Annotated in this window: 113 protein-coding genes, 2 pseudogenes and 1 riboswitch (2 of these 116 cut by a window edge); of the genes and pseudogenes, 70 read left to right on the top strand and 45 right to left on the bottom strand. The window is 63.5% G+C overall.

What is annotated here, in order from left to right; genetic code table 11:
- The 3 genes from EN851_RS09000 to EN851_RS08990 all read right to left on the bottom strand — a co-directional run.
- On the bottom strand, nt 1-681 hold the 5' portion of the coding sequence (locus tag EN851_RS09000) for an RNA polymerase sigma factor (RefSeq protein WP_189521790.1). 6 nt of this gene lie to the left of the window's left edge; the window shows 681 of its 687 coding nt (coding positions 1-681); it begins with the start codon at nt 679-681; its stop codon lies beyond the left edge, outside the window.
- Between the two features lie 142 nt (nt 682-823).
- Nucleotides 824-1903, bottom strand: coding sequence for an HPP family protein (locus EN851_RS08995; RefSeq protein WP_135929007.1), 1080 nt, complete (start codon nt 1901-1903; stop codon nt 824-826).
- A 218-nt stretch (nt 1904-2121) separates the two neighbouring features.
- On the bottom strand, nt 2122-3303 hold the full coding sequence (locus tag EN851_RS08990; protein ID WP_135883565.1) for a cystathionine beta-lyase: 1182 nt from the start codon (nt 3301-3303) through the stop codon (nt 2122-2124).
- Between the two features lie 345 nt (nt 3304-3648).
- Between EN851_RS08990 and EN851_RS08985 the strand changes: the two genes are divergently transcribed.
- The 7 genes from EN851_RS08985 (at nt 3649) to EN851_RS08955 (ending at nt 10629) form a co-directional block, all read left to right on the top strand.
- Nucleotides 3649-4284 carry a DUF1326 domain-containing protein gene (locus EN851_RS08985; protein ID WP_135929006.1) on the top strand — a complete coding sequence of 212 codons (636 nt, stop codon included), beginning with the start codon at nt 3649-3651 and terminating at the stop codon, nt 4282-4284.
- 9 nt (nt 4285-4293) lie between these two features.
- Nucleotides 4294-5154, top strand: coding sequence for a DUF2182 domain-containing protein (locus tag EN851_RS08980; protein WP_135929005.1), 861 nt, complete (start codon nt 4294-4296; stop codon nt 5152-5154).
- Nucleotides 5155-5577: 423 nt separating this feature from the next.
- Entirely contained in the window at nt 5578-6606 is a 1029-nt protein-coding gene (locus EN851_RS08975) for an amino acid ABC transporter substrate-binding protein (protein WP_127871480.1), read from the top strand.
- Between the two features lie 62 nt (nt 6607-6668).
- Nucleotides 6669-7856, top strand: a complete 1188-nt coding sequence (locus tag EN851_RS08970; protein WP_135929004.1) for an amino acid ABC transporter permease — start codon at nt 6669-6671, stop codon at nt 7854-7856.
- 4 nt (nt 7857-7860) lie between these two features.
- Nucleotides 7861-9018, top strand: coding sequence for an amino acid ABC transporter permease (locus tag EN851_RS08965; protein ID WP_127277336.1), 1158 nt, complete (start codon nt 7861-7863; stop codon nt 9016-9018).
- Between the two features lie 24 nt (nt 9019-9042).
- The gene (locus tag EN851_RS08960) at nt 9043-9846 is read left to right on the top strand and encodes an amino acid ABC transporter ATP-binding protein (protein WP_127277334.1); all 804 of its coding nucleotides are present in this window, start codon (nt 9043-9045) and stop codon (nt 9844-9846) included.
- Nucleotides 9847-9963: 117 nt separating this feature from the next.
- Nucleotides 9964-10629, top strand: coding sequence for a TIGR02117 family protein (locus EN851_RS08955; RefSeq protein ID WP_135929003.1), 666 nt, complete (start codon nt 9964-9966; stop codon nt 10627-10629).
- Between the two features lie 17 nt (nt 10630-10646).
- Here EN851_RS08955 and EN851_RS08950 read toward each other — a convergent pair whose 3' ends face one another.
- Nucleotides 10647-11885, bottom strand: coding sequence for an FAD-dependent monooxygenase (locus tag EN851_RS08950; protein ID WP_135929002.1), 1239 nt, complete (start codon nt 11883-11885; stop codon nt 10647-10649).
- A 20-nt stretch (nt 11886-11905) separates the two neighbouring features.
- Entirely contained in the window at nt 11906-12151 is a 246-nt protein-coding gene (locus tag EN851_RS08945) for a zinc-finger domain-containing protein (protein ID WP_015318409.1), read from the bottom strand.
- 167 nt (nt 12152-12318) lie between these two features.
- Here EN851_RS08945 and EN851_RS08940 point away from each other — a divergent pair, with 167 nt between their 5' ends.
- The gene (locus EN851_RS08940) at nt 12319-14511 is read left to right on the top strand and encodes an RNA degradosome polyphosphate kinase (protein ID WP_135929001.1); all 2193 of its coding nucleotides are present in this window, start codon (nt 12319-12321) and stop codon (nt 14509-14511) included.
- Entirely contained in the window at nt 14511-16046 is a 1536-nt protein-coding gene (gene ppx / locus EN851_RS08935) for an exopolyphosphatase (RefSeq protein ID WP_127871486.1), read from the top strand. The genes EN851_RS08940 and ppx overlap by 1 nt, the downstream gene beginning before the upstream one ends.
- Here the strand turns inward: ppx and EN851_RS08930 are convergent, their stop codons facing one another.
- The 5 genes from EN851_RS08930 to betI all read right to left on the bottom strand — a co-directional run bounded on the left by EN851_RS08930 (nt 16047) and on the right by betI (nt 20700).
- Complete coding sequence (locus tag EN851_RS08930; protein WP_127871487.1) at nt 16047-16469, bottom strand: DoxX family protein; 423 nt, start codon at nt 16467-16469, stop codon at nt 16047-16049.
- Nucleotides 16470-16592: 123 nt separating this feature from the next.
- Nucleotides 16593-17015: a DoxX family protein gene (locus tag EN851_RS08925; RefSeq protein ID WP_127871488.1), complete on the bottom strand. Its 423-nt coding sequence runs from the start codon at nt 17013-17015 to the stop codon at nt 16593-16595.
- A gap of 446 nt (nt 17016-17461) precedes the next feature.
- Nucleotides 17462-18859, bottom strand: a complete 1398-nt coding sequence (gene fumC, locus EN851_RS08920) for a class II fumarate hydratase (protein WP_127871489.1) — start codon at nt 18857-18859, stop codon at nt 17462-17464.
- Nucleotides 18860-19178: 319 nt separating this feature from the next.
- On the bottom strand, nt 19179-19952 hold the full coding sequence (locus EN851_RS08915) for an SDR family oxidoreductase (RefSeq protein WP_135929000.1): 774 nt from the start codon (nt 19950-19952) through the stop codon (nt 19179-19181).
- Between the two features lie 109 nt (nt 19953-20061).
- A complete protein-coding gene (gene betI, locus EN851_RS08910; RefSeq protein WP_135863855.1) occupies nt 20062-20700 on the bottom strand; it encodes a transcriptional regulator BetI in 639 nt (212 codons plus the stop codon).
- Nucleotides 20701-20780: 80 nt separating this feature from the next.
- On the opposite strand from betI, the gene choX reads away from it, so the two are divergent.
- Nucleotides 20781-21719, top strand: coding sequence for a choline ABC transporter substrate-binding protein (choX, locus tag EN851_RS08905; protein WP_135928999.1), 939 nt, complete (start codon nt 20781-20783; stop codon nt 21717-21719).
- Nucleotides 21716-22549 carry an alpha/beta hydrolase gene (locus tag EN851_RS08900; protein WP_135928998.1) on the top strand — a complete coding sequence of 278 codons (834 nt, stop codon included), beginning with the start codon at nt 21716-21718 and terminating at the stop codon, nt 22547-22549. The genes choX and EN851_RS08900 overlap by 4 nt, the downstream gene beginning before the upstream one ends.
- Here EN851_RS08900 and EN851_RS08895 read toward each other — a convergent pair whose 3' ends face one another.
- On the bottom strand, nt 22550-23317 hold the full coding sequence (locus EN851_RS08895; RefSeq protein ID WP_135928997.1) for an NIPSNAP family protein: 768 nt from the start codon (nt 23315-23317) through the stop codon (nt 22550-22552).
- A gap of 148 nt (nt 23318-23465) precedes the next feature.
- Between EN851_RS08895 and EN851_RS08890 the strand changes: the two genes are divergently transcribed.
- Nucleotides 23466-24095, top strand: coding sequence for a TetR/AcrR family transcriptional regulator (locus EN851_RS08890; protein ID WP_189521789.1), 630 nt, complete (start codon nt 23466-23468; stop codon nt 24093-24095).
- A gap of 62 nt (nt 24096-24157) precedes the next feature.
- Here the strand turns inward: EN851_RS08890 and EN851_RS08885 are convergent, their stop codons facing one another.
- Complete coding sequence (locus EN851_RS08885; RefSeq protein WP_245520711.1) at nt 24158-24484, bottom strand: hypothetical protein; 327 nt, start codon at nt 24482-24484, stop codon at nt 24158-24160.
- A gap of 115 nt (nt 24485-24599) precedes the next feature.
- Here EN851_RS08885 and EN851_RS08880 point away from each other — a divergent pair, with 115 nt between their 5' ends.
- The 8 genes and pseudogenes from EN851_RS08880 (at nt 24600) to EN851_RS08845 (ending at nt 28656) form a co-directional block, all read left to right on the top strand.
- On the top strand, nt 24600-25733 hold the full coding sequence (locus tag EN851_RS08880; RefSeq protein WP_135928996.1) for a metallophosphoesterase: 1134 nt from the start codon (nt 24600-24602) through the stop codon (nt 25731-25733).
- Nucleotides 25734-25809: 76 nt separating this feature from the next.
- A pseudogene (locus EN851_RS08875) lies at nt 25810-25968 on the top strand (glutathione S-transferase); the annotation flags it as partial.
- A gap of 266 nt (nt 25969-26234) precedes the next feature.
- Complete coding sequence (locus EN851_RS08870; RefSeq protein WP_010915421.1) at nt 26235-26444, top strand: cold-shock protein; 210 nt, start codon at nt 26235-26237, stop codon at nt 26442-26444.
- Nucleotides 26445-26787: 343 nt separating this feature from the next.
- A complete protein-coding gene (locus tag EN851_RS08865; protein ID WP_127280426.1) occupies nt 26788-27015 on the top strand; it encodes a hypothetical protein in 228 nt (75 codons plus the stop codon).
- Entirely contained in the window at nt 27015-27422 is a 408-nt protein-coding gene (locus EN851_RS08860) for a hypothetical protein (protein ID WP_056562978.1), read from the top strand. The genes EN851_RS08865 and EN851_RS08860 overlap by 1 nt, the downstream gene beginning before the upstream one ends.
- 1 nt (nt 27423) lies before the next feature.
- On the top strand, nt 27424-27591 hold the full coding sequence (locus tag EN851_RS08855) for a hypothetical protein (RefSeq protein ID WP_135883579.1): 168 nt from the start codon (nt 27424-27426) through the stop codon (nt 27589-27591).
- 52 nt (nt 27592-27643) lie between these two features.
- Complete coding sequence (locus EN851_RS08850) at nt 27644-27967, top strand: YkgJ family cysteine cluster protein (RefSeq protein WP_189343643.1); 324 nt, start codon at nt 27644-27646, stop codon at nt 27965-27967.
- A 77-nt stretch (nt 27968-28044) separates the two neighbouring features.
- Entirely contained in the window at nt 28045-28656 is a 612-nt protein-coding gene (locus EN851_RS08845; RefSeq protein ID WP_135863877.1) for a LysE family translocator, read from the top strand.
- Between the two features lie 9 nt (nt 28657-28665).
- On the opposite strand, the gene EN851_RS08840 is transcribed toward EN851_RS08845, so the two are convergent.
- Genes EN851_RS08840 through EN851_RS08830 form a run of 3 tightly spaced genes read right to left on the bottom strand, consistent with a single transcriptional unit; the run spans nt 28666 to nt 30554 of the window.
- The gene (locus EN851_RS08840; RefSeq protein WP_127280614.1) at nt 28666-29052 is read right to left on the bottom strand and encodes a nuclear transport factor 2 family protein; all 387 of its coding nucleotides are present in this window, start codon (nt 29050-29052) and stop codon (nt 28666-28668) included.
- A 20-nt stretch (nt 29053-29072) separates the two neighbouring features.
- On the bottom strand, nt 29073-29507 hold the full coding sequence (locus EN851_RS08835) for an OsmC family protein (protein WP_135928995.1): 435 nt from the start codon (nt 29505-29507) through the stop codon (nt 29073-29075).
- 33 nt (nt 29508-29540) lie between these two features.
- Nucleotides 29541-30554 (bottom strand): NAD(P)-dependent alcohol dehydrogenase, encoded by a 1014-nt coding sequence (locus tag EN851_RS08830; RefSeq protein WP_135928994.1) that lies wholly within the window; start codon nt 30552-30554, stop codon nt 29541-29543.
- Nucleotides 30555-30652: 98 nt separating this feature from the next.
- Here EN851_RS08830 and EN851_RS08825 point away from each other — a divergent pair, with 98 nt between their 5' ends.
- The gene (locus tag EN851_RS08825; protein WP_135928993.1) at nt 30653-31261 is read left to right on the top strand and encodes a TetR/AcrR family transcriptional regulator; all 609 of its coding nucleotides are present in this window, start codon (nt 30653-30655) and stop codon (nt 31259-31261) included.
- 245 nt (nt 31262-31506) lie between these two features.
- Here the strand turns inward: EN851_RS08825 and groL are convergent, their stop codons facing one another.
- From groL to EN851_RS08810, 3 genes are all read right to left on the bottom strand, one after another.
- Nucleotides 31507-33162: a chaperonin GroEL gene (gene groL, locus EN851_RS08820; protein ID WP_135883582.1), complete on the bottom strand. Its 1656-nt coding sequence runs from the start codon at nt 33160-33162 to the stop codon at nt 31507-31509.
- A 65-nt stretch (nt 33163-33227) separates the two neighbouring features.
- Nucleotides 33228-33524, bottom strand: coding sequence for a co-chaperone GroES (gene groES, locus EN851_RS08815; protein ID WP_006203049.1), 297 nt, complete (start codon nt 33522-33524; stop codon nt 33228-33230).
- Between the two features lie 231 nt (nt 33525-33755).
- A complete protein-coding gene (locus EN851_RS08810) occupies nt 33756-34748 on the bottom strand; it encodes a class I SAM-dependent methyltransferase (protein ID WP_245520710.1) in 993 nt (330 codons plus the stop codon).
- On the opposite strand from EN851_RS08810, the gene EN851_RS08805 reads away from it, so the two are divergent.
- Complete coding sequence (locus tag EN851_RS08805) at nt 34707-35474, top strand: hypothetical protein (RefSeq protein ID WP_245512025.1); 768 nt, start codon at nt 34707-34709, stop codon at nt 35472-35474. The genes EN851_RS08810 and EN851_RS08805 overlap by 42 nt on opposite strands.
- 68 nt (nt 35475-35542) lie before the next feature.
- Here the strand turns inward: EN851_RS08805 and EN851_RS08800 are convergent, their stop codons facing one another.
- Nucleotides 35543-36169 carry a TetR/AcrR family transcriptional regulator gene (locus EN851_RS08800; protein WP_135919750.1) on the bottom strand — a complete coding sequence of 209 codons (627 nt, stop codon included), beginning with the start codon at nt 36167-36169 and terminating at the stop codon, nt 35543-35545.
- A 123-nt stretch (nt 36170-36292) separates the two neighbouring features.
- On the opposite strand from EN851_RS08800, the gene EN851_RS08795 reads away from it, so the two are divergent.
- The 4 genes from EN851_RS08795 (at nt 36293) to EN851_RS08780 (ending at nt 41014) form a co-directional block, all read left to right on the top strand.
- A complete protein-coding gene (locus EN851_RS08795) occupies nt 36293-37480 on the top strand; it encodes an MFS transporter (RefSeq protein WP_135928992.1) in 1188 nt (395 codons plus the stop codon).
- A 5-nt stretch (nt 37481-37485) separates the two neighbouring features.
- Complete coding sequence (locus tag EN851_RS08790; RefSeq protein WP_135883585.1) at nt 37486-38766, top strand: D-arabinono-1,4-lactone oxidase; 1281 nt, start codon at nt 37486-37488, stop codon at nt 38764-38766.
- Nucleotides 38763-39908 (top strand): DSD1 family PLP-dependent enzyme, encoded by a 1146-nt coding sequence (locus EN851_RS08785; protein ID WP_135928991.1) that lies wholly within the window; start codon nt 38763-38765, stop codon nt 39906-39908. Before EN851_RS08790 ends, EN851_RS08785 begins: the two co-directional genes overlap by 4 nt.
- A 170-nt stretch (nt 39909-40078) precedes the next feature.
- Nucleotides 40079-41014: a helix-turn-helix domain-containing GNAT family N-acetyltransferase gene (locus EN851_RS08780; protein WP_135928990.1), complete on the top strand. Its 936-nt coding sequence runs from the start codon at nt 40079-40081 to the stop codon at nt 41012-41014.
- An 8-nt stretch (nt 41015-41022) separates the two neighbouring features.
- Here the strand turns inward: EN851_RS08780 and EN851_RS08775 are convergent, their stop codons facing one another.
- Nucleotides 41023-41856 (bottom strand): AraC family transcriptional regulator, encoded by an 834-nt coding sequence (locus EN851_RS08775; RefSeq protein ID WP_127279703.1) that lies wholly within the window; start codon nt 41854-41856, stop codon nt 41023-41025.
- A gap of 208 nt (nt 41857-42064) precedes the next feature.
- Nucleotides 42065-42274, top strand: a riboswitch (cobalamin riboswitch).
- A gap of 89 nt (nt 42275-42363) precedes the next feature.
- Between EN851_RS08775 and EN851_RS08770 the strand changes: the two genes are divergently transcribed.
- From EN851_RS08770 to EN851_RS08740, 7 genes are all read left to right on the top strand, one after another.
- Complete coding sequence (locus tag EN851_RS08770) at nt 42364-42777, top strand: DUF1636 family protein (protein WP_245520709.1); 414 nt, start codon at nt 42364-42366, stop codon at nt 42775-42777.
- Nucleotides 42774-43562, top strand: a complete 789-nt coding sequence (locus EN851_RS08765) for an ABC transporter ATP-binding protein (protein WP_135928989.1) — start codon at nt 42774-42776, stop codon at nt 43560-43562. Before EN851_RS08770 ends, EN851_RS08765 begins: the two co-directional genes overlap by 4 nt.
- Nucleotides 43563-43608: 46 nt before the next feature.
- Complete coding sequence (locus EN851_RS08760) at nt 43609-44556, top strand: ABC transporter substrate-binding protein (RefSeq protein ID WP_135928988.1); 948 nt, start codon at nt 43609-43611, stop codon at nt 44554-44556.
- Entirely contained in the window at nt 44556-45605 is a 1050-nt protein-coding gene (locus EN851_RS08755; RefSeq protein WP_189521788.1) for an iron ABC transporter permease, read from the top strand. Before EN851_RS08760 ends, EN851_RS08755 begins: the two co-directional genes overlap by 1 nt.
- Nucleotides 45606-45754: 149 nt before the next feature.
- A complete protein-coding gene (locus EN851_RS08750) occupies nt 45755-46234 on the top strand; it encodes a MarR family transcriptional regulator (protein WP_127281245.1) in 480 nt (159 codons plus the stop codon).
- Nucleotides 46231-47409 carry an HlyD family secretion protein gene (locus tag EN851_RS08745; protein ID WP_135928987.1) on the top strand — a complete coding sequence of 393 codons (1179 nt, stop codon included), beginning with the start codon at nt 46231-46233 and terminating at the stop codon, nt 47407-47409. The genes EN851_RS08750 and EN851_RS08745 overlap by 4 nt, the downstream gene beginning before the upstream one ends.
- Nucleotides 47410-47716: 307 nt before the next feature.
- The gene (locus EN851_RS08740; protein ID WP_127278892.1) at nt 47717-49252 is read left to right on the top strand and encodes a DHA2 family efflux MFS transporter permease subunit; all 1536 of its coding nucleotides are present in this window, start codon (nt 47717-47719) and stop codon (nt 49250-49252) included.
- Between the two features lie 44 nt (nt 49253-49296).
- On the opposite strand, the gene EN851_RS08735 is transcribed toward EN851_RS08740, so the two are convergent.
- Entirely contained in the window at nt 49297-49812 is a 516-nt protein-coding gene (locus EN851_RS08735) for a CAP domain-containing protein (RefSeq protein WP_127869699.1), read from the bottom strand.
- A 78-nt stretch (nt 49813-49890) separates the two neighbouring features.
- Nucleotides 49891-51114 carry a TadE/TadG family type IV pilus assembly protein gene (locus EN851_RS08730; RefSeq protein WP_135928986.1) on the bottom strand — a complete coding sequence of 408 codons (1224 nt, stop codon included), beginning with the start codon at nt 51112-51114 and terminating at the stop codon, nt 49891-49893.
- 250 nt (nt 51115-51364) lie between these two features.
- Here EN851_RS08730 and EN851_RS08725 point away from each other — a divergent pair.
- Nucleotides 51365-52188 (top strand): annotated as a pseudogene (locus tag EN851_RS08725) (DUF2189 domain-containing protein).
- A 4-nt stretch (nt 52189-52192) separates the two neighbouring features.
- Here the strand turns inward: EN851_RS08725 and EN851_RS08720 are convergent.
- Nucleotides 52193-52825 (bottom strand): LysE family translocator, encoded by a 633-nt coding sequence (locus EN851_RS08720; protein ID WP_127278888.1) that lies wholly within the window; start codon nt 52823-52825, stop codon nt 52193-52195.
- 121 nt (nt 52826-52946) lie between these two features.
- Nucleotides 52947-54932 carry a TadE/TadG family type IV pilus assembly protein gene (locus EN851_RS08715; protein WP_189521787.1) on the bottom strand — a complete coding sequence of 662 codons (1986 nt, stop codon included), beginning with the start codon at nt 54930-54932 and terminating at the stop codon, nt 52947-52949.
- Nucleotides 54933-55192: 260 nt separating this feature from the next.
- Between EN851_RS08715 and EN851_RS08710 the strand changes: the two genes are divergently transcribed.
- Nucleotides 55193-56053 (top strand): TIGR01459 family HAD-type hydrolase, encoded by an 861-nt coding sequence (locus EN851_RS08710; protein ID WP_135928985.1) that lies wholly within the window; start codon nt 55193-55195, stop codon nt 56051-56053.
- A gap of 6 nt (nt 56054-56059) precedes the next feature.
- Entirely contained in the window at nt 56060-57040 is a 981-nt protein-coding gene (locus EN851_RS08705) for a bifunctional riboflavin kinase/FAD synthetase (RefSeq protein WP_135929173.1), read from the top strand.
- Nucleotides 57041-57071: 31 nt separating this feature from the next.
- Here the strand turns inward: EN851_RS08705 and EN851_RS08700 are convergent, their stop codons facing one another.
- Entirely contained in the window at nt 57072-57626 is a 555-nt protein-coding gene (locus tag EN851_RS08700) for an HdeD family acid-resistance protein (protein ID WP_135928984.1), read from the bottom strand.
- 177 nt (nt 57627-57803) lie between these two features.
- Between EN851_RS08700 and EN851_RS08695 the strand changes: the two genes are divergently transcribed.
- The 3 genes from EN851_RS08695 to EN851_RS08685 all read left to right on the top strand — a co-directional run bounded on the left by EN851_RS08695 (nt 57804) and on the right by EN851_RS08685 (nt 62996).
- Nucleotides 57804-58616, top strand: a complete 813-nt coding sequence (locus EN851_RS08695; protein ID WP_127869695.1) for a MipA/OmpV family protein — start codon at nt 57804-57806, stop codon at nt 58614-58616.
- Between the two features lie 284 nt (nt 58617-58900).
- Nucleotides 58901-61885: an isoleucine--tRNA ligase gene (ileS, locus tag EN851_RS08690; protein WP_135928983.1), complete on the top strand. Its 2985-nt coding sequence runs from the start codon at nt 58901-58903 to the stop codon at nt 61883-61885.
- 433 nt (nt 61886-62318) lie between these two features.
- The gene (locus EN851_RS08685) at nt 62319-62996 is read left to right on the top strand and encodes a hypothetical protein (RefSeq protein WP_127276750.1); all 678 of its coding nucleotides are present in this window, start codon (nt 62319-62321) and stop codon (nt 62994-62996) included.
- A 36-nt stretch (nt 62997-63032) separates the two neighbouring features.
- Here EN851_RS08685 and EN851_RS08680 read toward each other — a convergent pair whose 3' ends face one another.
- A complete protein-coding gene (locus tag EN851_RS08680; RefSeq protein ID WP_127276748.1) occupies nt 63033-63482 on the bottom strand; it encodes a nucleoside deaminase in 450 nt (149 codons plus the stop codon).
- Between the two features lie 180 nt (nt 63483-63662).
- On the opposite strand from EN851_RS08680, the gene EN851_RS08675 reads away from it, so the two are divergent.
- The 5 genes from EN851_RS08675 (at nt 63663) to EN851_RS08655 (ending at nt 70054) form a co-directional block, all read left to right on the top strand.
- Nucleotides 63663-65753: a pseudouridine synthase gene (locus tag EN851_RS08675; RefSeq protein WP_135915390.1), complete on the top strand. Its 2091-nt coding sequence runs from the start codon at nt 63663-63665 to the stop codon at nt 65751-65753.
- A complete protein-coding gene (gene rsmD / locus EN851_RS08670) occupies nt 65750-66304 on the top strand; it encodes a 16S rRNA (guanine(966)-N(2))-methyltransferase RsmD (RefSeq protein ID WP_127276744.1) in 555 nt (184 codons plus the stop codon). The genes EN851_RS08675 and rsmD overlap by 4 nt, the downstream gene beginning before the upstream one ends.
- 119 nt (nt 66305-66423) lie before the next feature.
- Entirely contained in the window at nt 66424-67812 is a 1389-nt protein-coding gene (locus EN851_RS08665) for a pitrilysin family protein (RefSeq protein ID WP_127276741.1), read from the top strand.
- 2 nt (nt 67813-67814) lie between these two features.
- The gene (locus EN851_RS08660) at nt 67815-69191 is read left to right on the top strand and encodes a pitrilysin family protein (protein ID WP_135919785.1); all 1377 of its coding nucleotides are present in this window, start codon (nt 67815-67817) and stop codon (nt 69189-69191) included.
- A complete protein-coding gene (locus tag EN851_RS08655) occupies nt 69188-70054 on the top strand; it encodes a patatin-like phospholipase family protein (protein ID WP_135928982.1) in 867 nt (288 codons plus the stop codon). Before EN851_RS08660 ends, EN851_RS08655 begins: the two co-directional genes overlap by 4 nt.
- Before the next feature lie 81 nt (nt 70055-70135).
- Here EN851_RS08655 and efp read toward each other — a convergent pair whose 3' ends face one another.
- Nucleotides 70136-70705 (bottom strand): elongation factor P, encoded by a 570-nt coding sequence (efp, locus tag EN851_RS08650; RefSeq protein ID WP_127276735.1) that lies wholly within the window; start codon nt 70703-70705, stop codon nt 70136-70138.
- Nucleotides 70706-70859: 154 nt separating this feature from the next.
- On the opposite strand from efp, the gene epmA reads away from it, so the two are divergent.
- Complete coding sequence (gene epmA / locus EN851_RS08645; protein ID WP_135928981.1) at nt 70860-71906, top strand: EF-P lysine aminoacylase EpmA; 1047 nt, start codon at nt 70860-70862, stop codon at nt 71904-71906.
- 27 nt (nt 71907-71933) lie between these two features.
- Here the strand turns inward: epmA and EN851_RS08640 are convergent, their stop codons facing one another.
- A complete protein-coding gene (locus EN851_RS08640) occupies nt 71934-72350 on the bottom strand; it encodes a VOC family protein (protein ID WP_135928980.1) in 417 nt (138 codons plus the stop codon).
- Between the two features lie 174 nt (nt 72351-72524).
- Between EN851_RS08640 and EN851_RS08635 the strand changes: the two genes are divergently transcribed.
- The 6 genes from EN851_RS08635 to lpxK all read left to right on the top strand — a co-directional run bounded on the left by EN851_RS08635 (nt 72525) and on the right by lpxK (nt 78117).
- Complete coding sequence (locus EN851_RS08635; protein ID WP_127869691.1) at nt 72525-73868, top strand: TldD/PmbA family protein; 1344 nt, start codon at nt 72525-72527, stop codon at nt 73866-73868.
- Nucleotides 73855-74658, top strand: a complete 804-nt coding sequence (locus EN851_RS08630; protein ID WP_135928979.1) for a 3'(2'),5'-bisphosphate nucleotidase CysQ — start codon at nt 73855-73857, stop codon at nt 74656-74658. The genes EN851_RS08635 and EN851_RS08630 overlap by 14 nt, the downstream gene beginning before the upstream one ends.
- A gap of 76 nt (nt 74659-74734) precedes the next feature.
- The gene (locus EN851_RS08625) at nt 74735-74980 is read left to right on the top strand and encodes a DUF4170 domain-containing protein (RefSeq protein ID WP_015318348.1); all 246 of its coding nucleotides are present in this window, start codon (nt 74735-74737) and stop codon (nt 74978-74980) included.
- 5 nt (nt 74981-74985) lie between these two features.
- Nucleotides 74986-75777: a lysophospholipid acyltransferase family protein gene (locus tag EN851_RS08620; protein ID WP_127280825.1), complete on the top strand. Its 792-nt coding sequence runs from the start codon at nt 74986-74988 to the stop codon at nt 75775-75777.
- Nucleotides 75774-77090, top strand: coding sequence for a lipid IV(A) 3-deoxy-D-manno-octulosonic acid transferase (waaA, locus tag EN851_RS08615; protein WP_127869690.1), 1317 nt, complete (start codon nt 75774-75776; stop codon nt 77088-77090). Before EN851_RS08620 ends, waaA begins: the two co-directional genes overlap by 4 nt.
- Before the next feature lies 1 nt (nt 77091).
- A complete protein-coding gene (gene lpxK / locus EN851_RS08610; protein WP_127869689.1) occupies nt 77092-78117 on the top strand; it encodes a tetraacyldisaccharide 4'-kinase in 1026 nt (341 codons plus the stop codon).
- Here the strand turns inward: lpxK and EN851_RS08605 are convergent.
- Nucleotides 78114-78347, bottom strand: a complete 234-nt coding sequence (locus EN851_RS08605; RefSeq protein ID WP_127278225.1) for a DUF2093 domain-containing protein — start codon at nt 78345-78347, stop codon at nt 78114-78116. The genes lpxK and EN851_RS08605 overlap by 4 nt on opposite strands.
- A 114-nt stretch (nt 78348-78461) precedes the next feature.
- Here EN851_RS08605 and EN851_RS08600 point away from each other — a divergent pair, with 114 nt between their 5' ends.
- A complete protein-coding gene (locus tag EN851_RS08600) occupies nt 78462-79055 on the top strand; it encodes a hypothetical protein (RefSeq protein WP_127278226.1) in 594 nt (197 codons plus the stop codon).
- Between the two features lie 112 nt (nt 79056-79167).
- On the opposite strand, the gene EN851_RS08595 is transcribed toward EN851_RS08600, so the two are convergent.
- Nucleotides 79168-80094: a LysR substrate-binding domain-containing protein gene (locus EN851_RS08595; protein ID WP_127278227.1), complete on the bottom strand. Its 927-nt coding sequence runs from the start codon at nt 80092-80094 to the stop codon at nt 79168-79170.
- Between the two features lie 91 nt (nt 80095-80185).
- Between EN851_RS08595 and EN851_RS08590 the strand changes: the two genes are divergently transcribed.
- A complete protein-coding gene (locus EN851_RS08590; protein ID WP_127869688.1) occupies nt 80186-81079 on the top strand; it encodes a DMT family transporter in 894 nt (297 codons plus the stop codon).
- 134 nt (nt 81080-81213) lie between these two features.
- Nucleotides 81214-81975, top strand: coding sequence for a hypothetical protein (locus tag EN851_RS08585; protein ID WP_127869687.1), 762 nt, complete (start codon nt 81214-81216; stop codon nt 81973-81975).
- Between the two features lie 22 nt (nt 81976-81997).
- Here the strand turns inward: EN851_RS08585 and mutL are convergent, their stop codons facing one another.
- Both mutL and EN851_RS08575 read right to left on the bottom strand, forming a co-directional pair.
- Nucleotides 81998-83887, bottom strand: coding sequence for a DNA mismatch repair endonuclease MutL (gene mutL, locus EN851_RS08580; protein ID WP_127278230.1), 1890 nt, complete (start codon nt 83885-83887; stop codon nt 81998-82000).
- 68 nt (nt 83888-83955) lie between these two features.
- A complete protein-coding gene (locus tag EN851_RS08575; protein ID WP_127278231.1) occupies nt 83956-84858 on the bottom strand; it encodes a LysR substrate-binding domain-containing protein in 903 nt (300 codons plus the stop codon).
- Between the two features lie 92 nt (nt 84859-84950).
- Between EN851_RS08575 and EN851_RS08570 the strand changes: the two genes are divergently transcribed.
- The 6 genes from EN851_RS08570 to EN851_RS08545 all read left to right on the top strand — a co-directional run bounded on the left by EN851_RS08570 (nt 84951) and on the right by EN851_RS08545 (nt 92672).
- Entirely contained in the window at nt 84951-86501 is a 1551-nt protein-coding gene (locus tag EN851_RS08570) for a trimethylamine methyltransferase family protein (protein WP_127278232.1), read from the top strand.
- Between the two features lie 45 nt (nt 86502-86546).
- A complete protein-coding gene (locus EN851_RS08565) occupies nt 86547-88196 on the top strand; it encodes an ABC transporter substrate-binding protein (protein WP_127278233.1) in 1650 nt (549 codons plus the stop codon).
- 117 nt (nt 88197-88313) lie between these two features.
- The gene (locus tag EN851_RS08560) at nt 88314-90296 is read left to right on the top strand and encodes an FAD-dependent oxidoreductase (protein ID WP_127869686.1); all 1983 of its coding nucleotides are present in this window, start codon (nt 88314-88316) and stop codon (nt 90294-90296) included.
- A gap of 52 nt (nt 90297-90348) precedes the next feature.
- The gene (locus tag EN851_RS08555) at nt 90349-91458 is read left to right on the top strand and encodes a mandelate racemase/muconate lactonizing enzyme family protein (protein ID WP_127869685.1); all 1110 of its coding nucleotides are present in this window, start codon (nt 90349-90351) and stop codon (nt 91456-91458) included.
- Between the two features lie 124 nt (nt 91459-91582).
- Nucleotides 91583-92059 (top strand): DUF3828 domain-containing protein, encoded by a 477-nt coding sequence (locus EN851_RS08550; protein ID WP_127280283.1) that lies wholly within the window; start codon nt 91583-91585, stop codon nt 92057-92059.
- Nucleotides 92060-92063: 4 nt separating this feature from the next.
- Nucleotides 92064-92672 (top strand): hypothetical protein, encoded by a 609-nt coding sequence (locus EN851_RS08545; RefSeq protein WP_127280282.1) that lies wholly within the window; start codon nt 92064-92066, stop codon nt 92670-92672.
- 8 nt (nt 92673-92680) lie between these two features.
- Here the strand turns inward: EN851_RS08545 and queF are convergent, their stop codons facing one another.
- Entirely contained in the window at nt 92681-93142 is a 462-nt protein-coding gene (gene queF / locus EN851_RS08540; protein ID WP_127280281.1) for a preQ(1) synthase, read from the bottom strand.
- 57 nt (nt 93143-93199) lie between these two features.
- Between queF and EN851_RS08535 the strand changes: the two genes are divergently transcribed.
- A complete protein-coding gene (locus tag EN851_RS08535; protein WP_135928978.1) occupies nt 93200-95245 on the top strand; it encodes an NADH:flavin oxidoreductase in 2046 nt (681 codons plus the stop codon).
- A 100-nt stretch (nt 95246-95345) separates the two neighbouring features.
- Here EN851_RS08535 and EN851_RS08530 read toward each other — a convergent pair whose 3' ends face one another.
- On the bottom strand, nt 95346-95753 hold the full coding sequence (locus EN851_RS08530) for a hypothetical protein (RefSeq protein ID WP_127280021.1): 408 nt from the start codon (nt 95751-95753) through the stop codon (nt 95346-95348).
- Nucleotides 95754-95880: 127 nt separating this feature from the next.
- Here EN851_RS08530 and EN851_RS08525 point away from each other — a divergent pair, with 127 nt between their 5' ends.
- On the top strand, nt 95881-96327 hold the full coding sequence (locus EN851_RS08525; protein WP_245520708.1) for a MarR family winged helix-turn-helix transcriptional regulator: 447 nt from the start codon (nt 95881-95883) through the stop codon (nt 96325-96327).
- 18 nt (nt 96328-96345) lie between these two features.
- On the opposite strand, the gene EN851_RS08520 is transcribed toward EN851_RS08525, so the two are convergent.
- Both EN851_RS08520 and EN851_RS08515 read right to left on the bottom strand, forming a co-directional pair.
- Nucleotides 96346-97086 carry a polysaccharide deacetylase family protein gene (locus tag EN851_RS08520; RefSeq protein ID WP_127869681.1) on the bottom strand — a complete coding sequence of 247 codons (741 nt, stop codon included), beginning with the start codon at nt 97084-97086 and terminating at the stop codon, nt 96346-96348.
- A gap of 73 nt (nt 97087-97159) precedes the next feature.
- Entirely contained in the window at nt 97160-99232 is a 2073-nt protein-coding gene (locus EN851_RS08515) for an EAL domain-containing protein (protein WP_135928977.1), read from the bottom strand.
- Between the two features lie 35 nt (nt 99233-99267).
- Here EN851_RS08515 and EN851_RS36765 point away from each other — a divergent pair, with 35 nt between their 5' ends.
- Genes EN851_RS36765 through tdh form a run of 3 tightly spaced genes read left to right on the top strand, consistent with a single transcriptional unit; the run spans nt 99268 to nt 101807 of the window.
- Nucleotides 99268-99537 (top strand): hypothetical protein, encoded by a 270-nt coding sequence (locus EN851_RS36765; protein WP_127280017.1) that lies wholly within the window; start codon nt 99268-99270, stop codon nt 99535-99537.
- A 2-nt stretch (nt 99538-99539) separates the two neighbouring features.
- Nucleotides 99540-100727 carry a glycine C-acetyltransferase gene (locus EN851_RS08505; protein WP_135863937.1) on the top strand — a complete coding sequence of 396 codons (1188 nt, stop codon included), beginning with the start codon at nt 99540-99542 and terminating at the stop codon, nt 100725-100727.
- A gap of 45 nt (nt 100728-100772) precedes the next feature.
- On the top strand, nt 100773-101807 hold the full coding sequence (tdh, locus tag EN851_RS08500; RefSeq protein ID WP_127869678.1) for an L-threonine 3-dehydrogenase: 1035 nt from the start codon (nt 100773-100775) through the stop codon (nt 101805-101807).
- 543 nt (nt 101808-102350) lie between these two features.
- Here tdh and EN851_RS08490 read toward each other — a convergent pair.
- Complete coding sequence (locus EN851_RS08490) at nt 102351-102800, bottom strand: MarR family transcriptional regulator (RefSeq protein ID WP_127869676.1); 450 nt, start codon at nt 102798-102800, stop codon at nt 102351-102353.
- 93 nt (nt 102801-102893) lie between these two features.
- Between EN851_RS08490 and hmgA the strand changes: the two genes are divergently transcribed.
- The 4 genes from hmgA to EN851_RS08470 all read left to right on the top strand — a co-directional run bounded on the left by hmgA (nt 102894) and on the right by EN851_RS08470 (nt 106735).
- On the top strand, nt 102894-104207 hold the full coding sequence (gene hmgA, locus EN851_RS08485) for a homogentisate 1,2-dioxygenase (protein ID WP_135863939.1): 1314 nt from the start codon (nt 102894-102896) through the stop codon (nt 104205-104207).
- Between the two features lie 11 nt (nt 104208-104218).
- Nucleotides 104219-105073 (top strand): MBL fold metallo-hydrolase, encoded by an 855-nt coding sequence (locus EN851_RS08480; protein WP_189343644.1) that lies wholly within the window; start codon nt 104219-104221, stop codon nt 105071-105073.
- Nucleotides 105074-105162: 89 nt separating this feature from the next.
- Complete coding sequence (locus EN851_RS08475; protein ID WP_135883621.1) at nt 105163-106176, top strand: fumarylacetoacetate hydrolase family protein; 1014 nt, start codon at nt 105163-105165, stop codon at nt 106174-106176.
- A gap of 22 nt (nt 106177-106198) precedes the next feature.
- A complete protein-coding gene (locus EN851_RS08470) occupies nt 106199-106735 on the top strand; it encodes a DinB family protein (protein WP_135919815.1) in 537 nt (178 codons plus the stop codon).
- 18 nt (nt 106736-106753) lie between these two features.
- Here the strand turns inward: EN851_RS08470 and EN851_RS08465 are convergent, their stop codons facing one another.
- The 3 genes from EN851_RS08465 to hppD all read right to left on the bottom strand — a co-directional run bounded on the left by EN851_RS08465 (nt 106754) and on the right by hppD (nt 108537).
- On the bottom strand, nt 106754-107131 hold the full coding sequence (locus EN851_RS08465; protein ID WP_135919818.1) for a type II toxin-antitoxin system VapC family toxin: 378 nt from the start codon (nt 107129-107131) through the stop codon (nt 106754-106756).
- Nucleotides 107128-107352 carry a type II toxin-antitoxin system prevent-host-death family antitoxin gene (locus tag EN851_RS08460; RefSeq protein ID WP_023780515.1) on the bottom strand — a complete coding sequence of 75 codons (225 nt, stop codon included), beginning with the start codon at nt 107350-107352 and terminating at the stop codon, nt 107128-107130. Before EN851_RS08460 ends, EN851_RS08465 begins: the two co-directional genes overlap by 4 nt.
- A 72-nt stretch (nt 107353-107424) precedes the next feature.
- Complete coding sequence (gene hppD / locus EN851_RS08455) at nt 107425-108537, bottom strand: 4-hydroxyphenylpyruvate dioxygenase (protein WP_135928976.1); 1113 nt, start codon at nt 108535-108537, stop codon at nt 107425-107427.
- A gap of 137 nt (nt 108538-108674) precedes the next feature.
- On the opposite strand from hppD, the gene EN851_RS08450 reads away from it, so the two are divergent.
- Complete coding sequence (locus tag EN851_RS08450) at nt 108675-109142, top strand: Lrp/AsnC family transcriptional regulator (protein ID WP_135928975.1); 468 nt, start codon at nt 108675-108677, stop codon at nt 109140-109142.
- Here EN851_RS08450 and EN851_RS08445 read toward each other — a convergent pair.
- The 5 genes from EN851_RS08445 to aztB all read right to left on the bottom strand — a co-directional run.
- Nucleotides 109139-109477, bottom strand: a complete 339-nt coding sequence (locus EN851_RS08445) for a TIGR01244 family sulfur transferase (protein WP_135863951.1) — start codon at nt 109475-109477, stop codon at nt 109139-109141. The two genes, EN851_RS08450 and EN851_RS08445, sit on opposite strands and share 4 nt — an antisense overlap.
- 67 nt (nt 109478-109544) lie before the next feature.
- Entirely contained in the window at nt 109545-109982 is a 438-nt protein-coding gene (locus EN851_RS08440) for a DUF6691 family protein (protein ID WP_127279827.1), read from the bottom strand.
- Between the two features lie 2 nt (nt 109983-109984).
- Nucleotides 109985-110407: a YeeE/YedE family protein gene (locus EN851_RS08435; RefSeq protein ID WP_127279828.1), complete on the bottom strand. Its 423-nt coding sequence runs from the start codon at nt 110405-110407 to the stop codon at nt 109985-109987.
- Between the two features lie 153 nt (nt 110408-110560).
- Nucleotides 110561-111502: a zinc ABC transporter substrate-binding protein AztC gene (gene aztC / locus EN851_RS08430; RefSeq protein ID WP_135883625.1), complete on the bottom strand. Its 942-nt coding sequence runs from the start codon at nt 111500-111502 to the stop codon at nt 110561-110563.
- Nucleotides 111503-111528: 26 nt separating this feature from the next.
- A protein-coding gene (gene aztB / locus EN851_RS08425) for a zinc ABC transporter permease AztB (protein WP_127279830.1) crosses the window boundary here: on the bottom strand, nt 111529-112237 show its 3' portion. 167 nt of this gene lie beyond the right edge of the window; the window shows 709 of its 876 coding nt (coding positions 168-876); the start codon falls outside the window, past its right edge — the gene reads right to left on this strand; the stop codon is at nt 111529-111531.

The following is a 112237-nucleotide window of genomic DNA, read 5'->3' as shown; positions in this document are numbered from 1 at the left end:
GAAACCCAGCCGTCCCATCACCGCCTGGGTCAGTCGCTCGCAGCGCCGTCCGGCGAACGGGAAGGCATCGAGCAGCACCGGACCGATTTCATTGTCCAGCGCCTTGCGCAGCAGGACACGGGCCCGGTGCAGCCTCGTCTTGATGGTCTCCGGCCGCACACCAAGCAAATCGGCGGTTTCCTCCATGCTCAGGCCCTCGATGACGCGGGCGACGAAGACCATGCGGTAGATGTCGGGCAGACTGTCGGTCGCCCGTTCGACAAGTGCGAGAATCTGCCGCTGCGCCATCGCCCGCTCCGGATCGTCGTTGGAATTGAGGGGAAACCGGATGATTTGCGGTTCCGGGTTGTCAGGCATCTCCACTGTGCGACGCTTCTTGCGCAGGCGGCCGAGAGCTTCGTTGATGACGATGCGCGACAGCCATGTGGCAAGCGTGGATTCGCCGCGAAACGCCGCCAGGCTGACAAAGGCGCTGACATAGGCCTCCTGGACGACATCCTCGGCTTCGGCGTCGTTGCGCAGAATGCCGCGCGCGATGCGGTAGAGCCGCTGGTTGTGTATCTTCATGATGGCGCGAAAGGCATCCGGTTCGCGCGCCAGCGCCCGGTGGACGAGCAGCATGTCGCCGGAAAGGCTTTCGGCAATCATAGGCACCGTGGCGGGCGTTGCGAGCTTGCTCATCGCGACCGGATCTCCCTGAACAGACGCCTCTTCGAACAGACGCCTCTTCGAACAGGCGCCTCTTCGAACAGGCGCTTGACTGCACGTTGGATGCGCCTGCCGGCAAAAGGTTCCCAGATCGGTGGGATCCACGTCCGCTATTCTAGGCCGCTGCCAGACCCTTGTCTGCCGTCTGCACGCGGGCGGCCGCCGCCAGCAGGTCGGTCTGCGTGATCAGGCCGAGAATGCGCCGCTCGCCGTCGACGATGACCACGGCATGGCTGCGGCCGTCGGTCAGCACGGGAAGCAGGCTCATCGCCGGCGTCTCGGGCGAGGCGGTGCCGGCTTTTGCCATCACGCCCTTCACCGTATCGACGGCTTTCGTCAGCTCGCGCAGGCCGACGGCGCCAACCAGCCGGGCATCCGCATCGACCACCGGCAACGTACGGATATTATGATCGAGCAGTTGCTGGCGTGCTTCGTCGGTGGTGGCTTGTTCGGCCACCGAAATCACGTCGCGCGACATGATGTCCTCGCACAGCAGCGTCCGGTGCGACCGCACCATGGCCTGCAATTCGACCTGTCGCAGCAGTCGTTCGAGGTCGTCGCGGTCGATATCGAAGGTCTCGTCGAGCGCCGTCAGCGCCGCGTCGATGTCCTCGGGCCGGAAACCGGCGCGCTGCTGAGCCGGCGGATCGGCGGTACCGTGGCTGTTTGCGGGCGGTGCGGCGACATGCGGGTAGTTGCGCCGCGCCAGCTTGTGGAAAAGGAAGCCCAGCGCCACCAGGATGGTCGAATTCAAGGCCACCGGCACGAACGGGAACAGGAAGCCCGCGCTGATGACGGCCGGCCCGCCGAGCACCGCCGTCAGCGCGGCGGCACCACCTGGCGGATGCAGGCAGCGCGTGAACGACATCGCGGCGATGGCCAAGGCCACCGCGAGACCCGAGGCCATCACCGGATCATGGATGAAATGCGCCACGGTCACGCCGACCAGCGCCGATATGGAATTGCCGCCGATGATCGACCAGGGCTGAGCCAGCGGGCTCGCCGGCACGGCGAACAGAAGCACGGCGGAGGCGCCCATCGGCGCCACCAGCAGGGCCACATGCGGGCCGCCGCCCATCGCCAGCCCGCTGATCACGCCGGTCAGGGCAATGCCGATCGTGGCGCCGATACACGCCAGGACGCGTTCACGCAGCGTCGCGCCGGCGAGGATGGGAACAAAAAAACGAAAGGCCATGGCAAGCTTTATGACGAAATGGATTTGGCGCGGACGCCCTGTCCAACGCAATGGAGCCGAACTCGCGGATTTGAAAGTCAAACAAATCCGCAAAGTCGCGGCGTGGGAGAATAATATTGCGCGAGACCGCTCGCCGGGATGCTGCGAGCGGCTCGCGCTTTGCCATCAGCGTCAGTGTGTTGTGGCCGTCTGCCAACTCTTCCGGGCGGCCAGACAGATCAGGCGGCGGCCGCTGCAAGCCCGCGCATGATGTCGGCTTTCAGGTCGTCGACATCCTCGAGGCCGATCTGCAAGCGGATCAACGGACCTTCATAAGGGCCTTTCGCAACGACGCGGTCGACAAGCCAGACCGGCACCGCCAGGCTCTCATAGCCGCCCCAGGAATAGCCGAGACCGAAGATGCGCAATGCGTCGAGGAAAGCGTGCTGCTCCCGCTGGCCACCGCCGGCCAGCACGATCGAAAAGATGCCGCTCGAACCGCAAAAGTCCCGCTTCCACAGATCGTGGTCCGGATGGCTGGGAAGGGCAGGGTGGAGCACCCGCGCCACGCCCGGCTGGCTTTCGAGCCACGAGGCGATGGCAAGCGCGCTGCGCTGATGATGGTCGAGCCGCACGCCCATCGTGCGCAGGCCGCGCAGCACCTGATAGACATCGTCGGGTCCCGAACAGCAGCCAAGCGTGCAAAAACTCTCGTAGAGCTGCTTCCAGCAGGCCTCATTGGCCGAGACCGTGCCGAGGAGCACGTCCGAATGGCCGGCCGGATATTTCGTCGCCGCGTGGATCGAGATGTCGACGCCGTGGTCGAGCGGCCGGAAATAGAGTGGTGTCGCCCAGGTGTTGTCCATCATCACGATGGCGCCGGCCGCATGCGCCGCCTTGGCGATCGCCGGGATATCCTGCACCTCGAATGTGTTGGAGGCCGGCGATTCGGTGAACACCACTTTGGTGTTCGGCTTGATCAAGGCCGCGATGCCGGCGCCGATACGGGGCGCATAATACTCGACCTCGACGCCCAATCGCTTCAGCATCGTATCGGCGAAGTTTCTCGTGGGGTGATAAACGGAATCGACGATTAGCAGATGGTCGCCCGCCGATACGAAGGCGAGCAGCGGAATGGTCACCGCCGCCAGGCCCGATGGCACCACGATCGTGCCGGCGGACCCCTCCAGCGCATCGATCGCCTGTGCGAGGGCATCGGTCGTCGGTGTTCCGCGCGTGCCGTAGGTGTATTTCTGGTTGCGTGCGGCCATCGCGGCGGCATTGGGGAACAGCACGGTCGAGGCGTGCACCACGGGCGGATTGACGAAGCCGAAATAGTCGTGCGGGTTGTTGCCTGAATGGGCAAGCCGGGTGTTGATGCCCACCTTGCCGGAACCCTGCTCGCTGCCGTCTTTCGCCATTCTTGGTCGCCCTGTCTGATAAGGCGCTAGCCATAGTGCGGCGTCGTGGACCGTGCAACAGCCGACTGTCCGCCAGGAATGGACTTCGAATATGCCAATTCCCGGGTCCGGAAAACAGCTGGGGGTTGATCTGAATCGGACCGACCAGGTGCGGCCGTGCCTTGCCGGACGCCCAGTCGCCGGCCGGTCGGCCTATTGTAGCCGGCTGTGAAAGATATATAATCAATTTCTAATATTAATCGCCGGATTGCTTCGATCAGATGCTGCCGGATGGTTTTTGCCGGCTACCTCTCCTGGTCCCCAATCCGGGTATCGCGCCCACCGCGCGGCAAAGGGAGGAAGAACATGCCTGACGTCAAATGGACGATGAAGGCACGCGAATTCATCAACTGCAATTGCGCCTATGGCTGCCCGTGCCAGTTCAACGCCATGCCAACATACGGATTCTGCCAGGCGGTCGCCGGCATGGAGATCGAGACCGGCCATCACGGCGACACCAAGCTGGACGGGTTGCGGTTCGTCGGCATTTTCAGTTGGCCCGGCGCGATCCACCAGGGCAGGGGCGAGGCCGCGGTGGTTATCGACGAGAGGGCCAGCGAAGCCCAGCGTGAAGCTCTGCTTCGCATATTGGGCGGCCAGGACACCGAGCCGGGCGCAACGATATTCCAGGTCTTTTCGACCACGCTGGAGAAATTCCACGATCCGATCTTCGCCGCGATCGATTTCAAGGTCGACGTCGACGCGCGAACCGGCCGGCTGCACGTCAAGGGCGTCACCGACGGCCATGGCGAGCCGATCAAGAACCCGGTCACCGGTGCCGAGCACAGGGCGCGCATCGACCTGCCGCGCGGCTTCGAATACGCGATCGCCGAGATCGGTCGTGGCTGGACCAAGGCGACCGGCCCGATCAAGTTCGAGGTGGCCGACACGCACAGCCATTTCGCCAATCTGCATCTCACGCAGAGCGGCGTCGTGCATTGACCTGATCCAATGGGCGACACGGCTCTCGAGGCTGTGCTGCGGCGCGACCGCGCGGTCGTGATGACGGCGCTCGTCGTGATTGCCTTGCTCGCCTGGTCCTATGTTCTTTGGCTCGCCGTCGACATGGCCATGCCTGGTGTCCCCGTCGCGGACGGCGCGGCAGGCGGCATGGCCGGGATGGACATGTCGAACACGGATATTGGCGGCATGGATATGGGCGCCGCCGTGGCGCCGGGTTTCAGGACCTGGGCATCGGCCGATTTCGTCTTCATCTTCACCATGTGGGCCGTGATGATGGTCGGCATGATGACGCCTTCGGTCGCGCCGATGTTGCTGCTCTATGCAGGCGTCGGCCGCAAGGCACGGGTCGATGGCCAGCCTATCGCGTCGACGGCATGGTTTTTTGCCGGCTATCTCATCGTCTGGATCGTCTTCAGCATCGCGGCCACCGGCGCGCAATGGCTGCTCGCCCGTTTCGCCTTGCTTGATCCGGCAATGGCTACCAACAGTGCGACCCTCGGTGGCCTCGTCCTGATCGCCGCCGGCCTCTATCAATGGACGCCGGTCAAGGGCGTCTGCCTGCGCCAATGCCAGGCGCCGATCGCATTCCTGACCAGCCATGGCGGCTTCCGCACCACCCCGCCCGGCGCGCTTCGGCTCGGCATCGGCCACGGCGCCTATTGTCTCGGCTGCTGCTGGGCGCTGATGGCCCTGCTGTTTGTCGGCGGTGTCATGAACGTCCTGTGGATCGCCGGCATCGCCATCCTTGTTCTCCTGGAGAAGATGGTCCCGGCCGGGCAATTGATCCCGCGCATCTCCGGCGCATTGATGGTTGCGATCGGCGTCTGGCTCGTCTTTCCCGCGCTTTGACCTGCGTACCGGCTTTGTTCACGAGCAATATTGACCGGCAATCGCCGGCCGGGGGTATTCCGCGACGTCAATGCATTTCGTGCTGGAGGCAGTAACACTCAGGTATTGTCCGCAATGGATTTCACGGAGCCGGCTCACATCCGCGTCAAATGAGCTTTGCCGATTCAATTCGCGCTTGTGACTAAATCGCGGGCGCGTTTGTCTGCAATTCAGGCATTTCGGGCAATCGATTTTCAAACCCGTTGCAATTCGGTCATTTTCCTTGACCTCACAAGAATTATCGCCTTCGATGCTGTTCGTGAATGGGAGGCGGCGCGCCGATTTGCGACGCGGGGTTCCGGGAATGGGCCGGGATGGGAGCTTCGTTCACACGGGAGAAAAGATCAGGGTCTGCCTGAAAAAACAGAAAAGGGTCTGTGGGTTATGAAACACATTGCTATCGGCATTCTCGGCGTCGCCACGCTCGGACTGATGGCGTCGGCCGCGTCGGCCGGCACGCTCGATACAGTCAAGGCGAAGGGCTTCATCCAGTGCGGCGTCTCGACCGGTCTGGCCGGCTTCTCGGCGCCGGACGACAAGGGCGACTGGCAAGGCATCGACGCCGATTTCTGCCGCGCGGTTGCCGCCGCCGTCTTCGGTGATGGCACCAAGGTCAAGTTCACGCCGCTCAGCGCCAAGGAGCGCTTCACCGCACTGCAGTCCGGCGAAGTCGACATCCTGTCGCGCAACACCACCTGGACGATCAACCGCGATACCGCGCTTGGCCTGAATTTCATCGGCACGACCTACTATGACGGCCAGGGTTTCATGATCAACGCCAAGAAGCTGCCGGGCGTCAATTCGGCGCTGCAGCTTTCGGGCGCCGCCGTCTGCGTGCAGAGCGGCACGACCACCGAGCTCAACCTCGCCGACTACTTCAAGGCGAACAAGATGGAGTACAATCCGGTCGTCTTCGAGAAGCTGGAAGAGGTCAACGCCGCCTATGATGCCGGCCGCTGCGACGTCTACACCACCGACCAGTCGGGCCTTTACGGCATTCGCTTGACGCTCGGCTCGCCGGCCGATCACGTCGTGCTGCCCGAGATCATCTCGAAGGAGCCGCTCGGACCTGCCGTTCGCCAGGGCGACGACCAGTGGTACCACATCGTCAAGTGGACCTATTTCGCCCTGCTCGACGCCGAGGAACTCGGCATCACCAAGGCCAATGTCGACGAGATGAAGAACTCCGCCAGCCCGGAGATCAAGCGCGTGCTCGGCCAGGAGGCCGACACCAAGATCGGCACCGATCTCGGCGTCTCCAACGACTGGGTCGTCAACATCGTCAAGGCCACCGGCAATTACGGCGAAATGTTCGACCGCAATGTCGGTTCGGGCAGCCCGCTGAAGATCGCCCGTGGCATCAATGCGCTGTGGACCAAGGGCGGCCTGCAATACGCTCCGCCGATCCGCTGATCGAAATGTGATCCGGAAGGCAGGCACCTGCCTTCCGGTTTCTCTTTCACAGGGGACGTGACATGGCATCGCAGGAAATCCTACGCGAGGAGCCGAGCCGCGGCTCCTTCGTCAATGATCCGAGAATACGCAGTCTCTTCTTCCAGACGCTGGTCGTCGTCTTGTTGTTCGGCTCCATCTGGTGGATCGTGCAGAACGTCATCGACAATCTGCATCGCCTGCACATCGCCTCGGGCTTCGGCTTCCTCAAGGGGCGCGCCGGCTTCGACATATCGGACACGCCGATCGCCTATACGTCGGACTCGACCTATGGCCGCGCCATCATCGTCGGCCTGATCAACACCATCATCGTTGCCGCCGCCGGCATCATCACCGCCACCATTATCGGCTTCATCATCGGCATCGGTCGCCTGTCGCAGAACTGGCTGATCCAGAAGATCTGCACGGTCTATGTCGAGATTTTCCGCAACATCCCGCCGCTGCTGGTCATCTTCTTCTGGTATTCCGGCGTGCTCGCCGTGCTGCCGGCGCCGCGCGACTCCTATCATCTGCCCTTCGGCTCCTTCCTCAACCAGCGCGGCTTCTATTTTCCGCGCCCGGTCTGGGGCGACGGCTCCTGGCTGATCCTGGTCGCCCTTGTCGTGGGCATCGCAATGTCGTGGTTCGTCGCTCGCAGGGCGCGTCAGCGGCAGATGGCGACAGGCCAGCAATTTCCCGTGTTCTGGACTTCCGCCGCGCTGGTCGTCGGCTTGCCGCTGCTCGCTTACGTGCTGAGCGGCTTTCCGCTGAGCTTCGATCTTCCAAAACAGTCGACGTTCAACCTGACCGGCGGCTTCCAGGTCAAGCCGGAATTCCTGTCGCTCTACCTAGCGCTGTCCTGCTACACGGCGGCCTTCATCGCCGAAATCGTGCGCGCCGGCATCAGGGGCGTCAGCAAGGGCCAGACCGAGGCGGCGGCAGCGCTTGGTCTGCGATCCGGGTCGATCCTGCGGCTGGTCGTGGTGCCGCAGGCCATGCGCATCGTCATTCCGCCGCTGACCAGCCAGTATCTCAACCTGACCAAGAACTCCTCGCTGGCGATCGCCATCGGTTATCCCGACCTGACGGCGACAGCCGGCACGGTTCTGAACCAGACCGGACAAGCGGTCGAAGGCGTGCTGATCATGATGATCGCCTATCTCATACTCAGCCTGGTGACCTCGGCCGTGATGAACGTGGTCAACGCCAGAATGGCGCTGGTGGAGAGGTAGAGCCATGCAGGAACATGACATGTCCTGGGTGCGGACCGAAATGGCGCTGGCGCAGCCCGCGCCGGCGAGCGTCAGCGGTCCCGTCGCCTGGGTGCGCAGGAACCTGATCGGTTCGGTCGGCGACACCATCCTCACCATCCTCGGCATCGTCATCGTCGCCTGGGTACTGCCGCAGGTCATCAACTGGGCGTTCATCAACGCACAGTGGACCGGGCCGGACCGCACGGTCTGCGCGACCGTCGCGCAAGGCGGTATTCAGCCCGACGGCTGGAGCGGCGCCTGCTGGGCTTTCGTCAACGCCAAGTTCGGCCAGTTCATGTTCGGCACCTATCCGGTCGAGGAGCGCTGGCGGCCGATCCTGGTCGCCATCCTGTTCGTGGCACTGCTGGTGCCGATGCTGATGCCACGTGTGCCGCGCAAGGGGTTGAACGCGATCCTGCTGTTCCTGGTGCTGCCGATCGTTTCCTTCTTCCTTCTGGTCGGCGGCATATTCGGCCTGCCGCATGTCGAAACCTCACGCTGGGGCGGGCTGCTGATCACGCTGAGCCTGTCCTTCGTCGGCATCGCCGTGTCGCTGCCGCTGGGCACCGTGCTGGCGCTCGGCCGGCGCTCGAAGATGCCGATCGTCAAGATGCTGTGCGTCATCTTCATCGAAGCCGTGCGCGGCATACCGCTGATCACGGTGCTGTTCTTCGTCAGCGTCATGCTGCCGCTGTTCCTGCCGGCCGGCGTCACCTTCGACAAATATCTGAGGGCGCTGATCGGCGTGTCGCTGTTTGCCGCCGCCTACATGGCCGAAGTCGTGCGCGGCGGCCTGCAGGCGATCCCGAAGGGACAGTATGAAGGCGCCGATTCGCTCGGCCTCGGCTACTGGCAGAAGATGGGCCTGATAGTGCTGCCGCAGGCGCTGAAGCTGGTCATTCCCGGCATCGTCAACACCTTCATCGGCATGTTCAAGGACACCAGCCTGGTCCTCATCATCTCGATGTTCGACCTGCTCGGCATCGTCAAGCAGAACTTCTCCGATGCCAACTGGGCAACGGCGCAGACCGCGAAATCCGGTCTTGTGTTCGCGGCCTTCGTCTTCTGGCTGTTCTGCTTCGGCATGTCGCGCTATTCAATGTACACGGAACGCCGGCTCGACACCGGCTACAAACGCTAAACAAAAGAACAAGGGGACCCAGCCATGGCCACCGAAAACGCCGTCAGCGCGGAAGAGATCAAGGTCAACGCCGCCAAGATGCAGATTTCCACCACCGATGTCGCCATCGACATCGTCGCCATGCACAAATGGTACGGCGAGTTCCATGTGCTGAAGGACATCAACCTGAAAGTGATGCGCGGCGAGCGCATCGTCATCTGCGGCCCGTCCGGCTCCGGCAAGTCGACCATGATCCGCTGCATCAACCGGCTGGAGGAGCACCAGAAGGGCAAGATCATCGTCGACGGCAAGGAACTCACCAACGATCTCAAGAAGATCGACGAGGTGCGCCGCGAGGTCGGCATGGTGTTCCAGCACTTCAACCTGTTCCCGCATCTGACCATCCTGGAGAACTGCACACTGGCGCCGATCTGGGTGCGCAAGACGCCGAAGAAGCAGGCCGAGGAAATCGCCATGCATTTCCTCAAGCGTGTCAAGATTCCCGAGCAGGCCAACAAATATCCGGGCCAGCTTTCCGGCGGCCAGCAGCAGCGCGTGGCGATCGCACGCTCGCTGTGCATGAACCCGCGCATCATGCTGTTCGACGAGCCGACCTCGGCGCTCGACCCTGAAATGATCAAGGAAGTGCTGGAGACCATGGTGGGGCTGGCCGAGGAAGGCATGACCATGCTGTGCGTCACCCACGAGATGGGTTTTGCGCGGAAAGTCGCCAACCGGGTGATCTTCATGGACCAGGGCCAGATCGTCGAGCAGAACACGCCGGCCGAGTTCTTCGACCATCCGCGCCACGAACGCACGAAACTGTTCCTGTCGCAGATTCTGCACTGAGCGCTTTACGCCGACTCGAGAAAGCCCGGCCACGCCACGGCCGGGCTTTTTAGCGTCTGGCCAATCGGATAGTGATCGCCTCCATTGAGCCGCGAACGGAATCGCGAAGCCGCACCGATGAAAAAACTCCTGCGTTTGCTGGTCATGCTGGTTGCCGCGGTGGTGCTCGCTTTGTCGCTCGGCACGCTGGTGCCGCGGCCGCTCTGGCCCACGGCTGCCGCAGGCGAGGGCACGCGGCGCATATTGGTGCTGAAGAACCCAATCCACACCGACATCGCCATTCCGGTGGATGACGGGGTGCGCCGGCGCTTCCGTTTTCTTGCCGATGCCGGCCTGCCTTCGGACGCCCCCGAAGTGCGCTACCTCGTCTTCGGCTGGGGCGGGCGCGCCTTCTACCTGGAAACGCCGACATGGTCGCAAGTGAAGGCGCTGCCGGTATTCAAGGCGCTGACACTCGATGCTTCGGTGATGCATGTCGACGTCGCCGGCGATATCTCCGAGCCGCGCCCCGATGTCGCCGGCTTCGACGTGGGCGAGGACCGTTTTGCCGCGTTGCTCGACTTTGTCGAAGCGAGTTTTCAGCAGGGACCGAGCGGCCCGATCGTCATCGACAATGCCGCCTATTCCAATTTCGACCGTTTTTATGAGGCCAATGGCCGTTTCAACGCGCTGATCGGCTGCAACACCTGGGCTGCGGCCGCACTGCGCACTGCCGGCCTGCGCACCGGCTGGTGGAACCCGCTGCCGGCATCGCTTGGGTTGTCGATGCGGCTGTATAATTAGCTTTGCCGCAGCTCCTTTCAGCGACGGATGACCTGCTGCTGTTCCCAGCCGTAAAGCCAATCCAAATCCGCCGCGAGCTTCTCTCCTGGCCGCGTCGCCAGGACCAGATTGCGCGCCAATGCCACCGGTCCCTGGGCGTGCCAGGCGAGGCGGTTGAGCGCGCCGCGTTTCAGTACCTTTTCGATGCGCGGTCGTCTCAGCTTCTCCCAGATGGTGAGGCTTTGCGTCAGGTCGCCGGGGAAGTCGGCGACCAGGCTGGCGAGCATCGCGGCGTCCTCGATCGCCATCGCGGCACCTTGTGCCGCGAACGGCGTCATTGCGTGCGCGGCGTCGCCGATCAGCGCGATGCCGGCTGGCATTGTCCAAGGCTGTCTCTGTTCGACGGTATGCAGCGGCCAGGTCAGCCACGGGCCGGCTATTTCCACCAGCTTCACGAGTCCTGGCGCGGTGCCGCGCATGGCGGCGGCGAGTATGCCGGGATCGGCATGGCCGGACCAGCCCTCGGTAATGCGCTCGCCTTTGGTGAAGGCGACGAGGTTGAATGCGTCGCCCTTACTGACGGGATAGACGACCATGTGGAAACCCGTATGCAGGAAAGTCGTGACGCAATCGGCTGCACCGATCGCGGCGAAGGCCCGCCCGGCGCTGCTGTCTGCCGCGACGGTGGTGCGCCAGGCCAACTCTCCCGAAAAACGGCTTCTTGGCGATGCCATCCTTTGTGCATCGACAAGCTCGCGCACCGACGACCAGACGCCATCGGCGCCGACCAGCAAGGAGCCTTGTTCCTCCGCCGTATTGCCACCGATCTCGACGGTCGCCGTGACACCATGGCTGCCAGTCGCAATTCTTTGGACGCGCGCCCCGACGGTGAGATGGATATCAGGTATCTCGGCAACCCGTGCCATCAACGCGCTCTGCACATCGGCCCGGTGGGCGACGAGATAGGGCGCGCCCCAGCGGCTCTCGCCGGCTTCCCCTAGCGGCACGCGCGCCAGTTGGCGCAACGTCCTTGCGTCCTTCAATACCACGGCCTCCGGCCTTACCACCGCCGACAGCAGTCGGTCGAGCACGCCGAGTTGACGAAGGATGCGTGTCGCATTGGGAGAGAGCTGGATGCCCGCGCCGACCGCTTCAAGGCGCTGCGCCTGCTCGAACACCTGCACGGGATAACCGCGTTCGGCGAAGGCAACCGCCGCGGTCAGTCCGGCAATGCCAGCTCCGGCGATGACGACTTGCCGGGAGCGCGTGTCGTCCATCCGGTTTGCCGCGAAAGGCTTCAGGCGGCCTGGTCGATGTAGAGGCAGCCCGCGGGCAGGGTTTCCGTCGCCTTCAGCTTTGGCGAATAGCGGTAGAGGGTCGAGCAGTAGGGGCAGACTTTCTCATTGTCGTCGCCCATGTCGAGAAACACATGCGGATGATCGAAAGGCGGGTTGGCGCCCGTGCACATGAATTCCTTGACCCCGATATCGATTGCCGGATGGCCCGCATCGTTCTGGAAATGGGGAATGGAACCGCCTGCCATCGTCGTCTCCTTAACGCAGTCTCTCTGCATCTGGATCATATCAAGCCTGTTTGCAAGTTCGATGAAATCAAACTGTCGCAAAAGCCTGTCAGAGAACTGTCGCAAAAGCCTGCCACAGGATAAGTTAAGCCGGTTAACCGGCTAAAGCGGGCGGAAGATCAGGAATCATGAACGAATTGAAGCCGGTACAGAGCGAATTCAACAACGTCACGGCAGCGAGCCCGGAAGGCAATCCGGACCGTTTCGTCAACCGCGAGTTCTCCTGGCTGCAGTTCAATCGCCGCGTTCTCGAAGAATCGCTGAACACCCATCACCCGCTGCTGGAGCGCGTCCGCTTCCTGTCGATCTCGGCCGCCAATCTCGACGAGTTCTTCATGGTGCGCGTCGCCGGCCTTGCCGGCCAGGTGCGCGAGGGCATCGTGCTGAAGAGCCCGGACGGACGCACCCCCGAACAGCAGCTCGAACAATTGCTGCGTGAAGTCGAGCGGCTGCAGGAAGACCAGCAGAAGAGCCTTTCGGCACTCACGGTTCTGCTCAACAAGGAAGGCATCGAGAGCATCACCCGCGATGCGCTGACCAAGGACGAAAAGGTCTGGCTGGAAGAGCATTTCCAGGACCAGGTGTTTCCGGTGCTCACCCCGCTGTCGATCGACCCGGCGCATCCGTTCCCGTTCATTCCCAATCTCGGCTTCTCCATGGCGCTGCAGCTTCGCCACCGCAAGAATGGCGAGGAGATGAGCGCATTGCTGCGCCTGCCGGTGGCGCTGAAGCGCTTTATCCGCCTTCCGGACCGCAAGAACCATGTCCGCTTCATTCCGCTGGAGGAGGCGGTCGGCCTTTACATCGGCAAGCTGTTCCCCGGCTACGAGGTCAAGGGCTCCGGCACGTTCCGCATCATCCGCGACAGCGATATCGAGGTCGAAGAGGAGTCGGAAGACCTTGTGCGGCTGTTCGAAACGGCGCTGAAGCGTCGCCGCCGCGGTTCGGTTATCCGCATCGAGTTCGACATGCTGATGCCGGGGGAATTGCGCGATTTCGTCGCCGGCGAGCTTGGTGTCTCGTCGAGCCGCATCAGCGTGCTCACCGGGCCGCTGGCGCTCAGCCAGATCTCCGAGATCGTCTCCGTTCCCCGCGACGACCTGAAGTTCACGCCCTACAACCCACGCTTTCCCGAACGCATCCGCGAGCATGGCGGCGACTGTTTTGCCGCCATCCGCGAGAAAGACATCGTCGTTCATCATCCCTACGAGTCGTTCGACGTGGTGGTGCAGTTCCTGCGCCAGGCAATGGCCGACCCCGAAGTTGTGGCGATCAAGCAGACGCTCTATCGCACCTCCAACGACAGCCCGATCGTGCGTGCGCTGGTCGACGCGGCCGAGGCTGGCAAGTCGGTGACGGCGCTGGTCGAGCTCAAGGCGCGTTTCGACGAGGAAGCCAACATCCGCTGGGCGCGCGATCTCGAACGTGCCGGCGTGCAGGTCGTGTTCGGGTTCCTCGAACTCAAGACCCATGCCAAGATGTCGCTGGTGGTACGGCGCGAGGACGGCAAGCTGCGCAACTACGTCCATCTCGGCACCGGCAATTACCATCCGGTGACGGCACGCATCTACACCGACCTGTCCTTCTTCACCACCGATCCGACGATTGCCCGCGACGTCGCCCAATTGTTCAATTTCATCACCGGCTATGCCGAGCCGACCGCCGAAATGCGACTGGCGATCTCGCCCTTCACGCTGAGGAACCGCATCCTCCAGCACATTTCAGCCGAGATCACCCATGCGTTGGAGGGGCGGCCGGCGCGCATCTGGATGAAGATGAACGCGCTCGTCGACCCCATCATCATCGATGCGCTCTACGATGCCAGCCGCGCCGGTGTGGAAATCGACCTCGTCGTGCGCGGCATATGCTGTCTGCGGCCGCAAGTGCCGGGCCTGTCGGAGAACATCAGGGTCAAGTCGATCGTCGGCCGGTTCCTCGAGCACAGCCGTATCTATTGCTTCGGCAACGGCCATGGCCTTCCCTCGGACGAGGCGATTATCTACATCTCCTCGGCCGACCTGATGCCGCGCAATCTCGACCGCCGCGTCGAGACCATGGTGCCGATCACCAATCCAACTGTGCATGAACAGATTCTGGGCCAGATCATGCTGGGCAACATCATGGACAATCAGCAAAGTTTCGACGTATTGGCTGATGGAACCTCCCGGCGCGTGGTGCTGGAGGAGGGCGAGGAACCGTTCAACGCGCAGGAATATTTCATGACCAATCCGAGCCTGTCGGGACGGGGTGACGCGCTGAAATCGCATGCGCCCAAGCGAATCGCGCAGTTCAAGCGCCGCAAGAAGAACGCCACCACCTGATGCTGTTCAATTCCCAGGGCCGGCTGCAGGACCGCCGACCGCTGTCCATCATCGACATCGGATCCAATTCGATCCGTCTTGTCGTCTATGAGGGGCTGGCGCGTTCGCCGACCGTGCTGTTCAACGAAAAGATGCTGGCCGGCCTCGGCCGCGGCATCGTCTCGACAGGGAAGCTCGACCCCGAAGGGGTGGCGCGTTCGATGGAGGAGTTTCGCCGTTTCCGCGCGCTCTCCGACCAGGCCGGTGCCGAACACATGTACGTGCTGGCAACCGCCGCCGCCCGTGAGGCGATCAACGGTCCCGATTTCATCCATCGCGCCGAGGAGGTGCTCAAGACCGAGATCCGCGTGCTCTCCGGCCGCCAGGAAGCGCATTATTCCGCGCTCGGCGTCATCTCAGGTTTTCATCCGGCCAACGGTATTGCCGGCGACCTTGGCGGCGGCAGCCTGGAACTGATCGACATCGATGGCGAGGCGATCGGCGACGGCATCACGCTGCCGCTCGGCGGCCTGCGCCTGCAGGATATGGCGAAGAACTCGCTCGTCCAGGCGCAGAAGATCGCGCGCCAGGAATTGGCCCGGGCCAAGCTCTTGAAGGGCGCGCAGGGCAGGACTTTCTACGCCGTCGGCGGCACCTGGCGAAACCTCGCCAGGCTGCACATGGAGATGAACAACTACCCGCTCGGCGTCATGCACCACTACGAGATATCGGCCGACAGTGCCCAAACCTTCCTCAAGCAGGTGGCCAGGGGCGAGGTCGAAAAGGTGAGGGGTATCGAGGGCGTCTCCAAGAACCGCCGCTCGCTGCTGCCATACGGCGCGCTCGTGCTGCAGGAAATCATGACGGCGATGCAACCGTCCAGGATCGTCGTTTCGGCGCAAGGCGTGCGCGAAGGCTTTCTCTATTCACTGCTCGAGGCGGCCGAGCAGAAGGCCGATCCGCTGATCTCGGCCGCCGAGGAGCTTGCGCTTTTGCGCTCGCGTTCGGTCCACCACGCGCATGATCTGGTCGAATGGACCGGCAAGGCCTTCAAGGCTTTCGGCATCGACGAGACGGAAGACGAAGCGCGCTATCGCCATGCCGCCTGCCTGCTTGCCGATATCGGCTGGCGCGCTCATCCGGAATATCGCGGCAAGCAGTCGCTCAACATCATCGCGCATGCGTCCTTCATCGGCGTCGATCATCCCGGCCGCGCCTACCTGGCGCTTACCAACGCCTACCGTCATGACGGCGTCTTCAATGAATTGGTGGCGCCCGAAATCAAGGCGCTGGCGCCGCCGCGCCTGTTGGAGCGCGCGCGCGTGCTGGCGGCGATGATGCGCGTCGTCTACCTGCTGACGGCCGCGATGCCCGGCATCATGCCGAGGCTGAAATGGGAAAGCCGCGCCAACGGCGTGCTGGCGCTGGTGCTGCCGGCTTCGCTTTCCGATCTCTACGGCGAGCGGCCGGCCGGCCGGCTGGCGCAACTGGCGCGCGTCACCAATCGCCGTCTGGTGCTGGCGGTCGAGGGCGGCCAGAGCGTGTCGGTCAAATAGTCAAGTCGCGTCGGCGCCTATGCCGAAGCCTCGCCCGTCGGCCGACCATGCGCCGGCGCCAACCATGGCAAGCGCCAGGAAACCGCCCGATATCGCGATATCCTTCATCAGCATCTGCTGGTGCAGGAAAGCGAGCGTCGCATCGCCGGCGCCTTGGCCATAGTGGCCGATATAGCCGGCCGCAATGCAGAAGGCGGCCAGCAGCAGCGCGACGATCCTCGTCTGGAACCCAACGAGGATCAGCAGTCCCGCGATCAGCTCAAAAAGGCCGGTGCCCCAGGCGGCGAGCGCCGGCAGCGGCAGGCCAAGACCGGAGAAATAGCTGGTGGTCCCAGCAATATTGGCGAGCGCCTGGAAGCCGGACGGCACGAACAGCACGGCAAACAGCAGCCGCGAAACCATAAGCAATGCATTGCGACCCATGGCACCCTCCCTTGCCGGCACGGTCACCGGCGACCATTGCAGTCTACGCCTGTGATCACACAACGAAAAAGCGGCGCGGAAAATTCCGCGCCGCTTGTTTCGGGTCCTTGGGAGGGGAAAGCGTCAGCCGCGCTTGGCGTCGATCGAATAGGCGCCGGCGCCCGAGGAGGCGAGCAGGATGAAGCCGCCGGTGATGGCGAGGTTCTTGAGGAACTGGATCATCTGCATCTGGTCGGCCCAGCCGGTGTGGGCGACCAGCCCGGTTGCGATCGTGAAGATGGCGAGCACCCAGGCGGCGATCCTGGTCTGGAAACCGACGAGGACGGCAAGGCCGCCAAGCAGCTCGATCAGGCCGACGATGACGGCCGTCGCCGTCGGTGCCGGCAGGCCGAGGCCGCCGAAATAGGCGGCGGTGCCGGAAATGGCTGATAGTTTGCCGAATCCGGACAGCAGGAAAATGACTGCGAGCAGGATACGGCCGAGCAGGATGGTGACAGAACTGTTGGACGCGGTGCCGGCGCCGGCGGCGGAAGTGTTGATGGACATGGTGGCTCTCCGAATGGGTTGAATGACCACTCACATAGACGATGCCGACTGTTCACCAAAGTCGGCTATGCGGCGACACATTGTTCACAGGAAGGATGTTTTCGGGATTGGCGGCCGCGCGCGAAAATCGTGTCGCGGGATTGGGTTGGAGAAGTAAATTGTGCTGCCGCAAAACGGGATCCTCGGTTCCGAAGTTTGCGAGCACTTGCTTCGGAGATTAGCCGAGACGCTCGTGACGTCGTCATCCACGGGCGAAGCAAGGAGCGAAGCGACGCGCGCAGACCCGAGGATCCATGCCGCGACCTCAAAACAGTCGCAAGCGGTGCAGGATCTACACCGTTGTGCCCTTCGACTGAAGTAGCGGCATGGATTCCAGGGTCTTCGCGACGGAGCTTCGCTCCTGCATCGCCCTGGAATGACGACCTCTTGGGCCTGTCCGCAGGGACCTACCCCGGATGGGTCATGTCCTCCGGCCGCACCAGACGGTCATAGTCGGCCTCGCTGACCAGTCCGGTTGCCAGCGCTTCCTCGCGCAGCGTCGTGCCTTTCTTGTGCGCGGTCTTGGCGATCTTGGCGGCGTTGTCGTAGCCGATGGTGGGCGCAAGCGCCGTCACCAGCATCAGCGAACGGTCGAGGGCCGCCTTGATGTTGTCCTCTCGCGCCTCGATGCCGACCACGCAATTGTCGGTGAACGAGACAGAAGCGTCGGCCAGCAGCTGCACCGACTGGAGGAAGTTGTAGGCCATCAGCGGATTGTAGACGTTGAGCTCGAAATGGCCCTGGCTGCCGGCGAAGGTCAGCGCGGCATTGTTGCCGAACACCTGCACGCAGACCTGCGTCAGCGCTTCGCACTGGGTCGGGTTGACCTTGCCCGGCATGATCGAGGAGCCGGGCTCGTTTTCCGGCAGCGACAATTCACCGAGGCCCGAGCGCGGGCCGGAGCCAAGGAAACGGATGTCGTTGGCGATCTTGAACAGTGCCGCGGCCGCCGCATTGATGGCGCCGTGCGAGAAAACCATGGAATCGTGGGCGGCGAGCGCTTCGAACTTGTTCGGCGCGGTGACGAAGGCGATCCCTGATATGGCGGCGATACGATCGGCCACCCGCTCGGCGAAACCGACCGGCGCGTTGAGGCCTGTACCCACGGCGGTGCCGCCTTGCGCCAGTTCCTGCAGGCCGGGCAGCGTCAATTCGATGCGCTTGATCGACGAGGCGACCTGCGCCGCGTAGCCGGAGAATTCCTGGCCGAGGGTAAGGGGGGTGGCATCCTGCGTGTGGGTGCGGCCGATCTTGATGATGTGATTGAAGTCCCGGCTCTTGGCGGCGAGCGCCTTGTGCAGGTGCTTCAGCGCCGGCAAGAGGTCGTGCACGATGCGCTCGGCGCAGGCAATGTGCATGGCCGTCGGGTAGGTGTCGTTCGACGACTGGCTCATATTGACGTGGTCGTTCGGGTGCACCGGCTTTTTCGAGCCCATGACGCCGCCCAGCATTTCGATCGCGCGGTTCGAGATCACCTCGTTGGCGTTCATGTTGGACTGCGTGCCCGAGCCGGTCTGCCAGACCACCAGCGGGAAATGATCGTTGAGCTTGCCGTCGATGACCTCTTGCGCGGCCTCGATGATCGCCTTGCCGATGGCCGGATCGAGCCGCTTGAGTTCCATATTGGCTTCCGCCGCCGCCCGCTTGACGATACCCAGCGCGCGCACGATCGAAGCCGGCTGCTTTTCCCAACCGATCTTGAAATTGCCGAGGGAACGCTGCGCCTGCGCGCCCCAATACCGGTCGGCGGCAACCTCGATGGGGCCGAACGTATCGGTTTCAGTTCTAGTCTTTTCAGCGCTCACGGGAAATCTCCGCTCTGTCGATTTGCGCAAGGGCGTATCGCGTTGCACAAATGGCTTCAAGCGGAGAATGACGCGGGTGCGGATGCAAATCGGTTGAAGGAAAGGTCAATCTCCCCCTTCGTGGGGGAGATGCCCGGCAGGGCAGAGGGGGGCGCGAAGGATCGCGGCGCCTGGAAGATGAGATAACGGACACGGCGGCCCGGGATTGCGCATCGACAATCCTTTCCGCGACCTTCGAACAGGAGCGGAAGGCTGGCGGGACAGCGCCCCCCTCTGGCCTGCCGGCCATCTCCCCCACAAGGGGGGAGATTAGCTGTCCTCACCCTGCCGTATAGCCGCCGTCGATGGCAAAGATCGCGCCGCTGGTCCAGGCGGCCTCGTCGCTGGCAAGATAGACCGCCATCCCGGCGAGGTCGTCAGGACGGCCGATGCGGCCCAGCGGATAGCTGCGCTCGACATAGGCTTTCAGCTCCGCCTTTGCCTCGACCGGCAGGTTGTCGACGGTCTTGCGCCGCATGGCCGTGTCGACCGTGCCGGGCGCGATGGCGTTGACGCGGATGCCTTGCGGGCCAAGTTCGAAGGCGAGCGATTTGGTCAGCGAATTCAGCGCGCCCTTGGACAGGGAGTAGAGGCTGGACGGACGCTTCGGGATCATCTTGTCGGCGAAGTAGGACGAGATGTTGATGACGGATGCGCCGGTGCCGAAATGCTGCAGCAGCCCCTGTGTGAGGAAGAAGGCCGCCGACACATTGAGCGCGAAGGAGTGCTGGAACTGCGCCTCGCTGACGGTCTCGAATGGCACGAGATAGGCAACACCGACATTGTTGACGAGAACGTCGAGCGGCCGGCCGGAAGCTTTCGCGGGCTCGACCGCCGCTGCTATGCCGGGGCTGGTGGCGAGATCGGCCGACAATGTCTCAACGGTGCCGACCGGGCCGGAAGCCGTCAGCTTCTGGCGAGCGGCTTCGAGCTTGCCCGCGTCGCGGCCGACGATCAGCACATCGGCGCCCTCGCGCAGGAATGCCTCGGCGATCGCCAGGCCGATGCCGTCCGATCCACCGGTGATCAACGCCCGCTTGCCGTGAAGCCTCATCGCTCACCTCACCATGTGTTTGGCATCAAACAGAGGGATCGCACCGCATGTGCGCGACGGGGTCAAGCCATCAGGCTATCCCAGGGTATGAACTTCGGCAGCCGACTGCTCACGCGCGGGCGGTCGAGCGATCCCGAGTGGCCAGCCGCGCGGCGACATAGTTCTTAACCTGCCGGATCGCCTGTTCGCGCGAGACGCTGCCTGGCTGCAGGCCGAGGCGAAGCCAAAGTCCGTCGATCAAGGCCGTGACGCCAAGCGCGATGTCGTCGGCCTCGCTGGGTGAGGCGAGGCCGCGCAGGCCGGACAACAGGTTCGAGCGCATGCGCCCGTGGATCACCTTCTGGATGCGCGCCAGCTTTTCATCGCGCGGCACCTCGGCGCAGAGCGAAAGCCAGGCATGGCAAAGAGGCGGCAGGAAGAGATGCTCCTCGAAATTGCCCTCGATCACCGCATCCAGGCGTTCCATCGACGTCCGTGCCTGGCGAAGCCTTGCGACCACCGCGTCGCCCAGGACCGCGTTGGCCTCGCGCATGGCGTGCTCGAACAGTTCCTGCTTGTTGCGGAAGTAGTGCAGGACAATGCCTTTGGAGGCACCGGCCTGGGCGGCGACCTTTTCCAGCGTGGCCCCAGCAATGCCTTCGCGCTCCAGAACCGCGAAGGCCGCCTGCCGCAATTCCTTGCGGCGTATGTCGCCGAGGCGCTTCAGTTTCACGGGATCGTTCCATGCATCACGAATCCACGTTGACATTTTCGTCCCGCGAGATCAATCATTGACCAGTGGGACAATAAAAAGACCGATTGGTCAATTTGAGCAATGAGGAGAACGGAATGTTGCGCATCCTTGCAAACGGAGCCTGGCTTGCCGCGCTGGCCCTGGCCTCGCAGGCGGCCCAGGCGGCGGACGCCGAGCAATGCCGCGTAGTCCGCATGGCCGAGCCCGGCTGGAACGATCTCGCTTTCACCACGGGTGTGGGCAATGTGCTTCTGCAAGCGCTGGGCTATCAGCCACAGAGCGAGGTGCTCGGCATCAACGTCATCTACGAAGGCATGAAGAACCGCGATCTCGACCTGTTCCTGGGCTACTGGGACCCGGCGATGGTCACTTATTACGAGCCCTACAAGAAGAACGGTTCGATCGAGAATGTGCGAGTCAATCTCGTCGGCGCCAAATACACGTTTGCCGTACCGACCTATGTCTGGGAGGCAGGGGTCAAGGACGTCTCGGACCTGCACAAGTTCGCCGACAAGTTCGGCAAGAAGATGTATGGCATCGAGCCCGGCTCCAACCAGCTGATGATGGATGCCATCGCCGATCCGGCTTTTGGCCTCGATGGCTGGCACGTGGTCGAGTCCAGCGAAGCCGGCATGCTGTCGGAGGTCGGCTACGAGATCAAGGAGAAGCAGTTCATCGTCTTCCAGGGTTGGGCGCCGCATCCGATGAACACCATGTACGACTTCAAGTACCTGACCGGCGGCGACAAATTCTTCGGCCCGAATTTCGGCGCCGCGACGGTGACGACGCAGGTCCGCACGGGCTACCTGCAGGAATGTCCGAACGTCGCGCGGCTCCTCGGAAATCTCGTCTTCGACATCGACTTCGAGAATGTCGGCATGGGCTACCTCATCAATGACGGCATGAAGCCGGAGGACGGGGCGCTGAAGGCGATCACGCTGAACAAGAACCGCCTCGATGCCTGGCTCGCCGGTGTCACCACTTTCGATGGCAAGCCTGGTCTTGCCGCCGTCAAGGAAAAGCTCGGCCTGTGAGACTGCCGGACGCCTTGCCCGTTGCCGAGGTGGAACAGGACGCCTGGGCCGCCCGCAAGCAATGGGTCCATACCGGCGATCTCGACATCGCCTATGTCGAGATCGCCGGCGCCGGGCCGCCGCTGTTGCTGATTCATGGTTTCACGGACACCAGCCGCAGCTTTTCACTGCTGGCGCCGCATCTGGCCGGCCGCCAGCTGATCATGCCCGACTTGCGCGGCCATGGTGCCTCGCAAGCGGGCGACGGCTGCCGCGTCGCGGATTTCGCCGAGGACATTGCCGGGTTGATCCGGCACCTGCGGCTGGAAAGGCCTGTCGTCGTCGGTCATTCTCTGGGCGGCATGGTGGCGATTGCCTTGGCCGCTTGGCATCCGGGCCTGATCGGTGGCCTGGTCGTGCTGGCCAGCGCGTTGAAGCCCGGCTTCACGCCGGACCATCCATTGCCGGTCGGCATCCGGGCCTTGCGCGACCCGATATCGCCAACCGATCCGTTCTTCGCCTGGTGGCATGCATGTGGGGCCTCGGTACCGCAGCCGTTTCTCGCCGGCCTGGCGAAGGAAGCTTCCGCCATGCCAGCTGCCCGCTGGCGCGGCATTCTCGATGAAGTCCGCATGACCGACCTGGCAGCCGAGGCACGGGCGGTGCGGGTCCGGACGCTGATCATCGCCGGCGCCTGCGATCCGCTTTTCGGCGAAGCGCACCAACAGGCTTTGGCCGAGGCGCTGACCGGATCCCGTCTCGTGTGGGCGCAAAATTGCGGTCACAATCCGCACTGGGAGGACCCGGCCTTTGTCGCCTCGGCGATCGCGGAAATGTTGACCGGCCGCTGATCATCTCAACAGCGATCGGGCCGTGGGCACCAGCCGCAACGTCTCTGCCGGCTTTGTGCTGACGGCTTGCATGCTCTGGATGAGCGCCCGCCACGCCGACGAAGCAGCGAGGCTATGGTTGGCATGGGCATCGGCGTCGTGGAAGCCGGTAACGGCGACGAAGACGTTTTCTCCGGCGCGCACGGGAAGTCGCGGGAACGTGTTTGCGGCCGGCTCCGTCACGAAGGCGCCGAGCAGAGGCGCGCCGTTCTGGGCAAGCCGCGCAACCATCTCCGCTCGGAAGCGCCCGGCGACATCGGCCCCGGTGCCCGGCCGCAAATGATGAATCGAAATCTCAACCAGACCGGGCAACCCATTCCGATCGCTTGTGCTTTTGGCCGCCGATGGCCGGCGCAGCCCCGACAGATCGAAGCCGGCATCCGGCCACGCCGGTCGCAGCAGCAACACATCGTCGGAATCGATCATCGTCGCATTGGCGGCATCGCGGTGTGCGGCCCATACAGGGCCGTCATAGAACGCGCCCAGAGCGTCCTTGCGGGCATCCATGCTGTCGAAGCCGCGCATCCAGACGAACATGTCGGGGCGGTCCAGGTCACGGAATTGGCCGATGATGGTCATCCCCGCGTCTTCCTGGCTTTCGATGAACTCCGTGTCGAAGATCTCGATCAACGTTTCGCGCCGGCCGGGCTTCAACGTGTACTGGCGCAATTCGACGATCGGCGAGGCGAGCGCCGCCGGCTTCGGCGTGGCATTCGGGGTCGGGTTCATCCGGCGTTCTCCAAAACAGGTTGATCACCCGGTTTATAAACAGACCGGTTGCCCTGTTTTGTCAACATGCTATCCTTCGAGAATGTCAGCAGAGCTCAACATCCAGCCAAGGCGAGCCCGAGGCAAACGCATCAACGACCCTGAGGGCATGCGCCGGAAAATGCTCGATGTCGCGGAAGACGCGTTTCAGGCGCGCGGCTATCATGCCTCCAGCCTCGGCGACCTGATGGCGGCGGCGGGCGTCAGCGCTGGCGCGCTGCATCATCATTTCCCCACCAAGAAGGCACTGGCGCTGGCGGTCATCGACGAGCGTGTGGCGGCGGCGGTCGAGGAAACGTGGATCGCCCCGGTGCAAGCGGCGGCTTCGGCGCGTGATGGCGTGCGTCAGGTGTTCGAAGCCGTGGCGGCGGAACTGGAACGGCAAGGTTTCGTGCGCGGCTGCCCGCTCAACAATCTGGCGCATGAGCTCTCGCTCGCCGATCCCGAGTTCCGGATTGCGCTTGCCGGCATCTTCGCTGCATGGCGCCAGGCGATCGCCGACAAGATCAGCGCCGACCAGCAGGAGGGCAGAGAGCAAGGCACGGACCCCCGGCAGTTTGCGATGGTTGCCGTCGCCGCCTATTCCGGTGCCATGTCGATGGCCAAGGCAGCGCAGGACGCCAGCCCGTTGCGCGATTGCCTTGCGGCGTTCGAGAGCGCCGCGCAAGCGGCATCATCGCAGGGCGATCCGGGGGCGAGGCGACGTCGCAGGGTGCTGCGGCGGTACGGCGGCATTTGAGGCAGGCTACAGCCCGGCTTTGCGGCGATGCCGCGGCGAGCGCGGACAGCCGGTTCCTAGATCTAGTCGGCCAAAGGCTTGATCGTCTCGTAGCCGTTCACTGATTCCGCGCTGGTGCCTTCATCGTAGCGCCGGGCGAGAGCGGCCTGCAGATCGGGTGAATAGAGTGCCGTGAAGGCGCCGAGTGTCTCTCCGGCTCCGTCCTTGAAGGTCTCCCCGACGGCGAGCACATTGTATTTGCAGTCGCCCAGGCTGAACGTCTCCTTGGCCAGCGTCAGTGTCTTGGTGGCATTCGGCTGCTTGCTGGGCGACAGCTCGACGAACTCGATCGTGCTCTTGGCTCCCGCCTTGAGCGGAAACAGTTTTCGCAGATCGGCAAACGGGATCATTGCCAGCCGACCGGTCTCGCTGTCGCGAAAAACCTCGATGGCGGCTCTTTCATGCGGCGATCGCCGTGGCGAGGACTGAACTTTACTGCCGCCCGCCCTCCATGCTGAAATCCCGATGATGAATCGCCCTTCCTCCATATTGCTCTCGCGCCGTGGGTTTCTGCTACAGGCCGCCGGTCTTGCCACGGCCGGTGCGCTTTCACGCCCGGCGTTCGGTCAGACCGGGCAGCGCATCCAGCCTGTCGACGCCACCTTCCTGTTCGTCGCCGATGTCCATGCCTGCCGCATGGCGAGCGGCTTGAGCCCCAATTGCCAGCTGGAAGGCAAGACGGACGCGGCGCTGCTGCGCGACGTCGCGGCGTTGAACGCCATCGGTGACAAGGAGTGGCCGGCCGAGATCAACGCCATCGCCACCGGCCTGCGGCCTGCCGGTAGCCGCATCGGCACGCCGCTCGGCCTTGTCGTCGGCGGTGACATCACCGACGATGGCGGCGGCCAGATCACCGAGCCCAGCGAAGGCACCCAACTCCTGCAGTTCAGCCAGCGCTATCAGCAAGGCATGGGCCCCGACCGCGTGCATGTTCCGGTTTATGTCGGCCTCGGCAATCACGACCTCGACCAGAACGGGCCGCCGCACCATGTCGACTGGTACCGGCGCGAAATGCGCGACTATGTCGAGGTCAATCATCGCGCCGGCGTGTTCTTCAAGCCGCCGGTGCCGGCCACCAGCTACGATGTCGACACCGACTGCTATTCATGGGACTGGGGTGGCCTGCATCTGGTGCAGACCCATCGCTTCGCCGGCGACACCGGCCATGGCGCCGACAACAGCCTGCCTTGGCTCAAGCAGGATCTGGCGACCTATGCCGCCGACGGCCGCCCGGTCATCCTGTTCCAGCACTATGGCTGGGACGTTTTTTCGACGGAGCGGTGGGACCCCGCCAGGAGGGCGTTTGACAACGAAGGCAAGGGAGCGTCGCATTGGTGGAGCGATGCGGACCGTCGGGCATTGCTGGCGGCCCTGAAGGGCTACAACGTTATCGCCATCTTCCACGGTCATCAGCATGAGGTGCCGATGATCTATCAACGCGACAGCCTCGATCTCTTCAAGCCGAAAGCGGCCTATATGGGTGGCTTTGCTCTGGCACGTGTCACCGACGACAGCCTGGACGTCGTGTTGGGTGAAGCCAGCGACGATGATGGCGACGTGATTTTCACCAACGCCTTCAGCAAATCGCTGAAGACTTGAAAAGGGCCGCTCGACGCGGCCCTTCCACAGCGATCAGAACGATTTCTTGACCTTGTCCTTCACGTCGCCATAGGTCATGTACGCGCCCGTCGTCACCCGTTTCGACACCTATGGCGGCGATCTGGCGCCCGACACCAGGGCTTATGTCGACGCGGTTCTGGCAACGCCGGCCATGCGCCAATGGTATGCCGACGCAGCCAGGGAGACATGGCCGGAGCCGGGGCCGGACGAATAGGGCCTATCTGCGAAGCGGCCTTCCCCAGGGATCGGGATCGACCACTTGAGACGTTTTCATTTGGCGGATTTTCGGCTCGATGGCGCAACATTTGACAGGCGTCCGAAACACGCGTAGAAGAAATTCGTCGATATTTGTTTGACTGACTTTTGTTATCCGCGCTTTCGAGCGCGCCTTTGACGAACTTCCCACATCAAAAATCGAGACAAACGACGTTGTGCATCCGCACGGCGGCGAACGAATATTTGCCATGGAAAGGGTTCGTCATGAGCACCGGCACAGTTAAGTGGTTCAACGCCACCAAAGGTTTTGGTTTTATTCAGCCTGACGACGGCTCCGCCGACGTTTTTGTCCACATCTCGGCCGTGGAACGCGCCGGCATGCGCGACATCGTCGAGGGGCAGAAGCTCGGCTACGAGATGGTCCGCGACAACAAGTCGGGCAAGATGTCCGCCGACCAGTTGAAGGCGGCGTGAAGTAAGAATTCAGCCGTCGCGGTGACCACGGATGTACTGGCACTGGTGAACGGCGAATTCGGGCGCATTGCCACGGGAAACCTGAGTTTCCAAGGTTTGTGCTGCCCATCAGGAGCCAGCTTGTGCATCCAGTTGGATGCGCGGCGGCTCCCAGGGAAGGTCAGGCGGTGCCTGGCCTTTTTCATTTTACGCTTGTTGCCGCCGAAAATGCGCTGCGCATTGGGCTGAACGTGCTAAGGGACGCTGCAGCATTCTGAATCCGCTGCCGCATCGCTTTGTACTGGTCCCGACCGAAGACCCGGTCTCGCCCTATCGGTACCAGGCTCCTGACAGGAGAAAGATCTTGACCGCCCATTCGAAGCCAGCCGTCGACCCGGCCGTGTCGCTGTTCAGCAAGACGCAAACCCAGTCGATGTCGCTCAACCGCATCATTTCCGAACGGGATGCCGTCAGCGAAGCACGGGAAGCCAAGACCGCGCGCCTGCGCGAACTGCGGCTGGAGAAGGAGGCCGACGAGATGGCGGCCGCCGCCGCGCTCGCGGCGCTGCCGAAACGAGCCGGAAAACGCTGATGGCCACCAAGCGCGTACCGCCAACGCCGATCGCGGCCGATGCGACCATAGCCGACATGGTCGAAACCCTGGACAAGCCGGTCGAATATGTCCGGCGCGTGCTGGAAAAACTCGAACGCTGCAAGCGCGCCCATGGCGATGCCCAGGTGCGCGTCGGTGTGCGCGGCCGCGCCGAAGCCCCGAACTACCTGATCGAATATGTCCGCGAGGACAAAAAGACCCAGGAGCGGGTGACCTACCAGGACGCCGCCTACAGCGGCAGCACGCATCGTGAGCTGGCGCCGCATCACATCGCGGAAGCGCGGAACTGGTCGCCCGAGGAGATGAACATCACGGCGGTTTCGGCCCTGATCGGCCGCTTGCGCAATCCGCGCGCACCGTCATCGCGTTTCGCCGACGAGGACTGACATGGCCATAAAATTCTCCGCCAAGGACCAGCCGTCAGCGCCGGCTTCCGCCGCAAAGCCGGCCAAACCGGTTGCGGCGCCGAAGGCGGCCAAGGCCGACGAGGCAGCGACCGATCTGTTCAAGTCGCCGGTCGACGCACCGAAGGGCAAGACGGGCAAGAAGAAGTAGCGCCTTGCCTCGGGATGCCGATCGCAACCTTGCCGCTTCGGGGCCGTTTGCCGTGCTAGCCGCGAGCAGTCCGCCTTCGTCAGCTCCTGTCTTCGATTGCCAGAGCTGCGGGGCCTGCTGCTCCTATTCGGCCGAATGGCCGCGCTTTTCGACCGAGGACGATGCGCAGCTCGACCGGATCCCGGAAAAACATGTGGCCGCCGACCTGTCGGGCATGCGCTGCGACGGCGTGCGCTGTTCGGCCCTGTCCGGCGAAGTCGGCAAGTCGACCGCTTGCACCATCTATGAACTGCGACCGGATGTCTGCCGCGCCTGCATGCCTGGCGATGACGAGTGCCTGATGGCGCGCCGGGCGCTCGGATTTTCTACCTCTTAGCAGCGAATGACTGTCGCTTGTGCACGCCTGGCTTGCTGGCTAGGTTGCGTCAGGGCAGGGCGCCGGAGGAGATCATCGTGAGCATCGAATTTCTGTTGACGTCGCTGATCGTCGTGGCTTCGCCCGGCACCGGCGTTCTCTACACGCTGAGCGCCGGGCTTTCGCGCGGCGCCCGGGCCTCGATCATTGCCGCCTTCGGCTGCACGCTCGGCATCATTCCGCATATGGCGGCCGCCATCACCGGCCTTGCGGCGCTGCTGCACACCAGTGCTGTCGCCTTCGAGACCCTGAAATATCTCGGCGTCGCCTATCTGCTCTACATGGCCTGGAACACGCTGAAGGAGAAGGGCGGCCTGAGCGTCGAGGAAAATGTCGCGCCGCGTTCGGCCGGCAAGGTGATCGCCACCGGCATCCTCGTCAACGTGCTCAATCCGAAACTGTCGATCTTCTTCTTTGCCTTCCTGCCGCAATTCGTCAGCACCACCGAGCCCAATGCACTGTCGAAGATGCTTGAGCTCAGCTCGGTCTTCATGCTTTTGACCTTCGTGGTCTTCGTCGGCTACGGCATCTTCGCGGCCTCGATCCGCAGCCATGTCGTGTCGCGGCCAATGGTACTGACCTGGATGCGCCGGACTTTTGCCGGCGCCTTCGTCATGCTCGGCGCCAAGCTGGCGCTGGCGGACAGGTGATCGACTGGCCTAGCCCTTGACGTAACCCATCGCCTCGATGATGCGCCCCTCCGCGACGCGCATCAGGTTGACGCCGCGCAGCGAACTGCCGTCGGCCATCCAGTAGCGCCAGCGGATCGTGGCGCGATCGCCGGCCACGAAAGTCTCCTCGAGGTCGAAGCGCGTGCCGGGCGCGGTGGCGATCGCCGACCACAGCTCGACGCAGGCCGCCTTGCCGGCGCGGCGTGCGCCGTCCGGCGCCGGCGTGGTGTTCTCGATCACGCAGTCCTGCGCCACCAATTCGTCGAGCGCCGAGGGGTCGTGGCGCTGGAAGACGTCATTATAGCGCCGCATGATTTCAGCCGTTTCGCCGGAGCGGTTGGCCATGGCGATGTCGATGATCAATTCCTGGGTCACTGGATTTTCTCCTTCCGTCCTTAGTGAGTTACGAGGTTCGCCTTCAGCGTGATCGCTGCGACACCGGCCAGAGCCCGCGAGACGAGGCATCCAGCCTTGGCCGACTGCGCGAGCCGCTCGAAGTCGGCTGCGGCAAGCCCGGCGACATTCGCCTCCGTCTCAAGCTCGATGCGGGTAATCGTCGGTCCGGCCGCGGTGGCGCCCAGATGCACCTTTGCGATCGTGTGGATATCGCTTGCGATATGACCTTCACGGCTAAGCACGGCGGTGAGCGCCATCGAAAAGCAGCCGGCATGGGCGGCCGCGATCAGTTCCTCCGGATTGGTGCCCGGACCGTTTTCGAAGCGGGACGGGAACGAGTAGGCGCCCTCGAAGGCGCCACTGCCCAGCCTGAGCCGGCCGGATCCCTCCTTGAGCGTGCCGTGCCATTCGGCCGATGCGTCGCGAACTGTCATTGCTTTCTCTCCTCTGGTTGGTGAATAGGGGGCTCACGCGCCGTCGATGACGACCTTGCCGAACACGTCGCCCTGCATGAAATGCCGATACGCCTCGCGCGCTTCGGCGAATGGGAAGATCTTGTCGATGACGGGCTTCAAGCGATGCGCCGCGACGGCGGCAAGCATCGCCTCCAGGCCGCTGCGGCTGCCGACGAAGACGCGGCCGATGGTGACAAGACTGCGCTGGTAGACGGCGGCTGGGATCTCAACCGATCTGCCCTTCTGGTCCTGGACCGTCAGCAGCACGATGCGTCCGTAGAGGGAGCTTGCGATCAGCGATTGCATAAAGGTCGCAGGCCCGCCGGTCTCGACAGTCAAATCGATGCCGCCTGTCGCCTCGCGCAGCTTCATGCCCCAATTGGGCGTCTCGGCCGTTGCGATGACGAGGTCGGCGCCGAGCGCGCGCAACCGGCCGAATTTTTCGGCGCGGGAAGTGACGGCCGCCACGCGGCAGCCCATCAGCTTGGCAAACTGCAGCGCAAACAGGGCGACGCCGCCCGAGCCGATAACCAGCACCCATTGCCCGGGTTTTGGGGCGTCCGCGCCCGTCAGCGCGCTCCAGGCCGTCAGCCCCGCGCAGGTAAATGTCGCGGCTTCATGCCAGTCGAGGTGCTCAGGCAGCCGCACCGCCCATTGCTCGTCGAGCACAGCGTATTCACCGAGCATGCCGTCCAGCGTGCAGCCGAGCTGGTCGATCAGCCCGGCGTTGATGCGGCCGTCGATCCAGCGGGCGAAATAGCTGCCGGTTACACGGTCGCCGACGGCAAAGCGGGTGACATCATCGCCGACGGCCACCACTTCGCCGGCGCCATCGCTCAGCGGCACGATGCCGGCTCGCGGCGTCAGCGGATAGGTGCCGTTGAGGATCATCGTGTCGCGGCGATTGAGCGAGGTGGCGCGTACCCGCATCAGGATCTGACGCGGACCCGGCTGGACGACCGCGTCCTCGCGCATCGCCAGCCTGTCGAGGCCGCCGTCCTGTCCTTCCAGCCGATAGCTTTGCATCGTCGCCTCTCAAATATGTAGACCGATTTACATATTATGTAGACCGATTGTCATATTCGGGGCAAGCCCTATAATGCGCGCTCCTGACAGAGGTTGACATGGCGACAGACACACGCACGCGGATGATCGAGGCGACGGCACTGCTTTTGCGGCGGCGCGGCTATCACGGCACTTCGCTCAACGACATTTTGGCTGCCAGCCGCGCACCGCGCGGCTCGCTCTATTTCCATTTCCCGGGCGGCAAGGACCAACTGGTCATCGAGGTGACTCGCGCCAGCGTGGCCGACGTGACCGAGCGGCTGGGCGCCCAACTGGCGACGGAAAGCGATCCGGCGGTCGCAGTCCACCACATTTACCAGTCTGTCGCCCGCATGCTGGAGGACAACGAGTTTTCGCTCGGCTGCCCGATCGCGCCCGTCGTGCTCGATGCGCCGAACGACGTGCCCGAGCTCGAAGAGATCTGCCGCTCAGCTTTCGAGCAGTGGATCGGCCTGCTGCGGCAGGCCTTCGTCAGGGCAGGGGTGCCCGAGCGCCGCGCGCATGCTTTGGCGCTGCTGGTCGAATCGTCGCTGGAAGGCCTGATGGTGATTGCCCGCGCCACCCGCGACCGCTCGTCACTCAACGCCGTGGCCGACGAAGTGGCTGCACTCATCGAGCAGGCCGTGCTCGCCGGCAAGGTGGCGCAGCAGGCCGAGAGCGCTGCTTAAGAAAGGCAGGTGCCGGCCGAGTTAACTGCCAAAACGAAAAAGGGCGGCATTTCTGCCGCCCTTTCCGTATGCATAAAGCCAAGTTGGCTGGATTGAAGTCCATGCCGCCACTCAAGCCCGCTAGCGGGCTTGAGCAACTTGGATTCATGGGCGTGCTTTATGGACTTCTTAGAAGTCCATGCCGCCACTCAAGCCCGCTAGCGGGCTTGAGCAACTTGGATTCATGGGCGTGCTTTATGGACTTCTTAGAAGTCCATGCCGCCCATGCCGCCCATGCCGCCGCCGCCCATGCCGCCAGGCATGCCGCCGCCAGCCGAGTCCTTCTTCGGAGCTTCGGCGATCATGGCTTCGGTGGTGACGAGCAGGCCGGCGACCGAGGCCGCGTCCTGGAGAGCCGTGCGCACGACCTTGACCGGATCGACGATACCCATGGTGATCATGTCGCCATATTCGCCGGTCTGGGCGTTGTAACCGAAGGTCGCGCCCTTGTTCTCGAGGATCTTGCCGGCAACGATCGAAGCTTCCGCACCAGCGTTCGACGCGATCTGGCGGGCCGGAGCCTGCAGCGCACGACGCACGATGTTGATGCCAGCGGCCTGATCGGCGTTGGCGCCGGTCGACTTGATGTTGGCCGAAGCGCGCAGTAGGGCAACGCCACCGCCAGCAACGATGCCTTCTTCCACGGCCGCGCGGGTCGCGTTGAGGGCGTCATCGACGCGGTCCTTCTTTTCCTTGACTTCGACTTCCGTCGCACCGCCGACGCGGATCACGGCAACGCCGCCGGCGAGCTTCGCCAGACGTTCCTGCAGCTTCTCCTTGTCGTAGTCCGAGGTGGTCTCTTCGATCTGCTGCTTGATCTGGGCAACGCGGCCCTGGATCTCGGCCTTCTTGCCGGCGCCGTCGACGATGGTGGTGTTCTCCTTGGAGATCGACACCTTCTTGGCGCGGCCGAGCATGTTGAGGCCGACATTCTCGAGCTTGATGCCGAGATCTTCCGAGATGACCTGGCCACCGGTGAGGATGGCGATGTCTTCCAGCATGGCCTTGCGGCGATCACCGAAGCCCGGCGCCTTGACGGCGGCGATCTTCAGGCCGCCACGCAGCTTGTTGACGACCAGCGTGGCCAAAGCCTCGCCTTCGACGTCTTCCGAGATGATGAGCAGCGGCTTCGAGGTCTGCACGACGGCTTCGAGGACCGGCAGCATGGCCTGCAGGTTGGAGAGCTTCTTCTCGTGCAGGAGGATGTAGACGTCCTCGAGCTCGGCAACCATCTTGTCGGCGTTGGTGACGAAGTAGGGCGAGAGGTAGCCGCGGTCGAACTGCATGCCCTCGACGACTTCGAGTTCGGTCTCGGCGGTCTTGGCTTCCTCGACCGTGATGACGCCTTCATTGCCGACCTTCTGCATCGCTTCCGCGATCATCTTGCCGACCGACTCGTCGCCATTGGCCGAGATCGTGCCGACCTGGGCGACTTCCTCGGAGGTCTTGATCTTCTTGGCGGCCTTGCCGAGCGCAGCGACCACTTCGGTGACGGCGAGATCGATGCCGCGCTTCAGGTCCATCGGGTTCATGCCGGCGGCAACCGACTTGTGGCCTTCCTGGACGATCGACTGCGCCAGAACGGTCGCGGTCGTGGTGCCGTCGCCGGCGATGTCGTTGGTCTTCGAAGCAACTTCGCGGACCATCTGCGCGCCCATGTTCTCGAACTTGTCTTCAAGCTCGATTTCCTTGGCGACGGTGACGCCGTCCTTGGTGATGCGCGGGGCGCCGAACGACTTGTCGATGACGACGTTGCGGCCCTTGGGGCCGAGCGTGACCTTCACCGCGTCGGCGAGGATGTTGACGCCGCGCAGCATGCGCTCGCGGGCGTCGCGGGAGAATTTTACGTCTTTGGCAGCCATGTTTTAGCTCCTGGCAGGGGCTCGGATAGAGCCCGAAAAATTCAAGTTGAGGGTGAGGCCGATAATCAGCCGATGATGCCCATGATGTCGGATTCCTTCATGATCAGAAGGTCTTCGCCATTGAGCTTGACTTCGGTGCCCGACCACTTGCCGAACAGGATGCGGTCGCCGGCCTTGACGTCCAGCGGGACCAGCTTGCCAGCTTCGTCACGGGCGCCGGAGCCGACGGCGATGATTTCGCCTTCCTGCGGCTTTTCCTTCGCCGTATCCGGGATGATGATCCCGCCGGCGGTCTTGGATTCGGATTCGACCCGGCGAACGACCACACGGTCATGAAGCGGGCGGAACTTCGACTTTGCCATTTTTTCTTCCTCGAATGAGAACGGTGAGAACAGTTCCTCCATCCGGCGGTGCCGGACACGTGGTTAGCACTCACCAATGGCGAGTGCTAACGTGGCGCTGAGATAGGCCGCCGACCCGCGAGAGTCAAGGCGCGCGCAAGTGCTCGATCGCGCGAAATTTTGCTCTCGCTGCATCGTGGCGAAGAATGCGGCGGTTACCGGTCGCAAAAGCGAAGAATTTCATTAGGTCGTTCAGCCCCTCGGCGACCGCAGCACCAGAAGCGGGCATCGCTCGGCGAGCCCGTAGCTGCCGGTTGGAACAATGCGGACGTTACTGAAGAACGCTTCCGCCTCGCTGATGAGCGCCATGGGCGGCGCAAAACTGTAGATGGCCGGCGAGTTCCGATAGACATCGATAGTGGCGATGACCGGCAATTCCCAGCCCGTACGCGCGGAAAGCTCCTGGCGGTCAGGGAAGAGTGCATCGAACCTTTCCGCGATCGTCCTGACTGGAATCGCATGGTCGGTAGCGCGGCCTGTCGCGGTCATGGCGACGCGCCATTTGAGCTCGTGGAAAGTGGAGACACCGCCAGAAAGCGCAAGCGCCTGCACCGCTGCCGGATCGTCCGGTGTCTCGGGACCGGCGAAGAGACGCAGGCCCGCGCGGCCATCAGGGCGCAGCACGCGGGCGATTGCCGCGAACAGCGCTCGGCGCGCGGTTGAAAGCCCGAGCACCGACAGGCAGCCGTCGCCGATCACCGCATCGACGCTTGCATCGGAAACCGGCAGGTCGAGCCAGTCGCCTTTGACAGCCTTTCGCGACGCAGTGTCGCCTGGCCAGATTCCAGCGATCATGTCGGAGGATTCGTCGACGGCCATCATGGTCGCGCCGAGCCCGGCGAGTTCCGGAGTCACACCGAGCAGAACGACATGCGCCTCCGAAAGGTCGAGCTCGCGATGGTAGGTTTCCACCGCTTCCGTGGGGGGGCGCAGCGGCGGTCCGAGCAACTTCCAGTGCCCTCGAATGGCATTCCAATGATCAGTCATCCCTGGCCCCAAGCCGGCATTGTATTCAAATGCATAATCGAGGACGCTAATGAAACCAAGTGCGGGGGGCGCATGACACGCATCGCGGTTATTACACATGAGTTCGACAGGTTCGAACGCCGGCGCGGCCCGCTGTTGCGCCGCGACAGTCCCTACATGCTCTTTGATCTGCTGGAAGAACTGAAACGGCGCGGCCATTCCGTCCGCATACTCTCAGGAACGTCGGCGAAGCCGGAGGCCGATATAGCGGTGCTGCATGTCGATGCGACCGTGACGCCACCCGAATATGTCGAATACGCGCGCGCTTTTCCCTTCTGCCTGAACGTTGGGGCAGCCGACATCTCCAAGCGCCGTGTCAGCGGCGCCGTGATCGGCAGGGATGACGACTGGCCAGGGCCGGTCATCGTCAAGAGCAATCTCAACAATCTGGGAATGCGTGAGCAGTCGCTTAACCGGCGATCGCGACGTGCCGGAAAGCCGGAGCCATTTCCCGGCGTCGAGCTTATCGAGGGCTACCACGTCTGTACGTCCCTTTCGGATGTTGCGCCTGCGGTGTTCGACCGAAGGGATCTCGTCGTCGAAAAGTTCATTCCCGAGCCGGAACCGGACGGCTTTGGCGCCCGCTTCTGGACATTTTGCGGGGAGCGCGAGCGCTGCACCCGCCATGTTTCGCCACAAAGCCTGGTCAAAGGCGACGACACGATCCGTCGTGAGCCGGTTCCGGTTCCCGAGGAGCTGCGCGCGCTGAGGCGCGAACTTGGCTTTGACTATGGCAAGTTCGACTTTGTCATGCACGAGGGCAGGGCGGTGCTGCTTGACGCCAACAAGACACCCGGCGGCGCCCGCAATCTTTCTGCCTTTCTCGCCGCCGGCAATGCCAATCTTGCCGACGGCTTCGAAGGCCTCATCCGCGAGTTTACATAACCGGCGTCCTGACATTCATGTCGGCAGTCACCCTCTTATTCGGCGTGGCTTCACGACGATCATCAGGCTTACAAGAACACCCGCAACTGGGTGTGGATGATCGACCGGTAATCCTCGATCGTGCGCCGGCCTTCTTCCTCATCTTGCGTCAGGGCCAGGCGCACGACGCCGCCGGCAAGCTGGAAGATGAGAAAGACCAGGCGTGCGAATGCCTCGCGCTGCTCCGCCTGAAGCATCGGACCGACATGGTCGCAGAATATCTTCGACTGATGTCTCGTCTCGGCGATGTCGAGATGTTGCAGCGCCTTATCGGCCTGGATGGCATTCTGCAGGTCCTGAATGGCCGGGTCAGCCGCGACACGGCTGTAGTAGTCGTTGAGCAGGCGGTCCGCGGCGCCGGTCACGTCGCCCAGCCCCTGGATTTCGGCGATGATCGCGCCGAAGCGCGCCCGGCTGACCTCCGAGAACCGCTCATAGAGCATCGCCAGGATCGCCGACTTGTTGGGGAAGTAGTGGTAGACGGTGGCGATCGGCCCGCCCGCCAGCATGCCGACCTCCTTCATGGTGACGGCGTCGATGCCCTTCTCGCCGATCAGCCGCATGGTGGTCGACAGGATGGCGTCGATGCGTTCGCGGCTGCGCTCCTGCTTGGGTCTGCGCCTGGGCTCGGTGGCCGTTCGTGTTGCTTCCGTCATGCACCGATCTTTCGCACGGTTCCCGAATTCCGGTTGACAAAAAATATGATCAAGTATCAGTTTCTTAAATGCTGACAGATTGTCAGCTTTTCTGCCGCGCGGCAAGGACGTTGGGAGGCGCCTTTGACTTCGACAAACACCGGTCTTCAGGGCGATGGTGACTGGCTGGTCGGCAATCCGACCGGCGGCCAGCTTGCCTCGGCCTTGTGGATCGGGTCGGTCGGCCTGCTCATCCTCGGCCTGCAGCCCGTCCTACTTGGCGCGCTCTATACCGAGGGCCATGTCAGCGGCGACGAGCTGGCACTGGTCGCCACCGCCGAGATGATCGCCATCGCGATCGGCTCGGCGATCGTCGCGATGCTGCTCTCCGCCCGCAAGATGCGCTGGAAGAGCGCGGTCCTCCTGCTGCTCTTGGCGCTGGCCAATGTCTGGACGGTCTATGCCGCCGGCGCCAACACGCTGATGGCGACTCGCGCGCTGGCCGGCCTTGCCGAAGGTGGCCTTGTCGCGGTCGCCACCGAACTGATCGCCCGTTCGCGGCGCGCCGAACGCATTGGCGGTTTCTTCGTCACCATGCAGACGCTGGCGCAATGCGCTTTTGCCTTGCTGCTGGCGCTCTATGTCATCCCCGCCGCCGGATCGGCGGGCGGCTTCCTCGTTCTCGCGGTCGTCTGTGCAGCGTCGCTGGTAATCGCCTTCGCGGTCCCCGCCGACTATGCCGACCTGCCGAAGGACGAGAACCTCGCCAATGTGCTGACGGGTCCCTCTATCACCGCGCTGTTGTCGGTCTTCTGCTACTTCATGTTCTTCGGCGCGGTCTGGGCGTTTTTGGAACCTCTCGGCGCCCAATTCGGCATCGATGGCCGCACCGTCGGGCTGATCGTCTCGGCCAGCCTCGCGGCGCAGGTGCTGGGCGCGATGACGGCGACCGTGTTCGAGGCGCGCATCGACTATCGCCTTGCCATCGCGGCGATCGGCATCGTCGCGCTTGCCGCCTCCCTCGTGCTTGCCAGCGGACCTGGCCTTACGACATTCTGGGTCGCCGCCCTGGTCATGGGTTTCATCCTGCTGTTCATCGTGCCCTACCAGATCCGGCTGGCGATCACCGCCGACGAGACGCGCACCGCCGTGCTGCTGGTACCGGCCGCCCAGCTTTTCGGCCTGGCGATCGGGCCGGTCGCGGCGTCGCTGCTCATCGACGGCAAGGATTTTCGCCCGGTTCCGGCATTCGCCGCCGCGAGCGCCGTCGCCAGCGTGGCGCTGCTCGGCCTGTTTGTCCTCGTGGCGCGGCGTCGCCGGGCTATTGCGTGAGCGGCATGTCGAGCAGCTGGAGCAACTGGTCGGGCTTCGTCACCGCCGAGCCGCGGCTGCTTGCCAGCCCGGCCGATGCTGGCGAGCTCGGCGATCTCATTCGCACCGCGCCCGGTCCGGTCCGCGTCGTCGGCGCCGGTCACTCCTTCACGCCGCTGGTGAAGTCGCAAGGCACCATCCTGTCGCTGGAGAAGCTGGAAGGGCTGGTCTCGCATGACGCGAAAAAACATCAGGCGCGCGTGCGGGCAGGGACGCGGCTTGGTCCGCTCATGCACATCCTGCAAGGCATCGGCCAGGGCCTGCCCAACATGGGCGACATCGACCGCCAGGCGATAGGCGGCGCGCTGGGCACGGCTACTCACGGCTCGGGGCCGACGCTCGGTGCCTATCACACGCAGCTGGAAACGGTCCAGATCGTCGATGGGCTTGGCAAAGTCCGCGAGTTCAAGCGGGAAGGGGATCAGGAGACGATCCATGCCATCGGCGTCACGCTCGGTGCCTTCGGCGTCTTGAGCGAAGTGACGCTGAACAACATCGCGACCTACCGGCTGCGCCGCCGCAAATGGGTGCTGCCGATCGGCGACATGCTGCGCGATTTCGAAACGATGATGGCCGCGCATCGCTCGGCCGAATTCTACTACATTCCATTTTCCGGTTACGCGCAGTTCATCGCCAGCGACTTCAGCGCCGAGGCCACGACGACGCGCCCGACCGACGATGATGAGGGCTCGTTGCGCACGCTGCGCCGCTTGCGCACCGGGCTTGCCTGGCTGCCGTCGCTGCGCCGCCGGCTGATCCTGGGCGCGGTCGCCAAGGTGCCGGCCGAGGATTATGTGCAGGACTGGCTCAACGTCTATGCCAGCGACCGGCAGACCAGGTTCAACGAAATGGAATATCATCTTCCCTTCGAGGAGGGGCCGAAGGCGCTGGCCGAGATCATCGAACTGACCGAGAAGCATTTTCCGGAAGTCTATTTCCCGATGGAGGTGCGGTCGGTGGCATCGGACGAATTCTGGCTCTCGCCCTTCCACAAGAGGCTCACCTGTTCCATCGCCATCCACCACGACGCGGCGAACGATCCGTTGCCATTCATGCGCGCGGCCGAGCCGATCTTCCGCAGATATGGCGGCAGGCCGCACTGGGGCAAGATGCACAGCCTGAAAGCGGCCGACCTGAAAAAGCTTTATCCGCGTTGGGACGATGCGATTGCGGTGCGCCGCGACATCGACCCGCACAACCGTTTCGTCTCGCCCTATATCGCCGATCTCTTCGGCATCGACCAATGAAAGCCTATTTCGCCTCGCTTTCGGATGCGCTGAAGCAGGCGGGCATCTTCCAACCCTGCCTGCTGCTCGACCGCGACCGGTTGGACAGCAACATCGCCCTGGTGAAGCAAAGGCTCGATCCCCGCCTCGCCGTGCGGCTGGTCGACAAGTCGCTCGCTTGCCTGCCGTTGCTTGCCCATATCGGCAAGGCGCTTGGTACCCACCGCTTCATGACCTTCCACCCGCCGATCAGCGAGGCGGTGCTGAGCGCGTTTCCGGATGCGGACCTCCTCTACGGCAAGCCGATGCCGGTCGGCGCGGCAAGGGCGGCGCTTTCCAAGGGGAACGCAGCCGGGTCGAGGGTATGCTGGCTGATCGATACACAGCAGAGGCTGACGGAATATGGCGCGCTCGCCGACGAACTCGGCGTCGAGCTGCGGATTGCTTTCGAAATCGATGTCGGACTGCATCGCGGCGGCTTCGCCGAACCGGAAGCCCTCTCGCAGGCGTTGAAGGCGCTGCCGGCCCACAAACGGCTGCGCTGCGAAGGCGTCATGGCCTATGAAGCGCATGCGCCGAATATACCCGGCCTGTTCGGCGGGCCGGCGAGGGCATTGGCGAAAGCCTCGGAACGAGCCGCCGCTTTCGTGGCGCGCCTCGGCATGGACCAGCGCCATATCTTGAACATTGGCGGCAGCAAGACAGCGCTGCTTCATCATGGCGGCGCTGCCAATGAAGTGTCGATGGGCTCGGCCTTCGTGCTGCCCGGCGATTTCGACACGCCGGGCCTCGATGGCTTTCAGCCGGCGGCCTTCATTGCGACGCCGATCCTGAAAGTGGTCGAGCCGATGCTGCCCGGCCCGCCGGCGGTTTCGCGTCTGCTCCAGGCGCTCGGCCGGTTTCCGCGCAAGGGTTGCTATCTCTATGGCGGCAAATGGATGGCCGAACCGGTGTTTCCCGAAGGCATGACGACGAACGGCCTGCTTGGCCTGTCCTCCAACCAGCAATTCATGGGCCTGCCCGCCGAGGCCGTTGTCAGGCCCGGCGACCATGCATTCCTGCGGCCGACGCAGAGCGAAGCCGTGCTGCAGCAGCTCGGACCGATCGCGGTGCTTTCCCGTGGCAGGATCGTCGACCGCTGGCCGGTGCTGCCGATGGGGTGACGTTTCGGCGTTCGCCATTGGCGCCTGCATTTGCGATGTCGTGATTCTAGGGGCTGCGCTCCTCTTCGCTCCTTCTCCTAGAATGACGAAGTTGTGAAGCGCCTCGTTGCAATGACTTTATTGACTAAGTCAACTAAATGATTGATCCTGTCCACGACAGGAGGACTGCCATGACGATCCACGACCACCCCGGCAAGGAACGCATCGACGCAGTGCGCGCCTTCAACCGCTTCTACACCCGCCAGATCGGTGTGCTCGACGAAGGCTGGCTGAAAAGCACCTTTTCGCTTACCGAGGCGCGGGTGCTCTATGAGCTTGCCCATCGCGACGGGCTCGTCGCCAGCGACCTGGTGCGCGATCTCGGCCTCGACCCCGGCTATGTCAGCCGTTTGCTCAAAAAATTCGAAGAGCGCGGTCTGGTCGAGCGCGAAGCCACCGAAGCGGACGCGCGCCGCGCCTCGATCGCGCTGACGCCGGCGGGCAGGGAAGCCTTCGCGCCGCTCAACCAGGATTCGCACGACCAGGTGCGAGCGCTGCTCGATCGACTGGCGCCCGTCGACCAGGATCGGCTGGTCAAGGCCATGCGCATCGTTCAGGACCTGCTCGGCGACAGACCCGAACCCAAGGTGCCTTACATCCTGCGGCCGCTAGAGGTTGGCGACATCGGCTGGGTCACGCGCCGCCAGGGCATGCTCTACGCGCAGGACTATGGCTGGGACGAAACCTATGAGGCGCTGGTCGCTGAGATCCTCGGCGAGTTCGTAAAGAAATTCGATCCGAAATGGGAGCGCGGCTGGATCGCCGAGCGGGAAGGCGAGGTCGTCGGCTCGGTCTTCGTCGTGCGCAAGTCGGATCAGGTGGCCAAGCTGCGGCTGCTCTATGTCGAACCGTCGGCGCGGGGCCTCGGCATCGGCAAACGGCTGGTCGAGGAATGCATCGGCTTTGCCCGCGCCAGGGGGTACAAGACGCTGACTTTGTGGACCAACGACATTCTGACCGCGGCCCGGCACCTCTACCAGGCGGCCGGTTTCAAGCTGACCGAGGAAGAGCCTCACCATTCCTTCGGCAAGGATCTGGTTGGCCAGAACTGGGATCTGGAGCTGTAGCGGCGCCTCTATGCCTTGACCGGCACCCAGATCTCCAGCCCGCCATTACCGGTGCGGGCATCGAATTCGGGCCCATAGCGCTCGAATTCCGGCGCGTCGGCGATTTCATGGCCGGAGGCCGGGAGCCAGCTGTTCCAGATCGTGTTGATCGTGCGCCGGATGGTCGAGATGTGCTCGCGATGCGTGAAAACGGCGTATTTCCGCGCCGGCACATGCACCCGGTAGAATTCCTTCGGCAGGTCGGAGAAGTCCGACACCTCGACGCCGACGACATAGTCGAAATTGCCGGCATCGTCGCCATTGAGGCAGACACCGTAGAAAACGCCTGGGACTTCGCCGGGGATGTTGCCGATATAAGGGCTGAAACGCTGCCACTGCATCGGAATGCCGGCGCTCGATTCGCAGCTGTAGCGCTCGCCGAAGCCGGCGATGAGGAAGGGTCGGCTGGTCTCGAAGCGCGGTGGTTCAAGGCTGGTGAGCAGGGTATGGTCCATCAAGATAGGCTCCACGAGATCGAGTGTCTTGGTCGAACCTTGCGCGCGCACCAGTTCCGGCGTGGTGCCGAACTGGTCGCGGAAGGCACGGGTGAAAGCCTCATGCGAGTTGTAGCCGGCGTCGAGCGCGACGCACAGTATGTCGGGCGCGCCGCCGGCGAGCCTGCGCGCCGCCTCGGTCAGCCGGCGCGAGCGCATGTAACCCATGACGGAACGGCCGGTGGCGGCGCCGAAGGCGCGCGTCACATGAAAGCGCGACACGCCGCTGCTGTGGGCGACGTCGTCGAGCGTAACAGCCTCCGGCAGATGGCTTTCGACAAACCATAGCGCTTTCTCGGTCGGGTTCATGTGCTCCTCGCATGTGGCGTCTTCACTCTGGCGCCTCGTTGCCCGGCCAGTTTGATCGAAATTGCGCATGGCGCAAAATCGAAAACGGCAACGCTGACAGGCGTGGACGCAAAGTCCGTCCGCGCCCATGCCGACGGCAGGCTTGCTCTCGTATGAGTTCTGTTATAACAAAACGAGGTATCGCCTTGCCTCGAATTCGCTCGCGGCATAGGCTGCGACTCGTGATGGTCCCCGAGCCGAAAGGCGAGGGGTGAAAAGGGAACGCGGTGAGACCCGGTTTTTGGGTCGAGGCCGCGGCTGCCCCCGCAACTGTAAGCGGCGAGCAAGATCCGGAACGCCACTGGCCGGCAAGGCTGGGAAGGCAGGATTGCGCAGAGACCCGTGAGCCAGGAGACCTGCCATCACTGAGTTGACCGGACGGGGTGTGCCGGGAGGAGACGTGGACATCGGTCTTGTCGGCCGGTCGACCAACATCCTTCCGTCGCCAGTTTTGAAAGTGACGTGAAGTTGGACGGCGCAATCGATCGTATTCAGCCCAGCCCGATGCACCAGATCATCGTGTGCACCCTTTGCCGCGACGTGCCGACCGGCGTCAGGTCGGGCGAAGGTTTGTGCGCCGAGTTGCGCTCCCGCCTCTCGGCCCAGCCTGACGTGGCGCATGGTTTCACGGTCGAGGGCGTGGCTTGCATGGCGGGTTGCGCGCGTCCCCTGACGGTGGCTTTCCAGGCACCAGGCAAGGCCGCCTATCTCTTCGGGTCGATCGACGCGCAGGCCGACGCCGCCGACCTCGTGCGATTCGCCCGGCTCTACGCTTCGCTTGCCGACGGCTGGTGCAATTCCGGACAACGTCCGCCGCGCCTGGCCGGCAAGACGCTTGCCCGCATTCCGGGGGCGGGCAAGCTGGCGGAAGGCAGTCGATGACAACGCCGCTTCTCGATGCGTGCGACCTGGGCGCGATAGCGAATGGCCGGCATCTGGTCCATGCGGTCAGCCTGTCGGTGACATCAGGCGACCGCCTTGCCATCATTGGCCCCAACGGCGCCGGCAAGACCACGTTGCTGCGCATGTTGTCCGGCATGCTCAGGCCGAGCTTCGGAGAGGTGAAGCTTGGCGGGCGGCGCCTGGACAGGATTTCGCCCGCCGAGCGGGCCCGGCATATCGCCGTCGTGGGCCAGAGCGACCAACCGGATCCGCGTTTGGCGGTGATCGACTATGTCGAGCTTGGCCGCGTCCCGCATGCCGGCCTGAGGGGCCGGAGCGAGGAACGCGACATTGTGGTGGACGCGCTGCGCCGGACCGGCCTGTTGTCGTTGCTCGGCCGGAGCATCGGCTCGCTGTCTGGTGGCGAACGCCAGCGCGCCCAGCTTGCGCGTGCCATCGCGCAGGAGCCCAAGATCCTTTTTCTCGACGAACCGACCAACCACCTCGACCCGCGCGCCCGCGCGCAGCTGCTCGAACTGGTGGCCGGCTTCGGCATGACCGTTATCGCGGTGCTGCACGATCTGACCCTGGTGGCACCCTTCGCCACCAGGGTCGCGGTGATGAACGAAGCCCGGCTGCAGGCGCTGGCGCCGCCGCACGAGGCGTTGACGCAACAGCTGATCCGCGAGATTTTCGGCGTCGACGTGTTTCGCCTGCGCCATCCCACCGAGGATCGCGAACTGACGGTGTTCGACCTTCCGAACCGCGCCTCGCCGCCATCCTGATCAACGCCCCTCATCGTCCGACACAGTTCAACTAAGGAGCAAATCCGTGAAACGCCTTGCCTTCTCGCTCGCCCTCTCGCTGCTGGCCTCGACGGCCTTCGCCTTCCCCGTCACCGTCGACAGCTGCGGCAAGCCGCTGACCTTCGACGCTCCGCCGAAGCGCGCCGTCATCCATGATCTCAACATGGCCGAGATGGCCTTCGCGCTGAAGCTGCAGCCTTCGATCGTCGGCCTGACGGGCATCAGTGGATGGTACAAGGTCGGCCCCGAATTCAAGGCCGAACAGGGTGCCATTCCCGAACTGGCGCCGAAATATCCGACCCTGGAGAACCTCGTCGCCGTCGAGCCCGACTTCTTCTTCGCCGGCTGGTACTACGGCATGAAGCCCGGCGGCGACGTGACGCCCGACACGCTCGCTCCGCACGGCATCAAGACGCTGGTACTGACCGAAAGCTGCGTCCACCTCGACAAGAGCCGCCCGGTCGCCTCCATGGACCTGCTCTATGGCGACGTCGAAAAGCTGGGCAAGATCTTCGGCAAGGAGGCAGAAGCGGAACAGCTTGTTGCCGGCTGGAAGGCGCAACTCGCCGAGATCAGCGCCAAGGTCGGCAGCGCGAAGGGAACACGCGTGTTCCTCTACGATTCCGGCGAGGACAAGCCGTTTACCGCGGGAAAATTCGCCATCCCCAGCGCCATGATCTCGGCGGCCGGCGGCGACAATATCATGGCCGACTTGGAAACGAGCTGGGGCAACACGGACTGGGAGACGGTGGCGGCGCGCAATCCGCAATTCCTCATCCTGCTCGATTATCAGGACGGCGGCGGCTACAGGAAACTGCTCGATTTCCTGAAGGCGCACCCGGCGATGAAGGAGACGGACGCGGTCAGGAACGAGCGCTTCGTGGCGCTTCGTTATGCCGAGCTGACACCAGGACCGGCGAACATCGAAGCCATCGGCCAGATCGCCAGGGCGATGCATCCGGAAGCGTTCTGATGGATCTTGCCCGAGAGCACAAATCCGGCGCGCTTTCAGGGCACAGGGCCTTCACGCTGGCCATGACGGCGGGCGCGGTGGCGCTCGTCGCTCTCGCGCTGCTGTCGATCGCTTATGGCTCGACGCTGATACCTCTGAGCGATGTCATCGCCGCCCTTGGCCGTGCCGTCGGACTGGACGAGCCTGAGATATCGGGCCCGGTCGGCAAGATCGTCGTCGACCTGCGGCTGCCGCGCACGATCCTGGCGATCTGTGTCGGCGGCGGGCTGGGCATCGTCGGCGCGCTTTTGCAGACGGTGACCCGTAACGATCTTGCCGACCCCTTCCTGTTCGGCCTGTCGTCGGGGGCCGCCGCCGGCGCGGTTTCCGTCATTACCGTGTTCGGCGACAGTTTCGGCATCTGGACCTTGCCCGTGGCTGCGTTCACTGGCGGCATCCTCGCCGCCTCCATCGTGCTTTTGCTGGTGGCGCGGGTGAGGGGGCAAGGTCCTGAGCGGCTGATCCTCGCCGGTCTTGCCGTTTCCTTCATGTTCACGGCCTTGACCAATTATCTGGTTTTTGCCGGTGACCAGCGCGCGGCTCATTCGGTCCTGTTCTGGACCATGGGCGGGCTCGGGCTGGCGCGCTGGGACAATGCGTGGCTGGGGGCGGTGGGCGCCGGCACGATCGCGGCCTACGGGCTGTGGAGCCATCGCAGCCTGGACGCTTTCCTCGCCGGTGAGAGCGCCGCCGAGAGTCTAGGCGTGCCGGTGGCGCGCATGCGCAGGACGACATTTCTCGTGGCCGCTTTCTCGACGGCAATCCTCGTCTCGGTCGCCGGCGTGATCGGCTTTGTCGGATTGATGATACCGCATCTGTCGCGGCCGCTGGCCGGTCCACTGCATCTGCGCCTGATCACAAGTTGTGCGCTGTTCGGGGCGGTGCTGCTGCTGGCAAGCGATCTCCTGGCCCGAACCTTGCTGCCGCCGCAGGAACTGCCGATCGGCATCATCACCAGCTCGCTCGGCGCGTTCTTCGTCGTCACCATGGTTGTCCGAAACCGCCTGTGAAGACGTGCCCTCCGAGCGTTGTTACGCACGGGTACACGTTCATCTGCCGCTAACCAGGATCGGATTGCAGGCCTGCCATGCGCATTTTGCCGGCTTTCATCGCGCTGTGGCATCTTGAATAGTAAGCACGCTTATTATATCTATCGCTCATGGTTTCAGATGGCATCGACAGATTGGGATTTTTGATCCACGACGTGCAGCGCCTGATGCGCAAGCGCTTTGAGGCGCGCGCCAGTGGGCTCGGCCTGTCTTCGGCGCAATGGCGGCTTCTGGTCCGCGTTGCCAAGGAGGCGGGCGTAGCACAGGCGCGGCTCGCCGAACTGCTCGAAATCGAGCCGATCAGCGTCTCACGCCTGGTAGACCGGATGGAGGAGGGCGGCTGGATCGAACGCCGCTCCGACGCGGCCGACCGGCGCGTGCGCATGATCTTCCCGACCGAGAAGGCGAACGCGGCCTATGCGGACGTCAAGAGCCTTGCTGGCGAGGTCTATGAGGAATCGCTCAGCGGCGTTTCGCCCGAAGATCGACGCGTCCTGATCCGGGCGCTGGATGTGATCGTACAGAATCTGACGGACGGCGAAGCTTCGTCGCTCGAAAAGATCAAGAGTGCGGAAGGTGCGGCAGCATGAACGCGGTAGCCAAGGTCGAAGAAAACGCTCCCAAGGTGGAGATGGAAGCGCCTGCCCAGCCGGCCGCCGCTCCCGTCGCGGTCGCTCCTCCCGTGCAGCCGGCCCCGGCGCCGAAGAAGAAGCGCCGCATCGGCCGCTTCTTCCTGATGTTCGCCTTGCCGGCGGCATTGATCGTCGGCGGCGGCTATGTCTGGGTGACGGGTGGGCGCTACCAGGAAACGGAAAACGCCAATCTGCAGCAGGCCAAGGTGTCGATCGCCTCCGACACGGCCGGTCGTATCGTCCAGGTCGCCATATCGGACAATCAGACGGTGAAGAAGGGCGATCTCCTGTTCGCCATCGACGCGGAGCCCTACCGGATCGCGCTTGGGCAGGCCGACGCAGCGGTGGCTGCCGCGCGCCTCAATGTCGAGCAACTACGCGCCGCCTACAGCCAGGCGTTGGCGCAGGAAAAATCCGCCAGCAGCGAAGTTGCCTATGCGCAGTCGCAATATGACCGTGCCGCCGATCTTGCCCAGAAAGGGATCAATGCCAAGTCTTCGCTGGATGAGGCCAGGAATGATCTCGACAAGGCCAAGCAGCAGCTTGCCGTTGCCGATCAGGGCATCGTCAGCGCCAAGGCGGCACTTGGCGGCAATCCCGATATCGAGACGGACAAGCATCCGACCGTGATGTCGGCACTCGCCGCGCGCGACAAGGCTGCCTATGACCTGGCGCAGACCACGGTAAGGGCACCTGCCGATGGTCTTGTCTATCAAGCCTCATCCTTCAAGGTCGGCCAGTATGTCGGCTCCGGCACACCGTTGTTTGCGCTGGTCGAGACCGGTGACACCTGGATCGACGCAAATTTCAAGGAAACCCAGCTCACCAACATGAAGCCGGGTCAGAAGGCGGAGATCGTGGTCGATACCTATCCGGGCAGGACCTTCGAGGCGACCGTCAAGGCTATCGGTGCCGGCACCGGCGCGGACTTCTCGCTGCTGCCGGCCCAGAACGCCACGGGCAACTGGGTCAAGGTCACCCAGCGCATCCCGGTCCGCCTGGAACTGACCGATCCCGACGCCAGGATGGCGCTGCGCACCGGCATGAGTGCTTCGGTTACCGTCGACACCGGCATAGCGCGCGGCTGGCCGTCGATCTTCGGCCACGCCACGGCCGGCGAGCCCGCGCGGTAAGACAGCGGAAGCCCGCAGGGACCGGGCGGGTCGAAGCGAGTTTGCAGGATTGGTCTGATGGAGGGGTGGGAAGGATCAGTGTTTGGGCGAGCCGCATGGCAGCTGTCCAAAGGTCTGAAATCTTCGACACGGTCCCGTCGGTCCTCAAGTTTCCGGGCGGCAGCGTCCGCTCAGCTGGAGACATTCGGTCGATGTAACCCCCACATCGACAATCGCGTCCCACCGCGATGAAGGTCTCTCGACGGAAGGCTTCGCCGCCCGGAAACCCGTTGTACACGTTTCTGTTACTGTCTGGAAGTTCTTCGCCATGAGCACGCCTGAACCGTTCAAAGAAGTGCCACATCGTGGCCTGATCACGGTGGCGCTCATGCTGGCGACGGTCATGCAGGCGCTCGACACCACGATCGCCAACGTCGCGCTCCCGACCATGACCGGCGATCTCGGCGCTTCGCCCGACAACATCAACTGGGTGCTGACCTCCTACATCGTCGCCGCCGCCATCATGACGCCGGTCACCGGCTGGCTCGCCGATCGCTTTGGCCGCAAGGAGCTGTTCCTGGCGGCGGTGGTCGGCTTCACCATCTTCTCGATGTTGTGCGGCCTGGCGTGGAGCCTGGAAACCATCGTGCTTTTCCGGCTGATGCAAGGTGTGTTCGGCGCCGCGATCGTGCCGCTGTCGCAGACCTTCCTGCTCGACATCAACCCCAAGGAGCGCCATGGCCAGGCGATGGCCATATGGGGCGCCGGCATCATGCTGGGCCCGATCCTCGGCCCCACCCTTGGCGGCTGGCTGACCGAGAATTTCAACTGGCGCTGGGTGTTCTTCATCAACCTGCCGGTCGGCATCCTCGCCTTCCTTGGCATGGCCGCCTATCTGCCGGCTGTTGCCCGGCGGGTGCGCAGCTTCGATTTCTTCGGCTTTGCCATGATATCGCTCGGCGTCGGCGCGTTGCAGCTGATGCTCGATCGCGGTGGCGAGGTCGACTGGTTTTCCTCGGTCGAGATCTGGATCGAGCTTGGTCTTTCGATCACCGGTTTCTGGGTGTTCATCATTCACACGGTGACATCGGAACATCCCTTCATCGATCCGAAGATTTTCCTCGACCGCAATTTTGTCACCGGGCTTGCATTCATCTTCGTCATGGGCGTGCTGATCCTGGCTTCTATGTCGCTGCTGCCGCCGATGCTGTCGACCATCTTCGGTTATCCGACCGTCACCATCGGCATCGTCATCGGGCCGCGTGGCGTAGGCACGATGATTTCCATGCTCGTCGTCGGGCGCATCATGGGCAAGATCGATGCCCGAATTCTGGTCGTCATCGGCTTCCTCCTGACCGCGCAGTCGCTCTACACCATGGCCAGCTTCACCCCACAGATGGACAACTGGCTGATTCTCAGCTCCGGCGTGATCCAGGGCCTGGGCATGGGAATGGTGTTCGTGCCGCTGTCGACGGTTGCCTTCGCCACGCTCGATGCCCGCTACCGCACCGATGCAACCTCGTTGTTCAGCCTGGTGCGTAATCTTGGCTCGTCGATCGGCGTCTCGGTCGTGACGGTGCTGCTGGTGCGCAACACGCAGATCAACCACGCCGAGCTTTCGGCCTTCATCAACCCGTTCAATCCCAATCTCTGGGCTGTCTCGCCGGCGGCTGCCGGCGGCGACCCGACGGCGCTGTCGCAGGTCGATCGCATGGTCAATCTCCAGGCGATGATGATCTCCTACGTCAACGACTTCAAAATACTGATGATGATGACGCTGGCCGCCATCCCGTTCGTGCTTCTGTTGCGCAAGCCGAAAACGGCACCGGCCGGCGGCGGCGCGCCTGCCGCCCATATGGACTGATGGAGCGGCCGCTCGCCAGGGGATGTCCGCCGGCGATATCTTTGCTACCTGCCGAGCACCAGAGACCAGTAGCGCAGGTTGGGGTCGCGGCCGTCGCGGACATAGGCAAGCCCGAAGCGGCTGAAGTCCGGATCGAGTATGTTGCGGCGGTGTCCCTGCGAATGCATCCAGATATCGAACAGCTTCTGTTGGTCGAAGCGGCCGGCCGCGATGTTCTCGGCCGCGGCGCCGTGTACGCCGTTGTCCTTCATGCGCGAGGCGAAATCCTTGCCCCAGCCGGTGGTGTGGCTCATGTTTTCACGCTGCGCCATGTAGCCGGCCTGCTGGAGTGCTGCTTGCTCAAGCTGTGCGTCGGAAACAAGCGGCCCCAGCCCGGCGGTCGCGCGCAGGCTGGCCAGCGTGCCGGTTGCCGAGGAGGAGACCCCGGCGCCTTGCCCGGTCGGCAGCGAAACGGTGCCGCAGGCGGCCAGCCCGAGCAAGGCCGCGAGGCCGGCCGTCTTGAGCCAGGTGCGCCTATTCAGGTTCGCGATCCGGTCGCTTTCGAGTCTTGAAGTGGTCATGCCTGCCTGAGATAGTCGTGATCATGGCTTTTGCCGGGCAGGGTGATGAAAATCTGAAATCGAATGGCGGTCAGCCGCTTATTTCACAAGCGTGATGAGGCGGCCGGCATACATCTCGCGATTTCCGAACACGGCCGTGCAGTCGGTTTTGATGGACGAGTTGCCTGTCATCTGCACGGTCAGGCCAACAAGCCTCAGACAGTCGCCCTGACCGCTCATATCCGAGTTGCCGGCAAAGGAAATGGCCGCGTCAGGCGCATAGACGAACCCGCTGATCACGGAATTCGCGCCGCCATTCAGCGTCAAGGCCGATGTGTTGCCATGGTTCTCGAAAATGGTGATGCCTGCGTAGGGGCCACTGGTGGGCGGAGAAAGGTCCACCTTTTCATTGGCATTTATGTAGATCTGTGCGCCCTCCATCAGGAATATGGTGACGCCGTGGCCGGTCAGGCTGCCGTTGCCGCCCGGTTTCAAGGTCACGCCGCGCAAAATGTAGACGCCCGGGTTGAGCGTGATATTTCCCGACAATGTCTTGTCGCAATAGGTGCCGGGCGACAGCGTGTAGGTTTTGCCGTTCGGGACCGGCAGGCAGAATGTGTAGGGGGGAGGCACGATGTCGGCCAGGGGATCGAAGGACGCATATTGATGTTCGAGCGGCGCGCCGCAGGCGAGATTGGCACTGGGCGGTAAAAGCCCGGAAGTGCCGCCGACGGTCGAGACGCAACCCGCCGAAACCTGAGCGGAACCGCCTCTGCTGACGGCATCGGACGCGTCCGAGTTTGCCGCGATCACGCAATTGCTCATGGCGACGTCGGTCGAGCCCTGCAGGCTTGCCGCGGCCGACGCATGCGGATCGAGCGCCAGCACGCAGGCCTGTGCGCCCGGGTGCATCTTGACCGTCGCCGACCGGTGAGCTGGCCAGGGGGCCGCGCCATTGATGAAGCTCGGACGGTTGATGCCTGACGAAAGCGAGATGTAATAGGCGCTCGGGTCGCCGCTGGCTGTGGCCGAAAAAGCGGAGATGCTGTCTGAATATTCCTGTTGATCGGCGACGCTCATATTGGCCGCAAAGAATGTCAGCCCAAGCCCTTGGACATCACCCGCGCTCATGCTGGGCAGGTACTTCGTGCCGACGGCAAGCCCAGCCGCGTCCAGCGAGTTCTGCAATTGCGCGGCGTCATCGCTCGTGCCTGTCAGGTCGAGGGTGCCGGCGACGACGGCCATTATCGGCAGCAGCGCTATGGCGGTCGCCATGGCAAAATTGCCGTGCTCCGAAGACCAGAAGCCCTTCAACGTGAACATCGCCCCTCGCCAAGGTTTGAAAAGCTCAGGTGATACACCTTGGGTCTCTACGAGTAATTTAAGCAATAGCTAAAATGCATTGATTCTGAGATGAACTCGGTGGTTCGCCAAACCAAGGCCGCCCAGCAAGCATAACGAGACGCGGCGACAATCCCGGGAAGATCGGATATAATGCCAGCGTTCTTGAAGTGGCAGCTACGGGCGGCCACCCTAGGCGGTGACCGCCCCCCGAGAAAAACGGAGGTAGGTTATGGCCGGCTTTCATGTCATGGCGGACGCGCACGGGATGCATGTGCAACCCGCGGTCCGCCGCATTTCCACGCCAGACCTCTGGGACGCATTGAGACTTGGCGCCGAGGACTTCTGGGCCAAGCCCTCGCATTACGTGTTCCTGTGCCTGATCTATCCGGTTGTCGGCCTGATCCTGACGCGGTGGACCTCCGGCTCCAACGCCATCCAACTCGTCTATCCCTTGATGTCGGGCTTTGCCCTTGTCGGCCCGTTCGCCGCGATCGGGCTCTACGAGATCAGCCGCCGGCGCGAGCTCGGCATGAATACCAACTGGCGGCACGCCCTCGACGTGCGCCGCTCACCGGCGCTGCCCTCGATAGCTGCCATCGGCATCATGCTGTTCGCGCTGTTCCTGCTGTGGCTGTTCACGGCGCAGTCGATCTACACCAGCCTTTTTGGCAGCGAGCCGCCGGCTTCGGTCGGGGCCTTCCTGCGCGATGTGCTGACGACCAAGAAGGGCTGGACACTGATCCTTCTCGGCAACGCGGCCGGCCTGGTCTTCGCGGTGGTCGTGCTGGCGACCACGGTCGTTGCCTTCCCGCTTTTGCTTGATCGTGACGTCGCGCCGTTTCGGCGATTGAGACCTCGGCCCGGGCGGTCATGGCAAATCCGCTGCAGATGACGCTCTGGGGTCTGATTGTCGCGGTGCTGCTGGTGATCGGCTCTATCCCGCTGTTTGCCGGTCTCGCCGTCGTCATGCCGATCCTCGGCCACGCGACCTGGCACCTCTACCGCAAGGTGGTCGAGCCCGCGCAGATCCGGCCCCCGCGCCGTCCGATGTGATGCCTCAACGCTGCGCGTCAGTCGCCATCTTCAGCGCCAACGCCGTCAGCACGGTTCCCATCATCCAGCGCTGGATCACCAGCCATAGCGGCCGTCCGGCGAGGAAGGTGGCGATCGAGCCGGCGGTCAGCGCGATGATGGCATTGACACTGAGGCTGATCGAGATCTGCGTCGCGCCCAGCACCAGGAGCTGCGACAGGACATGGCCCTTGCCGGGACTGATGAACTGCGGCAGCAGCGACAGATAGAGAACGGCCACCTTGGGATTGAGCAGATTGGTCATCAATCCCATGGCGAACAGCTTGCGCGGCCGGTCCTTCGGCAGGTCGCGCACCTGGAACGGCGAGCGCCCGCCGGGTTTCACCGCCTGCCAGGCCAGCCACAGGAGATAGAGCACGCCGGCAAAGCGCAACACGTCATAGGCATAGGGCACCGCGATCAGCAGCGCCGTGATGCCGAACGCGGCCGACAGCACGTAGAACAGGAAGCCGACCGCAACGCCGCCAAGCGAGATCAGTCCGGCCTTCGGCCCTTGCGACAGCGAGCGCGAGATCAGGTAGATCATGTTGGGGCCTGGCGTCAGCACCATGCCGAGGCAGACCAGCGCGAAGGCGAGATGGTTGGCGGTGTCGGGCATTGTTCGTTCCCCAGCGTGCCGCGATGGATGAGGGACCGCGCGGGCGGTCAATCTGTGCCCGTCACGGCGGGCGTCTGCAAGGGCTTGACGCCGCCAGGCGTTGCGCCAGGAACGATCCTGGTTAGCCGACCACGCGCAGGTTCGACAGTTCGTTGCCGATTTCCTTGAAATCGTTTGCCAGGCTGGCGCCGGTCGCATTCCAAAACAGCTTCGCCGGTTTGCTCGGATCCGTCGCATCCTTGCGGAAGCGCGAATTCGACGAGCAGGATTTCAGCGCATCGATCGCCAGCTTGTCGCTGGCCTTCGTCGTCGACAGGTCGAGCGCCACCGTCATCACCATGATGTTGGCTGCCTTGGCGTTGTTGCAAAGCGTGGCCATCTGCTCGTTGAGCGCGTTGGTGTAGTTGCCGTTCGAATAGTCCAACTGACCGATGGCGCTCGACGTGCCCATGAACAGGCGGCCGACCGAAGTGCCGTTGTAACCGGGATTGAGATAGCCGTAGGACGCATAGGTCGATTTCGAATTGGCGGGATCCGAGTAGCCCAGCGAGGAAGGTGTGTAATAGGTGTTGGCGCCGTCGGTCAGCACGATCACCACCTTGTCGTTGCCTCTTTCGGTTTCCGGGCGCCCTTGCGTGAACGGCTCTCTGCTCGAAACCACCCGCCAGCCCCAGGCCATGCCCTCGGGGACGTTGGTGCCGCCATTCGGCTGCATCAGGTCGATCGCCGCCTTGATCGAGGTGAGCCCGTCGGCGACGCTGACATCGGTCAGCGGCGTGATCGGGTTGGTGGTGCAGCTGTAATTCGGCCCGTTCCCGGCGGGCAGCGCCGGCGCATCGATCGGCGGCGGCTGGAAATACTTGGCCATGTTGCGCAGCCGCGATTGGCCGCTGCTGCTCGATGGATCGTCGTTCCACCAGCTGTTGACGGCGCCATAGGTTGCCGGCGCGGCCTCGTCGGGATCCTGGGTGAGCTTCCAGTGATTGCCCGGTTCGTCGGGGGCGAACATGGGCACGAACATCGTTGCCGGATCGCCGACGCCGATGCCTGTGTTGGCCGAGCCACCGGACGGCGTGGCGTCGTTGATGTTGTAGGGGTAGGGCCTGGCCTCGACGCAGCCTTGCCAACTGGCGAACGGACCATAGGAATCGATATAGTCATATTCGTCGTGGCTGCTTTTGCAGGTGTTGTTCGAATTGTATTGGTCGCACACGACCCGTTTGCTGTTGACGACCCGCTCGTGGTTGGTGACGACCTGCATGTCGCGGTAGAGCGAGAACCGGGTCAGCATCTGGCCTTCCCCGGTTCCCCAGCCGGTCCCGCGCTTGTACCAGATGCCGTTGGTTTGCTGGGCGTACTTGTTGGCGGCGTTCAGCGTCGACCAGTCGAAATTCTCGTTCGACACCGGCGACAACCCTTCGGTGTCCATCCACGATGCGTTGCCATTCCCGGGGCCGACATTGACCGAGGCGGCAAAAGGGACGAGGCCGAATTGCACCGGCTTGTCGACCTGCTTGATCATGATCGCCTGCTGGGCCAGCGTGTCGACCAGCTGCTTGGAAGCAGTCTTGAGAAGATCGATGCGCTTTTGCCCCGAGCCCGTGCCAAGCGTGGTCATCGATCCGGAATTGTCGAGCACCAGGGCAACTTCCAGCGTGTTCTTCAGCCGCACCTGCGAGGTGACGTTGAAGCTGAGCCTCTGGTTCGCATCGGTCGCCGATTTGCCGACGAATTGGGCGAAGGCGGGGTAGAAATAGGGTTTGTAGTTGAGCTGGGCGGTCATGGTGAGCAGGCCGCCGCCGCTGGTGTTGCTTGGCAAGATGACGTTGAGCGTGGCGCTGGCGGGATCGATATCGTTCAAATTGGCGTTGAAGAAGTCGAGCGCATAGGCTCTCAACTGGTCGTCGGTCGCACCTTCCGTCAGCCGGCGGGCCGTAGCGAAGTTGGCGGCGTCGAGCGCGTTCATCAACATCTGCTTTTCGCGGTTCATTTCCGTGAAGTCGACAGCGAGCGCCAGACCGCCCATCAGCGGCACCATCGCCACAACCGTCATAAGAGCATAGTTGCCGCGCCTGTCGCGGCGGAACTTACGCCAGATTTCATGCATGTCTTGAAGCGGCCCCCGCCGACGGATTCTCGGTCGGCGCGAGCTTCCCACAGAACGCTGAAGGACGGGTTTGGGAAACCGCTCTATTGCTTGGTTGGCGCTTCACCAACCGCTAACCAATCAAAGGCCGCGGCTTGCGCCGCAATTCGTGCCGATGCGGGTGAAAGCTGGTGACAGCATGGGCCGGTTCGGATAATTCGAACCGGCTGCGGCGAACCGTCGGCCGCCGCACCCGCAACGATCATACTGAAGGAAACGGCATGGCGGATTCGCCCGAAATCGTCGGCTCGCTCGAAGACGTGTCGAAAGCCTATTCGGCAATTCTCTGCGACGTCTGGGGCGTGGTGCACAATGGCGAGTGGCATTTTCCGGCGGCCGCGGCCGCGCTGGCGGCGGCAAGGGCGACCGGCATTCCTGTCGTTCTGATCACCAATTCGCCACGCCGCAGTGCCGATGTCGTGGCACAGATGAGCGTGATCGGCGTTCCGCCGTCAGCCTATGACCGTGTGGTGACCTCGGGCGACGTGACCCGCGACCTGATCGCGGAGGGCCCACGCAAAGTCTTCCACATCGGCGCCGACCGCGATTTGACCCTTTACGATGGCCTCGATGTCGAACTCGTCGAGGAATTCGAGGCCGCCGGCGTCGTGTGCACCGGGCTGTTCGACGACGAGGTTGAAAAACCCGAGGATTATGCCGACTTGCTGCGCCGGTTGCGCGCCAGGAACTTGCCATTCATCTGCGCCAATCCCGATATCATGGTTGAGCGCGGCGAACGGATCATCTGGTGCGCCGGTGCACTCGCACGCGACTACGCGCAGCTCGGCGGCCGCACGCTGATCGCCGGAAAACCCTATGCGCCGATCTACGAGGTCGCGATGAAGGAGGTGGCCGAGATCCTCGGCCGGCCGGTTGAGCGTTCGCAAATACTGGCGATCGGCGATGGCATGATGACCGACGTCAAGGGCGCGGCCGACAATGGTTTCGACGTCCTCTATGTCTCCGGCGGCATTCACGCCCGCGACTACGGCGATCCATCCCGGCCGGATCCGGCAAGGCTTGGGCTCTTCCTGGAGCGGCACGGCTATCGTCCGGTGGCCGTCATCGCAAGGCTGCAGTAGGTGGCAATGGTCGCGTTCCAGCATCTTGCGACAACCGCGCCGCTGCCCGCCGATCTGCGAGGCGGCGTCGTTGCGATAGGCAATTTCGATGGCGTCCACCGTGGCCACCAGGCCGTTCTCGAACGGGCATTGGCGGAGGCCAAGCGGCGTGGCGTGCCGGCCCTGGTGCTGACCTTCGAACCGCACCCGCGAACGGTTTTCAAGCCTGATTTGCCGCTTTTCGTGCTGACGCCGCCACCGATGAAGGCGCGGCTCTTGTCGCTGCTGGGCTTTGCCGCGCTCGTCGAGCAACCTTTCACGCGCGATTTCGCCTCGCTGTCGGCGGAAGCCTTCGTCACCGATGTGCTGGAGAGGACGCTGGGCATCACCCATGCCGTGACCGGTTTCGATTTCCATTTCGGCAAGGACCGCCAGGGCGGGCCGGCCTATCTGATGGCTGCCGGCGAGCGCCATGGCTTCGGTGTCACACTCGTCGACGCCTTTCGCGACGAAGGCGCCGAGGTGGTTTCGTCGAGCCGCATCCGTGCCTTGCTTTGCGAGGGCGAGGCGGCCGGGGCCGCCGGTCTGCTCGGCTATCGCTTCACGGTGGAAAGCGAGGTTGTCGGCGGCCAACAACTCGGGCGAACGCTCGGCTTTCCCACCGCCAACATGAGGCTTCCGGCGGCAGCCACGCTCAAGGAAGGTATTTACGCCGTCCGCTTCCGGCGCGCCGACGGCACGCTGCACGACGGCGTCGCCAGCTTTGGCCGCCGCCCGACCGTCGACGACAACGGCGCACCGCTCCTGGAAACCTTCGTCTTCGATTTTTCCGGCGATCTCTATGGCGAGACTTGCGAAGTGTCGTTCTTCGGCTTCCTGCGCAGCGAGATCAAGTTCGACGGGCTCGATGCGCTGGTGGCGCAGATGAAGCGCGATGAAGCCGAGGCACGCGCGCTGCTTGGCGGCGTCAAGCCGCTGTCCAGCCTGGACGCCGCGGTGGCGTTCTGAAGCATGACCCCGAAATGGGGAAGGCGAGTTCCTACCTCTTCAATGCAAGACCGACGGCGATGAAGGTCCAGCCCTGGAAGATCAGGTCGATCGCCAGGAACAGTCCGAGCACCCACAGGCTGTTGACCGGCCAGCCCATGGCGATGATCAGGCCCGCGAGCACGCTGATGAGACCCGCCGCGACAATCCAGCCCCACCCGCGCTCCGGGCGGTGGCTGTAGCCGACCCAGGCCCGCAGCGCGCCGGAAGCGACGAGCGCGACGGCCAGCAGGAAGGTCAGCACCGCCGAGGCCAGCAGCGGATTGTCGAAAGCGAAGAATCCGGCGACCGCATAAAGCAGTCCGCTGAGCAGCCAGTAGAAGAAGCGTCCCCAGGTCTTGACCCCGAAAGCATGCATGATCTCGATCATGCCGGCCACCAGCATCAGCCATCCAACGACATAGACGGAAGCCACCGTGGCGATGAACAGATTGCCGAAGGCGATGCCGCCGAGGATCAGCAGCACCACGCCCAGGCCGACGAACCATCCCCATTTGTCGCGCGTCTGGCCGATCGCGTTCTTCAGAGTATCGCCGTGCAAGGTCATGTCCATGCCTCCATTGAGGGCCGCCAGCATGCAAGGACGTTACCCTCGGCGCCAACCCGCGTCCAGCCGGTCGCGGACGCGATGGTGCAGGCAATGCGAGCCGGTTGTCTCGTCCTTAAATCAAATTTTACCAAAGCCTCGTCAAAGCTGTCGCCGTATCGCGTTAGTGGAGTGGCCATGAGTCCGGTCGGGAAGATTTCTGCAGCCTTGGCTACCGTCATGCTGGCTACGTCAGGCGCGGCCGAGGCCGGCGATGGCGCTTTCGGCTGGCTGTCCGGCGATTGGTATCTGATGGTCGGCGCGACCGGCATGGTGGCGCCCAATTTCGAGGGCGGCAAGAAGTACATGCTGAGCGCCCAGCCCATCATTTCGCTGGGCAAGGCCGGTCCCCAGGCGCGTTTCACGTCCCGCAACGACAATATTTCGCTGGCGCTCGTCGACGATGGCGGCGTCCGCGCGGGCCTGACCGGCAAGTTCCTGTTCTCGCGTGACGATGGCGATGCCGACGAACTCAAGGGGCTGGACCCGGTGCGCTGGGGCGGCGAGGTCGGCGGCTTCTTCGAATTCTACCCGACGGACTGGATGCGCGCACGTGCCGAATTGCGGCACGGCATCCGTGCCCATAATGGCTTTGTCGCTGATATCGCCGCCGATGCTTTCTACGACGTCACGCCAACCGTCAGGATTTCGGGTGGCCCACGCGTGTCTTTTGCCTCGGCGAACTATTTCGATGCCTACTATGGCGTCAACGCGCAGGAAGCCGTGGCCTCGGGGCTGAGCCAGTACAATCCCGGCGGCGGCCTCAAATCCGTCGGCCTCGGCGGCGCCGTGACCTGGAAGGTGACCGATCCGATGACCGCCAGCCTGTTTGGCGAATATTCGCGCCTCGAAGGTCCGGCGGCCGATTCCAGCCTGGTCAAGGAGCGCGGCGACCGCAACCAGTTCATGGTCGGCGTGTCGACCACCTATCGCTTCGACTTCAAGATGTAAGTGAATCGAACGAGACGCTTTATTCCTGCGCTCTTCTCCGCTAAAAGCCCAGCAATGACGAGCTTTTCGCGCCTTCGCGCGCCGACGATACGAATTACCAGCCCGGTGTTCCCGGCAGCCTGAAGGCTGTTGGAGCAGCCGGGACTATTGCGCGCGGCCTCTCGCGCTTTTCCAGATCATCAAGGCATGTCGCCCAGAAGTGGCCCGGTTTGGGAAAACGGCATGCGTATAAAGTAAAATTCCAAGCCGCAAGCCACGTGGCCCGGCATGCACATGGCAGACCAATGACCGACCAAAACCAATCAACGATCGACTATTCCAAGACCCTTTACCTGCCGCAGACGGAGTTTCCGATGCGCGCCGGCTTGCCCGAGAAGGAGCCCGTGCTTGTCAAGCGCTGGCAGGACATGGACCTCTACCGCAAGCTGCGCGAGAGCGCGGCCGGGCGCACGAAATACGTGCTGCATGACGGCCCGCCCTACGCCAACGGCAACATCCACATTGGCCACGCGCTGAACAAGATCCTCAAGGATGTCATCACCCGCTCGTTCCAGATGCGCGGCTATGACTCCAATTATGTGCCCGGCTGGGATTGTCACGGCCTGCCGATCGAATGGAAGATCGAGGAACAGTACCGCGCCAAGGGCAAGAACAAGGATGAGGTGCCGGTCAACGAATTCCGCAAGGAATGCCGTGAATTCGCCGCGCACTGGATCTCGGTGCAGGGTGGCGAGTTCCAGCGGCTTGGCGTCATCGGCGACTTCAAGAACCCTTACACGACCATGGCCTTCCACGCCGAGTCGCGCATCGCCGGCGAATTGCTGAAATTCGCCATGTCTGGCCAGCTCTACCGCGGTTCGAAGCCGGTGATGTGGAGCGTCGTCGAGCGCACGGCGCTCGCCGAGGCCGAGATCGAGTACCAGGATTACGAGTCCGACACGATCTGGGCGAAGTTTCCGGTGGCCAATCTCGTCCTCGCCAGTGTTGTGGACGGGCAGCCGGCGGAGCTCGATCCGGACCTGAGCGGGCGCTCGCTTGACCTGCTGGATGCCCATGTCGTCATCTGGACGACGACGCCATGGACCATCCCTGGCAACCGCGCCGTCAGCTATTCGCCGCGCGTCGCCTATGGCCTCTACGAGGTGACGGCGGCCGAGAATGCGTTTGGCCCGCAGCCGGGCGAGAAGCTGATCTTTGCCGATGCCCTGGCCGAGGAAAGCCAGGCCAAGGCCAAGGTCACGTTGAAGCGCCTTCACGGCATCAGCGCAGAACAGCTTGGAAATCTTGTGCTTTCGCATCCCTTCAAGGGCCTCGGTGGCGGCTACGAGTTCCCGGTTGCGATGATCGCCGGCGAGCATGTCACCGATGATGCCGGCACGGGCTTCGTGCACACGGCTCCCGGCCATGGCCGCGAGGACTTTGATGCCTGGATGGGTGCCGCGCCGGCGCTGCGCCAACGCGGCATCGACACCGAGATCCCGTTCACCGTCGACGATGCCGGCTTCTTCACCAAGGACGCGCCGGGCTTTGGCCCGGACCGCGAAGGCGGACCAGCGCGCGTCATCGACGACAACGGCAAGAAGGGCAACGCCAACCAGGCGGTCATCGACGAACTGATCAAGCGCAACGCGCTGTTCGCGCGCGGCCGGCTGAAGCACAGCTACCCGCATTCATGGCGTTCGAAGAAGCCGGTCATCTTCCGCAACACGCCGCAATGGTTCGTCTACATGGACAAGGACCTCGGTGATGGCACCACGTTGCGCAGCCGCGCGCTGAAGGCGATCGACGAGACGCGCTTTGTCCCGGCCGCCGGCCAGAACCGTATCCGCGCCATGATCGAGGAGCGCCCCGACTGGGTGCTGTCGCGCCAGCGCGCCTGGGGCGTGCCGATCGCCGTCTTCGCCGACGAGGACGGCAACGTGCTGAAGGACGAGGCGGTCAACCAGCGCATCATGGACGCCTTCGAGGCGGAGGGCGCCGACGCCTGGTTCGCGCCTGGCGCCAAGGAGCGCTTCCTCGGCAATCACGATGCCTCCAAATGGCGGCAGGTGATGGACATTCTTGACGTCTGGTTCGATTCGGGCTCGACCCATGTCTTCACCCTGGAAGACCGGCCCGACCTGAAGTGGCCGGCGGATGTCTATCTCGAAGGCTCCGACCAGCATCGCGGCTGGTTCCACTCCTCACTGCTCGAAAGCTGCGGCACCAGGGGCAGGGCGCCTTACGACACCGTCGTCACCCATGGCTTCACCATGGATGAGGATGGCCGCAAGATGTCGAAATCGCTCGGCAACACGGTCGTGCCGCAGGATGTGATCAAGCAGTCCGGCGCCGATATCCTGCGGCTCTGGGTGGTGACGACCGACTATTGGGAAGACCAGCGGCTCGGCAAGAACGTGCTGCAGACCAACATCGATGCCTATCGCAAGCTGCGCAACACCATCCGCTGGATGCTGGGCACGCTCGCCCATGACGATGGTGAGGACGTGCCCCTGGAGACGATGCCGGAGCTGGAGCGGCTGATGCTGCACCGGTTGGCGGAGCTCGACGAGGTGGTGCGCCAGGGCTTCGACGCCTTCGAGTTCAAGCGCATCACGCGCGCACTGCTCGATTTCATGGTGGTCGAGCTGTCGGCCTTCTATTTCGATATTCGCAAGGACGCGCTCTATTGCGATGGCCCGTCGAGCGTGAAGCGCAAGGCCTCGGTCCAGGTGGTGCGCCATCTCTTCGACTGCCTGGTGAGATGGCTGGCGCCGATGCTGCCCTTCACCATGGAAGAGGCCTGGCTCGACCGTCATCCCGATGCGGTCTCGGTACATCTCGACCAGTTCCCGCACATCCCTGCGAATTGGAAGAACGAGGCGCTGGCGGAGAAATGGCGCAAGGTCAGGCAGGTGCGCCGCGTCGTCACCGGCGCGCTCGAGATTGCGCGTGCCCAGAAGGTGATCGGCTCCTCGCTGGAGGCTGTACCGGTGGTCACGATCAACGACGCGGCGCTCGAGGCGGCGATATCGGACGTCGACATGGCTGAAATGGCGATCACCAGCGATCTGGTCATTGCCCATGGCCAGGCGCCGCAAACCGCCTTTGCCCTCGACGATGTCAAGGGCGTCGCCGTGGTGGTCGAGAAAGCGGAGGATCGCGGACTGGTCAAATGCGCGCGTTCCTGGCGCTACACGGCCGATGTCGGGCAGGATCCGGAATTCCCGGATGTTTCGGCACGTGATGCCGCCGTGCTGCACGAGTTGAAGGCGCTGGGAAGGCTCTAGTGCCTGTCGCCCAAAAGTGCGTAGCGGTTTTGGGATAAACGACAGGCACCAGATCAAGCGCGTGCCTGTCGCCCAAAAGTGCGTAGCGGTTTTGGGATAAACGACAGGCACCAGATCAAGCGCGTGCCTGTCGCCCAAAAGTGCGCAGCGGTTTTGGGACAAACGACAGGCACCAGATCAAACGCGTGCCTGTCGCCCAAAAGTGCGCAGCGGTTTTGGGACAAACGACAGGCACCAGATCAAAGAAGTGCACAAATGCCACGCCGAACGGTGGAGATCTGGCCGCGCGTTGCCCTTAACGAGTGGTTGAGGTAAACACGCGAAACTCCGGAAGACAAATTGTCGCCGGATTTCCGTCGCAAGTGCTTGCACGATGGGGACCGGATACAAAGCCGGTGCGATCGAGAGGCTGTCTAGAGTGGGACTTTTTGGCATGACCGAGAGATATAACGCGCGCCTTGCGCTGTTGGCGCCGCTTGTCGTATCGGGCCTCGCTTTGTCCGGCTGCATGGGCTCTCCGACCTATGGCACCGACAAGACCGCTGCCGAACAGTTGGCCGGCGATCTGACAGGCGCCGTTTCCTTCGCGCCGAAGCACAAGGACCCGATCGACTACAAGCCGCGTCCCACTCTGGTGAAGCCGGCACCCGGCCAGAAGGAAGCGCTGCCTGCCCCGCAGGAAAGCATTCAGACGGCGAACGCCGGCTGGCCCGAATCGCCCGAGCAGCGCCGCGCGCGCCTGCGCGCCGACGCCACCGCGCACCAGAATGACCCAGCCTACCAGGCGGAGATCGTCGACGACGTGCAGACGGATCCGGCTTCGGTGAAAAGGGCGATGGCTGAATCAGGATCCAGCCACCCGCCGGCGTGGAAACCCGCCGATTCCGACAAGGGCCGCGCTGCCGAGATCCAGCGCCGCCTTGCCGAAAGCAAGCAGGGCGACCCCAACACGCGTAAATATCTCAGCGAGCCGCCATTGCCCTACCGTGTCGCCTCCGATGCCGCGCCGCAGAACGAACTCGGCGAAGACGAGTACAAGAAGGAGCGCCGCCTCAAGGCAAAGGCCGAGGGCAAGAAGGGCGGCTGGTTCGACTGGTTGCCGTCGCTGTAAGAACAGTCGCGCCGCCCTGTCGTGCGCGGCCTTGGCTCAGTCTCGACGCCCCCTGAAAAAATCCTTCAGCAGCAGGCCCGCTTCGGTTTCGGCCATACCCGGATAGATATCGGGTGTGTGATGGCAGGTCGAAGAAGTGAAGAAGCGTACGCCGTTGACCACGGCGCCGCCCTTTTCGTCGGCGGCGCCGAAATAGAGACGGCGCAGCCTGGCGAAGGAGATGGCTCCGGCGCACATGGCGCAAGGTTCCAGTGTCACATAAAGATCGTGGCCGGTGAGCCGCTCGCTCGAGAGTTTGCCGCAGGCTTCACGGATCACTAGCATCTCTGCGTGCGCCGTCGGGTCGGCAAGCTCGCGCGTGCGGTTCCCGGCACTGGCAATGACCGTGCCGCCATTGGCGATCACCGCGCCGACCGGCACTTCGCCGCGCAAGGCCGCAGCTTCGGCCTCCTGCAGCGCCAGCGCCATGAAATCCGGCCTCTTCAAGCGGTTTGTCTTCCCATTATATCCTCGCCACCCGGCGGTGATCCTGTTATGGAGCGCATCAACCCGAAAATCGGACTCGATTTTCGGGAATGATCATGCGCCAAATCAAAAATGCTACAGCGTTCGTTGCGCGCCGAACGGATGTGCCACGCTGTAGCAGCGCAAACGGACAAAGGCCACATGGACGACAACGACAAGAAATCTCCGCGCAAAGGCGGCCCGGGCAGGAGTGGCCCGAAATCGGCAGGTGCACGTGGCCGCGACGCCAGCAAGGGCGGGAAGCCGTCCTTTGGTACGAAAAAGCCTTATGCCCCGCGTGGCGATCGGCCGATGGCCGCCGATGGGGACCGGCCGAAGCGGGACTTCAAGGGCGGTGACAGGCCGTTCAGCAAGGGACCGCGCCCAGAAGGCAAGCCTTACGAAAAGCGCGAAGGCCCGCGCAAGCCCTACGCGCCTCGCGGCGACCGTCCGATGGCGGCCGAAGGCGAGCGCAAGCCTTATGAAAAGCGCGAGGGGCCGCGCAAGCCCTATGCCCCGCGCGGCGAGCGTCCGATCGCCGCCGAAGGCGAGCGCAAGCCTTATGAGAAGCGTGAAGGGCCGCGCAAACCCTATGCCTCGCGTGGCGACCGTCCCATGGCGGCCGAAGGCGAACGCAAGCCCTATGAGAAGCGTGAAGGCCCGCGCAAACCCTACGCGCCGCGCGGCGACCGTCCGTTTTCTGCTTCGGCCGACGGCGGCGAAAAGCGCTTTGACCGTCCCAAGCGTGATTTCACAGATCGTCCGAAGCGGGATTTTGCTGACCGTCCAAAGCGCGACTTTGGAGGCGACAGACCCAAGCGTGATTTCGGTGATCGGCCCCAGGGTGCATCGGGCGGTGGTTTCAAGCCACGTCCGCGACCAGCCGAAGGAACCGAAGAAGCCGGCGAGCGCATCGCCAAGCGGCTGGCACGCGCCGGGCTCGCCTCGCGCCGCGATGCCGAGGAACTGATCGCCGCCGGCCGCGTCAAGGTCAATGGCCGGGTGCTGGCCTCGCCGGCGTTCAACGTCATGCCCAATGACATCATCCATCTCGACGGCATGGAAATCCCGCCGATCGAACGCACGCGCCTGTTCCTGTTCCACAAGCCGGCCGGCGTCGTCACCACCAACCGCGACCCCGAAGGCCGCAAGACCGTCTTCGACGTGCTGCCGGCCGAGCTGCCGCGGCTGATGACCATCGGCCGGCTCGATATCAACACTGAAGGCCTGCTGCTGCTGACCAATGATGGCGGCCTGTCGCGCGTGCTCGAACTGCCGGCCACCGGCTGGCTGCGCCGCTACCGCGTGCGCGTCCACGGCAAGGTCGAGGAAAGCGCGCTCGCCGGCCTGCGCGAAGGCATTGCCGTCGACGGCGTCTTCTACGGCGCCATCGAAGCCAGCCTCGATCGCGAGCAGGGCTCCAACGCCTGGCTGACGATCGGCTTGCGCGAGGGCAAGAACCGTGAGGTCAAGAACATCCTCGGCGCGCTCGGCCTCGACGTCACGCGGCTGATCCGCATCTCCTACGGCCCGTTCCAGCTCGAGGATCTCCCCGAAGGTCATGTGCTGGAGATCAAGGGCCGAGTGCTGCGCGACCAGCTTGGCGAGCGCCTGGTCGAGGAATCCGGCGCCAATTTCGACGCCGAGATAACAAAACCGTTTTCCAACCAGCCCGTGCGGCGCACCGAAGTCCGCGAGGCCGAGCCCGAACGGCCGAAGTTTACGCGAGACGGCGAGCGACGGCCGATCGGCGAGGGCGGGCTGATCAAGAACCGCAAACGCCGGGAAGGCAGCCGCGACGAGGCGCTCGGCAAACTGTCGACGAGTCCCGACAGAGGCGAGAGAGCAGAAAAGAGCTTCGGCGATCGCGGTCCGCGACCGGAGCGTGGCGGCTTTGGCGATAAGCCGCGTGGAAGTTTCGGCGACAAGCCGCGCGGCGGATTCGGTGACAAGCCTCGCGGCGGCAAGAAATCCGAACGCGAGCAACGGCCGATCGAGCCGCCAGGCCAGCGCAAGGCCAATGTCTGGATGGCGCCGGGAGCCCGGCCGATCGGCAAGGGCAGGGCGGAGGCCGATGCGGCCAAGGCGGCCGAGAACAAAGCGCGCAAGGCCTCGTTCAAGCCGTCATATGGCAAGCCCGCCGACAAACCAGGCGGTGCGAAGCCATTCGGCAAGCCGCGTGGCGAGCGTCCAGGAGGCGCCGGTGGCGGTGAGCGGCCGCGCGGCGGCCCCAAGGGTCCCCGCACAAGATGAGAATCGTCGGCGGTGAGTTTCGCGGGCGTCCGCTGGCGACGCCCCGCAGCAGCGCTATCCGCCCGACGACCGACCGGACCCGCGAGGCCGTCTTCAACGTTCTGGCGCATCGCTTCGCCGGGCAAGTGGAGGGCGCGCGCGTGCTCGACCTGTTCGCCGGCACCGGCGCGCTTGGTTTGGAAGCCCTGTCGCGCGGGGCATCCTATGGCGTGTTCATCGAGGAATCGGCCGAAGGCCGGGGCCTGATCCGCGACAATGTCGAGGCCTTCGGCCTGACCGGACGCACCAAGATCTTCCGCCGCGATGCAACCGGCCTTGGCGAGGCGGGCACGCTGGCGCCGTTCGGTCTCGTCTTTGCCGATCCGCCCTACGGCAAGGGCCTTGGCGAGCGCGCCCTGCGGTCCGCCAAGGATGGCGGCTGGCTGCGCCCCGGCGCGCTCTGTGTGGTCGAGGAGACGGCGGCGGTTCCCTTCGAGCCAGGCCCGGGCTTTTCCGTGCTCGATGAGCGCAACTATGGCGAGACCGTCATCCGCTTCATCGAGGCTGCCTGACAGGACCGCTTCAGCAGTGGCCTCTTTGCCGCCGCCTTTGCCGGCAAGATGACCAACAATTCACTTTGCTTGTCGCCAGCGCCTTGCCTATCGTCGCTGCATGAAAACCGGAGCCATCGATGACATCCAGGACTGAATGGCTGCGGCCGGCGCTGCTGGCGACCTCGCTGGCCTTGTTCATCGCCGGGCCTGTCCTGGCCGACAGTTCTGCGTCGCCCAAGACTCTGCCGGCCGAGTTCAAGGTCACGGATTTCCTGCTCGACAACGGTATGGAAGTGGTCGTCATTCCCGATCACCGCGCGCCGATCGTCACCCATATGGTCTGGTACAAGATCGGTAGCGCCGACGAGCCGCCGGGCAAATCCGGCATCGCCCATTTCTTCGAGCATCTGATGTTCAAGGCGACAGCTCATCACGCGGCCGGCGAGTTCGATCGCGCCGTCTCCGACATTGGCGGCTCCAACAACGCCTTCACCTCCTATGACTACACCGCTTTCCACGAGACGGTGGCCCCGTCGGATCTCGAGCTGATGATGAGCTTCGAAGCCGACCGCATGCGCAACCTCATCCTCACCGACGACGTCATCAAGACCGAGCGCGACGTGATCCTGGAGGAGCGCCGCTCGCGCATCGACAACAATCCGCAGGCCGTGCTCGACGAGGAGGTCGATGCCACACTGTGGCAGAACCAGCCCTATCGTATCCCGGTCATCGGCTGGATGCAGGAGATGGAGCAGCTGAACCGCACCGACGCCGTCGCCTTCTACAACAAGTACTACCGGCCCAACAACGTCGTGCTGATCGTGGCCGGCGACGTCGAACCGGAAACGGTGAAGGCGCTGGCCGAGAAGACCTACGGCAAGGTGGCCCGCGGGCCGGATCTGCCGCCGCGGGTGCGCCCGGTCGAACCGGAGCAGAATACCAGGCGCACCGTCACGCTCTCCGACGCCCGCGTCAGCGTGCCGAGTTTCTCGACACAATGGGTCGTGCCTTCCTATCACACCGCCAAGCCGGGTGAGGCCGAAGCGCTCGATCTGCTCGCCGAGATTCTCGGCGGCGGCAACCGCAGCCGGCTTTACCAGGCGCTTGTCGTCAAGCAGGGCATCGCTTCCAGCGCCGGCGCTTACTTCCAGGGCACCATGCTCGACGACACCAATTTCACCGTCTATGGCGCGCCGCGCGGCGACGCCAAGCTGGCCGACGTCGAAGCCGCGGTCGATGCGGAGGTGGCGCGCATCGCCAGCGACGGCGTCACATCGGATGAGCTCGAAAAAGCCAAGGACCGCTATGTCAGGTCGATGATCTTTGCCCGCGACAAGCAGGATTCCATGGCCAACATCTATGGCTCGACGCTCGCCACCGGCGGCAATGTCCAGGACGTGCAGCAATGGCCGGATCGCATCCGCAAGGTCACAACCGACGAGGTCAAGGCCGTGGCCGCGCGCTATCTTGTGCCGGCCCGCTCGACGTCAGGCTATCTCTTGCCGCAGCAACAGGCGGGGAATTGATGATGATGAACGAGCATCTCCGCGCTTTTCCTTCTCCCGCAAGGGGAGAAAGGAAGGCCCTGCACGCCCTCGCGACCCTCTTCCTCTCCATCCTCTTCCTGGTCCTGCCGGCGCTTTCCGCCCGCGCCATGGAGATCCAGTCCGTCACCTCGCCGAAGGGCGTCACGGCCTGGCTGGTCGAGGACTATTCCGTGCCGGTTGTCGCCATCCGCCTCGTCTTTGGCGGCGGCTCGACTCAGGATCCGCCGGGCAAGGAAGGGCTGGCCAATCTGATGACCGGTCTGTTCGACGAAGGCGCCGGCACTCTCGATTCGGAAGCTTTCCAAATCAGGCTCGACGATGCCGGCGCCGAGATGAGCTTCGACGAGACCCGCGATGGCATCTACGGCTCCATGCGCATGCTGGCCGAACAGCGCGACGAAGCCTTCGACCTGTTGCGGCTGGCGGTCAACGAGCCGCGCTTCGATCAGGCGCCTATCGACCGCATCCGCGCCCAGGTCCTGTCCGGCATCATCGCCAACGAAAACGACCCAGACACGGTGGCGCAGAACCGATGGGCGCGCGCCGTCTATGGCGACCACCCCTATTCGCGCTCCGATCAGGGCACCAGGCAGAGCGTCGCCGCCATCACTCAGGCCGATCTCAAGGCCCTGCACAAGGCGGTATTCGCGCGCGGCGGCCTGCATGTCGCCGTGGTCGGCGCCATCGACGCCGAGACGCTGAAGAAGAAGCTGGACATGGTGTTCGGCGATCTGCCGCCGAACCAGGCGCTCGCCCCTGTCGGCGATATCGAGCCCAGGCTGGCGCAGCATATCGAGGTCAATTACGACCTGCCGCAGACCTCGCTGCAGCTCACGTGGCCCGGCGTGAAGCGCACGTCGCCGGATTTCTTCCCGGCCGCGCTGATGAACGAAATCCTTGGCGGCGGCACCTTCACCTCGCGCCTGTTCCAAGAGGTGCGCGAAAAGCGCGGGCTGGCCTACAGCGTCAATTCCTCGCTGGTAAACCAGGACCACGCCGACGCACTGATCGTCACCACCGGAACGCGTTCCGACCGCGCCGCCGAGACGCTCGGCATCGTGCGCGACGTCGTCAAGCGGCTGGCCGAGGACGGCCCGACCGAGGCCGAACTGGCGGCGACCAAGAAATATCTGATCGGCGCCTATGCGATCAACAATCTGGATTCGTCGAGTTCCATCGCCGCGACGCTGGTCGAACTGCAACTCGACGATCTCGGCATCGACTACATGCAGCGCCGCAGCGGTTACATCAACGCGGTGACGTTGGATCAGGTCAAGGCGGCGGCGAAGAAGCTACTGACGGCGGAGCCGACCATCATGGTGGTCGGGCCTCCACTGGCGGGAGCAGGCAAGGGATGAGCCCCACCTTTGGCATAGCTTTCGGCGGCGGCGGCGCGCGCGGCCTGGCGCATATCCATGTCATCGAGGCGCTGGACGAGCTTGGCATCAAGCCGGTGGCGATAGCCGGCTCGTCGATCGGCGCCATCATGGGCGCCGGCATGGCCTCCGGCATGACCGGCAAGGATATCCACGACTATGCCCGCTCGATCCTTGGCCGCCGCGCCGAGGTGGCGAGCCGCATGTGGCGGGCGCGGCCGGGCACGATCGCCGAGGCCATGCAAAACGGCATCCGCGTCAGCCAGTTCAATGTCGAGCGCATCCTCAAGGCGTTCCTGCCCGAGGCCATTCCTGAAACCTTCGCCGAATTGAAAATCCCGCTGAAGGTGACGGCGACGGACTATTTCGGCCACAAGCTCGCTGTCTTCGACGACGGCGACCTGCACTCGGCCCTTGCCGCTTCGGCCGCCATTCCCGCCGTCTTCCGCCCGGTGACGCGCGACGGCAGGCTGCTGATCGACGGCGGCATCTACAACCCCGTGCCGTTCGACCTGATCGAGAAGGATGCCGACATCATCATCGGCGTCGACGTGGTCGGCGCGCCGGAAGAGGCCGACCGCAAACAGCCGACCTCAGTCGACCTGATGTTCGGCGCCACGCAGCTGATGATGCAGTCGATCATCGCCAACAAGCTGAAACAGTGCCAGCCCGACATACTGGTCCGCCCGGCGGTGTCCAAATACCGGGTGCTCGATTTCCTGAAGATCGACGCCCTGATGAACGAGACGGTTGAAATCAAGGATCGGCTGAAGCGCGAGGTGGAGGCCGCAGTTGAACAGCGCGCCGCCAAAGCGAAAAAAAGAAGGGTTGCAGCCAAAGCGTGATCGCTATCAGCGACTACGTCTGCAAGACCGTGAGGGTTGTTTGTGCCGCCTCGGCGGTGAAGCAGTGCCGAGGGCTTACCCTCAGTCCTTCGCCCGCTCCACATAGGACCCGTCGGCGGTCATCACCACCACGCGGGTGCCAGGCGCGATGTGCGGTGGCACGGTGGTGCGCACGCCGTTGGAAAGCACGGCCGGCTTGTAGGAGGACGAGGCCGTCTGCCCCTTGGTCGTCGGCTCGGTGTCGACCACTTCGAAGGTGGCGCGCTGCGGCAGCACCAGGGCTATCGCGATGCCGTTGAACTGCGACACCTGCACCGGCATGCCTTCCTGCAGATAGGGGGCTGCGTCGCCGACCACGGCTTCCGTCACCGCCACCTGGTCGTAGGTTTCCGGGTTCATGAAGTGATAGCCTTCGCCGTCGGCGTAGAGGAAGGTGTGCTCGCGCTCCTCGACATAGGCACGCTCCACCTGCTCGGTGGTGCGGTAGCGCTCCGACACCTTCACCCCGTCGCCGATGCGCCGCATGTCGAGCTGGGTCACGGGCGTGCCCTTGCCTGGGTGAATGTTTTCGGCAAAGAGGATCACATAAAGCTTGCCGTCCTTGTCGACGACATTGCCTTTGCGGAGCGAACTGGCGATGACTTTCACCACGGTTTTAAATCCTGCGAGAGTTGACGGGCGTTTGCCGGCTTGCGCGGCGCTGGATGGGGGCCTAGCGCATCTTGGCGCGAACCGCCAGCCCCCCAATGCGAACTGGCATGGGGCGAACTGATATGGGCCCCACCGCCATGCCTTCAATCCGCTCATGACCGTCGCGTCGCCCTGGTGGACGCCGCATGTCCACGCAGATCGCCGCCCGCGCTTGATGCTGCGCAATGGGCTGACGGCGGCCTTGCGCGACTGGTTCGCCCGCAACGACTTCATCGAGGTGGAGACGGCGGTGCTGCAGGTCTCACCCGGCAACGAGGCGCATCTGGCGGCTTTCGTCACGGAAGCGGTCGGGCCGGATGGCGTCCGCTCGCCGCTTTATCTCCACACCTCGCCGGAATTCGCCTGCAAGAAATTGCTCGCCGCGGGGGAGCAGCGCATTTTCAGCCTGGGTCCGGTATACCGCAACCGTGAGCGCGGTCCTTTGCATCATCCCGAATTCACCATGCTCGAATGGTACCGGGTGGGCGAAACCTACGAAAGCCTGATGCGCGACTGCGCCGATCTGCTGGCGTTGGCCGCGACACGGGCAGGGGCCACGCGCTTTTCCTTCCGTGGACGCGACTGCGATCCGTTCGCCGAACCGGAGCGGCTGACCGTGGCGGATGCCTTCAGCCGCCATGCCGGCATCGACCTGCTGGCCACGGTCGCCGTCGACGGCGACACGGACCGGGAGAAGCTTCATGCCGCAGTGGTCCAAGCCGGCCTGCGCACCGCGCCTGATGATAACTGGGCGGATTTGTTCAGCCGGGTGATGGTGGAAAAGATCGAGCCGTTCCTCGGGCAGGGGCGGGCGACCATCCTGTGCGAATATCCGGTCGCCGAGGCGGCACTCGCCCGTCCGAGCCCCGGGGATCGACGCGTCGCCGAACGGTTCGAACTCTATTGCTGCGGTGTCGAACTCGCCAACGGCTTTGGCGAGTTGACCGATGCGGCCGAGCAGCGCCGGCGCTTTATCATCGAGATGGATGAGAAAGAGCGCATCTATGGCGAGCGCTACCCGCTGGACGAGGATTTCCTGGCTGCCCTTGCCATCATGCCGCAGGCCAGCGGCATCGCGCTCGGCTTCGACCGCCTGGCGATGCTGGCGACCGGCGCGCAGAAGATCGAGGACGTTATCTGGACACCCGTCGCGGCATCTTGAACGAGAGGCCGCTACCAGCCCCTCATTTCAATGCGCGAAAACCTGCTCCAGTGAACGAAAACCCTTGAATTCCAGGGCGTTGCCCGACGGGTCGCGAATGAACAGCGTCGCCTGTTCGCCGGGCTCGCCCCTGAAGCGGACCATTGGCCGCTCCAGCCAGTCTATGTCGTCGCGCGCTTCCAGCCGCGTCGCCAGGCGCTGCCAGTCATCCATCAAGAGCACGGCGCCGAAATGCGGGATCGGCACCAAAACGCCGTCGACCTTGCCGTCACTGGCGGCTTGCGCGGCCTGCGGCCGCAGATGCGCCGACATCTGGTGGCCATAAAGGTCGAAATCGACCCAGGTCGCCGACGAGCGGCCGATCGCGCAGCCCAGCACCTCGCCATAGAAAGTTCGGGTTTCATCGAGATCACGAACCGGAAAGGCAAGATGGAAAGGCGTCATGGCGAAGGCTCCAGATAGGCAAAAGCTGCGGCGTCCGCTCCTGGCGGGCGCTTCGATGGCGATTTGGTCGCGACATCCTGATTGCCCTTCTGCCATTGCACAAGCGGCATTGGAACAATAGATGGTGCGGCAGCACCTGCCTTCCGGACAGGCTGAAGAAACAGGATCAAGTGCATGACCGACAAGCTCGACGCCGCGAAATTGACGGACCGCGTCGCGGCCCTGGTCGAGGCCGCCAAACGCGCTGGCGCCGATGCCGCGGACGCCGTCGCGGTGCGTGGCCGCTCGACCGGTGTTTCGGTGCGGCTTGGCAAGGTCGAAAACACCGAAGCATCCGAGGGCGACGATGTTTCGCTGCGGGTCTTCGTCGGCCAGCGTGTGGCCAGCGTATCGGCCACCGCCGCGTCCGATCCGAAGGCGCTTGCCGAGCGTGCCGTTGCCATGGCCAAGGTGTCTCCCGAGGATCCCTACCAGGGTCTTGCCGACCCTGCGCTGCTCGCCAGGCAGACGCGCGACCTGGACCTGTTCGACGCGACCGAAGTGTCGGCCGACCAGTTGAAGGAAGCGGCCCTTGCGGCCGAAGCGGCGGCTCTCGCCGTCAAGGGCGTGACCAATTCGTCCGGCAGCAATGCCAGCGCCGGGCTGGGCGGGATGGTTCTGGCCACCTCGCACGGTTTTCTCGGCCAGTATGTCGCCTCGCGCTTTTCGCGCTCGGCCAGCGTCATTGCCGGCGAGGGCACCGGCATGGAGCGCGACTATGAATTCTCCTCGCGCCAGCATTTTGCCGATCTCGACGCGCCCGAGGATATCGGCCGCATGGCCGGCGAACGGGCCGTGCGTCGTCTTGGCGCGCGCAAGGCGGCGACCGGACCGGTCGACGTGGTGTTCGACCCGCGCGTCGCGCGCGGCATTGCCGGCCATATCGCCGGCGCCATCAACGGTGCTTCCGTTGCGCGAAAAACCTCGTTCCTGCGCGACATGATGGGCAAGCAGGTGGCCGCTGCCGCCATCACCGTCACCGACGAGCCGTTGCGGCGCCGTGGCCAGGCCTCGCGTCCATTCGATGGCGAAGGCGTCGAGGGCGAGAGGCTCCTGATGATTGAAAAGGGTGTCCTCAACCACTGGTTCCTGTCGACGTCGGCGGCGCGGGAGCTCGGCCTTGTCACCAACGGTCGCGGCGCGCGCGGCGGCTCCTCCGTCTCGCCGTCGTCGACGAACCTTGCCATCGAGGCGGGCGAGCGCTCGCCGGAGGATTTGATCGGCTCGCTCAAGACCGGCTTCTACGTCACCGAAGTGTTCGGCCAAGGCGTGGACATGCTCACCGGCGAATACAGTCGCGGCGCCTCGGGCTTCTGGATCGAAAATGGCGCGCTCGCCTATCCGGTCGCCGAAGTCACCATCGCCTCGAACCTGAAGACGATGTTCCTCAACATGGTGCCGGCCAATGACCTCGACCGCAATTTCGGCACCGCGGCCCCGACGCTCCTGATAGAAGGCATGACCCTTGCCGGAGCATGACCTGACCACTGCCGGTGCCGATCAGGACTTGCCGCTGCTGCGTGACGCCGCCCGCGAGGCCGGTCTTATCGCCATGCGCTACTTCGGCAACAATCCGCAGGTCTGGATGAAGGGCGGCACCTCGCCGGTCAGCGAAGCTGATCATGCCGCCGATGCGTATCTGCGCCAGACGCTGCTTGCGGCACGGCCGGATTATGGCTGGCTGTCGGAAGAGACGGCCGACGATCCGGCACGGCTTTCGGCGCGCCGCACCTTCGTTGTCGACCCGATCGACGGCACGCGCGGCTTCCTCGAAGGCCAGCGGACATGGTGCGTCAGCGTTGCCGTCGTCGAGAATGGCCGCACGCTCGCCGGGGTGCTCGAATGTCCGGCGATGGATGAGACCTACTCGGCGCTGCCCGCTCAGGGCGCCTTCCGCAACGACAAGCGCATCGCGGTGCGCAAGCCTGGGGACAAGGCTGAAATTTCAGGATTGAAGCAGTTGATCGACCTGGTGCCTGCCGGCTGGCAGAAGCGGCTGCAGCGGGCACCCTACATCCCCTCGCTCGCCTACCGCCTGGCGATGATCGCCAACGGGACGCTCGACGCAACGTTCGTCAAGCCGAACGCGCATGACTGGGACATCGCAGCCGCCGATCTCATTCTGCGCGAGGCGGGCGGCCAGCTGCTGGATGCGAATGGCCGGGCGCCGCTCTACGCCGGCGAGGTGATCCGCCACGGCGCGCTCGCAGCCGGAAGCGGGGACCTGCTGGCGGTGCTTGTCGATGTCATCGCCGGGCTGGATGCCTGAAAGCGTTTTCGAAGGTTCCAAAGTCGGCGGCTTTGGTCTAGACCTGTCACAAACTCACGATATGTGAAGGACCGACATGGCCGCGGAAGACGGAAAGAAACAGCTTTTGCATCTGGTGTTCGGCGGCGAACTCAAGAAGCTTGGCGGTACCGAGTTCAGGGATCTCGACGCGCTCGACATCGTCGGCGTCTATCCCGACTATCAATCCGCGCACACTGCGTGGAAAGCCAAGGCGCAAGCCAGCGTGGACAATGCTCATATGCGTTATTTCGTCGTTCATCTGCACCGCCTGCTGGATCCTGATAGCAAGGCCGCCGGTTGACCTCGATGGAGCATGATCTGGCGAAACAGCCAGCCAGCGAGGCCGCGCCCACGGGCAGGGGCGGCAGCCGCACGACCAAAGCCTTCTGGCGCCGCATTCGCGAGCCGCTCGCGCAGTCCCGATTCGTCAAGAACGCCATTGCCAGCCTGCTCGCGCAGTTCGTGCGGCTGGTTCGCCTGACCAGCCCCCTGGTCGCCGGATCGGCGCGCTTTTCGGGTGGCGCCTACGCCGAGTTCGAGCCGGGGATCATTGCTCTGTGGCATGGCCAGCATCTTTTGACACCGGCTTATTACCCCAAGCGCAAGCCGTTGGTCGCCATGGTGTCGCGCAGCGCCGATGCCGAGCTCAACGCGCTGATGCTTGAGAAGTTCGGCATCGAGGCGGTGCGCGGTTCGGGTGGACGTGACAATGCCAGGCATCTGGACAAGGGCGGGGCCAAGGCGCTCATCGCCCTCAAAAAGTCGCTCACCGCAGGCAAGAACGTCGCCATGATCGCAGACATTCCCCACGGTACCCCGCGCGATGCAGGGCTCGGTATCGTTCTCCTGGCTCGCCTCTCCGGCCGGCCGCTCCTGCCCGTCGCGATCGCCACCAGCCGCCGCAAGGTGCTGGAAAAGAGCTGGGACAAGACCACCATCAACCTGCCCTTCGGCCGCTCCGCCGTGACCATCGGCGCGCCGATCTTCGTGGCGGCGGATGCCGACGACGCCGAAATGGAACGCAAGCGCCTGGAAGTGACGGCCGCCCTCAACGCCGCGACCGCCGAGGCCTACCGTCTCGTGGACGGTCCTCGATGAGCGGCCGCTGGGCCCGCACCATGCTGTCGGCATATCGATTTGCCGGCGCGGCCGCCTATCCGCTGGTCGGACCCTATGTCGCCTGGCGCACTTCGCGCGGCAAGGAAGACCGCAACCGCCGCCGCGAGCGCTACGGCGTCGCCGGCCGGCCGCGCCCCGAGGGGCCGGTGATCTGGATCCATGCCGCGAGCGTCGGCGAGACCTTGGCCGTCGTGCCGCTGGTCGAAAGCATCCTCGACTACGGCGTCAACATCGTGCTGACGACCGGCACGGTAACCTCCGCCCAGGTCGTCGACGAGCGGCTCGGCGACCGCATCATCCACCAATATGTGCCGCTCGATCTGAAGCCGGCGGTCAGCCGCTTCCTCGATCACTGGAAACCGGATCTGGCGATCATCGCCGAATCCGAGATCTGGCCGATGACCATCCTCGAACTCGGTGCTCGCCACGTGCCGCAGGTGCTGGTCAATGGCAGGCTCTCCGATCGCTCGTTCACGTCGTGGAAGAAGCGGGCCAACATCGCCGAGGCGCTGTTCGAGAATCTGGCCCATGTCGTTGCCCAGTCCGACGTCGACGGCGAGCGGTTTCGCGCGCTCGGCGCCCGGCCGGTCACGGTGTCGGGCAACCTCAAGGTCGACACCAACCCGCCTCCGGTCGACGATCGCGCGCTCGGCATTTTGCAGCGGCAGATCGGCGATCGGCCGACCTGGGCGGCGATCTCGACCCATGATGGCGAGGAAGTGGTCGCGGCGGAAGTCCACGCGACGCTGCACAAGCGTCACCACGGCCTTTTGACGATCGTCGTTCCGCGTCACCCCGATCGGGCCGAAGCCCTTGCCGCGCAGATTTCCGGCATGGGGCTGAAGGTCGCGCGGCGCAGCAAGGGCGACCGTATCGGACCCGACACGGATATCCTGCTTGGCGATACGATCGGCGAAATGGGCTTGTACCTCCGCTTGACCGAAATCGCTTTCGTCGGCCGCTCGCTGACCTCCGAAGGCGGCCAGAATCCGCTCGAGCCGGCCATGCTCGACACCGCCGTTTTGGCCGGGCGCAACGTGCAGAATTTTCGCGAGGCCTATCAGCGCCTGCTCGACAGCGGCGGCGCCAAGCTGGTGCGCGACCGCGACATGCTGGCTGGCGCCGTCAATTTCCTCCTGACCAACGAAGTGGCGCGCCACGAGATGATGGCGGCGGGGATCGCGACCGTCGACGAGATGCGCGGCGCACTGGCACGTACGCTCAAATCGCTCGAACCATATATCCAGCCGCTGGTGGTCAAGGCGCGCCTGAAAGGCGCGAACGGGCGTTAGCGTGGCCACCGAAGCACCGCCCTTCTGGTGGGAAGAGCCGGACTGGAAGGTCCTGGCGCTGTCGCCGCTGTCGACCGTCTACGCGCTGGCCGCCGGCCGCGGCATGCGCAGGGCCCGGCGCGAGAAGATCGACGCGCCGGTTTTGTGCGTCGGCAATTTCACCGTTGGCGGCACCGGCAAGACGCCGGTGGCGATCGCGCTCGCCCAACAGGCCAGGCGCATGCAGCTGAAGCCCGGTTTCCTGTCGCGCGGCCATGGCGGCTCCTTTGCCGAGCCGCATGTCGTCGATATCAGCCATGACAGCGCCAGACATGTCGGCGACGAACCGCTGCTGCTGGCCGAACATGCTCCGGTGGCGGTGACGCCCAATCGAGCCGCCGGCGCCCGGCTGCTGCTGGAAAAACACGGCTGCGATTTCCTGATCATGGACGACGGCTTCCAGAGCGCGCGCATCCATATCGATTATGCGCTGGTCGTCGTCGATGCCCGTTACGGGATCGGCAATGGCCGCGTCATCCCGGGCGGTCCTCTCAGGGCCAAGATCGTCGACCAGCTGGTCTTCACCAGCGGGCTGCTCAAGATGGGCGAGGGCACCGCTGCCGATGCCGTGGTCCGCCGGGCAGCGCGTGCCGGCCGGCCGATCTTCGAGGCCCACACCGAGCCGAGCAGCAAGGCCGGGCTTGCTGGAAAGCGGTTTCTGGCCTTTGCCGGTATCGGTCATCCCGAAAAGTTCTTCGACACGGTGCGCGAGGCCGGCGGCGAAGTGATCCTGTCCAGGCCCTTTCCGGATCATCACTTCTACGCGGAGGACGAGCTCGCCGAACTGGCCGCGACGGCGCGGACCGAAGGCCTAGGGCTGATCACCACCGCCAAGGACGCCGCCCGGTTGCGCCACGGCGCCCCGCGGGATTTTCTCGACCGTCTTGACGTGCTGGAAATCGACACCGTGTTCGAGCTTGATCACGTGCCCGAACGCATCATCGAGGAGACGCTCGATGCCTGGCGGCAGCGCAAGCTGAAAGGCTAGCCCCGTTTGCGCAACTCCGGGTGCATCTCGATTTCGCGGCGCAGCGAGGCAGTGGCGTTCACATAAGGCTCCTGCCTGGCGACGCTCCAATATTTCAGCTCGTCCAATGGGATGTTTTCGCCCGTCACCGCGCAGCGCACGAACGAGCCGGGGCTGGTGACCTGGAAATCGCCATCGAGGTAGCGGATGCGGGCTTCCTTGCCGCCGGGGCCTTCGAAACGGTTCATCATGCAATGGCACTTGAGTTCATCGGGATTCAATCGCCATAAATCGTCGGCAAGGTCAAGCTTGGCGCAATGCTCATGTAATATTGCCCTATGGCACAATGGTTGTCAGGAAGCGCCATGGACATCGCCAATGCAAGCGTGCCGTCTTTGCTGAAAGAAGCGCTCACGCCCCAGCCGGTTCCTTCGCCCAAGGCCGATCCGGCGACCGCGGCGCTGGTCAAGGAGCTCGTCCAGCCGCCGGCGCCCGCTATGGTGCAATCGGCGCAGTTCGCCACCCAGGTGCTGCAGAGTTCGCTGCCGCGACCGGCCGCTCAAACCTCGCAACGCCTGTCGTCCTCCGAGATCGAGGATGCTTACCGGGCCGTCATGGAACCTGACGCCGTCCACCATGCACCGGCCCGAGCCTCGGCGGGTGGGGCAGGGGCGGATACCGATCAGGCTTCGCGCGGCTTCGCGCCGTCGCAGACAACGGCCACCGACAGCACACCCAAACTGGCGCCGGCCCTGTCCACATTTTCGCCGGCCGTCGCTTCCGCGGCGGTCCTGGTCGCGGCCAATGCCAACGCGCCGCAACCGCGCGGCGCCTCCATCCGTCCGGCTGGCCATGCGCCACGATCCGAGCCAGCTCCGTTGTCGCTGTGGACCATATCGATCGTGACGGCCATCGTCTCGGCCGTGACCACCATGATCGTGCTCTTGCTGTTCCGTTAGGCAGGGTTCACGCGATTTCCGACAGGGAGCCGCCACGCATTTTCCCCTGGGGAATTGCACTGAAGTACATATGTCCTGAAAGCGGGCCGGCGATGGCCGGATGCCTTCGAGCCTAATCGTCATCCTGCAGGAAAGCTTCCAGCCTTGCCGAAGCAAGCCCGGCCTGTTCGGCAATGCGCCTGGCGAGATCGGCGGCGGCCGCGCGCGGCCGGCCGACCGGACGATCCAGCCAGTAGGAAACCGGATTGAGCGTGGTGCGATCGTCGACGGCGACGAGGCGCCCCGATTCTATCTGGTGCTCGGTGAGCGGCGGCCGGGCCAGCGCGATGCCGAGGCCATGGGCTGCTGCATCGAGTACCAGATTGTAGTCCTCAAAGCGGCGGTCCTGCGGGCGCGGCCGGTAGTCCACGTCCTGCGCGGCGAACCAGGCACGCCAGCCCGACGCGTCGGAATCGTTGATCAGCGGGAATTTGAGCAGCCGGGCCGGGTCACCACCGCCGATCTCCCGTGCAAGGTCTGGCGAGGCGATCGGGAAGAGATGTTCCTCGAACAGTTGCACCGAGACGCGGCCCGGGATGCGGCCGCGACCGCAGCGGACCGAAAGATCGATGCCTTCGTCGGCGAGATCGGCCTGACGGTTGTCGACGTCGAGCACGATGCGCAGGCGGGTAGGGTCGTTTTCCAGCGTTGCCATGCGCGGCATCAGCCATAGGCCGCTCACCGATGGAATGGAGGCCAGACGCACCACCGCGGTGCCACGCGGCTCCACCCAGCGGTCCGAATCGACCGAGATCAGGGCGAAAGCTTCGGTGGTCCTGAGATGCAGGCGATTGCCTTCGTTGGTCAGCGTCACGCCGCGCGCGCCACGTTCGAACACCTTCAGACCAAGCCAGTCCTCGAGCTTGGCGATCTGCCGGCTGACGGCGCCATGGGTAAGGTTGAGCTTTTCGGCGGCGGCCGAAAAGCTTCCCGTGCGCGCCGCGGCGTCGAAGGCGCGCAATGTCTCCAGCGGCAGCATAGTGTTCGAGCTGTGATCCATGCTCACAGGTGACCCTCGATTTGGTCGTTTGTCAATCGACCCGGAAAGGCGTTTTCTGCTCTCGAAACTCGAAGATTCCGAGGGCACAGAGATGAGCACGACGACAGGCACGTTGAATTCGACACAGCGGATGGACACCACGGCCGCCATCGCCGTGGCGCTGACGGTGATCGGCTGGGCTTCCGCCTTCCCGGCGATCCGTGCCGGACTCGCCACCTTCCAGCCGCTGGAGCTTGGCGCCCTGCGCTTTGCTATCGCCGCCGTGCCGGCGGCGATCTACCTTGCCGTCAAGCGCCCGGCACTGCCCCGGATCGGTGATTTGTGGCGCCTCGCCTTCGGCGGCGCCATCTTCGTCGCGCTCTACACCGCGATGCTCAATTTCGGCGAACTGACCGTCTCGGCTGGAGCCGCCGGCTTCATCATCAATGTCAGCCCTATCTTCACCGCCATCATGGCGATGGCGCTGCTTGGCGAGCGTTTCTCCGGCATAGCCTGGATCGGTACGGTCATTTCCTTCGCCGGCATCGGCATCATTGCCATCGCCGACGGGCATGGCCTGCATTTCAATGCCGGCGCGCTGCTGGTGCTCGGCTCGGCACTCTGCTCGGCCGTCAACACCATCGTCCAGAAGCCGCTGTTTGCCCACCATCATCCGCTGACCATCGCGGCGTCCAACATGGTGCTCGGCGCGCTCTGCCTGGCGCCCTTCCTGCCCGCCGCTCTCCAGCAAGCCGCCGTCGCCAACACCGCCGGCCTCGGCGCCGTCATCTATCTCGGCATCGTGCCAAGCCTGATCGCCTATGCGGCCTGGGCGACCGCGCTGTCGCGCCTGCCCGCGGCGCGTGCTTCGAACTTCTTGTACCTGGTCTCGCCGATGTCGGCGCTGATCGGCTTCTTCTGGCTGGGCGAAGTGCCGACGCTGCTCGGCATCCTCGGCGGCGCGCTGGCGCTCGGCGGCGTTATCGTGGTGAATTTGAAACGCTAAATCAAAAGGTTGCGGTCTTTCCCTGACTCGTATCAAGAACCGCGGATTTCATCGCCAGTTGACGGCCGCCCCAACGCAAGGCAACCGTCACGTGGTCTTGGCGGATTGTCATCGCGGAGCGCAGCGAGGTTGGGATGGGAAGACGTTTTATCTCAACGGTCGTTTGCTTGTTGCTGCTCAACGCAAAAGCCGTTGCGGGTTGGTATCACGTGGAAAACTACGAGGGTTTCCTCGGGTCGTCTCCTATCCATTTCTCCATACAGACATATGACAGCTTGGGCAGCGCGCCAAGGGTCGATGGAAGCTACTTCTACGACGCGAAGCAAATCCCGATTGCGCTGTATGGCATCGTCAGCGGTACCAGGTTCGTACTGTGCGAGATTACAGACGATAAGGAGCTTTATCGGATAATGGTGCAGGGACCGAGACCCCCTGTCGACACCACGAGGTGCCCGTTCTCCCTTGACCTCAATGAAGGCGTTGCGACAGGAAGCTGGAGCAAGGGCACGGATAGATATCCCGTCACCCTCAAGAAAATTGCGAGCCTGGATGACACCGGCGAGGGAAAGATCGACGGCACCGTCGAGATTCCGTTCTGGGCGCAGACAGCCACCGACAGGTTCTCGGGAGTTTACACGAATACCAGCGCCGGCCTTTGCATGGAAAAAATGCAGGTCATCAAAAAGAGCAGCCGCAAGGTTGTCCAGGAAATTGCCTTCGCCGATGACGACGCTTGCAGTGCCGGCATGCTGATGACGACCATCTACATGAACGTCGAGAAATGGGTGGAGCGAGGCAAGGACATTATTTCCGTGAATTTTCGAGGCGGCGGCGCCGGAACCGCGGTCGATTACGTCTTCAATTCACGAACAAGGAAATATCAGCAGAGCAAGTGAGGACTGGGCCGTTGAAACCGGTTCACCGCCGCCCGAACAGCCGCTCGATGTCCGCCAGCTTGAGTTCGATATAGGTCGGCCGGCCGTGGTTGCAGGTGCCCGAGCCGGGCGTCGCCTCCATCTGGCGCAGCAGCGCGTTCATCTCCTCGGCCTTGAGCAGCCGGCCGGAGCGCACCGAGCCGTGGCAGGCCATGGTGGCCGCGATCGTGTCCAGCCGTTCCTTGAGTGTCTCGACCGTATCGTTGTCGGCGATTTCGTCGGCGAGGTCGCGCACCAGTTGACCGACATTGGTTTCGCCCAGCATCGACGGCGTCTCGCGAACGGCAACCGCGCCCGGGCCGAAACGCTCGATGCCGAGGCCGAAGCGGGCGAGTGTTTCGGAATGCATGGCGAGGCGCTCGGCGTCCTCTTCCGGCAGGTCGATGATCTCGGGCAGAAGCAGCATCTGCGAGGGCACCGGCCGCGAGTGGAGGGCGTTCTTCAGCGCCTCGTAAACCAGCCGTTCATGCGCCGCGTGCTGGTCGACGATGACGAGTGAATCCCTGGTCTGGGCGACGATGTAGTTCTCGTGCACCTGGGCGCGTGCCGCACCCAGCACCGCGCCGAGCAGCGTCTCGGTTGCCTCATTCTGCCCCGCACGCGCATCGGCGCTGGCGAGCGGGCCGGCATCGAATGCCGCCTGGTCGCTCTCGCCGAAGCCGCCGGTTCTTGCGTTGCCGCGTTCAAAGCCTGCGCCTGCGAATTGCATGTCGAGCGGCCGCTGCGGCGAGCGCGAAGGGTCGAAGCCCGTGGGGCCGGACGCATGGAAAGCCGCTTCGTAGCTGCGATGGCCATTTGTCGGGCCACCGTGATCATAAGATGCGGCGCCCGGACGGAACGCAGCCATCATGCCGGCTGCACCCGTGGTGGCGGAGCGGATGCCGGCCTCGGCCAACGCCTGCCGGATTGCGCCGACGATCAGCCCGCGCACGAGACCCGGATCACGGAAGCGGACATCGGCCTTGGCCGGATGGACATTGACGTCGACGATGGCCGGGTCGAGCGAAAGAAACAGCACGGTCACGGCGTGGCGGTCGCGCGGCAGGACATCGGCGAATGCGCCGCGAATGGCGCCGGCGATCAGCTTGTCGCGCACCGGCCTGCCATTGACATAGGCATATTGCTGCAGCGCGTTGGCGCGGGTGAAGGACGGGATCGACACATGGCCGGTCAGATGCACGCCTTCGCGCATCGCGTCGATGGCAATGGAATTGTCGGGAAAGTCGGCGCCCATCACCTGCGCGACACGACGCAGGCTGCCGTCCGCGCTGTCCTCGGCCGCCGGCAGGTCCAGCGTCGTGCGGTCGGATCCGGCCAGCGTGAAACGCACCGTGGGGAAGGCGATGGCGATGCGCTTGACGATGTCGCTGATGGCCGAGCTCTCGGCGCGTTCGCCTTTCATGAATTTCAGCCGCGCCGGCGTGGCGAAGAACAGGTCGCGCACCTCGACCGTGGTGCCTCGATTGGCGGCCGCCGGCTTGACCGGCAGGACGCGGCCGCCGTCGATGCCGATCTCGGCGGCGCTGTCGCCCGAAGCGGTGCGCGAGCGGATCGACAGTCGCGACACCGAGCCGATCGACGGCAATGCTTCGCCGCGAAAGCCGAGCGAACGGATGTCATGGATATCCTCGGCGAGCTTGGAGGTGCAATGGCGCGCGATGGCCAGCGCCAGTTCCTGTTCGGGAATGCCGAAGCCGTCATCGGTGACTCGGATCAGGTTCAGCCCGCCGCCCGCTGTGACGACCTCTACCTTGCTTGCACCGGCATCGAGCGCGTTCTCGACCAGTTCCTTGACCACGCTCGCCGGACGCTCGATGACTTCGCCGGCGGCGATCTGGTTGATCATCGTTTCGGAAAGCTGGCGGATGGGCATGACGATAGCATAGGCGGATTCGTGTCGTGCGGGCGAGGGCGAACTGCGGCCGAAACGGTGAAACGACTTCACGCCTGCGCCAGCAGCCAATCCCTTACCTTGCGCGCATTGTCGCTGAGCTCGCGGTTCTTCGGCCAGATGACGTAGAATGCCGTGCCTGTCTTCATAACGTGGTCGGTGACCGGCACAAGCAGCCCCGTCGACAGCAGCCGCTCGACAAGGTGGCGCCAGCCGAGCGCGATGCCTTGCCCTTCCATGACGGCCTGGATCACAATCGCATAATCATTGATGCGCAAGCCACGCTCGGCATTGCGGAGACTGGCTCCGGCCGACTGGAACCATTCGTCCCAGTTCGGGGCCTCGCGATATGGCTCCTCCAGATGAATGAGGCGGTGTGTCGCTAGTTGTTCCACGGTCTCGGGCCTGCCGAATTTCGCCAGATAGCTGGGGCCGGCGACCGGAAAGATCTCTTCGTCCGAGAGCGACAGCGAATGATAATCCGGCCAGTCGCGCGGCACGCCGCCGCGCACCCCGAGCGGAATCCCCTCGGCGATGATGTCGAGGTCGCGATCGGCGGTCTGGATGCGCAGATCGACGCCCGGCAGTTCGTCGCGGAACTGCTGCAGGCGCGGCATCATCCAGAACGAGCCGAAGGCGGTCGAGGCAGCTAAAGTCACATGGCCGCCGGTCGCCTGCAGGCGAAGGTCCTCCGCGGATTTGCGGATATGCGACAGGCCGAGCGACACATCGGCATGGAAGCGCTCGCCGGCCTCCGTCAGGAGCACCTGGCGATGGCGGCGCTGGAAGAGCTGGGCGCCGAGCTGTTCTTCCAGCCCGCGCACCGCATAGGAAACGGCGGCCTGGGTCATGCCGAGCTCGCGCCCGGCGGCAGTGAAACTCGACAACCGGCCTGCCGCCTCGAAGACGATCAGGCTGCCGGCGGAGGGCAATAGATGGCGCAGGCTTCGCATAAGCACAGCTTATACAAGAGATCAGGATTTTCCAGCGTCACATCTATATTTCCCCTCGCTAAGTTGATCAGGATCGAAGGGATGGAGGCTCCATGAACGCACCGGCCGCTGAATTGACCGAACAGACCCACCGCCGTGGCGGCGGCCGTCTCGGGCGCAAGGCGCTCCGCAGCGCACCAATTGCCTCCTTTCCGACCCTGGTACGGCAGATTCCCGTCTATCAGATGGTTCCGGACGAGGCGGTGGAACTGATCCATGAGGAGTCGCTTTCGATCCTGGAAGAGGTCGGCTGCGAATTCCGCGACGACGAGGCCATTGCCTTATGGAAGGCGGCCGGCGCCGACGTCCGGGAAACGCGGGTCCGCATCGATCGCGCGCTGCTGATGGAACTCGTCGCCAAGGTTCCCTCCGAGTTCACGCTGAACGCGCGCAATCCCGAGCGCACCGTGCGCGTCGGAGGCAAGAATTCGATCTTCGTGCCGATGTATGGCGCGCCTTATGTGCGCGACCTCGACAACAACAGGCGCTACGGCACGCTCGCCGACCTCAATAATTTCCACAAGCTCGCCTACATGGCCCCGGCGCTGCACTCGTCGAGCTCGATCATCTGCGAGCCGATGGAAATTGCCGTGCCCAAGCGGCACCTGCACATCATCCATTCGGCGCTGAAATATTCCGACAAGCCGTTCATGGGCATCGTGACCTCCAAGGAGCGGGCGGAAGATACCATGGCGATGGCCGGCATCGTGTTCGGCGAGGAGTTCGTCCGCGACAATCCGGTGCTGGTGGCCATCACCAACTGTAATTCGCCGCTGGTCTGGGACGCCACCATGCTGGACGCCATGAGGGTGTATGCGCGCCACAACCAGCCGCTGATCCTGGCGCCCTTCGCGCTCTGTGGCGCCTCGACCTCGGCGTCCGCCGTCGGCGCGGTCGCGCAGGTCAATGCCGAGGCGCTTGCCGGCGTCGCCTTCACCCAGCTCATCCGTCCGGGCTCGCCCCAGATCTACGGCCAGTTCATGGTCACGGTCGACATGAAGACCGGCGCTCCCATGGGCGGCACGCCGGAGGCCGCCCAGATGATGTATCTGATGGGTGCGCTGGCGCGGAAATACAAACTGCCGTGGCGCACGTCCGGCTTCCATGTCGGCTCGAAGCTCAACGACGCCCAGGCGGGTTACGAAGCGAACATGCTGATGCATGCCGCCATTCTCTCCGGCGCCAATTATATCTGGCACTCGGCAGGATGGCTGGAAGCGGGTCTCACCTGCGGCTATTCAAAATTCGCCACCGACTGCGAACAGCTTGTCGGCTGGTACAAATATGCGGGCGGGCTGCCGTTCGACGATTTCAAGGAGGCCATGGCGGCAATCCGTGAGGTGGGGCCGCAGGGCCATTTCCTCGGCACCCAGCACACGCTCGACCATTTCGAGTCCGCGTTCTTCATGCCCAGTATCATGGACTTCAATTCGTTCGAACAGTGGAAGGCCGAGGGAGCAAAGGACCATGACACGCGCGGCCGCGAGAAAGCGCGCAACATGCTCGCCGATTATGAGGAGCCGAAACTCGATGAGGGCATCGCCGATGGTCTCAAGGATCTGATCGCGCGGCGCGAGGAAAAATTGCCCGACAGCGTTAGTTGAGGGAACGGGCAAAGACCCGACGGGAACAACAAGGGAGGAATGGACATGACGATTTTCAAAAGCAACGGCGATCGTGTGCCGCAGGCTATCGAAGCGATGGCCGCGGAGGCGCAAGCAGGCCGTGTCGACAGGCGCGAATTCCTGGCGCTGGCCAGCGCGCTTGGGGCATCAACGGCATTTGCCTATGGCATGATCGGCCTTGCCGCGCCGACACAGGTTTTGGCCGAGGAGCCGAAAAAGGGCGGGACGCTGCACGTCTCGATGTCGGTCAAGGCGCAGAAGGATCCGCGCACTTACGACTGGGTGGAACTGGCCAACATCTCGCGGACCTGGCTGGAGCCGCTGGTGCGCTATACCAAGCAGTTTACCTTCGAGCCCGTGTTGCTCGAAAGCTGGGACATTAACGACGACGCCACCGAGTACACGCTGCATGTGCGCAAGGGCGTCACCTGGAACAATGGCGATGCCTTCAACGCCGATGACGTGGTGCACAATGTGACGCGTTGGTGCGAGAAGGGCGTCGCCGGCAACTCGATGGCGGCGCGCGTCGGTGCGCTGATCGATGCCAAGACCGGCAAGGCCAGGGATGGCGCCATCACCAAGGTCGATGACAACACGGTCAAGCTGAAGCTCAGCGAGCCCGACATTTCGCTGATACCCAATTTCACCGATTATCCGGCACTCGTCGTGCACCGCAATTTCGACGCCGATGGCGCCGATCCGATCAAGAAGCCGATCGGCACGGGAGCGTTTGAGCTGGTGTCTTACGACGTCGGCCAGAAGGCGGTGGTCAAGCGCCGCGAGAACGGCAAATGGTGGGGAGGCGAGGCGCCGCTCGACGGGATCGAATTCATCGATTACGGCACCGACTTCAACGCTACGGTCAATGCATTCGATTCCGGTGAAATCGACCTCAACTTCGAGTCGCCCGCCGACTTCATCGACATTCTCGACAAGATGGGGCTGCAGAAATCGGAGGTCGCGACCGCCACCACGCTGGTTGCCCGCACCAACATCACGCACAAGCCTTATGACGACCAGCGCGTTCGCAATGCCCTGCAGATGGCAGTCGACAACAATGCGGTGCTGCAGCTCGGCTATAATGGGCGCGGCACGGTCGGCGAGAACCACCATGTCAGCCCGATCCATCCTGAATATTATCCGCTCCCCAAGAAGGAGCGCGATGCCGCCGGCGCCAAGAAGCTGATGGCGGACGCTGGTCAGGCCGACTTCGAGCATGAACTGATTACCATCGAGGACGACTGGCAGAAGAACACCGGCGATGCGATCGCCGGCCAGTTGCGTGACGCCGGCATCAAGGTCAAGCGCACCGTGCTGCCGGGCTCCACCTTCTGGAACGATTGGACGAAATATCCCTATTCGATGACCATCTGGTACATGCGCCCGCTGGGCGTCCAGGTGCTGGCGCTGGGCTACCGCACCGGCGAGGCGTGGAACGAATCGGCTTATTCCAATCCCGATTTCGACGCCAAGCTCAAGCAGGCGCTCTCGCTGATCGATGTCGCCAAGCGCAAGGAGGTGATGAAGGATGTCGAGCAGATCCTGCAGGACTCCGGCGTCATCATCCAGCCGTTCTGGCAGAAGCTCTACAGCCATACGAACAAGAAGGTGAAGAACTACGGTGTCCACCAGACCTTCGAAATGGATCTCCAGAACGTCTGGCTGGACGCCTAGCTTCAAGGATCGTGGCAAAGCCGGCACCCCCGAGGTGTCGGCTTTCCGGCAAAGAGCGACTTGGGTTGCGAGCGCTGGCGCCCGGGTGCCGCCGCCAAGGCTTTGAAGGAGCGGTGCATGTCTGGGCGGGTCTTCAACCGGTTGTTCACGCCGGCTACTCTGCGCGGCAAGACGTTGCGCAACAGGATCGTGTTCGGAGCCCACACCGCCAATATGGCGGTGGAGGGGCTGCCGACCGCGCGGCATGTCGGCTATTACGCGGAACGCGCCATCGGCGGCGCCGGCATGATCGTGGTCGAGCCGATGCCCGTGCATCGGGCCGCCGTGCTGACACGCGGCAACTTCAGCCCTTCCGATGACCGCGTCATCCCGCATTTTCGCAAGGTGACAGAGGCGATCCGCGGCAACGGCGCCGTCGCCATCCAGCAGCTCTATCATGTCGGTCAGCACGCGGACGCGGACAACTCGTTCCATGCCGGCTGGTCGCCTTCCGGCCTGCCGAGTTATCACGACTCCGACGGCTCGCATCGGATGTCCGAAGCCGAGATTGAGGAAACGATCGACGGCTTTGTCCAGGCGGCGCGCCGCTGCCGCGAGGCCGGCTTCGACGGCGTCGAGGTCTGGGCGGCGTACCATTCGATGCTGGACCAGTTCTGGACGCCCTGGTCGAACCGCCGCGACGACCGGTGGGGCGGCAGCCTTGAAAACCGCACGCGGGTGAGCCGTGAGGTGATGACCAGGATTCGCCGGGAATGCGGCGATGATTTCATCATCGGTCTTGCGGTCAATGACGAACCGGAAGTCGAAGTGGCGCTGAAGCGCGAAGCGCTGGCCGAGATAATCGACCTCCACGACCGCGATGCCTTGATGGACTATGTGACTTGTGGAACGGGTTCCTACTTCGATTTCTACAAGATCATGCCGACCTTTGTTTATCCCGAAAAGCTCGGCGCGGATCTTGCGGCGGTGCTCAAATCCACCGTGCGCCACGCGCTGATCACCGCCGAAAGCCATATCCGTACCCCCGAGAACGCCGAGAGCGTGCTGAGCGAAGGCCGCGCTGACCTCGTTTCCATCGTGCGCGGGCAGATCGCCGATCCGCATCTGGCTGCAAAGGCTGCCGCCGGACGGCCGCAGGACATTCGCGGCTGCCTGTCCTGCAACCAGATGTGCTGGGGCCGGCGCAGCCGCGATTACTGGATCAGCTGCGTCGTCAATCCCTCGGCGGGGCGGGAATGGGAGTGGGGCGGAGATCGCTTCGCTCCGGCCGCCCAGCCGAAGCGCGTGCTGGTCGTCGGCGGCGGCCCGGCCGGCCTCGAAGCGGCGCGCGCCGCGGCCGAGCGCGGTCATCGCGTCACACTGGCCGAGGCTTCCGACCGCCTTGGGGGGCAGTTCCGTCTTGCCGGACTGCAGCCGCGCCGTGCCCAGATTCTGGATCTGATTAGCTGGTACGAGCGTCAGCTCGGCCAGCTTCAGGTCGACATCCGTTACGGGCAGTATGTCGAAGCCGATGATGTCGAGCACGAAGGCGCGGATCACGTCATCATCGCCACCGGCTCGATGCCGCCAGACGGCGCTTTCCAGCGGGCCTTGCCGCAGTGGGACAGCATTCCGGGCGGTGGCCCGGTGCTCTCGGCCGAGGCGGTGATGGCTCGTGAGGCGAGGCCGGGAAAAAATGTTCTGTTGCTGGACGATGGCGGCAATTGGAAAGGCTGCGGCACCGCCTGGAAACTCGCCGAGGACGGTCACGATGTGACGCTTGTGACCCCGGACGCCCTGGTCGGCAAAGAGCTTCAGCGAATGGCCGTCGACGCGCCGCTGCGCCGAGCGCTCGCCAAACTGCGCGTGCGGTTCGTGACCGAGAGCGCCATCGTGCACTGGGATGGCAGGATGGCCAGGATTGCTTCGCTGCTCGACGGGACCGAGCAGGAGGTCGAGGCCGACGCTTTGGTCTTCGCCGCCACCAGCATGGCGCAGCACAGCCTGTCCATCGAGCTCGAACGGCGCGGAATTGCGCATACCTCCATCGGCGATTGTACCGCCTCCAGACAGGCGGCATTTGCCATTCATGACGGGCGCAAGGTGGCGCTTGGTCTTTGATGATCGCGAAAGGCGCCGGACCAGGCAAGGCATGAACGGGGCTGATGTCTGAATGCGTATCCAGTCAATCAAAGTCTATCAGGTGCTTCTGCCTGTCAAAGGCGGTGCCTACCGGATGGCCAGTGATAGCGTGCGGAATTTGGACAGCACGCTGGTTGAAGTGACCACCGAGGATGGACTGTCAGGCTGGGGTGAGACGTGCCCGATCGGCCCTGTTTATCAGCCCCAACATGCGCTGGGCGCGAGAGCGGCAATTGCCGAAATAGCGCCTGGACTTGTCGGCGAGGATACAACGTCCATGCGCCGCCTCGCCAAAAGAATGGACGAGCGGCTGAACGGGCACAACTATGCCAAGGCGGCCTTGGATATAGCTTTCCTCGACCTCACCGGCCAGCGGCTGGGCGTCCCGGTCTCAGCCCTTCTCGGTGGTGCGCTCACCGATCGTGTGCCGTCTTACTACTCGACGATCGTCGGTGCTCCCGACGAGACCGCGCGTATTGCCGCCGATAAGGTCAACGCCGGATATGCACGGCTTCAGATCAAGATCGGCGGGCGGGATCTCGAACAGGACGTCGCCACCGTGCACAAAGTATGGGAGGCCGTTGGCTTCAAGGCCCGGATAGCCGTCGACGCCAATCGTGGCCTGACCGCTGCCGCGGCGCTGCACATCGATCGGCTTTGCCAGGCAATCCCATTCGTGTTCGAACAGCCTTGCAACACCATGGAGGAAGTGGCGGGTCTCAAGGGACGCGTTACACATCCGATCTATCTCGATGAGAATACCGAGGATTTGAATGCCGTGTTGCGGGCAGTTTCGTCAGGTATCGCGGATGGATTCGGATTGAAGGTCACCCGCCTCGGCGGCCTCACCAAGATGGCCACGGTCCGCGACCTGTGTGCGATACGATCTCTTCCGCACAGTTGCGACGACGCCTGGGGCGGAGACGTCATCGCCGCGGCCTGCGTGCACCTCGCCGCTACCGTCGAGCCGAGACGTTTTGAGGGAGCCTGGATCGCGCAGGAATACATCGAAGGGCATACCGATCCCGTAAACCCGATCGTGATCGAGAACGGGCATATACGCGTCCCGCAGATCCCAGGGCTCGGCGTCAGGCCTGAGCGCTCCCAACTCAACGCGCCGATCGCTACTTTCGGAGACTAAGGATCGTTGGATGTGATCTATGCAAGTAGACGAGCCACCCGAAGGCTTCATGAGCCGCAAAAAAGCCGATATGCACGATGCGTGGTATTGATTGCTTTCCGCAGCCAAACATTCGGGGAAATCCATGAAACTGCTGCTCGCCGCCGTCTTGTCGATTGCCGCACCAGCCGCCGCATTGGCCGGTCCGGCGTCCGACGCCGTGAAGTTCTTCTATGTCCCGCAGGTCAAGTTCGAGGCCGACGCGCAATACCGCGATCGCTTCACCGAGCCGGTGACGAAACTGTTCGACCTCAACGACCAGGCGACCAAGAAGAATCCGGACCAGGTCGCCTGCATCGACTTCGACCCGGGCCTCGACGCGCAGGATTTCGACCAGAAGACCATCTCCAAGACCTTGAAATTGTCCGAGACGGTGGATGGCGACGCGGCACAAGTGGTGGCGAATTTCAGTCTCTTGCCGGAAGGAGACGATTCGCAGCGCGAAATGCACTGGTCGCTGAAGAAGGTCGACGGCAAGTGGAAGATATCGGACATTGCATCGAAGACCAGCGCCTGGACGCTGAGCCAGCTCGAATGCATGGCAGGCCAAGATCCGGAGTGATGCAATGGCCGGTCGCGCGCTCCTGTTATTGTCGGCCATGTGCCTGCTGGCGGCTGGCTTGAACGGCGCGGCTGCTCAGGGCCTGTTAGGCGCGCCGCCGGCAAATGCTCCGGCCGGGACCGCGCCCGATGACAGCGGCACGCCGCCGGCGACCGCGCCTGGCGGAGCTGCGGAGCCGGCGACGCCACCTGTCGCATGGCCGCCGAGCGGGCCCGCCACCCCCATCCAGCCGGGATCGCCGACAGCGGTTGTGCGGCCGTTCTACGATCAGGTCGGCCTGGAGATCGATCCGGCTCAGCGCGGCCATTTCATCGACCCGGCGAAAACCGTGCTCGACAAAAGCGATGCCTTGCGCAAATCCGGGCAGGGCGAGTGCCTGGACCCCAACATGGCGTTCGACAATGCGGACTATGACAAGGCCGAGATCGACAAGAGCCTGAAGACGCTCGAATCAATCAATGGCGATCAGGCCAAGGTCATCGTCGCCTTCGTCGTCGCCGGCAACCCGCACCGCCTTGAATGGAAGTTCAAGAAGGTCGACGGCGAATGGAAGATATCGGACCTTTTGTCGGTGACCGGCGAATGGGCGCTCAGCCAGTACCAGTGCGAATGATGGCCGAACTAGCCGCGCCCGCGATAGGGGGCGACGCCGGTGTCCGGCAGCCAGGCGCCTTCGGGCGGAGCGCCGGTCTGCCAGAAGACATCGATCGGAATGCCGCCGCGCGGATACCAGTAGCCGCCGATGCGCAACCACAACGGCTTGGTCGCGGCCACGATGCGCCGACCGATCATCACCGTGCAGTCTTCATGGAAAGCGCCATGGTTGCGGAACGAGGTCATGAACAGCTTGAGCGACTTCGATTCCACCAGGGCCGCGTCGGGTGCGTAGTCGATGACGATATGGGCGAAATCCGGCTGTCCGGTCACCGGACAGAGCGAGGTGAATTCCGGGACGGTGAAACGCACGATCGCCGGCGGTCCGTCACCGCGCGAAAACGGCACGGTTTCCAGGACCGCAGCTTCGGGGCTCTGTGGCGTCTCGACGTGCGTGCCGAGCTGGGTGAGATTTTTGGTATCGATCATGAGCGGGTTTCCTTGGATTTGCCGCTCATTAGCACAAATTAAAACGGCAGGAAGACGATGACCAGCAACGACCCGCTTCTCCAACCCTACCAGCTCAAGCATTTGACGCTGAAGAACCGGGTGATGTCGACCAGCCACGAGCCGGCCTACTCGGAGGACGGCATGCCGAAGGAGCGCTATCGGCTCTACCATGCCGAAAAGGCCAAGGGTGGCATGGCACTGACCATGACCGCCGGCTCGGCCATCGTTTCGCGCGACAGCCCGGCCGCCTTCGGCAATCTGCACGTCTATGACGACCGCATCGTGCCGTGGCTGGCCGAACTCGCTGACGCTTGCCACGAGCATGACTGCAAGGTGATGATCCAGATCACCCATCTCGGCCGCCGTACCGGCTGGAACAAGGCCGACTGGCTGCCGGTGCTCTCGGCCTCGCCGGTGCGCGAGCCAGCGCATCGTGCTTTCCCCAAGGCCATAGAGGAGTGGGACATCGAGCGCATCGTCGCCGACTATGCATCGGCCGCCCAGCGCTGCCAGGCAGCCGGTCTCGACGGCATCGAGTTCGAATCCTACGGCCATCTGATGGACGGCTTCTGGTCGCCGGCCACCAATCATCGCGACGACGAGTATGGCGGTTCGCTCGACAACCGGTTGCGCTTCACCAACATGGTGCTCGATGCGGTGCGGGCGGCGGTTGGCGACAAATTCGTCGTCGGCATCCGCATGGTCGCCGACGAGGATTTCGAGAAAGGCCTGTCGAAGGAGGAGGGCGTCGAGATCGCCAGGCGACTGGCCGGCTCCGGCAAGGTCGATTTCCTCAACATCATCCGTGGCTCGATCGAGACCGACGCGGCACTGACCAAGGTCATCCCGGTGACTGGCATGCGGTCTTCGCCGCATCTCGATTTCGCCGGCGAGGTGAGGGCGGCGACGAAATTCCCGACCTTCCACGCTGCGCGCATTTCCGACGTCGCCACCGCGCGCCACGCGATCGCCACCGGCAAGCTCGACATGGTCGGCATGACGCGTGCCCACATCGCCGATCCGCACATCATCAAGAAGGTGATGGAGGGCCGCGAGCACGAGATCCGTCCCTGCGTGGGCGCCACCTATTGTCTCGACCGCATCTACGAGGGCGGCGAGGCGCTGTGCGTCCACAATGCGGCGACCGGCCGCGAGGCGGATATTCCGCACGTGATCGCCAAGACGGAAGGGCCCAAGCGTAAAGTCGTGGTCGTCGGCGCAGGGGCAGGCGGACTGGAGGTGGCGCGGGTCGCGGCCGAGCGCGGCCATGAAGTAACGATCCTGGAAGCATCATCACAAGCGGGTGGCCAGGTCCGTCTGGCGACCCAGAACCCGCGCCGCAAGGAATTGATCGGTATCATCGACTGGCGTCTGGCCGAACTCGACCGGCTCGGCGTCGAGATCCGCTACGACACATGGGCAGAGAAGGACGACGTCCTGGCCCTGGCCCCTGACGTGGTGGTCGTCGCCACCGGCGGACTGCCGCAGAACCCGCCGCTGGCCTCCGGTGACAATCTCGTCACGTCGAGCTGGGACATCATGGCCGGCAGCGTCAAGCCGGCCGAGAATGTTCTTCTCTTTGACGACAATGGCGGCCATCAGGGCATGGGCGCGGCCGAACTGATTGCCAACAGCGGCTCGAAGCTGGAACTGGTTTCGCCGGAGCGGTTCTTCGCCCCCGAAATGGGCGGCATGAACCACGTTCCGTACATGCGGGCCTTCCAGGAAAAGGGCGTCACCATCACCATCAACACGCGCCTGCGCTCGGTGCGGCGCGAGGGCAATCAATTGGTCGCTGAACTCGCTTCGGACTTTGCCGATGGCTGGCACGGCGAACGCAGGGTCGACCAGGTTGTGGTCGAACACGGCACGCTGCCGCTCGACGATCTGTATCTGTCGCTGAAGCCGTTGTCGAAGAACACTGGGGCGGTCGACTACGAACGTCTGGTCAATGGAGGCGACGTTTTTCCCCAACGCAACCCCGAAGGGGGCTTCGTGCTGTTGCGCATCGGCGACGCGGTTGCCTCCCGCAACATCCACGCCGCCATCTATGACGGGATCAGGTTCGGGATCAGGATTTGATTACGATCAGGTGGCGCGCAACGGCCTTTGCAAGGAGAGCCACCTGCCGCTCTGGTCCGTTGCGCGCCGCGCATGATCGGCTTTCACCGGCCGTGCGATTCTAAAACAATTTGGCGGTCGCCATGCAAAGTACGGTGATGACCAGCAGTCCGCCGGCGATGCGTTCGCCCCTGGTCATTTTCGCGCGCAGCTCCGTTTGGGTCGCTGCATCGGCGCCAGCGAGCTGCCTGCTGGCGGAGCCCACAAGCGCGCCTTGCACACCGGCGGCGATTAGCGCCGTCAAAATGCCGAGCGCCAGTACCTTCTCCATCGAGCCGAAAGCACCCTCATGAAAGAAATACCAGAGCAGCAATCCGGTCAGAAAAGCCAAACCGGCCGCGCCCATTTGCGGCCGGAAGAACCGCTCTGCCCGGATGTCCGGATCGCGGGCAACCGCAATGGTCGTGCCAGCCCAGAATACGCCGGCCATGACGTGCAGGCCGATGACGACGATATAAACATATTGCATGACTGCATTCCTCTCATTCGCCCGCCGCCTGCGCGCCGCAACCATGCCGCGATGCCATCAATAAGACAAAGTTAGATATCTAACGGTTAGATGTCAATCATGAAGCCGAGTTTCACGTTCCCACTGCTTGCTCTACTGTCAGATCATGACACCGTTTGAACGCCCGCCGGTTGGTATGAACCTTGGCCGTACCGCCAAGCTTGTCGCACAGGCTTTCGACGCCGCCTTGGTTGAAGCAGGCGGCACATTGCCGGTCTGGCTCACGCTGCTGTCGGTCAAGTCGAGCGAGCTCGCCAATCAACGCGAACTTGCCGGCATGATCGGCATCCAGGGTGCGACGCTGACCCATCATCTCAATGCGATGGAGGCGCAGGGCCTGCTGACGCGGCAGCGCGATCCCCTCAACCGCCGGGTTCATCTGGTCCGGTTGACGGAGGCGGGAGAAGCGCTGTTCGAAACGTTGCGGCAAGCAGCACTTGTCTTCGACAAGCGGCTTCGCACAGGACTACCCGACGAACGTCTCGCGGAGTTTGCGCGGGTGCTGGCCGTATTGCGGGAGAATGTGGAGAGCTAGGAGTGCCGACCTGATGGCTTAGTTATCATAGCTCGGGATTGTTCCAAACGCATAGTGGCGCAGTTTCAGTGCGGTGATCAGCTTGGTCAGTTGCGTCTTGCCGTCAAAGCCGTCCTGGAACATCTGGTCATGCATCAAAAGGATCAGCTTGCCGGGCTTGGCAAAGTGGCCGTAGCCGAACAAATGATCGATCTCGCTGACCAGATGATCGACGCTCTGGACCGGCTCGCCGCTGTCCTTGTGCACCCACTCGTGGTCCCATCCATAGAGATAAAAGCCGGACGCTGCGACGAACTCATAGTCGGGGTCTTCGCGCCCGGCTTGCGCTTGCCCAAGCGAATTGTCGTTCTTCGACATCGAAGGCAGCCGGAACACGTCGCGCCCCGGCAGGCGGGCGTGCACCGCGGACTTCAGGCCCAGAACGGCATTGGCCATGAGCATGTCGGCAACCACGCCTTCCGTATCGCCATAGAAATGCCGGTAGTGATTGTAGGCGTGACTGTAGCTGTGGTTGCCGATCGTCACCAGCGGCATCGCCTTGGCGCGCCGCACCAACGTCTTGTTGGACGCACTGGCCTCGGCATGCATGCCGACCATGAACAGCGTTGCCGGAACCTGCGCCGCCTCCAAGACGTCGAGGATGTTGCTTGTGCCGTTCAGAGGACCGTCGTCGAAGGTGAGGTAGATGGTGCGATCCGCGCCATGGGCCGGCAACGCCGACATCAACATGGCTGCCAGGGCAAGCCGAAAGAATGTCATGGGCCACTACCCGTTTGCGATCAGGACAGGCCGCCACTTCATCGGCTGGTTGTCAAGCCAGGCCCGGCTCCGCCTACGCCAGGCTTCCCTGCAATACCGTCAGCCTGGCCTTCTTCGGCATGCGGGCGGTCAGCCATTCCAGCGCCTTGTCATGCGGCATCGGGAAGGCGATGGAATAGCCTTGCACCTGGTCGCAGCCGATCGCCATCAGCGAGTCGAGCTCCGCCTCGGTTTCGGCGCCCTCGGCGACGATGGAGATGCCCAAACCCCGTGCAAGTTCGGTGATGGCGCGCACGATCTTGGAGTTGTCGCCATTTTCGTGGATGTTCTGGACGAAGCGGCGGTCGATCTTGAGCCGGTCGATCTCGTTGGGATTGACGTGGCTGAGCGACGCATAGCCGGTGCCGAAATCGTCGAGTTCCAGATGGACGCCGGCCGCCCGGATGTGCCGCAGCTTGGCCGCGATGCCTGTCTTCTCGTCGTCGAGGATGACGGATTCGACGATTTCCAGCGACAGTTTCTGCGGCGGCAGCCCGGCTCTCTCCAGCGTGTCGAACAGAAACGCATCGAAATCGTGCTCACGCAACTCGGTGCCCGAGACGTTGACGGCAAGCCGGCCGAAGGCAATGCCGGCACGGTTCCATTCGGCGGCTTCGTTGATCGCCTTGCTGATCACGATGCGGCCGATCTCCGGCATGAAGCCGCATTTCTCCGCGACCGGGATGAATTCGCCCGGCGAGATCATGCCGCGCTCGGGATGGTTCCAGCGCACGAGGGCCTCTATGCCGCTGATGGTGCCGTCGGTTAGCGAAACCTGTGGCTGGAAATAGACTTGGAACGCTTTTTCGGAAATGGCGACCTTGATGTCGTGTTCGAGCTGCTTGCGGTAGTCGAGTTCCCTTCGCAGTTCCTCGGAGAAGAACGAGAAGTTGCCGCCACCCATCTTCTTGGCGGAATAAAGCGCCAGATCGGCGTGGACCAGCAGGTCTTGCGCATTGTCGGCGTCGATTGGATAGACGGCGATGCCGCCGCTGGCGCCCGGAAGAATGGTGGTGCCCTGGAACACGATCGGCTCGTTGATGTGCACCAGTATGCGCCGTGCCAGCATGTTGATGTCCTCGGTGCTGCCGGCTCCGTTGAGGATCATCACGAATTCGTCGCCACCAAGCCGCGCGCACAGATCCGACGCCCGGCAGGAATCGCGCATGCGCTGTGCCGTCACCACCAGGACATAGTCACCGGCGGCGTGGCCCAGCGTATCGTTGATCTGCTTGAAGCGGTCGAGGTCGAGCTGGACCACGGCCAGGCGCTCGCGCCGGCGATGCGCGCCTTTGATCAGCGTCTCGAAATGGTCGGTCAGGAAGGTGCGGTTGTGCAGGCCCGTCAGGCCGTCATGCACCGCGATGAAGGCCATCGAATTGCGAGCGTCGACCAATTCACGCGTTTTGCGCAGGATCGCGTTGGACATCGGCCTGAAGATGAACAGCGCCACCAGCAGGATGACGCCGAGGGTGGCATAGAACAGCGTGCGGTGGAGAGTGAGCAACTTTTCGGAGCGCTCGTCGGCGTCGGCACTGATGCGCTGGCCGAGCGCGGCATAGCCCGACAGCGTGGCATTGGCGACAGAGGCATCGAGGTTGACGCGTTCGGCGCCGCCCTTGTAGCCGCCATTGTCGCCAAGGTTGAGCTGCGATTCCAGTGCAGAGATCAGACGATCGCCGTTGGCGATCAGGCCAACCGAGAAATAGTCGAGATGGAAGGGTTTGGCGAAAAGCACGCTCTCGATCGACTTCGGATCGAGCTTGGCAGGCGATTGCGGATCCGCGCCTGTCTGCTTGAGCAGCAGATCGTAGTTCGTCTCGAACTCCGCCGTGGCCTGCTTCAGCGCGCTGACCAGCGCCGGCTGCTTGTCGCGCGAGGCGACGCCTGTCGCGCTGGCAAGGAAGACGATGCGCTGCGACAATGTCTTCTGCGTGCCGACGATGTCGAGCAAGGTGTTGTTGTGCTGCTGCGTGGCCATCGTCTGCTGCAGCAAAGCGAAGGAGGCTGCCACCATGGCGGCAATGATCAGCAGCGCCAGCCAGTAGCCAGCCTTGATCAGCAGTATGAGCTTGCCTGAAACGGTTTGCACCGGCTGCTGAGACATGTTCGGGGGCGGCCCTCTCGCCAACGGATTTCTGTATGAGCACCATTGAACTGCAAACGTTAACAGGACCGGAAGTCGACGGCTGGCCGGCAAGGGGGAGGCGCGGAAAGATCGCGAAATGGTTATCGGGTTCTTTCGCGGCCGGCCCGCATTTGAGCATTCGTCAATCCATGCGTGCGGGATGGTCGCTTGGGCAATGTCCATCGCGTCCCCCTGATGCTGCCCGGCCACCTGATCCGGTCGCTTTTGCGATGGATTTTTTGCGCGGGCCGGACGACAGTCTGCCCACGTCAAACGAGGCCTGATCATGACCGCAGCATTTCTCTCCCATATCGACAGTGAGCTTGCAGGGCTGAAATCCGCCGGCCTCTACAAGTCCGAGCGGGTGATTTCCTCGATGCAGTCGGCCGAAATCGAGGTGGGCGGCGAGAAAGTGCTGAATTTCTGCGCCAACAACTATCTCGGCCTCGCCGACAGCGCGGACCTGCGCGCTGCGGCCACGCAGGCGCTCGACCGCTACGGCTACGGCATGGCGTCGGTGCGCTTCATCTGCGGCACGCAGGAGGAGCACAAGCAGCTCGAGGCGACGATTTCATCCTTTCTCGGCCTGGACGACACGATCCTTTATGGCTCTTGCTTCGATGCCAATGGCGGCCTGTTCGAGACGCTGCTGGGCGAGGAGGACGCGATCATTTCCGACGCGCTCAACCACGCCTCGATCATCGATGGTGTCCGGCTGTCGAAGGCCAAACGCTTCCGCTACGCCAACAACGACATGGCCGATCTGGAAGCGCGATTGAAGGAAGCGAAGGATTGCCGCTTCCGGCTGATCGCCACCGATGGGGTGTTTTCCATGGACGGCATCATCGCCAATTTGAAGGGCGTCTGCGATCTCGCCGAAAAGTACGATGCCATGGTCATGGTCGATGACAGCCATGCGGTCGGCTTCGTTGGCAGGAATGGCCGTGGCTCGGCCGAGCATTGCGGCGTCGAGGGCAGGGTGGACATCATCACCGGTACGCTCGGCAAGGCGCTTGGCGGCGCTTCCGGTGGGTATACCTCGGGCAAGAGGCAGGTGGTCGACTGGCTGCGCCAGCGCTCGCGGCCCTATCTCTTTTCCAATACGCTGATGCCGGCGATCGCCGGCGCCTCGATCAAGGTGTTCGAGCTGATCCGCAATGGCGATGCCTTGCGCGAGCGCCTATATGCCAATGCGGCGCGGTTCAGGTCCGAGATGGGCAAGCTTGGCTTTACTTTGGCCGGGGCTGATCATCCGATCATACCGGTGATGCTGGGCGATGCGACGCTGGCGCAGGAGATGGCCGCGCGCATGCTGAAGCGCGGCATCTATGTCATCGGCTTCTCTTTCCCGGTGGTGCCGAAAGGCCAGGCACGCATCCGCACCCAGATGTCGGCGGCCCATTCCAGCGCCGACATCGACCGCGCGGTGGAGGCCTTCGGTGCCGTCGGCAAGGAATTGGGCGTGATTTCCTGAGCGTCGAAAAGCGATTCCGGATCAAGAGATTCAAGGGACAAAAGAATGTCGAACATGATGAAGGCGCTGGTGAAGGCCAAGGCCGAGCCGGGCATCTGGATGGAAGAGGTGCCGGTGCCGGAGATCGGCCCCAACGATGTGCTGATCAAGGTCAAGAAGACCGCGATCTGCGGCACCGACGTCCACATCTACAATTGGGACCAGTGGGCGCAGAAGACGGTGCCGGTGCCGATGGTGACCGGCCATGAATTCGTCGGCACCGTCGCCGATTTCGGCGCGGCGGTCACCGAATACAAGGTCGGCCAGCGCGTCTCGGGTGAAGGCCACATCGTCTGCGGCCATTGCCGCAACTGCCGCGCTGGGCGAGGGCATCTGTGCCGCAACACGCTCGGCGTCGGCGTCAACCGTCCGGGTGCTTTTGGCGAATATCTGGCCATTCCGCAGCACAATGTCGTGCCGATCCCCGACGACGTGCCGGACGAGATCGCGGCCATCTTCGATCCCCTTGGCAATGCCGTCCACACCGCATTGTCCTTCGACCTGGTAGGCGAGGATGTGCTGGTCACCGGCGCGGGGCCGATCGGCATCATGGGGGCGTTGGTGGCGCAGTGCGTCGGCGCACGCAAGGTCGTCATCACCGACATCAACCCGGTGCGGCTGGCGCTGGCGAAGAAGCTCGGCGTCCAGCACGTCGTCGACGCCTCGAAGGAAAAACTGCGCGACGTCATGCCGGCGCTCGGCATGACCGAGGGGTTCGACGTCGGGCTGGAAATGTCGGGCGCCGCGCCCGCCTTCCGCGACATGATCGACACCATGAACAATGGCGGCAAGATCGCCATCCTCGGCATCGCGCCGACCGGCTTCGAGATCGACTGGAACAAGGTCATCTTCAAGATGCTGCATCTGAAGGGCATCTATGGACGCGAGATGTTCGAGACCTGGTACAAGATGATCGCGCTGGTGCAAGGCCCGCTCGATGTGACCGGGCTGATCACGCATCGCATCGGTATCGATGATTTCCAGTCGGGTTTCGACGCGATGCGCAGCGGCAGTTCGGGCAAGGTGGTGATGGATTGGTAAGCGGCCGCCTACCCATCTTGCAAATGCTGAATGAGTTTGTGACCTTCATATCAAGCTTGGCATCCCAACTCTTGATCATGAGATTGCGGGCGATATGGGCCAATTCGTAAGATGCGGTCCGAAGGTCGTCGAAAGGCAGGGCAGGGATTTCAGCCTGCTTCGTCGGCGGTATGATCTCCCCCAACTTTACCATGCAATTCTCGACACGAACATCTTCGACCAAACTCAACGGACCCCAGTAGAGAGTCCAGAAGCGTGAACGAGCGTTCTTCCAGACAGCCGGATCTGTGGTATTCGCTAGGGTTGAAACGGTTTCACTGGCTTCAAACAACAGCCTGGTCTGCTCTTTAAGGAACGGCTCGCGATTTGCCTGGGCCTGTTTGTCAGAATATTGCCAGATACCGAGCAAAACGGTCGCGATGCTGATCGCCCAAGGGACAAATGTCTTCCAATCAAGGTGGTCCATCACGACCTCTCCAAGCGGAAGAAATACCTCGACTTTATGACCGTATAGCGAAAATGAAAATGGTCTTGCCCGCTATTTCAGAATTGCGCTTCGAGTTTCGCGATAGCTGCGAGAATTAGGGAGCGGTCCGATAAATCGAGCCGCGCTAGCAACTGTGACTCGAACGCCTTCGCCAACGGCACCATTTCGCGATATGCGGCAAGGCCCGCTTTGGTCAGCGTCAGATGCTCGACGCGCCGGTCGCTCTCATCCGGCGCGCGGGTCAGCCAGCGCCGCCGTTCGAGTTCCGCGACGGCACGCGAGACTTTGGTCTTGTGCATGGCTGATTGCTCGCCAAGCGCCGTCGCGGTCATCGTGCCGCGTTGTCCCAAGCCCGATAGCGTGCGCCATTCCGGTCGGGTCAGCCCGAGGCGGTCGCTGTAGATTTTCGAGAATTCCCGGCTGACCGCATCGGCAAGCCGGTAGAGCCGGTAAGGCAGGAAACTTTCCAGCTCCAGGATCTCGGGATCGGTCGCTTTGCTCGTCATGTTTCAGCGCTCGCATATGTCTCGCGTCGCCATTGATAGTTACATTTTCGATGGTTACAAATGAAACCAGTTTGGTCAATCCGGGAGGAAGCGATGGCCTTTTCCTATATGCCGGGCTTCGGCAACGATTTTGAGACCGAGACATTGCCCGGTTCGCTGCCGCAGGGGCGAAACTCGCCGCAGCGGCCGGCCTACGGCCTCTATGCCGAGCAGCTTTCCGGCTCGCCCTTCACCGCGCCGCGCGGCACCAATGAGCGTTCCTGGCTCTATCGCATCCGGCCAAGTGTCAAGCACACCGGCCGCTTCAAGGCAGCCGGCTACCCGCTGTGGAAGACTGCCCCCAATGTCGGCGACCACGAACTGGCGCTTGGCCAGTACCGCTGGAATCCGGTGCCGATGCCGAAGGAGCCGACCGATTTCATCCAGGGCATGCGCAGCATCACCACGGCCGGTGACGTGCTCGGGCAGACCGGCATGGCCGCCCATGTCTATGTCGCCAATCGCTCGATGGTCGATGATCATTTCTTCAATGCCGACGGCGAATTGCTGGTCGTCCCGCAGGTGGGCAGCTTGCGGCTGGTCACCGAGATGGGCGTCATCGAGCTTCGACCCGGCGAGATCGCCGTGCTGCCACGTGGCCTCGTCTTCAAGGTCGAACTGGCCGACACCGAAGTGCGCGGCTATGTATGCGAGAATTACGGCGCCAAGCTGACACTGCCTGATCGCGGCCCCATCGGTGCCAATTGCCTGGCCAACCCACGCGACTTCAAGACGCCCTGCGCCTGGTTCGAGGAGAAGGAGACGCCGTGCCGGCTGATCGTGAAATGGTGCGGCAATTTCCATGTCACCGAGATCGGCCATTCGCCGCTCGACGTGGTGGCTTGGCACGGCAACTACGCCCCCTACAAATATGATCTGGCGACGTTTTCGCCGGTCGGCGCGCTGCTGTTCGACCATCCCGATCCATCGATCTTCACCGTGCTGACCGCGCCGAGCGGCGAGGAGGGCACGGCCAATATCGATTTCGTCATCTTCCCGCCGCGCTGGCTGGTGGCGGAAGATACGTTTCGGCCGCCCTGGTATCACCGCAACATCATGAGCGAGTTCATGGGTCTGATCCACGGCCAGTACGATGCCAAGGAGGAAGGCTTCGTTCCCGGCGGCATAAGCCTGCACAATCTGATGCTGGCCCACGGCCCGGATGCGCCTGGCTTCGAAAAGGCCTCGCGCGCGGACCTGAGACCGGTCAAGCTCGACAACACCATGGCCTTCATGTTCGAGACCCGCTATCCGCAGATGCTGACCCGATACGGTGCCGAACTGGAAACCCGGCAGGACAATTATATCGACTGCTGGGCCGACCTGAAGAAGCGCTTCAACGGCACGCCCGAGGGCGACTGGTCTTGAGCGGTAATTCAATGCCGGATCGGCTGGTGCTGTTGGGCTCCAAAGGCGGCCCTGCGCTACGGCCGGGCGGGCCGTGGCCGAGTTCGTCGCTGCTCGAGATCGGCGGGCGGGCCATCGTCGTCGATTGCGGGCTCGGCGTCACGCGCGGCCTTGTCGATGCCGGTGTCAGCCTGAAGGCGCTCGACCTGATCTTCATCACGCATCTGCATTCCGACCATGTGCTGGAACTGGGTCCGCTGATCCACACCGCCTGGACGGCCGGATTGGCGACGCCGGTCAGCCTGTTCGGCCCGCCCGGCACCGGCCATTACTGGCGGCGCTTTTGTCAGGCGATGGAATTCGACATCGAAATCCGCATCGTCGACGAGGGCCGGCCTGATATTCGCGAGCTGGTTTCTGTCGAAGAATTCGGCGAAGGCCATGTGGTCGAGCAGCGCGGCCTGAAGGTGACGGCGCTGCGCGTCGACCATCCGCCGGTGACCGACTGCTTTGCGCTGCGCTTCGAGCATGGCGGCAAGAGCGTGGTGTTTTCGGCCGATACAGCCTTCTTCCCACCGCTCGCCGATTTCGCCGAAGGCTCTGATATCCTCGTCCACGAAGCCATGCTGGAGGAGGGGATCGAGCGGCTGGTTGCCAGGACCGGCAATGGCGCGCGGCTCAGGGAACACCTGCTCGCCAGCCACAGCTTTGCCGAAGAGGCAGGCCGCATCGCCAGCGATGGCGGCGTGAAGAGACTGGTGCTCAACCACCTCATTCCGGCCGACGACCCCCAGATTGGCGAGACCGATTGGACTGCTGCCGTCAGGAAAACATGGGCCGGCGACTTGACGATCGCTCGCGACGGCCTTGTTGTGGAGCTAGCATGATCCCGAAAAGTGGAAACCGGTTTTCGGAAAAAGATCATGCGTAAGAAAAGCCAAAGCGGCGCCAAGGCCGCCTCAGGAGAGGGAACCGCATGAAGCTTGCCACACTGAAGGATGGGACGCGCGATGGAAAACTCGTTGTCGTTTCGCGCGACCTGACACAGTACACAGACGCCTCGTTCTTGGCGCGCACGCTGCAGGCGGCACTCGACGACTGGCGCAGGATCTCGCCGCATCTCGCGACAATCGCCGAATCGCTGGAGAACAGTGCGATGCCGGCGGCTCGCTTCCACGAGCACGACGCGCATTCGCCGCTGCCACGCGCCTATCAATGGGCCGACGGCTCCGCCTATGTGAACCATGTCGAACTGGTGCGCAAAGCGCGCGGCGTCGAGATGCCGGCAAGCTTCTGGACCGATCCGCTGATCTATCAGGGCGGCTCGGACTCCTTTGTTGCGCCGCGCGATCCGATCCGCATGGCCGACGAAGCCTTCGGCATCGACATGGAGGCCGAAATTGCCGTCATCGTCGACGATGTGCCGATGGGCGCCAGCCTCGATGAAGCGCGCGCCGCGATCCGGCTGGTCATGCTGGTCAACGATGTCACGCTGCGCGCGCTGACCGGCCCGGAACTCGCCAAGGGTTTTGGCTTCTTCCAGTCGAAACCGTCCTCGGCCTTTTCGCCGGTCGCGGTGACGCCGGACGAACTGGGCGACGCCTGGGATGGCGGCAAGGTCAGCCTGCCGCTGCTCGCCGACATCAACGGCAAGCCGTTCGGCCGCGCCAATGCCGGTGTCGACATGACCTTTGACTTCCCGGCACTGATCGCTCACGCCGCCCGCACAAGGCCGCTGGTATCAGGCACCATCATCGGCTCGGGTACGGTGTCCAACAAGCTCGACGGCGGCCCGGGCAAGCCTGTGTCGGCCGGCGGCGCAGGCTATTCCTGCATCGCCGAACTGCGCATGATCGAGACCCTCGCGAGCGGCGAACCAAAGACGCCGTTCCTGCGCTTCGGCGACACGGTACGCATCGAGATGAAGGACAAGGCCGGGCATTCGATCTTCGGTGCCATCGAGCAGAAGGTCGAGAACTACGCGAGATAGAGGCTAGGACAGATTTTCAGCGATGAATCTTCTGGATCATCTGCGCCGCATGGCGGGCAACAATCTCTGGTCGAACGACCGGCTCTATCGCGCAGTGCTTGCTCTGAAGCCCGGCGAGTTCGAGGCTGAGCGCACCAGCTTTTTCCCGTCGGTCAAGGCCACGCTCAACCATGTGCTTGCGGTCGATTATCTCTATCTGGACTTTCTCGAAGAGGGCGGCGTCGGTGCCGCTGCCCATGATGACTTCGTGCCTTTCGACGAACCACAGGAGCTTTTTGCCGCGCAGGTCGCGGCCGACCGGCGGCTGATTGCCTTCTGCGATGGCTTGTCGGAGAGCGATCTAGATCGCCGCGTCATCACCGACCGGCGCGAGGACGGCATGATCCCGGAAAAGATCGGCAATATCCTGGCGCACGTCTTCCTGCACGACATCCACCATCGCGGCCAGGTCCACGCCATGCTGTCCGACACCTCCGTCGCGCCGCCGCAACTCGACGAGTTCCTGCTCGATTATGATGTCAGGGTTAGGCGGGACGAGGTTGAGAGGCTTCGGTTGTGAGACCAGGTCCTTCGCTAGTCATGTCACAGCCACATCATAATGGGCGAAATGCGGGTCGGATGTGAGGATGGTCAGATTTTCCACTTGCGCCTGCGCAATCAGCAGTCTGTCGAACGGATCACCATGGTGGCGAGGTAGGCCACCAACGGCGTTCGCGTGCTGTAAGGTTACGGTGAGCGGCTGAAATCGCATCCTTGGAAGCAGCGCCGGCAGATCGTCCGGCGCGTTGAGCTTTCCGATCGAACGTTTGATGGCAATTTCCCAAACGCTCGCCGCGCTCACGAACACCACCGCTTCCGAAGCCAGGATCGTGCGGTGGTGCTCGCTGAGACGTCGATCGTCCGAAATTGACCAGAGGATGATATGGGTGTCGGCGAGGAACGGGCCGACCGTCATTTTACGTACTCGTCCCATTCAGGACCGAGTTCGTCAAAATCATCCGCAATCCAGATCTTGCCCTTCAAAGCGCCGATACGCGGCAGAGGTTCGGCCACCGCCGGAGGTACAATGCGCGCCGCCACCTTGCCGTGGCGCGTAAGAACGATCTCCTCACCTGCTTCCGCGCGGCTGACAAGTTCCGACAGTTTGGCCTTGGCTTCGGCGATGGAAACATTCATGTGCTCGATCCTTTATGACTAGAATTTAGGTCATAATCGACCGAGCGGCAAGTGTTCCTGTGTTAGACCGGCCTATTCCGCCGCCTGTACCTTGATCACGCCGCGCTTGATTTGATCCTGCTCGATCGACTCGAACAAAGCGCGGAAATTGCCCTCGCCAAAGCCTTCGTCGCCCTTGCGCTGGATGAACTCGAAGAAAATTGGCCCGATTACGGTCTTCGAAAAGATCTGCAGAAGGATCTTGGTCATGCCGCCATCGACCACGCCTTCGCCGTCGATCAGGATGCCGTGCTTCTTCATCCGCTCGATCGGCTCGCCATGGCCGTTCACGCGGTCATACGACATGTCGTAATAGGTCTCGGGCGGACCGGGCATGAACTTCAGCCCGTTCTCGGCGAGCTTGTCGGTGGCGGCGTAGATCTCGTCCGTGCCAACCGCGATGTGCTGGATGCCTTCGCCATTGTACTTCTTCAGGTATTCGGCGATCTGGCTGGTCTCGTCCTTGGATTCGTTGAGCGGAATGCGGATCTTGCCGCATGGCGAGGTGATGGCGCGGCTGACCAGGCCGGTGATCTTGCCGTCGATGTCGAAGAAATGGATCTGCTTGAAGCCGAACAGATTGCGATAAAAGTCCCACCACTTGTCCATCTGGCCGCGATAGACATTGTGGGTCAGGTGGTCGAGGAAATAGAAGCCGACGCCTTGCGGCCGCGGGTCGCGCGCGCCGAGCCATTCGAACTCGGCGTCATAGGCCGAGCCTTTCTTGCCGTAGCTGTCGATGAAATAAAGCAGCGAGCCGCCGATGCCGACAATGGCAGGCACGTCGAGCGCCTTGTCGTCGCCTTCATAAGGCGTGGCGCCCTTGGAGACGGCATGCTCGAAAGCATGTTTGGCATCGACCACCCGCCAGGCCATCGAGGCAGCACAAGGGCCATGCTTGTCGGCGAACTTCATCGCGTGCGAGCCGGGCTCGGCATTGACGACATAGTTGATGTCGCCCTGCCGCCAGACGGTGATGTCCTTGGTGCGATGCCTGGCCACCGCCACATAGCCCATGCGAGTGAAGAGCTCGGCCAGCTTCTGCGGCTCGGGATGCGCGAATTCGACGAACTCGAACCCATCGGTGCCGGCAGGGTTGTCCCTGCTGATCGTGGCGGGCGGGGCGTCGTGCGGGAAGGGACCCATGATATTCCTCCGGAAGCTGCTGGGCCTGAAAAGGCCATCTGGCGCCATCATAGCGCGGAGCCGGTGCATGGTGCTTGCATTCAAACGCTTGAAATGATCATCTCATGCGTGAAGTGTGCATGTTGTGGGGAAAAACCATGGATGAGACGCACATTGATCATTTTGACCGCAAGATAATGGCACTGTTGCAGGGCGATGCGCGGCTCACCAACAACGATCTCTCGGAGCGTGTGAACCTGTCGGCGTCGCAATGCTCGCGCCGTCGCCAGCGGCTGGAGGAAGACGGCTATATCAAGGGTTATCGGGCCGTGCTCGACCGCGACATGCTCGGCTTCTCACTGGTCAACGTCATCTCGGTGACCCTTGCCACCCACAACCGTGACAACGCGCGGCGCTTCGGCGAATTGGTGGCGCGACTGCCGGAAGTGCAGGAGGCGCATGCGCTGACCGGCGAGATGGATTATATCCTGAAGGTGGTGACGCCCGACCTCAAATCATTGTCCGAGTTCGTCAACGGCGTGCTCCTGCCGCATGAATCCGTGCAGCATGTGAAGACGGCGATCGTGCTGGAGACGCTGAAGGAGACCGGCGCGCTGCCGATCTAACCCTTCGACTGCTGGATCAGCCCATACAGATTGGTGCATCGGGCGCCGGAGCGGCAATAGGCGAACACCGGGCCCTCGAGCTCATCCAGCGCCTCGGCCTGGTCTTCGACATTCTCTTGCGTGATCTGGCCGCTGATGACCGGGATGTAGCGGAAGGCGAGACCGGCGGCTTCAACCGTGGCTTTGAGCGTGTCCGCCGAAGGCTGGCCGGGCTGTTCGTCATCCGGCCGGTTGCAGATGACGCTCTTGAAGCCGGCTTCCTTGATGGCGGCGACGTCTTCGGGCTGGATCTGGCCCGAGACCGAATAGTCTTCGCTGATTTCGCGGTATTCCATGACGATGTCCTCGCAATCTGATTTGGCAGGAGTTTTGCCACTCCCTGACGTGGCCGGCAACCAATTCCTATGCCGTGGCCGGCTGAGCGATGCGCGCCCGGGCAAAACGCGCCACGACGATGCCTGCGATCACCGAAGCGACGAAGATCGGCGTCTGTGAATAGCCGAGGCCCAGCGCCGGAATGGCGCCGCCCGGACAGAAGCCGGCAATGCCCCATCCGATACCGAACACGGCGGCGCCGCCAACCAATTCCAGATCGATAACGCGCTTCGTCGGCAGCGCAAACTCGGTTTCGAACACCGGGGCCTTGTACCGGCCGAACACCAGTCGGTAACCGATAAAGGCGACAGCCAAGCCGCCGCCCATGACGAAGATCAGGCTGGGGTCCCAGGTGCCAGCAATGTCGAAGAAATTCAGCACCTTGGCCGGATTTATCATACCGGAAACAGCGATGCCGAGGCCGAAAATCCCGCCGATCAGGAATGCCGAAACGAGCCTGTTCATGGTTAGCCCCCGACGACGTGGCGGATGATGAAGACGGTGATTAATGCGGTGACCATGAAGGTCGCGACGGCGGCCATCGAGCGTGGCGACAGGCGCGCAATGCCGCAAATGCCATGCCCGCTCGGACAGCCACCGCCGAAATGCACGCCGATGCCGACCACGAAGCCACCGACAACGAGGGACAGCGTTGGCAGCGGCACGCTGAAGGCAATATGTCCGCCAACAGTCCGATAGAGGAGCGGCGCCACGACTGCGCCAATGAGAAACGCGGCTCGCCAGCCCCAATCCGGGGCAAGCGGCGGAATGACCCCTGTTAGGATACCGGTCATCCCGGCAATCCGTCCATGCAACGCCATCAGGAGCACCGCCGACAGGCCGATGAGGGCACCGCCGAGCAGCGACTGGAAGGGCGTGAAATCTGTCATGGCAGTGCCGGCCTCAATCTGCGCTTCATGCGCGTCCCGCGCGGATCGACATCATAGCGCAGATGGACGTTGCCAGCGAAGATTCTGACTCGGATTGCCCAGAGGGGAATGAAAAAAGGCGGAGACTGGCTCCGCCTTTCGAGAACGCTCTTCTCAGCTGCCGAGAATGGCGCCTTTGATCTGGCGGATGTTGTTGTGCATCATGTCGATGTAGGTCGAGCCGGGGCCATCGGGCTGCGACAGCGCATCCGAATAGAGCGTGCCGCCCACCTTGATGCCGGTCTCGCTGGCAATCTGTTCGATCAGGCGCGGATTGGTGATGTTCTCGACGAAGATCGCCGACGCCTTGTCCTGCTTCACCTGCTCGACCAGTTTGGCGACATCGGCGGCCGACGGCTCGGAATCGGTCGAGATGCCTTGCGGGGCAAGGAAAGTCAGGCCGTATTCATGCTCGAAATAGCCGAAGGCGTCATGCGAGGTGATGACGACGCGCTTTGCCTCGGGGATCGACTGGATCGCCGCCTTCACTTCGCCTTCCAGCGCATCGAGCTTCTTGGTGTAGGCGGCGGCGTTGGTCTGGTAGGAGACGCAACCTTCGGAATCGGCCGCGCAGAAGGCTTCGGCAATGTTCTTCACATAGATCCTGGCGTTGGCGATCGACTGGAAGGCATGCGGATCGGTGACGGTCTTGCCGCCGCCGGTGCCGGCACCCTCTGCCGCGTCGGCGTCGGCGAATTCAGGTTTGAAGTCGATCGGCGTCACGCCCTTGGTCAAGGTGATGATGGAGGCCTTGGTGGCGCTGGCATCGACCAGCCGCTGCAGGAAACCTTCGAAATGCAGGCCGTTGACCAGAACGATGTCGGCCTTGGCCATGGCCACCGCGTCGGCGGGGCTCGGCTCATAGACATGGGCATCGCCGTCCGGCCCGACAATGGTGGTGATGTCGACGCGGTCGCCGCCGACATTTTTGGCGAAATCCGCTATGACCGTGAAGCTGGCGACCACTTTCAGCGGCTCGGCGAAGGCCGATGAAGCTCCAAAGGCTGTTAATGTTATAACGCTCATCGCCAGGGCGGCGCAGAGTGATTTCAGCATGGTTGGGTCTCCTTTGGGGCGGGGGATCAGGCCGTTCTGTGACGGTGATGGACGATGCGGGCGCGCAGAATGCCGCGCGTGCCAAACAGGATAGAGGCGAAATAGACGACGCCGGCCGACAGGATGATGGCCGGGCCTGACGGCAACGACGCATGATAGGACAGGAGCAGCCCGGCAATGCAGGAGGCAAAGCCGATCAGCACGGCCAGCGCGCACATCGGCTCGACGCGCGCCGTCCAGAAGCGCGCCGCTGCCGCCGGCAGCATCATCAATCCGACTGAAAGTAAGGTACCGAGCGCCTGGAAACCGCCGACGAGGTTGAGGACGACGAGACCGAGGAAAATGAAATGCACCGGGCTGCCCATGCGGCTGACCGAACGCAGGAACAGCGGGTCCAGGCATTCCGCGACCAGCGCCCGCCAGAAGACGGCAAGGCTGACCAGCGTCACCGCGACGATGCCGCCGATCAGCGTCAATGCCTCGTTGTTGAGTGCCAGCACCGTGCCGAACAGCACATGCATGAGGTCGACGCTGGAGCCGCGGATCGACACCATCAGCACGCCGATGGCGAGCGAAATCAGGTAGAAGGCCGCCATCGAGGCGTCCTCGCGCTGAATGGTGAAGCGCGAGACGGCGCCGGCGCCGAGCGCCACGATGATGCCGGCGATCAGGCCGCCAATGGTCATCGGCAGGATTTCGAGGCCGTAGAACAGGAAGCCGGCGGCCGCCCCCGGC

This window comes from Mesorhizobium sp. M8A.F.Ca.ET.208.01.1.1 (genome assembly GCF_004791315.1).
Lineage (GTDB): Bacteria > Pseudomonadota > Alphaproteobacteria > Rhizobiales > Rhizobiaceae > Mesorhizobium.
This window is presented reverse-complemented; position numbering and strand designations above follow the sequence as displayed.

Coding starts and splice junctions, on each gene's coding strand:
- EN851_RS08515 (WP_135928977.1), bottom strand. CDS start 99,232: ATGTCTCAGCAGCCGGTGCAAACCGTTTCAGGCAAGCTCATACTGCTG.
- EN851_RS08635 (WP_127869691.1), top strand. CDS start 72,525: ATGACCGACAAGCTCGACGCCGCGAAATTGACGGACCGCGTCGCGGCC.
- EN851_RS08625 (WP_015318348.1), top strand. CDS start 74,735: ATGGCCGCGGAAGACGGAAAGAAACAGCTTTTGCATCTGGTGTTCGGC.
- EN851_RS08570 (WP_127278232.1), top strand. CDS start 84,951: ATGAACGCACCGGCCGCTGAATTGACCGAACAGACCCACCGCCGTGGC.
- EN851_RS08945 (WP_015318409.1), bottom strand. CDS start 12,151: ATGGCAGGCGGTTCCATTCCCCATTTCCAGAACGATGCGGGCCATCCG.
- hmgA (WP_135863939.1), top strand. CDS start 102,894: ATGGCCTTTTCCTATATGCCGGGCTTCGGCAACGATTTTGAGACCGAG.
- EN851_RS08950 (WP_135929002.1), bottom strand. CDS start 11,885: ATGGACGACACGCGCTCCCGGCAAGTCGTCATCGCCGGAGCTGGCATT.
- mutL (WP_127278230.1), bottom strand. CDS start 83,887: ATGCCCATCCGCCAGCTTTCCGAAACGATGATCAACCAGATCGCCGCC.
- EN851_RS08460 (WP_023780515.1), bottom strand. CDS start 107,352: ATGAATGTTTCCATCGCCGAAGCCAAGGCCAAACTGTCGGAACTTGTC.
- EN851_RS08835 (WP_135928995.1), bottom strand. CDS start 29,507: ATGACAGTTCGCGACGCATCGGCCGAATGGCACGGCACGCTCAAGGAG.
- EN851_RS08890 (WP_189521789.1), top strand. CDS start 23,466: ATGCGCCGGAAAATGCTCGATGTCGCGGAAGACGCGTTTCAGGCGCGC.
- EN851_RS08790 (WP_135883585.1), top strand. CDS start 37,486: ATGTCGAGCAGCTGGAGCAACTGGTCGGGCTTCGTCACCGCCGAGCCG.
- EN851_RS08955 (WP_135929003.1), top strand. CDS start 9,964: ATGAAAAAACTCCTGCGTTTGCTGGTCATGCTGGTTGCCGCGGTGGTG.
- EN851_RS08605 (WP_127278225.1), bottom strand. CDS start 78,347: ATGATGAACCGTTTCGAAGGCCCCGGCGGCAAGGAAGCCCGCATCCGC.
- EN851_RS08970 (WP_135929004.1), top strand. CDS start 6,669: ATGGCATCGCAGGAAATCCTACGCGAGGAGCCGAGCCGCGGCTCCTTC.
- EN851_RS08600 (WP_127278226.1), top strand. CDS start 78,462: ATGGACATCGCCAATGCAAGCGTGCCGTCTTTGCTGAAAGAAGCGCTC.
- EN851_RS08595 (WP_127278227.1), bottom strand. CDS start 80,094: ATGGATCACAGCTCGAACACTATGCTGCCGCTGGAGACATTGCGCGCC.
- EN851_RS08720 (WP_127278888.1), bottom strand. CDS start 52,825: ATGCCCGACACCGCCAACCATCTCGCCTTCGCGCTGGTCTGCCTCGGC.
- EN851_RS08685 (WP_127276750.1), top strand. CDS start 62,319: ATGACCGAGAGATATAACGCGCGCCTTGCGCTGTTGGCGCCGCTTGTC.
- EN851_RS08930 (WP_127871487.1), bottom strand. CDS start 16,469: ATGGGTCGCAATGCATTGCTTATGGTTTCGCGGCTGCTGTTTGCCGTG.
- EN851_RS08470 (WP_135919815.1), top strand. CDS start 106,199: ATGAATCTTCTGGATCATCTGCGCCGCATGGCGGGCAACAATCTCTGG.
- EN851_RS08565 (WP_127278233.1), top strand. CDS start 86,547: ATGACGATTTTCAAAAGCAACGGCGATCGTGTGCCGCAGGCTATCGAA.
- EN851_RS08960 (WP_127277334.1), top strand. CDS start 9,043: ATGGCCACCGAAAACGCCGTCAGCGCGGAAGAGATCAAGGTCAACGCC.
- EN851_RS08730 (WP_135928986.1), bottom strand. CDS start 51,114: ATGTTCACGTTGAAGGGCTTCTGGTCTTCGGAGCACGGCAATTTTGCC.
- EN851_RS08780 (WP_135928990.1), top strand. CDS start 40,079: ATGACGATCCACGACCACCCCGGCAAGGAACGCATCGACGCAGTGCGC.
- EN851_RS08555 (WP_127869685.1), top strand. CDS start 90,349: ATGCGTATCCAGTCAATCAAAGTCTATCAGGTGCTTCTGCCTGTCAAA.
- EN851_RS08655 (WP_135928982.1), top strand. CDS start 69,188: ATGAGCCCCACCTTTGGCATAGCTTTCGGCGGCGGCGGCGCGCGCGGC.
- EN851_RS08985 (WP_135929006.1), top strand. CDS start 3,649: ATGCCTGACGTCAAATGGACGATGAAGGCACGCGAATTCATCAACTGC.
- EN851_RS08640 (WP_135928980.1), bottom strand. CDS start 72,350: ATGACGCCTTTCCATCTTGCCTTTCCGGTTCGTGATCTCGATGAAACC.
- EN851_RS08700 (WP_135928984.1), bottom strand. CDS start 57,626: ATGACCTTGCACGGCGATACTCTGAAGAACGCGATCGGCCAGACGCGC.
- EN851_RS36765 (WP_127280017.1), top strand. CDS start 99,268: ATGAGCACCATTGAACTGCAAACGTTAACAGGACCGGAAGTCGACGGC.
- EN851_RS08665 (WP_127276741.1), top strand. CDS start 66,424: ATGACATCCAGGACTGAATGGCTGCGGCCGGCGCTGCTGGCGACCTCG.
- groL (WP_135883582.1), bottom strand. CDS start 33,162: ATGGCTGCCAAAGACGTAAAATTCTCCCGCGACGCCCGCGAGCGCATG.
- EN851_RS08530 (WP_127280021.1), bottom strand. CDS start 95,753: ATGCAATATGTTTATATCGTCGTCATCGGCCTGCACGTCATGGCCGGC.
- EN851_RS08830 (WP_135928994.1), bottom strand. CDS start 30,554: ATGCAAAGCTATCGGCTGGAAGGACAGGACGGCGGCCTCGACAGGCTG.
- EN851_RS08520 (WP_127869681.1), bottom strand. CDS start 97,086: ATGACATTCTTTCGGCTTGCCCTGGCAGCCATGTTGATGTCGGCGTTG.
- EN851_RS08490 (WP_127869676.1), bottom strand. CDS start 102,800: ATGACGAGCAAAGCGACCGATCCCGAGATCCTGGAGCTGGAAAGTTTC.
- EN851_RS08775 (WP_127279703.1), bottom strand. CDS start 41,856: ATGAACCCGACCGAGAAAGCGCTATGGTTTGTCGAAAGCCATCTGCCG.
- EN851_RS08440 (WP_127279827.1), bottom strand. CDS start 109,982: ATGAACAGGCTCGTTTCGGCATTCCTGATCGGCGGGATTTTCGGCCTC.
- tdh (WP_127869678.1), top strand. CDS start 100,773: ATGTCGAACATGATGAAGGCGCTGGTGAAGGCCAAGGCCGAGCCGGGC.
- EN851_RS08560 (WP_127869686.1), top strand. CDS start 88,314: ATGTCTGGGCGGGTCTTCAACCGGTTGTTCACGCCGGCTACTCTGCGC.
- EN851_RS08435 (WP_127279828.1), bottom strand. CDS start 110,407: ATGACAGATTTCACGCCCTTCCAGTCGCTGCTCGGCGGTGCCCTCATC.
- EN851_RS08505 (WP_135863937.1), top strand. CDS start 99,540: ATGACCGCAGCATTTCTCTCCCATATCGACAGTGAGCTTGCAGGGCTG.
- EN851_RS08445 (WP_135863951.1), bottom strand. CDS start 109,477: ATGGAATACCGCGAAATCAGCGAAGACTATTCGGTCTCGGGCCAGATC.
- EN851_RS08620 (WP_127280825.1), top strand. CDS start 74,986: ATGGAGCATGATCTGGCGAAACAGCCAGCCAGCGAGGCCGCGCCCACG.
- waaA (WP_127869690.1), top strand. CDS start 75,774: ATGAGCGGCCGCTGGGCCCGCACCATGCTGTCGGCATATCGATTTGCC.
- EN851_RS08965 (WP_127277336.1), top strand. CDS start 7,861: ATGCAGGAACATGACATGTCCTGGGTGCGGACCGAAATGGCGCTGGCG.
- EN851_RS08465 (WP_135919818.1), bottom strand. CDS start 107,131: ATGACGGTCGGCCCGTTCCTCGCCGACACCCATATCATCCTCTGGTCA.
- aztC (WP_135883625.1), bottom strand. CDS start 111,502: ATGCTGAAATCACTCTGCGCCGCCCTGGCGATGAGCGTTATAACATTA.
- EN851_RS08800 (WP_135919750.1), bottom strand. CDS start 36,169: ATGACGGAAGCAACACGAACGGCCACCGAGCCCAGGCGCAGACCCAAG.
- EN851_RS08990 (WP_135883565.1), bottom strand. CDS start 3,303: ATGGCGAAAGACGGCAGCGAGCAGGGTTCCGGCAAGGTGGGCATCAAC.
- EN851_RS08750 (WP_127281245.1), top strand. CDS start 45,755: ATGGTTTCAGATGGCATCGACAGATTGGGATTTTTGATCCACGACGTG.
- EN851_RS08710 (WP_135928985.1), top strand. CDS start 55,193: ATGGCGGATTCGCCCGAAATCGTCGGCTCGCTCGAAGACGTGTCGAAA.
- EN851_RS08715 (WP_189521787.1), bottom strand. CDS start 54,932: ATGCATGAAATCTGGCGTAAGTTCCGCCGCGACAGGCGCGGCAACTAT.
- EN851_RS08860 (WP_056562978.1), top strand. CDS start 27,015: ATGGCCACCAAGCGCGTACCGCCAACGCCGATCGCGGCCGATGCGACC.
- choX (WP_135928999.1), top strand. CDS start 20,781: ATGTTGCGCATCCTTGCAAACGGAGCCTGGCTTGCCGCGCTGGCCCTG.
- EN851_RS08995 (WP_135929007.1), bottom strand. CDS start 1,903: ATGGCCTTTCGTTTTTTTGTTCCCATCCTCGCCGGCGCGACGCTGCGT.
- EN851_RS08785 (WP_135928991.1), top strand. CDS start 38,763: ATGAAAGCCTATTTCGCCTCGCTTTCGGATGCGCTGAAGCAGGCGGGC.
- EN851_RS08975 (WP_127871480.1), top strand. CDS start 5,578: ATGAAACACATTGCTATCGGCATTCTCGGCGTCGCCACGCTCGGACTG.
- EN851_RS08805 (WP_245512025.1), top strand. CDS start 34,707: ATGCTCTTTGATCTGCTGGAAGAACTGAAACGGCGCGGCCATTCCGTC.
- EN851_RS08980 (WP_135929005.1), top strand. CDS start 4,294: ATGGGCGACACGGCTCTCGAGGCTGTGCTGCGGCGCGACCGCGCGGTC.
- groES (WP_006203049.1), bottom strand. CDS start 33,524: ATGGCAAAGTCGAAGTTCCGCCCGCTTCATGACCGTGTGGTCGTTCGC.
- EN851_RS08590 (WP_127869688.1), top strand. CDS start 80,186: ATGAGCACGACGACAGGCACGTTGAATTCGACACAGCGGATGGACACC.
- queF (WP_127280281.1), bottom strand. CDS start 93,142: ATGATCGATACCAAAAATCTCACCCAGCTCGGCACGCACGTCGAGACG.
- EN851_RS08895 (WP_135928997.1), bottom strand. CDS start 23,317: ATGAACCCGACCCCGAATGCCACGCCGAAGCCGGCGGCGCTCGCCTCG.
- EN851_RS08585 (WP_127869687.1), top strand. CDS start 81,214: ATGGGAAGACGTTTTATCTCAACGGTCGTTTGCTTGTTGCTGCTCAAC.
- EN851_RS08450 (WP_135928975.1), top strand. CDS start 108,675: ATGGATGAGACGCACATTGATCATTTTGACCGCAAGATAATGGCACTG.
- EN851_RS08480 (WP_189343644.1), top strand. CDS start 104,219: ATGCCGGATCGGCTGGTGCTGTTGGGCTCCAAAGGCGGCCCTGCGCTA.
- EN851_RS08755 (WP_189521788.1), top strand. CDS start 44,556: ATGGATCTTGCCCGAGAGCACAAATCCGGCGCGCTTTCAGGGCACAGG.
- EN851_RS08810 (WP_245520710.1), bottom strand. CDS start 34,748: ATGGCCGCGCCGTTTCAGTTCTTCCAGCAGATCAAAGAGCATGTAGGG.
- EN851_RS08550 (WP_127280283.1), top strand. CDS start 91,583: ATGAAACTGCTGCTCGCCGCCGTCTTGTCGATTGCCGCACCAGCCGCC.
- EN851_RS08475 (WP_135883621.1), top strand. CDS start 105,163: ATGAAGCTTGCCACACTGAAGGATGGGACGCGCGATGGAAAACTCGTT.
- EN851_RS08765 (WP_135928989.1), top strand. CDS start 42,774: ATGACAACGCCGCTTCTCGATGCGTGCGACCTGGGCGCGATAGCGAAT.
- EN851_RS08740 (WP_127278892.1), top strand. CDS start 47,717: ATGAGCACGCCTGAACCGTTCAAAGAAGTGCCACATCGTGGCCTGATC.
- hppD (WP_135928976.1), bottom strand. CDS start 108,537: ATGGGTCCCTTCCCGCACGACGCCCCGCCCGCCACGATCAGCAGGGAC.
- rsmD (WP_127276744.1), top strand. CDS start 65,750: ATGAGAATCGTCGGCGGTGAGTTTCGCGGGCGTCCGCTGGCGACGCCC.
- EN851_RS08885 (WP_245520711.1), bottom strand. CDS start 24,484: ATGATCCCGTTTGCCGATCTGCGAAAACTGTTTCCGCTCAAGGCGGGA.
- ileS (WP_135928983.1), top strand. CDS start 58,901: ATGACCGACCAAAACCAATCAACGATCGACTATTCCAAGACCCTTTAC.
- EN851_RS08745 (WP_135928987.1), top strand. CDS start 46,231: ATGAACGCGGTAGCCAAGGTCGAAGAAAACGCTCCCAAGGTGGAGATG.
- ppx (WP_127871486.1), top strand. CDS start 14,511: ATGCTGTTCAATTCCCAGGGCCGGCTGCAGGACCGCCGACCGCTGTCC.
- EN851_RS08940 (WP_135929001.1), top strand. CDS start 12,319: ATGAACGAATTGAAGCCGGTACAGAGCGAATTCAACAACGTCACGGCA.
- EN851_RS08545 (WP_127280282.1), top strand. CDS start 92,064: ATGGCCGGTCGCGCGCTCCTGTTATTGTCGGCCATGTGCCTGCTGGCG.
- EN851_RS08535 (WP_135928978.1), top strand. CDS start 93,200: ATGACCAGCAACGACCCGCTTCTCCAACCCTACCAGCTCAAGCATTTG.
- EN851_RS08855 (WP_135883579.1), top strand. CDS start 27,424: ATGGCCATAAAATTCTCCGCCAAGGACCAGCCGTCAGCGCCGGCTTCC.
- epmA (WP_135928981.1), top strand. CDS start 70,860: ATGACCGTCGCGTCGCCCTGGTGGACGCCGCATGTCCACGCAGATCGC.
- EN851_RS08575 (WP_127278231.1), bottom strand. CDS start 84,858: ATGCGAAGCCTGCGCCATCTATTGCCCTCCGCCGGCAGCCTGATCGTC.
- betI (WP_135863855.1), bottom strand. CDS start 20,700: ATGTCAACGTGGATTCGTGATGCATGGAACGATCCCGTGAAACTGAAG.
- EN851_RS08925 (WP_127871488.1), bottom strand. CDS start 17,015: ATGTCCATCAACACTTCCGCCGCCGGCGCCGGCACCGCGTCCAACAGT.
- EN851_RS08660 (WP_135919785.1), top strand. CDS start 67,815: ATGATGAACGAGCATCTCCGCGCTTTTCCTTCTCCCGCAAGGGGAGAA.
- EN851_RS08825 (WP_135928993.1), top strand. CDS start 30,653: ATGGCGACAGACACACGCACGCGGATGATCGAGGCGACGGCACTGCTT.
- EN851_RS08880 (WP_135928996.1), top strand. CDS start 24,600: ATGATGAATCGCCCTTCCTCCATATTGCTCTCGCGCCGTGGGTTTCTG.
- EN851_RS08695 (WP_127869695.1), top strand. CDS start 57,804: ATGAGTCCGGTCGGGAAGATTTCTGCAGCCTTGGCTACCGTCATGCTG.
- EN851_RS08735 (WP_127869699.1), bottom strand. CDS start 49,812: ATGACCACTTCAAGACTCGAAAGCGACCGGATCGCGAACCTGAATAGG.
- EN851_RS08870 (WP_010915421.1), top strand. CDS start 26,235: ATGAGCACCGGCACAGTTAAGTGGTTCAACGCCACCAAAGGTTTTGGT.
- EN851_RS08915 (WP_135929000.1), bottom strand. CDS start 19,952: ATGAGGCTTCACGGCAAGCGGGCGTTGATCACCGGTGGATCGGACGGC.
- EN851_RS08705 (WP_135929173.1), top strand. CDS start 56,060: ATGGTCGCGTTCCAGCATCTTGCGACAACCGCGCCGCTGCCCGCCGAT.
- EN851_RS08675 (WP_135915390.1), top strand. CDS start 63,663: ATGGACGACAACGACAAGAAATCTCCGCGCAAAGGCGGCCCGGGCAGG.